Raw genomic sequence first — 96,917 nt, 5'->3', positions numbered from 1 at the left:
TCTGTTCTTCGGTGAATCTGCTACGTTTCATTCTTGTGCTCCTATGTCAGGAACACTAACTTTTCAATGGCATACTTTTCGGGGGGAGGGTCAAAGGAGGTCTATGCCCCTCCTGCGCTACTTCGGTGCTCGTCTTGCCAATGCCAATCCCATCCCGTACAATATTTACGAATTATGCACTGCTCCCCATAGGTTTTGGAGTATTGTGGTGCTTGAAAAAGAGAGAGTGGCGCTACTCAGAGAGACGGCGTAAGGAGTTCATATGTTGCATTCTTTAAAGACAAAAAATATTGGCCCTATAGCTGAGTTGGAGCTAGAGTTTGGAGATAGGCTCAATATTATCACTGGCGACAATGGACTTGGGAAAAGTTTTTTACTGGATATCATTTGGTGGGCACTAACAAGAACATGGCCCGCTGAGGTGAACCCTTCGTTGATGTCAGGCTTTATGGCACGTCCTACTGATCCTAATGCCGAAGCCGTTATTGAATACAACTATAGTGGGGAAACTGAATCAATTCAGCATCCATCAATATTTATTCGTAATGAACAGAAATGGCCACTAAGGCGTGGTCGCCCTGGGATTCCCGGTCTTGTGCTGTATGCACAAGCTGACGGAAGTTTTGCCGTCTGGGATCCGGCCCGCAATTACTGGTTTAAAAAAGGTGAATTTGAGGATGTCGAACGCGTACCAGCGTTTGTTTTTTCTAAAGCCGAGGTTTTTGAAGGGCTGGAGTATAGAGATAAGAAAGTCTGTAAAGGCCTTATTGATGATGTGTCTTTTTGGCAAAGCGCTAAAGACACAACCAATTGGGATTTGTTTTCAGAAACATTGAAAAAAGTTTCCCCATCGTTAAGCGAACAACTTGCTCCGGGCCAATTGACGAGCATTGACCCTTTAACCTCGAGCATGATGCCCACCATAGCTATGCCATATGGGCAAGAAGTGCCCGTCTTGCATACTTCTTCAGGAGTAAAACGCATCCTTTCATTGGCCTATTTGCTAGCGTGGGCATGGATAGAACATAAACGGGCATCGCAAGTGCTGGGCAAAGTGCCTACGAAATCCATTATATTGCTTGTGGATGAGGTGGAGTGTCACCTGCACCCCAAGTGGCAACGCACCATTTTGCCTTCTGTAATGCAGACTGTATACGGACTCAGTGAATTGCCTGAAGCGGCACAAGTGCAAATTATTGCCACCACACACGCCCCCCTTGTGTTGGCCTCGCTAGAGACCACGTTCGATGCCGAAAAAGATCAGTGGTTCGACTTTGACGCAGAGGGGCAGCATGTGGAACTGACGCCTCGCGACTTTGTTTCTTATGGCTCAGCATCTAATTGGCTCACCAGCAAGGCCTTTGATTTAAAATCGGATACTTCACTGGAGCGGGAAGAGCTTATTGAGAAACTAAAAGCCTTCTTGATACGCAACGACCAAACAGAAGAAGAACTCCAGCAGCTTGAAAAAGAATTGGAGTCTGTTTCATTCGATCTTGACCCATACTGGCTTGATATTCGTGATTTACGGCGCGAGAAAGGATGGAAGATATGATTTTTGTAGGATTACAGCCAGAACCTTCCACGTTTCACGCACTCGTAAGAGAGCCAGGACAACTGGCTCTTGCGGCTCATGTGGGGCCAATAACAAACAGCAATTTTTGGAAAAATAAAAACTTCTGGCGACATTGTAAAAAAGATTTACATTCAAGCTATAACGGTATTTGCGCATACCTTGGTATATTTCTCCACGAAAATGTTCACATAAATAATAGCTCCGTTGAGCATTTCCTTCCTAAGTCTCTCTTCCCTGCCTCAGCGTACGAGTGGAATAACTACAGGCTTGTTTCTGTATTTGTGAACAACAAGAGAAATAATGCCCTAGAAATACTCGATCCGTTCCACATTACAGATGATACATTCAAAGTCAGCCTCAACACTGGTATTGTGAAGCCGTCTCCAGAGCTACCGGCGTGTGAACAAAAAAAAGTCACCGATACAATCTGTGCTCTAAATATAAATCACGAAACTCTATGCAATTATAGAAAAGATATTTATGAAAGGTACATAACGAAGCCTGAAGACGGCATTCAAAATCCAGACGCCCTATTGGATGAGGCGCCTTTTGTTTGGCTTGAAGCTGTCCATCAAGCGAAGTTTACCATATGAACCTGTCTGCATATCCCCAATAAGACAGCGGCGTGCGTGGCCTGATGCGTTTCCGGAGGGTAGGTGAAGTGAATTTCCTCCCGGATAGCATGTTTTTAAAAAGTTAGTGTTCCTGACATGGAAACAAGAGAATGAAAAGTAGCAGATTCACCGAAGAGCAGATTATTGGATATTGCGGCAAACCGAGGCTGGAGTTCGCGTTGTCGATCTGTGCCGTCAAAATGGCATTCCGGATGCGACCTTTTACAAATGGCGCAGCAAGTTTAGAGGAATGAACTTTTCTGACGCTAAGCGGTTGCGCCAGTTGGTGGGAAAAAACGCCCGACTGAAAAGGCTGGTAGGCGAACAGGCGCTTGATATTGTCGTCTTGAAGGAAGTGCTCTCAAAAAACTTTTAAAGCCCGCAGCCAACGGGGAAGCCGTGCATCACATTCAGGCGGATCATCGCGACTCAGAGCGGCTTGCTCAGCTTTGCCGTTGTTCTGCTAGGCGGTTGCCATCTGAAGACCGTGATCTCTTTTTCGCGCGCAGATGCTGGAGCTGGCAACTGATCGACGACATTTCGGTTCTCCGTGCTTACATGAACTATTGCACGGGGAAGATCTGGTGCAGAATCATATGCGGACAGAATGGGTTTACTAAAAAGAAAATCTTTCACTGCGCACTCGCAAACGGGCGAAGCGCTCGATTGCCCGTGCTAGTCTTGTTGCCCCGGATGAGCAGTGGCGATGAATTTTGTAAGCGATGCCTTTTGACAATTGCCGATCTGTGGGATCGTTCAAGCCCTTATGCTTGAAGTGGATATATCGTCGCCAGGGACACGAGTTGCGCGTGTGCTTGAATAATTGCGTTTTCAAGGAGGTTGTCACAGGGATCAAGGTGATAACGGTCCGGAATTTAGCGGTAATGGCTTGGGTGTATGGACTTTTGAGCACGTGTGCAGATTGAGTTTACTCGTCATGGGACGTCCACTAACAATGGGCATGTTGAAAACTTTAACGGAAAATTGCGGGATGAGTGTTTAAATCAGAACGTGTTTTTTTCCTGTATGATGCCCCGAGAACGATTGAGACTTGGAGGCAGGATTACAAAACCAACTGCGATCGCAAGCTCGTTGGGCTAGCTGACACCGGAAGAATTCCGCGCAAAAAATATAACCGGCAACCCATTGGGAACCACTAACTTACAAGTGGTATATGCTGTGGGGCAAAGTCAATTAACCTTATGCAAAATTATAACATATGCATAATGAACTTAACAAATTAGAAGTTTGGCTTGCTGGTGTGCAACATAACGAAATTTTTGTTTGGATAAAAGAATCCTTGGATTTGTTAAAAAATACGGATTTGTCATTACGATATAATTTTTGCGCACTTGGATTAAGGGAGGCATTAAGGATATATTTTGATGCCATGTCTCCAAGCAATGAAATTGAATCCTGTGATTGGTATTTAATGGATAAGGATGAAAAAGCTAGAATTACAAGAAGAGACAGGATAAAATATGCGGCTTATAAAAACATTGATCCAAGAATCATAATGCATGGCCTTGAAAATTCTTCTGATAAATTCAGCAAAAATATAGACACTTCTATTGAGGCCATTGAGTTATTGTGCAGTGACTATCAAAAATTAATAGACAAGCTTAATAAATACACTCATGTTTTAGGGTGTGAAGATGGAGATGTTTTTGAAAATGCTGCTTTAAATATAGTTAAAAAATTCAATATGATAAATGACAATATTGCAACCATCTGCGAAAGTGTGTCATATATCATACAAATTCGAATAATAAATGGAATTGAAGTAGATACAAAATACATCAATGGCTCTTCTGGGACCAATAATTTTGTCATCGTAACCCACAATTATAATTCTGTAGAGTTTGAAGTTGATTACGATGTGTCTTTATATAACCCCAATATAAAATGGTGCGCTCCCAATATTAATCGATATAAAATTAAAGGTACAGCGGATGGAAGATCTTTAAAAATAAATAAACTCACTTGGACTGTAATAAAAAGTGAGCTAGAGGATACAGATATACAGTTTAAGTATTAGGATAATGCTCTCTTTGGTGTCTTTTTTTGCCTCTGCGGACCTTACCCCACTTGCGTATACCGCTTGTAAGTTAGTGGTTCCCAATGGGTTGCCGGTTATATTTTTTGCGCGGAATTCTTCCGGTGTCAGCCAGCCCAGTGTAACGTAGGGTAAAAAACAGCTCTTACGGCTCGTCTTCGTAAGAGCGTGAATATTCGGTTGCGGGGGTAGAATCTTAACCTGCTACCCTCGGGCTTCGATCACAGCGCCCTTGAGGTAGGAGGGTTAAAAGGGGGTTAGTTCGGGGTGTATGCGGATGTCTTTTGACGTTTCTGGATGTACTCTAACATTGCTAATTTATTAAATTCACAACTTTAGATGCTGTCCTTTCACGCCGTCGACAGGGGTTCAAATCCCCTTGGGGACGCCACTCGAGAATAAAGGGTTACATTGAAAAATGTAACCCTTTTTTCGTGCGCTTTCTACAGCCCCAAAGGGCGTATTCCTCAGCTGCATCCATTTCCTTTTTGCTCCGCACCTTCTCGTGGCACCAGCCCTGCATGGTATGCCCATTTTTTCTTAGGGCCGCCATTCCCGAGGTAGCCCCCTTGCCCAGATGGGCAAGCCGCCGCTATACTTGCCATTGCCCGGCCCTGAGGCCGCAGGCCAATCCCACCAAGGAAACCGCCCATGCCCGCATCCCTGCTGCTCAATCCCTTTCGCACCGCGACCGCTCACGGTGTGGACGTTACCGGTTTTTCGCCCGCCATAGCCCGGCACGTCCGCACGTATCAGGCCTCTTTCAGCCAGTATTGCCCTACTCCACTGGTGAGCCTGCCGGGGCTGGCGGCAAGCCTTGGCCTGAAAAACATCTGCGTAAAGGACGAATCGCACCGCTTTGGCCTCAACGCCTTCAAGGTGCTTGGCGGCTCCTACGCCGTGGCCCGCTGCCTTGCCGAGCGCATGCACCTGCCCGCCGAAGGCCTTGTGCGGGGCATGCTTGACGCCCCCGCCGCCAGAGCAACCGCAGGGCAGATAACATTTATCAGCACAACTGACGGCAACCACGGCAGGGGGCTGGCATGGACAACCCGCGAGCTGGGCTATCCCTGCATCATCTACATGCCCAAAGGGTCGGACAAAACCCGCCAAGACAACATTCTGGCGCTCGGCGCGCAGTGCAGCATCACTCATCTCAATTATGACGACACCGTGCGTATGAGCTGGAATCTGGCGCAGGAAAAAGGCTATGTGATGGTGCAGGATACCGCGTGGGGTGGCTACGAGCAGATTCCCGCATGGATCATGCAGGGTTACCTTACCCTTGCCGCAGAAATTCTGGAGCAGATGGACGCAGCCGCCATTCGCCCGACGCACTGCTTTCTTCAGGCGGGGGTGGGGTCATTTGCCGCTGCTGTGGCAGGTTTTCTGGTGGCAGCCCTTGGCGAAAAGACACCCCGATTCATTGTGGTGGAACCGCATGCCGCCGATTGCTTTTACCGCTCCGCGCTGGCGGGCGACGGCAAGGCCCATGCCGTGGGCGGCGACCTGCAAACCCTCATGGCCGGGCTTGCCTGCGGCGAGCCGAGCAGTCTGGCCTGGAGCATCCTCAAGGATTACAGCACGGCCTTCATGTCCTGCCCGGATTACATGGCAGCCAACGGCATGCGTATGCTGGCAGCGCCCGTGAGGGGCGATCAGCCCATTGTTTCCGGCGAATCTGGCGCGGCTGGCGCGGGTGCGCTGCACTGGCTCATGAGCAGCCCCGCTGCGGCAGACCAGCGCGAAGCTCTGGGTCTGAACGCTGAAGCCTCGGTTCTGCTCATCAGCACCGAGGGCGACACTGTGCCGCACATCTACAAAAAAATTGTCTGGCAGGGCGCGTATGCGGATGAGGAATGCGCCTGACAACAGCCGCCCAGTCAACCACGCATCCATCAGATGCGGCATCCATGCACAGGCCACACCGCAACGGGTGTATATATGCAACCCCTGCCCCGTTAGCGGTTGCTTTCCCATTCCTTTTCCAGCAGGGCATAGAGGCATGTATTTTCGTATTTGGGCGTTCCATCGGCATTGCTGACAAATGAAATGAACTCCTTGAAAAGCCCTTCCCTGCGCATGCCCAGCCGCTCGCACAGTTTTTGCGAGCGGATATTGTCATCTTCCACATAGGCATATACCCGCCGTGCGCCCTTGCGGGTAAAAAGGATGTCAATGAACGCCCTTGCGGCCTCGCTTGCGTATCCCTTTCCCTCATGGCTGGTGTTCAGATGCCAGCCCAGGCCATAGGTATCCGGCTCATCATTCGCGGCAAACATCAGCCCGATCATCACATCCTGCCCCTTGAGGCAAACCGCCAGTTGCACGGGGTCTGCGCTTCGCCGCGCAACGTCGGCAACCGCTGCTTCCATCGAATCCAGACGGTCAGGCGCAAAACAGTGGACTCGTGGATGCGAAAGCATTTCAAACAGGCCTGCCGCATCCTTGGCTTCAAAAGGTCTCAGGACAAGACGTTCCGTTTCAAATTTTGCCACAGCAACCTCCTGTATTTCAAAATCATCATCTCTGTTCGTGCCATGCTCAATGTTGTTCCGGCTGCGCCGCAGGTTCGGCAGAAGGCTCTTTTCGCCGCAGCTTTCCGCTGAAAAAGCGGGTCACGACGATGAAGAACAGCGGCGTGTAGTAAATGCCCAAACCTGTCGCGGTGATCATGCCTGTCAGCACTGCTGTGCCAAGGGCGTTTTGCGCGCCGGAGCCTGCCCCGCTGCTGAGCGCCAGCGGCACCACACCAAGAATGAAGCATAGCGAGGTCATTATGATGGGCCGCAGGCGAAGCCGGGAGGCCTCCACAGTGGCTGCAACCAGATCTTTGCCGCCCCTGTGCATTTCTCTGGCAAATTCCACGATCAGGATTGAGTTCTTGGCCGACAGGCCAATGATCGTCAGCAGTGCAATTTGCAGATAGATGTCGTTATTCATGCCGCGCAGGTACACACCGCCCTGTGCGCCCACAATGCCCGTGGGCACCGCCAGCAGCACTGCCAGCGGGATAGTCCAGCTTTCGTACAGGGCAGCCAGACAAAGAAAAACCACGATAATGGAAACAGCGTACAACAAAGGGGCCTGACTTGCGGACACACGCTGCTGATAGGAAAGCCCCGTCCAGGCATAATCAAAACCGGGGGGCAGACTTGCCGCGCTTTTTTCCATTGCCGTCATGGCTTGCCCGGTGCTTTGCCCCGGCGCGGCTGCCCCTTCAATCTTTACGGACGGTATGCCCTGATAGCGGGTCAGGCTTGGGGAAGCCAAAACGGACTTTACGCCGATAAAACTGGAGAACGGCACCATCTCGTCCTTGGTGTTGCGCTGATAAAAGCGCCTGAAATCGTCTACTCCGGCGCGAACCGAAGGCTCCGCCTGAAGGTATACCTTTTTTGTTCTGCCCTTATCCGAAAAATCATTGATATATTCACCCGCCCAGTAGGCGCTGATGGCGCTGTTTATTTCGGCTCTGCTCAGGCCGTAAGCGCCAGCCTTGCTGTTGTCGATGACCAGATCGTACTGCTCGGTATCGGCCATGCCGCTATACCTTACGCTGGTAACAGCAGTGGATTTTGCCGCACTTTCCAGCAGGGCATCCTTGGCGTTGAGCAAGGCCGCATGCCCTTTGCCGCCGCGATCCATCAGTTCCAGCTCAAAGCCGGAGGAAGTGCCAAGCTCCATGACCGCCGGGGGCGACATCACAACTATTTCCGCCCCGGCTATGGATGAAAACCGTTCCGTGGCGCGTTCCATCACGTCAGAGGCGCTCTGCCCCGGGCCGCGTTTGCTCCAGTCCTTGAGCAGGGGAAGCACCATGGCCGAGTTCTGGCCGGAACCGCTGAATCCCCAGCCGATAACGCTCATGACGCTTTCTATGGAATCCTTTTCGTCTTTGCGAAAGTAGGCATCAATCTCTTTGACAATCTTTTCCGTGCGCTCAAGTGACGCGCCCGGCGGCAACTGCACGTCAACATACAGGATGCCCTGATCTTCATCCGGCAAAAATGCCGAGGGCAAAAGCATAAACAAAGCCAGGCACCCTGCTGCCAAAACCGCAAATACCACGCCCCACCGCAAGGGGTGCCGCACCATGCCGCTCACGCCACGACTGTAGCGTTCCGTAAAGGCGGCAAACCATCGGTTGAAGCGCCCAAAGAAGCCTTCGCCCGCTCCATTGCCATGCGCACGCAGCATGGTGGCGCACAGGGCAGGCGTAAGCACAATGGCAACCACTACAGAAAGTACCATTGACGCAACAATGGTCACGGAAAACTGCCGGAAGATTGCCCCGGTGGAGCCGGGCATAAAGGCCATGGGAACAAACACGGCGGATATGACCACGGCAACGCCCACAAGTGCCCCGGTTATCTGCCTCATGGATTTGAGCGCGGCCTCCTTTGGGGAAAGCCCCTCGTCTCGCATGAGGCGCTCCACATTTTCCACCACAACAATGGCGTCATCCACCAAAAGACCAATAGCCAGCACCATGCCGAACATGGTCAATGTGTTGATGGAAAAACCCGTGGCCGCAAATACCGCGAACACCCCGAGCAGCACCACAGGTACGGCAATGGCCGGAATAAGCGTGGCGCGGTAGCTCTGCATGAACACAAACATCACCGCGACCACAAGCGCGATGGCCTCAAACAGGGTACGCACAACCGAGCGTATGGATTTTTCCACAATGGGCGCGCGGTCATCGGCATAGGCATATTTGAGCCCCGGCGGGAAAAAGCTGGCGAGCGACTGCAATTCGGCCTTGATTCCCCTGGTGGTTTGCAGAACGTTGGCCCCCGATGAAAGCTTGAAAGCCAGCCCCGTACCCGCATGCCCGTTGAAAAATGTGGTGCCCATGGAACTTTCTTCATTCAGTTCGATGCGGGCAACATCCTTGAGCAGTACTGCGGAGCCGTTTTCTTCCACCCGCAGTTGAATCTGTTCAAACTGTTCCGCTGTTTCCAGGCTGGATGAGGCGTTGATGGCAATATTGATCTCCTGCCCCGGCAAGGCAGGGGCCGCCCCCACCTGACCGCCAGCAACCTGGGCGTTCTGGGCGCGCACGGCAGCAATAATATCCTGAGGATTCAGCTTGTACTGGCGCATTTTATCCGGGTCGCACCAGATGCGCATGGCATTTTGAAAACCATACAGGGTGATTGCACCAACGCCCTGAACGCGGCTCAAGGGGTCAACCAGCGAGCTTGCCACGTAGTCGCTTATGTCATTGGGGCGCATGGTGTCGCTGGCATCGTAAAAAGCCACTGTCATGAACGAATTGTCCACGGCTTTGGACGCCTGAACGCCCTGCCGCTGCACTGTATCTGGCAGCAGGGAAAGAGCCTGCTGCACCTTGTTCTGCACCTGCACCTGCGCCGTATCGGCATCCGTGCCCGCAGCAAAGGTGAGGGTAATTTCCGTACCGCCGGAGGAACTGCTGGTTGATTTCATGTGCAGCAGGTTGTCCAGGCCTTTTATCTGCTGCTCAATGATCTGCGTGACGCTGCGGTCAACAATGGACGCGGTCGCTCCGGGGTACTGGGCAGAGATGGATATCTGCGGCAGGGCGATATCCGGGTAATGCGCAACGGGGAGCCTGCCAAGAGCCAGCAGACCGGCCAGCATAATGATGATGGCAATAACCCAGGCGAAGATGGGGCGATTGATGAAAAAAGCTGCCATGCCCTACCGCGCCTCGGTGGCAGACGCCGCAGGGGCGGCCTTTGTTTGCAATGATTGCGCGGGTACGCCCCGCACAAGTTCACCGGGGGCCGCTTTCTGGAAGCCCTCAACCACCAGCATGTCGCCAGCGTTGAGGCCCGCGCCCACAATCCAGCGGTTGCCGTATGCGCGGTCAATGCTCACATCGCGCCGCGTCAGACGAAAAATCCCGTCTTCCGTGCCTTCTTTCTGCAACACGTAAACAGAATGCCCGCCCGTATTGTTCACAAAGGCGGCCCCCTGCGGGATCAGCACGGCCTTGTCCACCGAGCCTTCTTCAATAGCGGCCTTAACGTACATGCCCGACAGCAGCAGCCCGTCAGGGTTATCGACCACAGCCCGCAGCCTTATGCTCCCCGTGCTCTGCGCCACAGATATTTCAGAAAACAGCAGGTCGCCCTGTATCCAGGCCGATTCACCAGCATGCGCTGCTGTGGCCACTGGCGTATAGGGCGAACCGTCTTCCAGCGTCAGGCGGATTTTTGCTGTATTGCCCTTGGCGGATATGCGGCCCTGCGCAAGGGCGCGGCGCAGGCGGATAGCCTCCGCGCTGGATTGCGTCATATCAATATAGACACGGTCAATCTGCTGGATAACGGCCAGGGGGGATGACTGGTTGGCAGTAACCAGAGCGCCGACCGTAACGGCAGAGGCCCCAATGCGGCCTGACACCGGGGCTTTTATTTCTGTATAGGCAAGATTGATGGCCGCTGTTTCAAGCTCGGCCTCTGCCCTGGCAACGCGGGCGCGGGCCTGACCGTGCTGCGAGATGGAATTGTCCAGCTCCTGCTGGCTTACGGCGTATTGCTTGATCAGCAACCGCTGGCGTTTTTCCAGCAGGGCAATGGCGGTAACAGCGGCCTTTGCCTCCGCAAGCGAGGCTCTGGCCGTGGCGTGGGCCGCCTGATAGATGGCCGGGTCTATGCGGTACAAGACCTGCCCTTTTTTTATATCTGCGCCTTCTTCAAAAAGACGCTCAATGATAATGCCGTCAACCTGAGGCCGAACCTCCGCCGTTACCAGCGCGGACACTCTCCCCGGTAGCGTACTGCTCAGGGTCAACTTTTCTTCCCCCAGCACAAGGTACTGCACCTCGGCATGGGCTGGGCCAGACTCCTCCGCCTTGTTGCAGCCAAGGGCGAGCACTGTCAGCCACAAGGGCACGAGCAGCCACAGTCGAAATTTTTTCTTACTAAACCAGCACATTACAAACACCTCTGTTCCAGTGTCGGCAAGCAATCTCGGGCTTGCCCTTTTGCCTGTAATTTGCCAGCGTAAACTATACAGTTACTTTAGAGTCAAGGGAAAAATGAAATGAAAAAGAACATGCTCACCTCAGGCGAATTCGCCAGCCTGTGCGGCACGCAAAAAGGCACTCTGCTGTTTTATGAAAAGGAAGGGTTGCTGAAACCCAGGCACGTTTCAGAAAACAGGTACCGCCGATACGGGGTTGAGCAGTATTTTGAATTTGACCTGCTCTCCATGCTCAAGGAGGTCGGCAGCTCGCTGAAGGAGGTCAAGGCGCACCTGCACAACATGAACGGCGAGGACTTCTTGTCCTTCCTGCGGGAAAAACAGCTCGCCGCAGAAAAGGAACTGCGCCAGTTGGCCCAGCGCCGGTTGATGCTCAAAGACATGACCGCCTGCCTGCGCGAAGCCCTGGATTTTGAATACGACACCATGACGGTACGGCATCAAAAGGCAGAACGGCTGGAAATGACGCCCACAGGCGCAAGCCCCTCAGAGTCGCAATGGGAACTTGTGCAACGCTTTGTGGAATATAATCGGGGCTATGAACAGCAGGAAGAAAAACCGCGTTACCCATTTGGCTTTGTCTTTTGCCTGGATGACATACGGCAGGGCAGCTATGTTGAACGGTATTACTTCACCAGGGTGCGGCGCTCCACGCCGCCCTCCCTCCTCCATATAAAACCTGAGGGGAAATATGCCATTATGGCCCACAACGGCACGGACGCCTCGCACAGGCTGGCCCTTGCCGATATGCTGAAGAAGGTCAGCGCCACTGGCCTGACCATGAAAAGCGATGTCTATGTGTGCGACATGATGAGTTACGTCATGCAGGAGGGCGGCGACTGCTACGCAGTGAAATACGCCATTCGGGTTGAATAGCGGCATGCGGCCTCAATTGACGGTTCCCCGTAATCAAGGCCCGCCAGCACGGCCCGTGCGCCCTCGCCCCGCCGATACGTATTTTCCTCTTGCGGGCGGGGCGCTGTAATCGTAGAGATATGCAAGAGCTATACGCTTGCTCCACCTAAATAACTACGAGGCCCCACATGCAGGTTTGCAAAAAAATGGCTGACGGCGTTCTGCATGTCAGCATAGCGGGCAAGATCGACACCGTGACGGCTCCGGCGCTGGACAGGGATTTGCAGGAAGACTGCGGCGCTGCGGACGAGCTGGTGCTTGATTTCAGCGAGGTGGACTATATTTCAAGCGCAGGCCTGCGCATTTTGCTGCGCCTGCACAAACGCATGGTTCAGCGCAAGGGCATGCGCATCATCCACGCCAATGAAACCGTGAGAGAAGTGTTCAGCATCACAGGTTTTGTGGATCTGTTTACCATAGAATAGCCGCACACCCGCAAGCCCGCGCCGCCAGGTTCGGGCTTGCCTTATGCTGAGCGGGCAAGCCCGCAAAGGCGGGCTGCCATGCACAAGTTATTTCACAAATGGCTTTTTATCTGCATTTTTCCCGCCTTTTGCCTCACGCTTGCCGCATCCTACCTGTTGCAGACCCGGCAGGCCGAAGAAAACGCCCGCCATATGCTTTCCAGCAATCTGGACGATGGGGAAAAATATCTGCGCATGGTCATCACCAATGCCGCCTACATCCGCGAAATTTCGGATGCTGGCGCGCTGGCCAAGGCGCGGGCCTTTGCGGCCATAATCACGCAAAACCCAAACATCCTTAACGTCCCAACCATCCTGCACTTTTTGCGCAAACTGCTGGATGTGGAAGAGCTGAACGTTGCGGACGACCGGGGCGTAATCATCGCCTCCACGGGCCCCTTTGCGGGCTACGACATGGCGTCCTCGCCGCAGTCTGCGGCATTTTTGCCAGCCTTGCGCGAGCTGGATTTTGCCCTTGTGCAGGATATTGAAGAGCGCGGCGCAGACCGCGTGCCCTTTCAGTATGCCGGTGTGGCCCGCCGCGACTGCACGGGCATTGTGCAGATCGGCTACTCGCCCAAGCGCCTTACAGCCGCCCTGCGCTCCGCTGCGGTGGATCAAATCGCCCCGCGCTACCATATTGGCTCCAACGGTTTTATGGCCATCGCCATTTACGGAGCCGTCATCAGCACGGGCAACGAGACCGCTGTTCCCCTTGGGGCGAATGTGGATGCCCTCGGCCTCATACAGCCAGAAGGCAAGGGGCTGGTTTCCATTCTCGGCAAGCAGTACATCTGCCAGAACCTCGAGGTGGAGGGCTACACCCTCTTTGCCCTGCTGCCCCGCAGCGAGGTATTTTTTTCGCGCGACAGCATGCTCCTGTACATCGCGGCCTGCAATATGGCGCTGTTTGCCGTGATTTTCTGGATGGTGTCGCATCTGGTCAAACGGCTGGTTATCAACGATGTATACCGCGTCAACGAAGACCTGCAAAAAATCACGTCCGGCAATCTGGATGTGGTGCTCAACGAGCGCACCACGCCGGAATTCGGGCTGCTCTCGGACGGCATCAACAAGACCGTGCAGAGCCTCAAGGCTGCCATAAGCGCAGCAGCGGGCCGCATAGACGCAGAGCTGGAATTTGCCCGCGCCATCCAGTGCTCCTCGCTGCCAAGCGTTTTCCCCGCCTATCCCGAGCGGGAAGACTTTGACATTTTTGCCGTCATGCGCGCCGCCAAGGTGGTGGGCGGCGATTTTTACGACTTCTATCTGCGGGATAAAAACCAGCTTGTGATTGTGGTGGCCGATGTGGCGGACAAGGGCATCGGCGCGGCCCTGTTCATGATGACGGCCAAAACCCTCATCAAGAGCCTTGCGGAATCGGGCCTTTCCCCGGCAGAAATATTCACGCAGGCCAACAAGCGCCTCACTGCGCATAACGATCAGGATATCTTTCTCACTGCCTTTCTGGCTGTGCTTGACCTCACCACCGGGCGGCTGGTCTGCGCCAATGCCGGGCATGAGCATCCGCTGATATTCAGACGCGCCGAGGGCCGCTACGCATGGCTTGAAGCAGGGCACGGCCTGCCGCTTGGGGCCATGCCCAACTCCCGTTACAGGGAGCAGACCTTTCAGATTGCCCCCGGCGACCGTCTGCTGCTCTATACTGATGGCGTCAGCGAGGCGGAAAACAGCCGGGGCGAACGCCTTGGCCTCAGCGGCATAGAAAGCGTTGTGCTGGGCACCGAGCGCATGGATGCGGAACAGACCGTGCAGGCCCTGCTGCGCCGGGTGGACGACTTTGCCGCTGGCGTGGAACAGGCGGACGACATCACCATTCTGGCGCTGGAATTTACGGGTCTGGCCTGGGATGAACTGCTCATAACGGCGGATGACGCCCATCTGGAAACACTGCTGGCCTTTCTGGAAGAAAAGCTCAAGGTCGCCCAGTGCCCTGCCGCCACCCTGCCCATGCTGCTGGTTACTGCGGAAGAAGTCTTTGCCAACATCGCCCACTATGCCTACGCCCCGGATCAGGGAACAGTGCTGGTGCGCTGCCGGATGCGCTCCGGGCCTTTTCAGGCCGTGATGCAGTTTCAGGATACAGGCCGCCCCTTCAACCCCCTGCTCCAGCCGGACCCGGATACAAGCCTGCCCGCCGAGCAGCGCCGTGAGGGAGGGCTGGGCATTGCCATGATGCGCAAGATCATGAGCAGGATGGAATATGCCCGCACCGCGGACGGCAAGAACATTTTAACCCTCTGGAAGCAGGAAGACGCCTGAGCGCCGGGGCCGGGCGCGGCCCGTCTGCTTCAGCCCGCGCCAGCCTTCTGCATCAGGTGCGGCATCTCCGCCGCTTTTGCCGGTTCTGCCAATGCCCACAGGGAGTAGCATCATGGAAGCAAAAAAAGCCATCCTCGAGGCAGTGGCAGAATACCTTGCCCCGCTCTTCGGCCCCGCCACCGAAATTCTGGACGATGACTATACCAGGGAAAATTTTGAAGACCTCGCCGAAATGAACGGCAGGCGCTTTATGCTGCGGGTCGCCCTTACCGGTCAGCCGGAGGATGAAGTGTACCTGTTCCGCGCCATTCCGTTTACAGAAACGGAGCAGGCCATTGCCCGGAACATCCTTGAAGAATGGGAAAAAATCTTCACCACGCCCCACATAGATGATTACGCCGCCGTGTGCATACGGCAGGCGCAGATCATCGGCATTGCCAAAATACTTTCGCCAGAGCGCCATGCAACGGTGCTGCGCATGCTGAATCTGCTGTCGTTCTGGTCGAGCGAAACGTATGAGGGCGACAAGATATCCTTTTGCGTGGGCATTGACGAAGACGATCCCCGCCCCGGCAGCGTGAATTTTTTTGATGCCAGCAAAGAGGATTATGCCAAGGTGCTCACCTCCGGCTGCGACACCCTGCTTGTGTGCAATGCCGAGGGCGGCATAACCGCCTACTGCGAGGCGGCGTTGCCCGAAGAAGTCGCGGCGGCCCATGTTTACGCGCCCCTGGCCTTTTTGCCCGTGGCCTACTGGACTTCGCAAAACAGATGCGCCTTTTGCCTCAGCAAAAACAGCGACATCCTCATTTTTAAAAACAGGCAGTTATTTTTTGCCAAAAGGCGCGGAAAATGGCTGCACTTTTCGCATCAGGCCTACCTTGCCGAGCTTGGCTATCAGGGGCAAGGAGGCAGCAGGGGCACCATTGAAGCGCTGTACCTCAGCCTGCTCGATGTTTCATTCAGACGCAAGGGCGCGTGTATCGGCTTTTTCCGCACAAATGCCGTTACCCCGTGGATGATAAACGAGCGCCGGAACCAGCGCATTGGGCAGAACATTTCCCAGGATGAACTGGTGCGCATTTCGCAAGACAGGCTGCACGGCTACCTGAACGAAATAGTCAGCCAGGGCGACATGCTGGCGCACGATGTCAGCAGTAAAACCGCGCTGCTGCGCTCGGCCCTGCCAAGCCTGAATTTTGCGCAGATTCCACGCAAGCTGCGGGCCGAACTTCTTTCCATTGATGGCGCAACCCTGATCTTTGACGATGGCAGCGTTTTTGCGGTGGGGGCTATCCTCAAGATTCCCGGCGGCAGCAGCAGCGGCGGGCGCAAGGCGGCAGCCATGACCCTGGCCGAACACGGCATCGGCATCAAGGTTTCCAACGATGGGCATATCACTGCATGGAGCCGGAGAGCCGAGGAGGGACAGACCCTGTTTGAAATAGGCTAAGTCGTGGCAAATTTTGAGGAGGCTGGAAAAAACGTTCTTTTGCGCGTCCTGCCAGCACGGTTTGTGTGCTCAAACGAGAATAACCGCTCCACCCGGCATTTTTTTTGACTTGTCATGAAGTTCCCACTGAGGTAAATTAGTGAACAGAGGCTTTTTTATTTTTCTCTCCCGCTTTTTTTGCTTGCCAAGGACTCGGATTCCTAGTATGCATCCTCTTTCAACGATTGGTGCGGGAGGCTCCTTTCTGTTTTTCAATAACTTACTGACCAAGCATATATATTAAAGGTAATGCCCTGACCCCAGCCCTGTTTACCCAGACAGGGATGGGTTTTTTACGCCTTGCCCGCAGTAAGTTCTTTTTTGCCTTCCCACCAGATTACGCTTTCAGGGTGCAGTGACAGCAAGTTTTTTGCCCGCCGGCTTAGGCATGCTGATTTGTCGCGCAGCCGGGGCGCAACCGCTACCTATCTTGAGGTACCCATGGGCCAGCTCACCAAACAGTTCGGCAAGATCAAGGTTTCCCTCCCTATCCCACATCTGCTGAATCTGCAGATAGATTCTTACCAGAAATTCCTTCAGGAAGGCGTTTCAGATGCCGACCGCAGCCCAGAGGAAGGGCTGGAAGGTGTGTTCCACACCGTCTTCCCCATTGAGGATTTCAATAAGACCGCCAGTCTTGAGTTCGTCAGCTATGAAATCGGCGAACCCAAGTACGACCAGGCCGAGTGCATTTCCAAGGGGCTGACCTACGAGGCACCCATGCGCATCAAGGTGCGCCTGGTTGTCTATGACACCGATGAAGCTTCGGGCAACCGCACCATCCGCGACATCAAAGAGCAGGATATCTATTTTGGCACCCTGCCCCTGATGACGGAAAAGGGCACGTTTATCATCAACGGCACCGAGCGCGTCATCGTTAACCAGTTGCAGCGTTCGCCGGGCATCATCTTTGAGCACGACGGCGGCAAGACCCACACCAGCCGCAAGGTGCTCTATTCCTGCCGCATCATCCCCATGCGCGGCTCGTGGCTCGACTTTGACTTCGACCACAAGGATATTCTGTACGTCCGCATCGACCGACGCCGCAAGATGCCTGCCACCATCCTGTTCAAGGCCATGGGCATGAGCAAGGAGCAGATTCTTGAATACTTCTACTCGCAGGAGCACTACCGCATTGAGTCGGCCAGCAGCCTGTTCTGGGAAGTGCGCAAGGACCTGTACCGCAAGGACAACGCCTACGCTGACATCATCGACGCGCAGGGCAATGTCATTGTCAAGGCTGGCAAGCCCATCACCAAGCGCAGCTGGCGCCTGATCTGCGAAGCGGGCATTGAAGCTATCGAAGTTCGCCCCGACACGCTGGACGCCATGTTTCTGGCTTTGGACGTGGCAGATCCCAAGACCGGCGAAGTGCTGGCCGAAGCCGCGGACGAAATCACCGCAGGCCTGCTCGACCGCTTCCGCGAAGCTGGCATCACGCGCATTGCCGTGCTGCACACCAAGGGCACGGATGCATCTTCGTCCATCCGCGACACTCTGGTTCAGGATCGCATCCCCGACCAGCAGAAAGCGCAGGAAGAAATCTACCGTCGTCTGCGTCCGTCTTCTCCGCCTACCCCGGAAATTGCGGCCAGCTTCTTTGACAACCTGTTCCGCAACGGCGACTACTATGACCTGTCGCCCGTGGGCCGCTACAAACTCAACCAGCGTCTGAGCCTGGATGAGGCTGACGACCTGCGTACGCTGACCGACCACGACATCCTCACCGCCATCAAGGTGCTGGTGCAGTTGAAGGACAGCCACGGCCCCGCCGATGATATCGACCATCTTGGCAACCGCCGCGTGCGTCTGGTGGGCGAACTGGTGGAAAACCAGTACCGCATCGGCCTTGTGCGTATGGAACGCGCCATCAAGGAGCGCATGAGCCTTCAGGAAATTTCCACGCTCATGCCCCACGACCTTATCAATCCCAAGCCTGTGGCGGCTGTGCTGAAAGAATTCTTCGGCACCTCGCAGCTTTCGCAGTTCATGGATCAGACCAACTCGCTCTCCGAAGTGACGCACAAGCGCCGCCTTTCGGCTCTGGGCCCCGGCGGTCTTACCCGTGAACGCGCGGGCTTTGAAGTGCGCGACGTGCACACCTCGCACTATGGCCGCATCTGCCCCATTGAAACGCCTGAAGGCCCGAACATCGGTCTGATCGTTTCGCTGACTACCTTTGCCAAGGTGAACGACTACGGCTTTATCGAAACGCCTTACCGCGTTGTGCGTGATGCCCGCGTTACCAATGATGTGGTGCACCTTGATGCATCCCGCGAAGGCGGTCAGGTTGTGGCTCAGGCCAACGCCCGCACCGATGCCGATGGCAACCTGCTTGACGAATACGTTACCGTGCGCGTCAAGGGCGAAGTGGAAATGAACCTGCGTGAAGAAGTGACCCTGATGGACATTTCGCCCAGCCAGATGGTCTCCATCTCTGCCGCGCTCATTCCCTTTCTGGAACACGACGACGCCAACCGCGCGCTCATGGGTTCAAACATGCAGCGTCAGGCCGTGCCGCTTCTGCGCGCCGAAAAGCCCCTTGTGGGCACCGGCATGGAAGTGGACGTGGCCCGTGACTCCGGCGCGTGCATCGTGGCTCCCGCTCCGGGCAAGGTGGAATATGTGGACGCCGACCGCCTCATCGTTTCGTACGAAGGCGACGTGTTCCCCAAGCAGGGCGGCGTGCGCGCCTATGACCTGCTGAAGTTCCACAAGTCCAACCAGAACTCCTGCTTTGGGCAAAAGCCCACCTGCTACCCCGGCATGCCCGTGAAAAAGGGCCAGATTCTGGCTGACGGCCCCGGTATTGACGAAGGCGAACTGGCCCTCGGCAAAAACCTGGTGGTCGCCTTCATGCCCTGGTGCGGTTACAACTACGAAGACTCCATCCTCATTTCCGAGCGCACCGTTCGCGAGGATACCTTTACCTCCATTCATATTGAAGAATTCGAGGTAGTGGCCCGCGACACCAAGCTTGGACCGGAGGAAATCACCCGCGATATTCCCAACGTCAGCGAAGAAATGCTGCGCAACCTGGACGAAAGCGGCATCATCCGCATCGGCGCAGCAGTCAAGCCCGACGATATCCTTGTGGGCAAAATCACGCCCAAGGGCGAAACCCAGCTTACCCCTGAAGAAAAGCTGCTTCGCGCCATCTTCGGCGAGAAGGCCAGGGATGTGAAAAACACCTCCCTCAAGGTTCCCCCGGGAGTGGAAGGCACCATCATTGACGTGAAGGTCTTCAACCGCCGCTCCGGCGAGAAGGACGACCGCACGCTGGCCATTGAAAGCCACGACACGTCCGTGCTGGACCAGAAGGAATCTGATCACCTTCGCGCTTTGTCCGACCGCACCCGCGTTCAGATTGCCCCGCATGTGCTGGGCAAGCAGATCGCAGCCGCAGTGCCGGGCAAGAAAAAGGGCGAAGTGCTGGCCGAAGTGGGCGCAGCCCTGACCGAAGACGTGCTTGAGCAGATCCCCGTGAAGAAGCTCGCGGGTCTGTTCAAGAGCAAGGAAGTCAACGATGCCGTGGCCGATGTGCTCAAGTCTTACGACCAGCAGGTTGAATACCTGAAGGCCATTTACGACTCCAAGCGCGAAAAGGTTACGGAAGGCGATGATCTGCCCCCTGGCGTCATCAAGATGGTCAAGGTGCACATCGCCATCAAGCGTAAGCTCTCTGTGGGCGATAAAATGGCTGGCCGCCATGGTAACAAGGGTGTTGTTTCCTGCATTCTGCCGGAAGAAGACATGCCCTTCTTTGCCGACGGTCGCCCCGTGGACATCGTGTTGAACCCCCTGGGCGTGCCTTCACGTATGAACATCGGTCAGATCATGGAAACCCACCTTGGGTGGGGCGCCAAGGAACTGGGTCGGCAGCTGGCCGAACTGGTTGACTCCGGCGCGGCCATGCAGGTTGTGCGCGAAGAACTGAAGGGCGTTTACAATTCGCCTGAAATCAACTCCCTGGTGGACAGCATGAGCGATGAGGAATTCAAGGCCTCTGCCCTCAAGCTGCGCAACGGTATTGTTACCAAGACCCCGGTGTTCGACGGCGCGACCGAAGAAGAAATCTGGGGCTGGATGGACAAGGCTGGTCTTGCCAACGACGGCAAAACCACCCTGTACGATGGCCGCACGGGCGTTCCCTTCAAGAACCGCGTGACCACGGGCGTCATGTACATGCTCAAACTGCACCACCTGGTTGACGAAAAAATCCATGCCCGTTCCACTGGCCCCTACTCGCTGGTGACGCAGCAGCCCCTCGGCGGTAAAGCCCAGTTCGGTGGTCAGCGTCTTGGTGAAATGGAAGTGTGGGCTCTGGAAGCTTACGGCGCGGCCTATCTGCTGCAGGAATTCCTCACGGTCAAGTCGGACGACGTGACCGGGCGCGTGAAGATGTACGAGAAGATCGTCAAGGGCGACAACTTCCTTGAAGCCGGTCTGCCCGAATCCTTCAACGTGTTGGTGAAGGAACTCATGAGCCTTGGCCTCAACGTGACCCTGCATCAGGAAGAAGGCAAGAAAAAGCCCAAACGCGTGGGCTTTATGAGAGAACGCGAGGAAGAGGCGTAACAGCCCCTTTCTGCGGCCCCGGAAACGCGTTGCGTTGGCCGTGAGCGGTTTTGCCTCTCACGGCCAACGACAGCATGGCTAACGATTTCAACGAGCTTTTTACAAAGCAAGGTATACTATGAGCCTGGACGATCTTTTCACCGCACGCGGCGCGTCGACCAACGTGACGAACATCCGCAACCTGAAAGCCATCCAGATTTCCATCGCATCGCCCGAGGCCATTCGCGAATGGTCTTACGGCGAAGTGAAAAAACCGGAAACCATCAATTATCGTACATTCAAGCCGGAACGCGATGGCCTGTTCTGCGCCAAGATCTTCGGCCCCGTGAAGGACTATGAATGCAACTGCGGCAAATACAAGCGCATGAAGCACCGCGGCATCGTCTGCGAAAAGTGCGGCGTTGAAGTTATTGCCTCCAAGGTGCGCCGCGAGCGCATGGGCCACATTGAGCTGGCCGCGCCCGTTGCCCACATCTGGTTTTTGAAGACCCTGCCTTCCAAGATCGGCACCCTGCTCGACATGACCATGGCCGATCTGGAAAAGGTGCTGTACTTCGACTCCTACATCGTTCTTGATCCCGGTCAGACCAATCTGCAGAAGCGCCAGGTCATCTCAGAAGACCAGTACCTCCAGATTCTTGACCACTATGGCACGGACGAAGTTCTGACCGTGGGCATGGGCGCGGAAGCCGTGCGCAGTCTGCTGGAAGAGCTGGAGCTGGAAAAGCTGCGCGCCGAACTGCGCGAAGAAGGCGAATCCACCAAGAGCCAGACCAAGAAGAAAAAGATCACCAAGCGCCTCAAGATTGTTGAAGCCTTCCTTGAGTCGGACAACAAGCCCGAATGGATGATTATGGAAGTCATTCCCGTCATCCCGCCGGAACTGCGTCCTCTGGTGCCGCTGGACGGTGGCCGTTTTGCCACCTCTGACCTCAACGACCTTTACCGTCGTGTGATCAACCGCAACAACCGTCTGAAACGGCTGATGGAGCTGGGCGCGCCCGAAATCATCATTCGCAACGAAAAGCGCATGCTTCAGGAAGCTGTGGACGCGCTCTTCGACAACGGTCGTCGTGGCCGCGCCATTGCAGGCACTAACGGTCGCCCGCTCAAGTCGCTCTCCGATATGATCAAGGGCAAGCAGGGCCGGTTCCGTCAGAACCTCCTCGGCAAGCGCGTTGACTACTCCGGCCGTTCGGTTATTACCGTTGGCCCTTACCTCAAGCTGCACCAGTGCGGTTTGCCCAAAAAGATGGCTCTTGAGCTGTTCAAGCCCTTCATCTATGCCGAACTTGAAAAAAGAGGCCACGCCTCCACAATCAAGAGCGCCAAAAAGATGGTGGAGCGTGAAGAGCTGGTAGTCTGGGATATCCTTTCGGAAGTGGTGCGCGAATACCCCATTCTGCTCAACCGCGCCCCTACCCTGCACCGTCTGGGCATTCAGGCTTTCGAGCCCCTGCTGGTCGAAGGCAAGGCCATCCGTCTGCACCCGCTCGTCTGCTCGGCCTACAACGCCGACTTTGACGGTGACCAGATGGCCGTGCACATTCCCCTTTCGGTGGAAGCGCAGATCGAATGCCGCGTGCTTATGATGAGCACCAACAACATTCTCTCGCCCGCCAACGGCGGCCCTGTCATCGTGCCTTCTCAGGATATCGTGCTTGGTCTGTACTACATGACCGCCGAGCGCAGCTTTGAGCTGGGCGAAGGCATGACCTTCTGCGCCCCCTGGGAAGTGGAAGCCGCTTATGATGGCGGACAGGTTTCGCTGCATGCCCGCGTCAAGGTGCGCATGCCCGATGGTCACATGTACGACACGACCCCCGGCCGTGTGCTCGTGAGCGACATCCTGCCAGAAAAGCTGGGCTTCGAAAACGTTAACTGCGTGCTCACCAAGAAGAACATTGCGCGTCTTGTGGGCGCGGCCTACCGCCACTGCGGCATCAAGGCCACGGTCATTCTGTGCGACCGCCTCAAGGACATGGGTTACGAATTCGCCACCAGGGCGGGCGTGACCATCGGCGTGAAAGACCTCACCATTCCTGAAAGCAAGAAGCACATTCTGGCTGCCTCGCAGGCGGAAGTGGACGACATTGAGCATCAGTACCGCGACGGCATCATCACCCGTACTGAAAAGTACAACAAGGTGGTTGACGTGTGGACCAAGGCCACACAGGACGTTTCGGCAGAGATGATCAAGGATATCTCCTACGACATCCTCACTGATCCCAAAACCGGCAAGCAGGAAAAGAACCAGAGCTTCAACCCGATCTTCATGATGTCCAATTCGGGCGCTCGTGGTAACCAGGACCAGATGCGTCAGCTCGCGGGCATGCGCGGTCTTATGGCCAAGCCTTCTGGTGAAATCATTGAAACGCCTATCACCTCTTCGTTCCGCGAAGGGCTGTCGGTGTTGCAGTACTTCACCTCCACCCACGGTGCTCGTAAGGGTCTTGCCGATACCGCCCTCAAGACGGCCAACTCCGGTTATCTTACCCGCCGTCTGGTTGACGTTGTGCAGGACGTTATTGTCTGCGAACACGACTGCGGCACAGTGGACGGCATAGAACTGACCCACCTCAAGGACGGCGGCGACATCAAGACCCCGCTGGCCGAGCGCGTCATTGGCCGTGTGCTGCTCTACCCCGTGTTTGATCCCGATGATCCAAACACCGTGCTGATGCCCGAAAACACGCTTATTGAGGAAAAGGAAGCCCAGCTTATCAGCGACAAGGGCATTTCCTCCATCACCGTGCGCTCGCCCCTTACCTGCCAGGCCGAACGCGGCATCTGCGCCCTCTGCTACGGGCGCGACCTTGCCCGCGGGCACCTGGTCAACACGGGCGAAACCGTGGGTATCATCGCGGCCCAGTCCATCGGTGAACCTGGTACGCAGCTTACCATGCGTACCTTCCACATCGGTGGTACGGCTTCGAGCACCATTGAAAAGAACAAGTTTGAAGCCCAGAACGCGGGTCGCGTTATCCTGAACCGCGTGCGCGCCGTCACCAACCGCGACGGAGTGGAACTGGTGCTCGGCAAGAGCGGCCAGCTCACCATTGTGGACGCTCAGGGCCGCGAACGCGAAAAATACATTCTGCCCAACGGTGCACGCCTGCTTGTCCATGACGGGCAGGAAGTGACCAAGGGCGTTGTGCTGGCCGAATGGGATCCGTTCAACGAACCCTTTGTCTGCGAAGAAGAAGGCGTTATCCGTTTTACGGACATCATCGACGGCAAGACCGTGCAGGAAAAGGTGGACGATATTACCCGTCAGGCATCCCTGACCATTATGGAATACCGCACCACCAACTTCCGCCCGTCCATCTCCATCTGCGATGAACACGGCAGCGTCAAAAAGCGCAGCCACGGCGGCACGGCGGCGGTCTACACCCTGCCCGTCGGCTCCATCATCATGATCAAGGACGGCGCAGACATCCAGGCTGGCGACATCATCGCCCGTAAGCCCCGCGAAACATCCAAGACCAAGGATATCGTGGGTGGTCTTCCGCGCGTGGCCGAGCTCTTTGAAGTTCGCAAACCCAAGGACATGGCCGTAGTTTCCGAAATCGCGGGTACTGTCACCTACGCTGGCGAATCCAAGGGCAAGCGCAAGCTGGTTGTTACGCCTGAAATCGGCGAGGCCAAGGAATACCTGGTGCCAAAGGGCAAGCACATTACCGCTGCTGACGGCGACTTTGTGGAAGCGGGCGATCCGCTGACCGAAGGCTACCCCGAACTGCACGATATCCTGCGCACCCGTGGCGAAAAGTACCTTGCCCGCTACCTTGTGGACGAAATCCAGGAAGTGTACCGCTTCCAGGGCGTGGGTATTGATGACAAGCATATCGAAGTTATTGTGCGTCAGATGCTCAAGAAGGTTACGGTTCTCGATTGCGGCGGCACCAGCTTCCTCGTGGGCGAGCAGGTGGACAAGGCCGAATTCAAGGCCGAAAACCAGAAGGTCATTGCCGAAGGCCGCAAACCCGCCACAGCGGAACCGCTGGTGCTGGGTATCACCCAGGCTTCGTTGACCACATCCTCGTTCATCTCGGCGGCTTCCTTCCAGGAAACCACCAAGGTGCTCACCGAGGCTTCCCTCAAGGGCAAGATGGACTACCTGCGCGGCCTCAAGGAAAACGTCATCGTGGGTCGCCTCATTCCTGCCGGTACCGGCTACCGCGAATACGTCAACGGCGATATCGTGGTTCCCGACCAGAAGGAACGTCCCGACAAGTTCCTTGAAGACCTTGAAGAAAACCCTGTTCTGGTTGACCTGAACAACTAGGCAGACAGAATAAACCGGGCCACGGCCTGGAGACTGACAGCCCCCTTCGGAAGTTCGCTTCCGAAGGGGGCTTTACGTTGGCGCGATAGAGCCAGCGGCGCATCCACTTCCAGGCCTTGGCCTGTCCACGGCCTGTTTGCGGCCTGCTCCCTCCACGGAGGCAGTTTCTCACCCCTCGGCATGACGCGCTCTTGTCGCAGCAAGCTTCACTATTCCCAAAACCCTGCTTGCACTTGTTGCCCTGCCGCCTTAGGCACCAGCCGCATCAGCCAGAGCCGCCTCACGCCCCACACTAGCCCCTAGGACAGTCCAATCAGCTTCACAGGAAGCACACAATCCATATTGAGCGCCACAAATAAGCCGAGCCCCTTTATACAGCCGCAAGTTCCCTACAGTTGCGCGGGGTGCAGGTTATCAAGAAGCTAACCGGGCATTTGCGTTGCGGATCTTTGAAGATTGTACACACAAACACCATTACTTATAGAAACAATAAGCAATCTTTTAACTACGTTTATACGCAAATCATATGCACTTCTTCCTTGAAATATTTTTCAAAACATTAATTGTATCGTTTTACTATGCAATGACAGTGTTTATTACAATATCAATACATTAGCTTTTGCGCCGATTGTGCAATTTTTCTCATTCAAAATAGATTGTCAATCCTTTCAATAGTTGAGCTTAACTTGAAGTTTTTTGCATAAAAAAATCCATACCTCGTTGACACAGTATGTTTAATATGAGAATAGTTTTGTACGGATTAATTACATCAAGTTTTTTATTAATTAATTGCTCTTTTTAACCGCCTCATATAGACTGGGGCGCGACTGCGGAAGACGCAGGGGGTTGTTATGTCAGCTTTGTCAGAACGCGATTATCTGGCCGATGAAATTTGCGAACTGTTCACCAAGCTCACAGGCGATGCGTATGCCGAAGATATGGCACGTGCGCGCAAGCTGGCCGAGGGGGGAAACCCTCACGATCACTGGCTGCACACCACCAGGCTTGACTACGAATCGCGCCTCTTCATGTACATGGCGGCGGCTTTTGCCATGCGCTGCATGAAGGGCGAACCCTACAAGTGCGCCGTCTTCATGCGCAGTGCGGCCGAGGCCCTTAGCCAGCCCCAGGACTAGGCGAATGTCGAAAACGGGAAATCCCGGCGCATGTGCGCGGGATTTCCCCAATTGTGCCCGGCACAATTCAGGCCGGGGAAACACCATCTGGATTTTGTCAGGAAGCAAGGATCCATCATGCGGGAAAAACTTATCAGATTCAGAACCACTCTCCCCTGCCTGTTATTATTGATCTGCGGCCTGGCGGCATTGCCCGGCGCGGCGCGTGGCAACGAGCTTGTGCCCGTTACCACGCCCGCCGTGAGCAAGCCAGAGATGCCCAAGGTCTTTTTTCCCCATGACAAGCATGTGGACGCAGTGGAGGCCAAGAACGGCGACTGTTCAACCTGCCACAACATGACAGATGCAGGCATGTCTGAAACCCTCAAGGACGTAACATCGGTTCCGGCGAAAAAGCAGGTTGTTTACATGCACACAGCCTGTACCGATTGCCACGTCAAAGCTGGCAAGGGCCCGCGTCTTGTGGACTGCCGAGTCTGCCACAGCGAACGCACCGCATCTGAGTTTGCCGGCAAGAAGAAATAGCCAGTAGGCTCAAGGTACACCGAAGAATACGTTAGGAGGCAGATCAGATGCTGGATTTCATTACCGGACCACTTTTCATTATTTCAATTGCCGTATTTGTCGTCGGCCTGCTTGTACGCGCAATATTGTACGTGCGGGGTCTGGATGCACGCCTTGAGCGCGTGGCCTATCGCTACCATGCCGAGCGCTCCATCCCCGGCGCGCTTGCTTCCATTTTCAAATGGCTTATCCCTGGCGGCACCAGCGGCTGGCGCGCCCAGCCGGTTGCCACCATTCTTTTCTTTCTTTTGCATTTCGGCGCTGTGCTTATACCGCTGTTTCTTCTTGGGCACACGGTTTTGCTTGAAACCTATGTGGGTATAAGCCTGCCGTCGCTTCCCGGCGGCGTTGCCGATGTGCTTTCCATCATGGCTCTTTCCGGCATTGCTCTGCTCGCACTGCGGCGTCTTTCCTCACCGGCGCTCAGGCAGCTCAACAGTGGCCAGGATTGGCTTATTCTGCTTTTGACCTTCCTGCCCTTTGCCACGGGTCTTATGGCGCGCCTTGACGGTGGCGCCTACCAGACGTGGATGATAGCCCATGTGCTCAGCGGCGAACTGTTTCTTCTGCTGGCCCCCTTCACCAAGCTTTCGCACATTGTCCTCTTCTTTATGTCCCGTGCGCAGATCGGCATGGACTTTGCCATTAAAAGAGGCGGCGCAACGCGCGGCGGCGCTTTCCCCTGGTAATCGGGGCAAACGAATTATCTTTTCGCCTGAAAGGAGCGAACCATGTCCGAATTGCTGTGCACCCCAACCCCCGTCACCACCAAGGAAGGTATCCTTGATCTGCTGAAGGACAAGGGCGGGGCGCAATATTATGCCCAGATGAAGGAAATGAAGGTCGACCAGGAAGCCCTGGCCCGCGACCTTGAACAAACCTGCAAATCGCGCACCCGCACGTGGTTGAACATCTGCGCGCACTGCGCCATGTGTGCCGATAGCTGCTTTTTCTATCGCACCAACAACAATGATCCCACGCAGATTCCATCGTACAAGATTCAGGCTACGCTGGGCGAGCTGCTGCGCCGCAAAGGCAAGGTTGACGCCGAGTTCATGATCAAATGCATGGACGCTGCCTGGGGCAAGTGCACCTGTTGCAACCGCTGCGCCGTTTATTGCCCTCACGGCATTGATACGGGCGTTATGTTCAGCTATTTGCGCGGCATTCTGTTCAAGCACGGCTTCATCCCGTGGGAAATGAAAATCGGCTCCGGCATGCACCGCGTTTACGGAGCGCAGATGGACGTGACCGAAGAAGACTGGATTGAAACCTGCGAATGGATGGTCGAAGAGCAACAGGAAGAATGGCCCGACCTGGAAATCCCTGTTGAAAAAGAAAACGCGGACGTCATGTACATTCTTAACGCCCGCGAAGTGAAGCACTATCCTGAAGACATCGCTCAGGCAGCCATTCTCTTTCACGTTACAGACACCAACTGGACAGTGCCGCGCGAAGGCTGGGAGAACACATCTCTCACCATGTTCGCTGGCGACTGGGAAGGCTGTGCGCAGAACGTCAAACGCATCTACGCCGCCATTGAGCGCATCAAGCCCAAGGTGGTGGTTGGCACGGAATGCGGGCACGCCCATCGTGGCACCGTAGTTGAAGGCCCCTACTGGGCCGGACGCGAAAGCGGAGATCCGCCGGTGCGGTTCATGCACTATGTGGAATGGGTTGCAGAAATGTTGCGCACAGGCAAGATCAAGATTGACCCTGCCAAAAAGCTCAAGATGCCCTGCACCCTTCAGGATTCGTGCAACTATGTGCGCAACCACGGCCTTGGCATGGCCACCCGCGAAATCATGAGCTACATAGCTGAAGATTTTCGCGAAATGGATCCCAAGGGCGACCACAACTTCTGCTGCGGCGGTGGCGGCGGCCTCAACGGCATCGGCATGTACCGCAAAGAACGTAACGTTGGCCTGAAGAACAAACTGGACCAAATCCATGCCACTGGTGCGGAACTGGTCATCACACCTTGCCACAACTGCTGGGACGCCATCCGAGACATGATGGAAGTATATGAAGAACACAACGTCAAGTGGTCGTTCCTCAAGCCGCTGCTGGTTGATATGATGATCATTCCGGATCACATCAACCACAACGAAGTATAAAAAGATGGGCCGTCTGTGCAACAGACGGCCCCCAAAAACAAGGGTTCCTCAAAAGAACCTGAAAAAACTCGCCGTCTGCCGCGCCAGCATTTGTCCTTTTGCCTGACGCGAACAACGGAGCGAACCACAGCCCTGACGGTCGGGTACTATCCCAGCCCGACCGTCAGGCGAGTATCAAACAAGAGCGCTATGCCATTGCGGCGCTGACGGTAGAAAGCAGCGCTTCGCTTGAACAGTTTTTTGAAAGAACGGGAATCCCCGTTCCAAAGCTCACAGGCCGGGGCCCAACAGATGTGCACACCACCGCCGGAAGCGACCAGGTGCTCGCATTGCGGCGCAAACGACTGTACATGATGGTGCCGGATGTTCCCTCCAGCTCCACATCAAAAACAACGCAGTCGGGCCTGTCGCTGGCAATTTGGGCCAGGCTTTCAGCACAGGTGCTGGCGGTACTTACCCGGTAATTACACTGCTGAAGGGTTTGAGACAGTCTGCTTTGGCTTTCGGCATCGCTGTCTACCAAGAGAATATGCTTTTGCATTGGTGCCTCCGAAGTCGGTCTCCGGCAGAAGCGGAGAAGAGGGTTGCGCCACCCTGCGGCGGGTGGCTTGCCGCGGCGCTGAAGCACTACTCTGTCGAACAGAACTGAGAGTCACAGCTTCGAGCGAACTGTTCATGGAACGGGCGACCATATCCCAGGCGTCCAGCGCTGTTTTACCCCTGGGGGCAACATTGCTGACGCCAGGCAGGGAAATGCCGCCTTCAACTGCAATAATTATGTCGGCGAGCGTTATCTCATCAGGGGTGCGCGCCAGCATGTGGCCTCCGGCAATGCCACGAACGCTTTTGACAATGCCCTCTGACTGAAGCAGCCGCATGATTTTTTGAACAAATTTTTCAGATATGCCGGTGCAGACCGAAAGTTCGGACGCTGAGGCAGGGATTTCGTCATCTTGTTCAGAAAGGCACAATAACAAGTGCAAAGCATGGCAGGCCATCGTCGAAATACGCATAGTCATTCCTTATTTTGCAGGAGACAATAACTATCTCTAAACTGTATCTGTCTAATTTAGACTGTTCTGATCAACTTTTTAGCGCACCAACATAACGGCGTCAAGCGGGTACTAGCGTGCCGAAATGAACGTCACCGACCAGACTTCGCCATGTTTTCAATGATGTGAATAATTTCGCAACTTTTTGACGAAGAAAAAAAAATACTGCCCATAGCAAATATAATGTGTTAGATTTATGCGTCATTAGTCATAGCTAGCCGCAGCATCGGCGCAGAGACGCCGGCAGTCATGGCAGATGGAAACTATTCAATCTGCACACAAGAGGGACCCGCAATGAAGCTTTCTGCAAAAACCCGGTATGCCGCCAGGATCCTGCTTTTTCTGGCAAAAAACGGTCTTGAGAAACCGGTCTCTTCAAGCCAGTTGGCTGCACAAACTGGCATAAGCTCACAATTCAGCGAACAGATTTTGCGCCAGCTGCGGCTGGCTGGCATAACGGGCAGCATCCGTGGGGCCAAGGGTGGTCATGTGCTTTTGCGCAAGCCCGAAGAACTCACATTTGGATGCATCGTCAAACTGATGGAAGGCGGCATTGAATTGACAAACTGCATGGAAAAGCCCGGCGAGTGCACGCGCTTTGATGGATGTGAAGTCCGAAAAGCCTGGGAGAACCTGCAGGCGACACTTGATGGCGTTTTTGAGTCAATTACACTGCGCGATCTTATGCACGACCCGCACATTCTCCTGTAGGGAGCACGGTTTCAATCGCAGAATCCGTTTATACAAGCATACCATTTGACACACAAAGGTCGGCATGAGCCGACCTTTTTTATTGCCTCAATATCACTGATAAATTTTATCGTACTAAAAAAGTATATAATTTTTCATCCCAAGCTTGTTAAAAAAATTTTTTGGCCTGCTTGAAAATTTTTTTTATAGGTGTAATCTACTTGATTTAGTTAAATAAAATTAGGTTAATCCAGATTAAGTTTACTGTATTGTTTCCATCTGACATCTTTGCATTTTTTGTAATTTTGAGTATCAGGGGGGTCACCGTACACCTTGACTATGTCGACTAATGTGATCAATTCCTGATTACAAAGGTCAGATTTGACTCAGGCGTCGGCCCATTAAAAGGAGAGGTTGCAGGCAGGCAGACGCATGCCGGGCTTGAAAGCGTGTCGGCTGTGCCGGCCGCAACTAACCCACGATTTAGCGGCATCTTGACCCCACGGGAGTAAACGCATGACCACACTTTTTTACATTCTTGGCTATCTGGCGGTAGCCGGCTTTTTCTGCATGGCCTACCTCAAGATCAAATCGTATCTTGCAGCCAGCCCCCTGCATGTGCGCTGGGAACTGTACCCCGTGCCTCACGAAGGCTCCAAGACGGTGTACGGCGGCAGCTTTATGGAAGAAAAGGACTGGTGGACCAAGCCTCGTCACATCGCTCACATGGGCGACGTCAAGGCCCTGCTGACCGAAGTGCTTTTCCTGCACGCCACCTTTGAACACAACCTCAAGCTCTGGGTGCGCACCTATCCCTTCCATGTGGGCATGTACATGCTCATGGGCGGCACCATCGTGGTGCTGTTTGCCGCCATCGCGCAGGTTCTGGGCCTCAACCCCCAGGGCGGTCTGATGATTTTTGTCGGCAATGTTATCAGCGCCTGTGCCCTGGCTGGTACGCTGTGCATCATTGTGGGCGGCGTCAGCCTTGTTTTGCGCCGTCGCGCCGATGAAGGCCTGCGCCGCTACAGCACCCCCGAGCATTACTTCAACCTGCTTGTCTTCGTGCTCTTCGGCGTGCTGGGCCTGGCTGCCTGGGCTACCACTCCTTCCTACTTCGAGCTGGCCCGCACCTTCATGTACAACCTGATCACGTTCCACTTTGCCCCGCAAACCAACGTGCTGTTCAGCCTGCACCTGCTGGTGGGCTTCTTCCTGCTGATCTGGATTCCCATGACACACATGGGCCACGTCTTCATGAAGTACTTCACCTACCACGACATCCGCTGGGGTGACGAACCCACCAACTACAGCCCCAAGAACCAGCAGAAGATCATGGACGCCCTGAAGTTCAACGTCACGTGGTCTGCCGATCATATCAATGGCGATGGCCAGCCCAAGACCTGGGTTGATGTGGCCACCACCAATCCCGCAGCCCCCAAGAAGGAAGACTAGGGAGTTCCATCATGAAAGATAAACTGCAATTGAAAGATGTTTCCACTGCCGAAGGGCAGATGGTCAGCATTGACCTCAAGGATATTCCTGAGCTTCCCCTGGACGTGCACACCATGCCCTGGAAGCCCTTTACAGATGAGCAGAAGCAGAACACCGCCTGTATCCTTGATGATGTGTGCGTGCTGAACATTCCTGTGCCCAAGAACAAGGAAGAAGAAGAGGAACTGGTCAACAAGTTCCTCAACGGCATGCGCAAGCTGTTCACCAAGGAAAACAACTGGACCTTCCTGCCCATGCTCGAAACCAGCATGGACTACTGCGCCCAGTGCAACTCCTGTTCTGATGCCTGCCATCTGTACGAGATGTCTGGCAAAAACGAAATGTACCGGCCCAACTTCCGGTCTGAAATCTTCCGCCGCATCTACAAGCAGTATGTGAAGAAAGAACCCTTTGCCAAATGGCGCTACGGCGACATGGGCCTGAACTGGAAGACAGTGGCCCGCCTGGGCGAGCTGGCCTACCGCTGCAACCTTTGCCGTCGCTGCGCGCAGACCTGCCCCATCGGTGTGGACAACGGCCTGCTGGCCCGCGAAATCCGCAAGCTTTTCAGCCAGGAGATGGGCATCTACGCCCGCGAACTGCACGAAAAAGGCACCATGAACCAGATGAAGTGCGGGTCTTCCACCGGCATGACGCCTGAAGTGGTGAAAGAAAACGTGGAGTTCATCGACGAGGACTACACCGAAATCACCGGCGTGGGCATCCACACTCCCTTCGACGTGCAGGGTGCAGACATCATGCTGCTGCACAACGCTGGCGAAGTGATGGCCTGGCCTGAAAACATCGCCGCCTTCTCGCTGATCTTCCAGGAAGCTGGTCTTTCATGGACGCTCTCGAGCAAGGCTCTGGCGTACGACGGCGTGAACTACGGCGTGTTCTACGACGACGCCCAGACCGCCCGTATTGCCCTGCAGCACATGATGGCCGCCAAGGAACTTGGCGTGAAGAAGATCGTCATCGGTGAATGCGGCCACGCCCACAAGGCCCTGACCGTTATCGCCGACCGCGTTATCCCCTTCGAATATCAGGTGCCGCGCGAAAGCTGCTACGTGACCCTGCACGACATCGTCATGTCGGGCCGCCTCAAGCTTGATCCTTCGCGCAACAACTTCCCCGTGACCCTGCACGACCCCTGCAATATCGTGCGCCTCATGGGCATTGTTGAACCCCAGCGCGAAATCGTGCGCAAGATTGCGCCCATGTTCCGCGAAATGCCCTGCCACGGTGTGGACAACTACTGCTGCGGCGGCGGCTCCGGCTTTGCCATCATGACCCGCAACAACATCGAGCAATGGCGCGGCAACATCTCTGGCCGCAAAAAGATGTGGCAGATCGCCGAAGCCTTCAAGGATTGCCTTGGACCGGAAACCCGCAAGTACATCTGCGCTCCCTGCTCCAACTGCAAGGGCCAGATCCGCGAAATGCTGGAACACAACGATCTGTACACCAAGAACAACTTCGCTTACGGCGGCCTGGTGGAACTCATCGTCAACGCCATGGTCAACGTGAACCCCGGGTTCATCAAGTTTGAAGGCGAAGAAGAATAGTTTCCCGACCGTGGGATAAATAGAAAGAGGGGCGAAAGCCCCTCTTTCTATTTATAAGCGTTGCCAACGGCAATGCGGCCAGAAATCAGGAGCAGGCTGCGGCTTGCCCGCGCCCTACTTGGCATCCGGCGCATTGGTTGCAGCGCACGAAAGCCATATGCCCGCCGTCACGCAGGCCAGACCTGCAAGATGCGTCCACAGAATCTGCTCACCAAGCACCAGCCACGAAAGCGCTACGCCGCTCAAAGGCACCAAGCCTGTAAATGCCGCGGCTGCGCTGGCCTGCACCTGAGCAATCCCACGAAACCACAGCACATACGACAGGTAAGAAACCGCAGCGCCATAATAGGCAAGCCCCCATATGGCTGAGGCAGACAATGAGGTAAAATCATAATCTCGGGCCTCAAACAGGGCCATGGGCAACAGCATGACAAATGCATAAAATGACACAATTGTCGTGCGCCGCAAGGGCGACATGGGGCAGCAGCGCGCTTTGCTGAGCACGGAAAATGCCGCCTCGCACAATACGGCCACCAGCACAAGGCCGTTGCCCAGCAATGTGCGCCAGGCCTCGCCTCCGCTTGCTGGCGTGGCTTCCACACCAGCGCCTCCCGGCGCTGCCAGAAAGGGCGTAAGATTAATGGCGAGCAGGCCCAGACTCACACAGGCTATGCCAGCAATACGCCGCAGCGGCGGCCTCTCCCGCAGCATGCCCCATGCCAGCAAGCCAATGACCGCTGGCGCTGCGCTGCTCATCAAGCCCGCAGAAGCCGCGCTGGTAAAGCGAAGCCCCTCAAAGGTGCAAATCCGGTACAGAGCTATGCCGCACAATGCCTGAAGCGCCAAAGTTGCGTGGGTGCGCCCATCAAGCGTTCCCCTTTCACGCCGCAGCCACAACTGGGGCAGCATCACCAGCAGCCCTGCTCCAAGGCCCAGCCCCGCCGCAAGAAACACAGGCAGGCTACCCACCAGCAGTTTTCCCGCCACCACGGCGCTGCCAGCGATGCTCATGGCAAGGGTCAGGCTGATCCAGGCTCCCCAGGGGCGCGCTTGCCCCTGTTGCACCAGTGGTTGCGCTCCCCCGGCAGCTTTCTCAACCGCAGCACCTTGCGCACTGTTTTCACACACGCTCATTACTTCCTCTCCTTGTGATGCCCGCACAATGCTTCGGCATGCTGAACGTCTTCCGGCACGTATTGCCATCTGACGTTTGAAAGGCTAGCGTAGCTAAAGTGGTTTTGATAAGCGCCACTTTTTGGCATTTTTTATCATACCAATTATAGGTGCGCCATGTGGATCAGTCTTGATGCAGACAGCCCGCTTTCGCTGAACCGCCAGATCAGCGCGCAGATCAGGGAACTGATTTTACGCGGTCATCTGGCAGCAGGCGACCGTCTGCCTTCTACCCGGCAACTGGGCAAAGAACTGCATGTGGCCCGCAGCACTGTTATTGAAGCCTACGACCAGTTGCTGGCCGAAGGCTATCTTGAATCGCAGCGCGGCTCGGGAACGCATGTGGCGCAAGGTATCCGGCCCCAGCCGCAAGTGTGCGGACAAAAATCTACGACAGATGAGCATGCGCACGATGATTCCCGCGCCGACCCGCCGGGACTTGTGAACTTTCAGTCCGGCATCCCGGCGCTGGAGCACTTTCCTGCGGCGGAATGGGGCCGGCTGTATCGGCAGGTGTGCGATACTTTACCCGCCTCGGCTCTGCGCTATTGCAGGCCTCAAGGGGTTGCCGAATTGCAGGAGGCCATTGCCGGATGGCTGCTGCGCATGCGGGGCCTGCGCGCCGCACCGGAGCAGGTAATGATCACAACAGGCGCAACCCAGGGGCTCAGGCTTGTGGCGCGCCTGCTCAACCGCCCGAATGCCCTGGCAATTGTGGAAGATCCCGTGCACCGGGGGCTGGTGGAGGTGATATCGCGCGCCGGGTACGCCATTGAAGGCATAACTGCAGACGCGCAAGGCATGGACGTCAGCCGCCTGCAAAACCTCTCGGAGCAGACCACCCAACGATGCGCCTTTGTCTATGTGACTCCTTCGCACCAGTATCCTACCGGGGGCATCCTTTCCGCGCAGCGGCGACAGGCGCTGGTGGACTTTGCCCGACAGCGCGACTGCATGGTGGTGGAGGACGACTATGATGGCGAATTCCGTTTTGAGGGAACGCCCGTCAGCGCCCTGCGCGAGCTTGCGCCCGACAGGGGCATATATATTGGTTCGTTCAGCAAGATTCTGGCTCCAGCCCTGCGCCTGGGCTTTGCCGTGATACCACCGGACATGGTGCGCCCCTGGGCCGAAGAAAAGCAGTACACGGATGTGCACACCGATGCGCTTTCGCAGCGCACGCTGGCCGCCTTTATCTCCAGCGGGGGGCTTGAACGGCATATCTGGAGAATGTGCAAGCTGTATAAAGGCAAAAGGCTCTTCCTGCTGGAATGTCTGCGGCGGTACTTTGGCGACTGCTTCACAGCCAGCGGACAGGCTGCCGGGCTGCATCTGGTGGCGGGATTTCCAGGAATCCTTTTTTCAGACAAAGTGCTCGCGGCCATGCGCGCGCAGGGCGTTCGGGCCGTGCCGGTGGAGCACCATTCGCTGTGCCGCAACGGCGCGCACGCGCACGAACTGATACTGGGCTATGCTCACCTGTCGGAGCAGTCCATGGAGCGTGGGGTGCAGGCCCTGAAAGAGGCCCTTGCGCAATGAGCAGACAGTTTTAATGGAATATCTTTTTTTGCAAGGCATTCGGCGGTTTGCCGCCCTGCGGCCTTTCAATCGCCGCGCCGTGCGCGCATTGACAGGATGCCCGCAATGAGGCAATAGAAAAGCCTTCATCCACAAGCGGCGCATCATTTGTGCGCACATCTTTTCTCGCGGAGGGCGGAGATGAAAAAAGGTATGACTTGGCTTGCTGCAATGGCATTCTGCGTGGCAATTGCCGCGCCCGCAATGGCTGCGGATCCCATTAAAATCGGCGTTGCCGGCGCGCACTCCGGCGACCTGGCCTCCTACGGCGTTCCCAGCCTGAACGCCGCCAAGGTTGTGATTGCCGAAGTGAACGCCAACGGCGGCGTGCTTGGCCGTCAGATTGAACTGATCGCCCAGGATGACCAGTGCAAGCCCGAGCTGGCCACCAACGCGGCCACCAAGCTTATTTCCGAAAAGGTGAACGTGGTCATGGGCCACATCTGCTCCGGCGCTACCAAGGCTACCCTGCCGCTGTACACCGAGGCCAAGATCGTCTCCATGTCGCCTTCTGCCACGACCCCCAGCCTTACTGAAAGCGGCACCAACCCCTATTTCTTCCGCACCATCGCCAACGACAAGGCCCAGGCCAAGTTGACCAGCGACTTCATCCTGAACGGCCTCAAGGCCAAGAAGGTCGCCTACCTGCACGACAATGGCGACTACGGCAAGGGCTTTGTGGACAACAACCGCGAAACCCTTGAAAAGGCTGGCGTGGAAACCGTTCTGTACGAAGCCGTTACCCCTGATGCTGTGGACTTCTCCGCCGTTGTGCGCAAGCTGCGCCGCGCCCAGCCCGACATCCTCGTGTTCGGCGGCTACCAGCCCACTGCTTCCAAGCTGCTGCAGCAGATGCGCCGCGACCGCGTAACCACCGCCATGATCGGCCCCGACGGCCTCAAGGACGACGCCTTCATCAAGATGGCTGGCAAGGACGCCGAAGGCGTGTACGCCTCCTATCCCAAGGACACCAGTAACCTGCCCGCCTACAAACATGCCCATGAAGGCCACGTGAAGATGTTCGGCAGCGATCCCGGCTCCTTCTACTACAACGGCTACGCCGCCACCCAGGCTCTGGTGAACGCCATTGCCAAGGCTGGCTCCACCGATGCCGCCAAGATTGTGGAAGCACTGCGCACCACCCCGGTGGAAACCCCGCTGGGCAAGCTGACCTTCAGCAAGACCGGCGATGCCGCCGGTATGGGCCTTTCCATCTACCAGATCAAAGATGGCAAGTTCGTAGAGCTTAATCACAGCATTACCCTGGACTAAACGTCTACCGGGGCGCGGCCATGGCCGCGCCCCGGCTTTTCACGCATCGCCGGAAGCTGACGGCATTAACGGGACAGGCGGAACGAACAGGGACACCCCCCGTACCGCGCGCGAGTTTGCATGGACATTCAATTTTTTATAGAGCTCTTTTTCGGCGGTTTAACCCGGGGCAGCATTTATGCGCTGATCGCCCTCGGCTACACGCTGGTTTACGGCATTATCGGGCTCATCAATTTTGCCCATGGCGAAGTGTATATGCTGGGCTCTTTCACGGCCCTGCTAATAGCTGGCGCGCTTGGCGTCTATGGCTTCCCTGCTGGCGGCATTCTTATTGTGGCGGCTCTTGCGGCCATAGTCTGGTGTTCCGCCTACGGCTATACGCTGGAAAAGGTCGCCTACAAGCCCCTGCGGGGCGCACCGCGCCTGTCGCCGCTTATCTCTGCCATCGGTATGTCCATCTTTTTGCAAAACTATGTGCTGCTTGCGCAGACATCCGACTTTGTGCCCTTTCCCAACCTGCTGCCGGAAATGGATTTTCTTGAGCACATCGACTACGTCATGGGTGCCAGCGACTTTCTCATCCTGATGGTCAGCACCTTTGCCATGGTTTCGCTCTCGCTTTTCATCCGCTACACCCGCATGGGCAAAGCCATGCGCGCCACGGCCCAAAACCGCAAGATGGCCCTTTTGCTCGGCATCAATGCCGACCGCATCATCTCCCTCACGTTCATCATCGGTTCCGCCCTGGCGGCCCTTGGCGGCGTGCTTATCGCCTCGCACATGGGGCAGGTCAACTTTGGCATCGGTTTTCTGGCTGGACTTAAAGCCTTTACCGCCGCAGTGCTCGGCGGCATCGGCTCCATCCCCGGCGCAATGGTGGGCGGGCTTGTGCTTGGCCTGGCCGAAAGCTTCACCACGGGCTATTTTTCCGGCAACTACGAAGACATGCTGGCCTTCGGCATTCTTATCCTCATTCTCATTTTCAGGCCCGACGGAATCTTGGGCAAAGCCACAGTGCAGAAGGTGTAGCCATGCAGCGCATACTTAAAGCCGCCATCGCAGCCCTGTGGTTCATGTTGCTCACCCTGCCGGTGCTGGGCATCAAGCTGAACGTGGCGGCAAAAACCGTTGTTTGGCGTTTTGACCGCATATTGGCTCTTGGCGCAGGCATTTTTGTGCTTGCACTTATCTGGGACTGGTGCTTCAGCCGTAAAGCTGCTGGCGCCAAGATCATCACCCTGCCCAAGTGCTTCAATCTGGCAGAGATTATTGAATCATTCAGAAACAGCGCTGGCCTCCGCCTTGGTGGGCTTGCCGTGCTTGCCGTTGTGCTCATCGGCATGCCTCTGGTCAGTTCCTTCTATCAGACCAACATCATGATCTCCGCCCTGCTGTACGTCATGCTGGCGCTGGGCCTGAACATCGTTGTGGGTCTGGCGGGCCAGCTTGTGCTTGGCTACGTGGCTTTTTACGCCATTGGCGCGTATACGTACGGCCTGCTGAACCAGTATTTCGGCCTCGGCTTCTGGACCTGCCTGCCCATCGGCGGTTTCCTCACCGTGCTTTTCGGCCTTGGCCTGGGCTTTCCCGTGCTGCGGCTGCGTGGCGACTACCTCGCCATTGTGACCCTGGGCTTTGGCGAAATTGTGCGCCTCACCCTGCAAAACTGGAACACCGTCACCGGCGGCCCACGCGGCGTTAGCGACATTCCGCGCCCCGGTTTTTTTGGTATGAGCATGGACATCACCGCGTCCACCACCTACATCTACTATCTGGTGCTGGCCGCAGTTGTGGTTACCATTGTGGTTATCACCCGGCTCAAGAATTCGCGCGTGGGGCTGGCCCTGCAAGCCCTGCGGGAAGACGAAATAGCCTGCGAGGCCATGGGCGTGGACATCACGCGGGTAAAACTTTCGGCCTTTGCGCTCGGCTCCTGCTGGGCTGGCTTTGCCGGGGTAATCTTTGCCGCCAAGACCACCTATATCAATCCCTCCAGCTTTACCTTCATGGAATCAGCCATGATTCTTTCAATGGTGGTGCTGGGCGGCATGGGTTCCATTGCGGGCGTGGTCATTGCAGCGCTGATTCTCATTCTTGCCCCGGAATATCTGCGGGCTTTCTCTGACTACCGCATGCTGCTTTTCGGAGCGATCATGGTGATTATGATGCTCTTCCGGCCACAGGGCCTCATCAGCGGCGAACGACGCCGCTACCGCATCAGCAACCTGCACGGTGCTGAAGGAGGCCGCTGATGAAACCGGTACTGGAAGTAAAGGATCTTTCTCAGGATTTTGGCGGTCTCCGCGCGCTTAACGAGCTTTCGCTCACCGTGAACAGCGGCGAGATCGTTGCCCTTATCGGCCCCAATGGCGCAGGCAAGACCACGTTTTTCAACTGCGTGACCGGCATCTACACCCCCACAGAGGGGCAGATGTTTCTGCACGACGCCTCGGGCGACAAGCAGTTGCTCAACGGCAAAAAGCCCCACCTCATCACGGCGATGGGCATGGCCCGCACGTTCCAGAACATCCGCCTTTTCAGCGAAATGACCGTGCTTGAAAACGTGATGATTGGCCGCCACTGCCGCACCAAGGCGGGCATTTTTGGCGCGATCGTGCGCGATGGCCGCACCCGCCGTGAAGAGCAGGACTGCATCGACCGCAGCTATGAACTTCTGGAACTGGTGAAGCTTCAGGATTTCTGGAACGAAACGGCCAACAACCTGCCCTACGGCGCACAGCGGCGGCTTGAAATCGCCCGCGCAATGGCGACCGAGCCGCGCATGCTGCTGCTGGACGAACCTGCAGCGGGCATGAACCCCCAGGAAACCAACGAACTCAAGGAGCTGGTCTGCTCCATCCGCGACAACCAGCAGCTCTCCATCCTGCTTATCGAGCACGATATGGGCATGGTCATGTCGCTTTCCGACCGCATCTACGTCATGGAATACGGCTCCTGCATCGCCACAGGCACCCCCGCTGAAATCCGCACCAACCCCCGCGTCATCAAGGCTTATCTGGGAGAAAGCGATGCTTGAGCTGCGTAACGTAGACACCTATTACGGCAACATTCAGGCCCTGCGCGATATTTCGCTGAATATTGAGGAAGGCGAAATTGTCACCCTGATCGGGGCCAACGGCGCGGGCAAATCCACCACGCTTATGACTATCTGCGGCATCAACCGCCCCAGAAAAGGCGAGATACTCTGGTACGGCAAGCCCATTCACCAGTTGCCCCCGCACGAAATTGTGACCTTGGGTATTTCGCAGGTACCGGAAGGCCGCCTGATTTTCCCCGATCTGAGCGTCAGCGAAAATCTCGACCTCGGCGCATTTTTGCGTCGTGATCCGGCAGGCGTGAAGGACGATCTGGACTATGTGTTCAGCCTTTTTCCCATTTTGTCCGAGCGCCGCAAGCAGGCTGGCGGCACCCTTTCCGGCGGCGAGCAGCAGATGCTTGCCATCAGCCGGGCTCTCATGGGCCGTCCCAAGCTTCTGCTGCTGGACGAACCATCCCTTGGCCTCGCCCCCATCATCATTCAGCAGATCTTTTCCATCATCCAGAAGGTCAATTCCAACGGCACCACGGTCTTTCTGGTGGAGCAGAACGCCAACCAGGCCCTGCGCATCGCCAACCACGGCTATGTTATGGAAAATGGCCGCATAGTCATGCACGACACAGCCGCCAACCTGCTCACCAGCGAAGAAGTGCGCACAGCCTATCTGGGCATGTAGACCGCTGTCCCCATAGCGGCGCGAAACCAGTACCCTTGCTGCAATCGATAGTAACGCGGTGCGTTTGCCTGGCAAACGCACCGCGTTTTATGTGCGGAGCCAAACTGAAGCGTGCATGCTTCTGCCGCGTGTATTCCCGAGCCGCAGCACAGGACACGTGCCTACTCCGCCTGCCCATCTTTCCCTCAAAAGCAAAGCCGCCACCGACAGGCAGTCGGCAGCGGCTTTTGAGCGGTACTGAAGCTATTAGGGAAGAAGGATTACCCCTCAGCCCCGCAATAATCTGGATTGTTATCTGTAGCTTTGCCCTAGACTTCGCTGATGACGGGCACGACCACGGGGTCACGCTCCAGCACACGGCGGAAGAAACGCCGCAGCGAAGAACGAATGCCTTCCTGCAAGCGTCCAAGCTGACCGGGGCGGGCCGCTTCAATCTCATCCAGCACCAGGCACTTGGCGTCTTCCAGCAAGTGGCTGTAGTGCTGCTCGAACACAAAGCCTTTGGAGATCATTTCCGGCCCGTGCAGTATGCTGCCGGTTTCTGAATCAACCACCAGCACCACAATGACCATGCCTTCATCGCCCAGGATACGGCGCTCCTTGAGCACGGCGTAGCCCACATCGCCCACGCCCTTGCCGTCCACGAGCGTACACTCGACCGGAACGCGCTGTTCCAGGCGGAAGGAGTCTTTGAGCAGGGTAAGGGGCAGCCCGTCTTCCAGCAGGATGACGTTGTCCTGCTCCACGCCGCATTCAACAGCAAGGCGGCCATGCTTGACCAGATGCTGGTATTCGCCGTGCACAGGCACAAACAGCGTGGGGCGCACAGCCTCAAGCATATCGCGCAGTTCTTCGCGCTGGCCGTGCCCCGAGGCATGGATGGCGTGAACACTTTCATAAAGCACTTCTGCGCCGATGCGGTACATTTCGTTGATCAGCCGGGAGATGGCCTTGGCATTGCCGGGGATCATACGCGAACTCATGACCACGGTATCGCCCTTGCGGATCTCCAGCTGTCTGTGGCCGCCAAGCACCATGCGCGACAAGGCGGAGAGCGGTTCGCCCTGCGCGCCTGTCACCACCAGCACGATCTGGTCGTCCGGCAGGTCGGGTACGCCGTTGTGCGCGTTGAAAAACGAAGGCGGCAGCTTGGCAATGCCAAGATCTCGCGCCATTTCAATATTGTTCGCCAGCGATTTGCCGCTGATGACCACCGTGCGCCCATGCTCGCGCGCCAGATCAAAAACTTCCTGAATACGCTGAATATGGCTGGAAAAGAGCGTAATGACGATGCGCCCTTCGGCCGTGGCGAATATTTTATCCAGCGAATCCTTGACCTCGCGCTCCGTGAGGGAACGCCCCTCGCGCACGATGTTGGTGGAATCCGAAAGCAGCAGCCGTGCGCCGTCCGGCCCGGCAAAATTGCGGAAAAGATTCAGGTCGGTGCCTGTGCTGTCAAGGGGATGCGGGTCAATCTTGAAATCGCCGCTGTGCACCACCCGGCCTACGGGCGTTTCTATGCCCAGACCAAAGCCTTCGGGAATGGAGTGACAGACGGGGAAAAAATGAAAGGTCAGGTCGCCCAGAGGCAGCACGGTGTTGATATCGACAGGGCACAGCTCCACCCAATCCAGAATTTCCCGCTCCCTGAGCTTGTGTTCCACAAGCGCCAGGGTAAAGCGTGAGCCATAGATACGGGTTCCCTTGATTTCAGGCACGATCCAGGGCAGTGCGCCAATGTGATCCTCATGCCCGTGCGTCAGCACAATGCCGAGCAGCTTGTCCTTGATGCCGCTGACAGCGCCAAAGTGCGGGATAACAACGTCCACACCAAGGTGGGCGTCGTCAGGAAACATGAGGCCGCAATCAACCATCACAACGCCGCCGGAGGTTTCCCACAGCTGACAGTTGAGGCCGATCTCTCCCAGCCCCCCGAGGGGGGTAATGTTCAAATAAGGTTCATTCATTCGTAATCACTTTTGGGCGGCGCGGCTAAGGTCGTGCCGTCGCTCAACGCCGCATAAGATCAGGGTGAAATTCGCCCATGGCCACATATAATTGCGCCAGAGCGGTCAGATAATCGGCTTTTGCTCCTGTTAACGTCGCCTGAGCGGTGGTGAGCTTGGACGAAGCGTCCAGCACGTCAAAGTTGGTGCCCACCTGCTCCTGATAACGGGCCAATGCCACATTGTATGCCTCAGTAGACTGCTCCACGCCCTTTTCCGCCACGGTTATCCGTTTGGCGGCTTCCTGCACGGCAAGCAGTTTCGACTTGATGTCGTAGCCAACGCTGAGTTTCAGGTCTTCTTCGGCATAGCGCATCTTTGTGACCAGCCAGCCTGCCTCTTTGTCGGCATAATACGTGGTTCCCCACTGAAAAACGTCCCAGGTGGCTCGGGCGCCCACTTCCCATACGGAGCTGCGTGAACCCCGGTCGCCCTTTTCCTGCAGATCAAGCGAATTGCCGCTCTGCGAAACATTGTAATAGGCTTCCACCTGCGGATAATAGCCGCTCTGCACGGCCTGCTGCGATTTGCCCGCGATTTCCACCGAGCGCGCCGCCATGTAAAGATCGGGCCGCTGGCGGTAGGCCGCTTCAAGGCACTGCTCCAGCGAACGGGTAAAGGGCACATGGGCAAGCTTGCCGGTAAACTTGATCTTGGCCGTGGCGGGCAGCCCCAGCAAGGTATTCAGCTTGGCAAGGCTGGTGTCGCGGCTGTTTTCGACCTGAATCAAGGTATTCTCGGCCTGTCGCACATCCACTTCTGCCTGGAGCACATCCAGCCGGGGGCGAAGGCCCACACCAAAAAAGGCAGTGGTGATGCGCAACTGATCCTGCAAACGGGCAAGTGCATCACGCTGGCTGCGCACGCTTTCTTCGTACCGCAGATAATTCAGAAACTGGGTCTGAACACTTTCTGTCATGGACAGTTCGGCATTGCGCACCGAGGCTTTATCGCTGTCAGCCTGAAGGGCTGCCTTCTGATAATTGGCCAGAAGCTGAAACCCCTGAAACACTGGCTGAGAAATTTCCACGGCCCAGGTATATGTGCCTTTTTCCGCTGGTCTGCTACTGCTGGGCAAGGCGGGCGACGTTTTTCTTTCCTGCTTGGAGGCGGAATACGTTGTACCAAGCTTGGGCCCAAAAGCCCCGCGCGCAGATTTGCGCGCCTCTTCAGAAGACTGCCCCTGCGCCTCTTGCGAACCCAGGCTCGGATTATGCCGCAAAGCGCGATCCACAGCATCGGGCATGGAAACTGCCCCGGAAGGCAAAGCATTGTCTTTGCCCGAAGGCAAGGTTCTTCCGCTAAAAACGGGCACGGCGGCGCTGCCCGAGGGACGCGCGGCAACAGAAGAATCGGCAAACGCTGCATTGCTGCCCACAGGGCCGGCAAGCGCACCAACAACAAGAAACACGAGGCCCAGTTCAGGAAAGCGTTTCATATAGTTACAGACGGAATGGCTCCGCTACCTTTTAAAAATTACTTCGACCCGGATTACATACACCGCAGAAGACGGCATTGGCAACACTTCATGGAAAAAGATAATTTTACGCAAAACGGCTAAACAGACATTCTTTAAAAGGTACTTTTGTTCAGTGCGCGCTGAATAACAACTATTTTCACATGTACTGTTTATTGAAGAAAGGACCATAAAGCGTAACTCTTGTGCTCTAATATACATAAAATATGACCAATTTCAACAACAAACAGATTTACGTGTAAAATTAAATTTTTCATAAATTGCAGCATGTATTTCAAACCCTGCCAGGCAAGCCAGCAGTGAAACTCGAAATTCCTTGTCCGCGAGGAGCCGCAAGGTGATTCTAAAAAATTTCTTGAAAGTTTACCCCAGTCGTAGCATGCTGCGCAGCAGAGTCCTTGCGGGATTCCGCAGCTCCGCCGTGACGGTTGGCGCATCTTTGCGTCTGCCGTGCTGGCATTTTTTGCGGCGCACTGAAACAGACCACAGTTGTTGCGCAGATATGGAGAACCTCATGGAATTCAGTTTTTTTTCGATGATCGCCCAGGCAAGCCTGGTGGCCAAGGCGGTGCTGGCGTTTCTGGTCATGATGTCCATTGCGAGCTGGGGGCTGATGATCCAGAAATTCATCGGCTTGAGCGCAGCTAACAAAAAAGCTCTCAGCGGCACGGAAAAGTTCGAGAAGGCGGCCAATCTGCGCGAAGCCGTGCAGTCCTTGGGTTCCGACCCAACTTCCCCGCTGTACTACATCGCCCATCAGGGCGTTCTTGAATTCAACCGTTCCAAAGAACTTGGCAACAGCAGTGAAGTGGTGGTCGACAACGTTCGCCGCGCGCTGCGTCAGGGTGTGGGCACGGAACTGGCCCGGCTGCAAAGCTCGCTGTCTATTCTGGCCACCTGCGCCAACACGGCCCCCTTTATCGGCCTGTTTGGCACGGTCTGGGGCATCATGAGCTCCTTCCACTCCATCGGCATGCTCAAGTCGGCCTCCCTGGCCACCGTTGCCCCCGGTATTTCGGAAGCTCTGGTTGCTACGGCCATCGGCCTGGCGGTGGCTGTTCCGGCCACCATCGGCTTCAATATCTTCATGGGCAAGCTTTCGCAGGTTGATACGCTGCTGGTGAATTTTGCCGGCGTGTTCCTCAACCGAGTCCAGCGCGAAATCAACGCCCACCGCCCCGTGCAGCGCACGGGCGCAACGGAGATGTAGCATGGGCGCTAGTGTTGGCGGCGGCAACAAATTTGTTTCGGACATCAACGTCACGCCCTTTGTGGACGTCATGTTGGTGCTGCTGATCATCTTCATGGTGGCTACCCCTATGATGAGTCAGGGGCTGGACGTGGATCTGCCGCAGACCAAGCAGGTAGAAGTGCTTTCTACCGAGGCCGACCACATGGTGTTGACCGTGCGAAATGACGGCAAGATGTACCTTGACGAGTACCCCGTGGACACCATGGAAGACCTTGAGGGGTATTTGCAGCGTCTGGTCAAGGAAAAGAACAAGACGCTCTTTCTGCAGGCCGACAAGGCAGTGCCTTACGGCACCGTTGTGGAAGTCATGGGTCACATCAAGGCCGTGGGCATCGAAAAGCTCGGCGTTATCGCCGAACAGCCAGATGATGCCTCGCCCAAGGGCGGCAAGCCCGCACGCGCCCGAAAATAGGATTGCTCTATGCGCCTGGCCTCATACGTTCTTTCATTCTGCCTGCACGCGGCCATATTTTTGCTGATATGGTTCTGGCCCAGCAGCCCGCCCATCAAGCTGGACACGCCTCCGGTCATGATCAGTCTGGTTGAGGGTGCCACAGGCGGCAACCGTACCCCCTCGCCCATACTCGGGCATATGGGGCAGCCCGGCGATGGCCCCCTTGCGCCTACGCCGCCCGCCCCCAAGGCGGAAGTGGCCGCGCCCGAGCGCGTTGAAGTTAAAGAGCCCAAACCTGTTCCGCCGCAGCCCAAGCAGGATACAGCGGCTGTGAAAAAGCCCGAGCCCAAGCCCGAGCCCAAACCGCAGCCCAAGCCGGAACCCAAGGAAGAAGCGAAACCCATCGCGCAGAAAAAGGAAGACAAGCCCAAGCCCAAGGAAGAACCGCATAAGGAAGCTCCAAAGGATCAGAAAAAGCCGGAGCCTCCCAAGGCGGACGCCAAGAAGGACGCCAAGGAATCCAAGGACGCCAAGTCCAACGTTGACCCTGTGGCAGCGGCCTTGCAACAGGCGCGCAAAGCCACCTCGCGGGCAGATTCCGGCGACAGGGGCAATGCCGTGGAGCAGGCTCTCGCCCAGGCCCAGCGCCGCGCAGGCGGCAACAGGGGCGGCGGCGGCGGCGAAGGCACCGGCCCCGGCGGCGGTGGCCTTGGCGATGTGTACATGGGGCAGGTCATGCTGGCAGTACGGCCCAACTGGGGCTTTACCTCGGCCAGCCGCCTGAACCTGCGCTGCATCATCAACGTCAAGGTAGACGCCCAGGGCAAGCTGTTGCAGAATCCCGTAGTAACGCACAGTTCGGGCAATGCGCAGTTTGACGCATCCGCAGCGAGCGCCATTGTACGCACTGCCAATAGCGGCCAGTTCCCGCCCCCGCCTTCTGCGGATTACGGTGACCTTGACCTGGTGTTTACGCTTGATGAACTCATGGGCCGCTAAGGCGGCCACCTAAACGCGCAATTGGTAACGCGCGCATTCAGGAGGATATATGCCTTCCCAACCGCGCACGCACCTCAGCAGTCTTTGCATATGCTCAAGCCTCATCGCCGTGACGTTTTTTTACGTCACGGCGGTCGGGGCTTTTGCCGCTTCTGCCGCCAGTGCTGATCAAAGCAGCTATGCCGGAAACATGCTGGACAAAATTATTGAAATATGGGCCCCGCCCCCGGCGCTTAAAAGCGATTTCAGGGTGCGCCTCAAGGTCACGGTTAACGGGCGTGGGCAGGTTGAAGACTGCAAGCCCGTCAAATCCTCGGGATTGGAAGCTTTTGACAGTTCGGTATGCGGCGCGGTGCGGCAAATTGGTTCTTTTGGAACACCGCCTTACGGCGCGCCCATGGACGTGCACCTGACATTCTGGAACGGCACCCCCAAGGGCAAGCCCAAGCCGGAACCACTGAGTTCGGAAGAAGCGCTGCGGGCCGAGGTCAAGGCCAGAAACAAGGCCGAAGCCGCGCTTGGCGACACAAGAGCCGAAGCCGCAGAAGACCGCGCCCGTGAAAGAGCCGAGGCCATTGCCAAGGCCAGCGGCAAGGGCGCTCCGGAAGTAAGGCCCGCGCCAGTGGCCCCGGCGCCTGCCCCCAAGGCGAATACTGAAAGCAAAAAGAAGGGCGCAAAGGCTCCGGCCACGACTCAGGCTGATAACACACCGGCCACGCAGCTTATTGGCAGGAGCAGCCCCACGGCAGCAGAACAGGCCACCCCAGCGGCAACAGAAAAGCCAGCCCGACAGGTGGACAATCTGCCCACCTATGGCGATCCGGACATGGAGGCCGCATCAGCGGCCGCTTCGGCACAGGCTCAGGCCAGTACACAGGCTCAGACTCAGGCTAAAGCACAGCCCCCGGCAAAAACAGATTCAGCCGACACCCCCTCTGGTCGCGCTACAGTAGCCGCCTCGGGAATTCCAGCGTCTGGCGCGACCGCATCTGGCACAACTACATCTGGCGCATCCGGCGTTGATCGTGTAAAATATCGACGTGATGCGACGCGGCAGATACGCGACGCCATCCTGATCCCTGCCGAAACAGAGCCGGGTGAATACCAGACACGCCTGAGGCTTACGATTTCCCCTCAGGGAGAAATCACAGATTTCAAGGTAATATCGCCCACGGGCGACAAGCTTCTTGACAAATATGTGCAGCGAGGCATACGCCGAGCAGGCAGCTTGCCCCCTCCTCCCGCCGAACTTGGGGGAACGCTGGACATCACCCTTACACTGGTGCGCCGCTGAGGCGTGCTGCTTGAACAAGGAATACTGACGCCATGAAAAAACAGCTTCTTCTCCTGACCCTGGGGTTCTGGCTGGCTCTCGGAAGCGGGGCGCAGGCCGCCATGCGCGTGGACATTTACGGTCCGGGGCAAAACATTGTTAACCTTGCCCTGGCGGCCCCCATCAAGGGCCCCTCTGTTGAAGCGAACAGCATGGGCACCAACCTGCAAAAAATCGTGCAGGAAAACCTGAGCTTTTTGCCCTTTATGCGCCTTACCGATCCCAGAGCAGTGCTTGGCGGCGTTGTTCTGCCCGGGTATGAGCCGCCGTCCCTCGATTTCAAGCGCTTCCAGCTTGCCGGGTCGGACATTGTGGTAACGACCTACTGGCCCGAGGGCGACAGCGGCACCCGCCCCGTGCAGATCCGCGCATTTGAAACCAACACTGGCGGGCGGCTTTTCGGCAAGGAGTATCCCAAGGTTACTTCCAAAGACCTGCCCGAAGTCGCCGACCGATTCTGCGCCGACCTGCTTGAAGCCCTTACTGGCAATGGCGCCTTCTTCCGCTCCACGCTTGCCTTTGTAAAAAAGACGGGCAAGATGAGCGCCAACGTGTGGCTGGTCAAGCCCACCGGGCGCGACCTGCGGCAGATCACCAACATGCCCGGCGAGTCCATGTCGCCCGCATGGTCGCCTGATGGTCGCTTTGTGGTCTTTACCCACATTGACGAAAAATCCCATGCCCTCGGCGTATGGGATCGCTCCAGCGGCAAAGTGCAGCGCATCCGCTTTCCTGGTAACGTGGTTATCGGCCCTGCCTTTATGCCCGACAACAAGGTTGCCGTGGCGCTTTCCAACGGCAAGTTCCCTGTCATCTTCCAGCTGAACCACGTTTTCCAGAAAGAACGAGTGCTTGAGCAGAACGACTCCATCAACGTTTCGCCCACATTTGACAGCACGGGCACCAAGATGGCATTTACCTCTTCGCGCCTGGGTGGCCCGCAGATTTTCCTCAAAGATCTGAGCAGCGGATCGGTCACACGCGTGAGCAAAAACGGCACGTACAACACTGAGGCCAATCTGTCGCCTGACGGAACCCTGGTGGTGTACAGCCGCATGACCGATTATGGTCACCGTATTTTTGTGCAAGATATGCTTACCGGCATGGAGCGTCAGGTTACTTTCGGCCCCGGCAGCGATGAACAGCCCGCTTTCTGCGCCGACAGTTACTTTATTGCGTTCTCGTCCACGCGCAGCGGTCACGGTATCTACCTGACCACCCGTCACGGCGGTGATGCGAAGCAGGTGCCCACCGGTGGTGGTTCCGTCTACTTCCCGCGCTGGGGCATGCCCGGTCAGCAAAAATAGCTAGAAATTAACAGATAGGCCTCTTACCCGCATTTTTACTCGATTTTACGGCCCTCACGGGACGAAATGGGTAAAAAATATTTTACGAAAGTGCGTCGAAACCCCCTTCCACGCCTTGACAAAAATTGCGGGCCAGATACCATCTGTTATGCGAGGACGAAACGGCCTCGCGTGTGCAGAAAGGAAAGGTATCAATTTTTTTGGAGAATGAGCTGTTCAGGAGGACACACAATGAAACGCTATGCTCTTATTCTCGCTCTGGTTATGGCCCTTGCCGCCGGTTTCGGTTGCGCAAAGAAAACCACCAGCGAACCCGGCTATGACGATGGCCTGACCCCCGAAATGCGTGCGGCCATCCAGCAGATCACTGACGCCCGCGTCTACTTCGCTTTCGACAAATTCGACATCAAGCCCGAATACAAAGAAATGCTGAAGACCAAGGCCGATCTGCTGAAGAAGTACTCCTCTATCCGCGTGCGCATCGAAGGCAACTGCGACGAACGCGGCACCCAGGAATACAACCTCGCCCTCGGCGAACGTCGCGCCCGCGCTTCCTATGAATACATGGTTACGCTTGGCGTGAACCCCAGCCAGCTGGAAATGATCAGCTACGGCAAGGAAAACCCCGCCGTGCAGGGTAACAACGAAGCTTCGTGGTCCAAGAACCGCCGCGATGACTTCCGCGTGATCGCCCACTAGTCTTTTTTAAGACCAGTACTGAAAGAGCCGCCCCTTGGGGCGGCTCTTTTTTTGCCATGTGTACGACCAGCAAAGTATTTTTCAGACATAACCTTGCGGCCACATCTGCACCAGCACATGATGTGCGCACTGCCTGCGTAGACTTCGCACCCTTGCTTCACACTGCACAGAGCTATCGCGCAAACCATTGCCGCCTTTGATGAACACAACAGCGCAAATTTACCGCCGCAACTAACTGTCACCGGAACAAGAAATACGCCCAAATGTTACGGATATATGACTTTGCGCCGGGAACTTGCGGGTAGCGGCATCACAGGATAGAGTGCAGGCAACAGAGGTTACCTGCATGAAAATAGCCATTCTTGACGGTGCTGTGCTCAATCCCGGCGATGTGGATTGGGGGCCGATCGCATCCCTTGGCGATGTGTCCATTTATGAAACCACTCCCACCGAAGCGGTTGCAGAGCGCACCCAGGGGGCAGACGTGGTGCTTGTCAACAAAACCCCGTTGACTGGCGCAAATCTTGAGCAACTGGACAGCAATGTCCGCATGGTAGGCGTTCTTGCCACCGGCTATAATATTGTAGACGTTGATGCGCTGGCCGCTCGCAATGTTCCTGTGTGCAACGTTGTTGCTTACGGCGTGAGCGATGTGGCGCAGCATGCAATGGCGCTCTTGCTTGAGCTGTGCCGCCATACAAGCCTGCATTCCGAGAGCGTCAAAAGCGGCGACTGGCTCAAATCCAAAAGCTGGTGCTACTGGAAGATCCCGCCTCTGTGCCTCGAAGGGCTGACCATGGGCCTGATTGGTTTTGGCTCCATAGGCCGCCGCATGGGTGAACTGGCCCACGCTTTTGGCATGAGCGTACTCGCCTACTGCCGCACCCCCAAGGATCCGCCGTCCTACGGCCCCTTTGCCTTTGCCACGCTTGAGCACCTGCTTTGCGCATCAGACGTGGTTTCCCTGCACTGCCCGCTGACCAAGGAAACACGCAATATCATCAATGCCAAAACGCTATCGTCCATGCGCAAGGGGGCTATCCTGTTGAATACCTCGCGCGGGCCGCTGGTGGATGAAGCCGCCGCCGCAGAAGCCCTGAAATCCGGACATCTGCGAGGTCTTGGCACTGACGTTCTTGCGCAGGAACCTCCGCAGGACGACAATCCCCTGTTTTCAGCGCCCAATACGCTGATTACGCCGCACATTGCCTGGGCTACCACACGTGCGCGGCAAAACATCATTGACCTCATGGCGGAGAACATCCGGCGCTGGCAGGCAGGAACCCCCGTCAATGTGGTGAATGGGGTAAAATAAGCGCGAATCATGTACATCGACATACACACCCACGCCTTTCATCCCAAGATAGCGCACAAGGCAGTGGATCACCTGAATGATTTTTATAGCGTCAACTGCGCGGGCGATGGCACCATCGCCCACCTGCTGGAGCGCGAGCGTAAGGCCGAGATGGAAAAATGCGTGGTTTTGTGCGCAGCCACAGCACCGGCCCAGGTTATTCCTGCAAACAACTACGCCATCACCTTGCAAAAGGAGCATGCAGACAGGGTCATCGCCTTTGGTACGGTGCACCCGGGCTATGAAAACTGGGAGGCTGAGCTCAAGCGCATCAAGGCCGCCGGCATCCGGGGCATCAAGCTGCACCCGGATTTTCAGAGCTTCTGGCTGGACGACCCTCGCCTTCTGCCCATTTTTGAAGAGGCGCAAAAAGACTTTGTGTTTGAAATCCACATCGGCGACAGAACAACACCCGCCCAAAACCCCTCCTGCCCTTACAAACTGGCGGCCATTCTGCGCCAGTTCCCCGGCATGAGGGTGATTGCGGCGCATTTTGGCGGTTACCGCATGTGGGCGCATGCGCTTGAGGCGCTTGCTGGCAACAGGTTTGAAAACCTTTGGTTTGACACCTCAAGCACAACGCCCTTTGCCACCCCGCTGCTTGCCAAAAAACTTCTTGGGGCTTTTCCGCGAGAGCGGATTCTCTTTGGCACCGATTGGCCGCTGTATGACCCGGTGGAAGAGCGCCAACGCCTGCAACGCCTTGCCAGCCTCAAGGATTCGGAGATGGAAACCATCATGAGCAACGCCACGTCCCTTCTATGCGACAGTCCGGAGCAGGCTAAATGCCAGCACAGCCATTGACAGCCGACCCGCTTTGCGGGTAAGTGTCTTGCCAAGCCGGACGGCGGCAGCACTGCCAACCCCGTCAGGTCCGAAAGGAAGCAGCGGCAACAGACGTTGCCGGGTGTCCGGCCCACAAAAAACCGCAACGGTAATCCGTTGCGGTTTTTTGCGTCCTTGCGAACTTGCGCCAGCCCCCCGCAAAAAGGAATTGCCGCCGCCCCAAGAGGACGCAGCGGCAATTCCGGTTCTGCTACAATATACGGGCAGAAGCCGTGCTAATTCTGATCTTTCGCTGGCTCGTCCTCATCAACCATCACATCCACCTGATAAATGCCGCGCATTTCGTCCAGGTGAGCGCGCATGGCCTTTTCCGCCAGATCCGGATCACGCTTTTTGAGCGCTTCGTACACGCCAACGTGGGCGCGGTATGAACGTTCGCTCTGCTTGCGTACCTGCAAGGAGGCGTACAAAGGCGTGATCAGCCATCCGGCAAAGCCTTCGGCCAACAGCCCGAGAAAATTGTTGCCCATGCACTCCACAAGATAACGGTGGAAATCAATATCCGCTTCGGCAAAAGCGCGTATTTCCGATGCATCCAGCAACCTGCGCTGGTTTTGCAGCTGCTCGTCCAGGCGGGTCAGCTGTTCATCAGTTATTTCAAGAGCCATGCGACGCACCACGGCGGTTTCAAAAAAGAGCCGCAGATCGTGCAGTTGACGCCAGCCGTCAGGCGAGCTGGAGTAAATTTCCAGCGTAGCCCTCATTTCGCGCAGCAGGGGCTTGAGCGTCAGGCGGCACACGCGGGCGCGCATGCCGGGCGATACCTCAATGAGGCCCATGCGCGCCAGACCGGAAAGCGCCTCGCGCACAGCAGGCCGTCCCACGCCGAACTCGTCCATCAATTCGCGCTCGGAAGGCAGCTTTTGCCCTACCTGATAAACGCCGCTCTGAATGTCATCCAGCAGACAGCTCAGCACCTCGGTGTGTACTCTGGGGCGCTGGATGTTGCGCTTTCTTCCGGCCTGTGCCTCGGCATCCATATTTTTCGAATTTTCGGTATTCATGGCGAAATTCGTTTCTCCTTGAGGTCTGCGGTACGCCGCATCTTTTTGAAAAAACAAGAATTTGTATGCGTCAAAAAAGCAGTAATCCCATAAACCGTTACAAAATTTTCATAAGATATTTCCTTACCCCATGAATTTCTGTATACTTATACAAGAAGGCCGACACAAAATGCTGCGGCTGACCGGTTACTTCCGGCAATTGCCCGCAATGCCACATTGTTGCTGGCCCAAAAACTTTTTTCGAGCATGTTCAACTGAGGCTGCCCCGCGCCGACAGGCGCATTTTTTACACTGTCACGGCAGACAAACAGATGAAGGAGCAAGTGATGTCACGTATCAAGAACCTGCGGGAAGAAGCCCTGGCCATGCACAAGGAATATCAGGGGAAAATAGAGGTTCGGGTCAAAGCCCCTGTGCGCGATAACGACGACCTCACCCTGGCCTACTCGCCCGGCGTTGCCGAGCCTTGCATGGAAATTCATAAAGATCCCGCAATGCTTGATGTTTATACAAACCACTCCAACTTTGTCTGCGTTGTTTCCAACGGCACTGCCGTGTTGGGCCTTGGAAGCATCGGCGCGGCCGCAGCCATGCCCGTTATGGAAGGCAAATCCCTGCTCTTCAAAACCTTTGGCGATGTGGACGCCTTCCCCATCTGCGTGGACACCAAGGACACCGGCAAGATCGTGGAGCTGGTTGAACTGATGGCCCCGACCTTTGGCGGCGTAAACCTTGAAGACATCAAGGCCCCCGAGTGCTTTGTCATTGAAGACACCCTGAAAAAGAACGGCATCTTCAAAGGCCCCATTTTCCATGACGACCAGCACGGCACAGCTGTTGTTACCCTGGCCGGCCTTATGAACGCCCTGAAAATTGTTGGCAAAAAACTCGATGAAGTGACCGTTGTCACCAGCGGCGCTGGCGCTGCGGGTATTGCCATCATCAAGCTGCTCATGGCCGTGGGCCTCAAAAACGTCATCATGTGCGATTCCAAGGGCGCTATCTGGCAAGGCCGCCCCGAAGGCATGAATCCCTACAAGGATGAAATCGCCAAGCACACCAATCCCAACAAGATCAAGGGCGGCCTGGCCGAGGCCATCAAGGGCGCTGATGTCTTTATTGGCGTTTCCGCGCCCAATTCCCTGAACGAAGACATGATCCGCAGCATGGCCAAGGATCCCATTGTTTTTGCCCAGGCAAACCCCATCCCCGAAATCTGGCCCCTGCAGCGCGCTTTTGACGGCGGCGCAAAGGTGGTGGCAACGGGCCGCTCCGACTGCCCCAACCAGATCAACAACGTGCTGGCCTTCCCCGGCATCTTCCGGGGTGCCATTGACGTGCGCGCCACTGACATCAACGATGCCATGAAGATCGCCGCCGCCAAGGCCCTTGCCGAACTCGTCAAACCTGAAGAGCTCAGCCCCGGCATGATCATTCCCTCGACCCTGAACCCGGACGTGGCTCCGCTGGTGGCAGCTGCCACAGCCAAGGCCGCTATGGAAAGTGGCATTGCCCGCGTCCACATGAATCCTGCCGATGTGGCAGAAAACCTCAGAAAGCGTCTCGCCAAGCGCCGGGGGTAAAACTTCTGGTCGCTGGCTTTTTGGTCATCACCGTTCGGGGGTCGCGCATGCAGCGCGGCCCTTTTTTCTGCCAGCTGTACATACCAGGGTCAAAATCAAGCGTCGCGCAAATACTAACCAGAGCCAGCTTTAACCTTGACGGACAAAACTCCCAGGAATAATAACGCCCTGTTTGATCACTCGTTCTGTCGATAATACAGCATTTTAAGAAGTGATACCACGCAATATACCTGTGGGCAATTACCTGCTGTGAGCCTTTGCATTTCAAAACCTTTCAGCCTGCTGACTGGTTGCTCAACCTATAAAAAAATATCATTTCTGTAAAGACCCCTGACGCAAAATTGCAACTGGTCTGGCATATTCTATCTATTTCGCCCAACATACCATCCCGGTATTTAAAAAGATTTTTACTCAGCTAGAAATGAAAAAAATCAAGGCGCCCACAGCCGAAGCCAGGACGCCTTGATTTATTTATACCGATGTAGGGGCTGGAACACAGACAGAATAATTGCGCCAGCAATGTGTTAGCTGTAAATCCTGAAGCAATACAGGCAAAAAGGTTTGCCCCCTGCCCTGCCCCAAAAACTAATTAATGGCCGGTGATGCCATATTTTTTGAGCTTATATTGCAGCAGGCTTTTTGAAATTCCAAGATATTCTGCTGCCTTGACCTGCACAAGCTCCGCCCGCACCAGGGCTCGACGGATAAGCGCGGCCTCAATTTTTTCAAGCGTATCCGCCAGATCGAGTTGTACGGGCAGCAGGTCCACCGCACTTTTGAACTGCGATTCTTCGTCGCGGATCTCGGCGGGCAGATTATCCACGTCAATGACATTGCCCGGCACCAGCACAAGGCAGCTTTCCACAACGTTTTCAAGCTGGCGGATGTTGCCCGGCCACTCGTAGCCCGTGAGGTAGTTCAGCGCTTGAGTGCTGAAGGTTTTGGGCGACATGGAATTGTCTGTGCAGACCTTTTCCACAAAGTGCGCCACAAGCAGCGGGATGTCTTCCCTGCGTTCGCGCAGGGGCGGCAGGGGAACCTGCACAACGTTAAGGCGGTAGTAGAGGTCGTCGCGGAATGCCCCCTTCTCCACCAGCGCGGCAAGATCCTTGTTGGTGGCCGCCACCACGCGAATGTCCACCTCAATTTCCTCGCCGCCGCCCACGCGTTCAAAACGCCGCTCCTGCAGGACGCGCAGCAGCTTGACCTGAAGGTCAGGCGTGAGTTCCGCAATTTCATCAAGGAACAGAGTTCCGCTGTCCGCCTGTTCAAAGCGCCCGCGCCGCATGGCGACAGCACCGGTGAATGATCCCTTTTCATGCCCGAAAAGCTCGCTCTCAAGCACTCCGGGGTTCAGGGCCATACAGTTCACCGACACAAAGGGCTTGTCCTTGCGGGGGCTGGTATAGTGGATGGCGCGGGCCACCAACTCCTTGCCCGTGCCGGATTCACCGGTAATGAGCACAGTAGAGCGGCTGGGCGCAGCGCGCTCAACCATCAGCAAAACGTCCCGTATGGCCCTGCTGCGGCCCACAATTTTGTGGACGCCGTAGCGGTCTTCCATAACTTCCTGCAACAACCGGTACTGGCGGTGCGCTCGCGAAAGTTCCGCGGCATTGTGGATGGAAAGCAGCAGTTCGTCATTGGAAAAAGGCTTGGTGATGTAGTCAAATGCGCCGTAGCGCATGACCTCAACGGCGCTTTCAATGGAGCCGAAGGCCGTCATGATAAGCACAGGAATGTACGGCCAGTTCTTCTTAACACGCTCAAGCACTTCGCGCCCTGTGACCTTGGGCATTTTCATGTCGGTCACAATAACGTCCACTTCACTTTCGTCCAGAAATGCCAGTGCGGTTTCAGGGTCGCTGATGGCCGTGACGACATAGCCCTCGTCTTCAAGCAGGGTTTGCAACACCAGCAGATAGTTTTTTTCGTCGTCGATGATGAGAAGATGCGCTTTTTCGCTCATTATGTATCCTATGCGCCAGTTTGGGCTCTGGGCAGCAGAACCCTTACCAGCGCCCCGCCCTCGGGGCCGTTTTCAAGCTTGATGACACCGCCGTGGCTTGAGATGATCGACTGCACAATGGGCAAACCAAGCCCTGTGCCGCCGTCCTTGGTAGTAAAAAAGGGATCCAGCAGGTTGGGTAGCGTAGCGGGGTCAAAACCGGGGCCAGAATCAAGAAATTCAATGCAAATGTGACCGTTGTCGTCAATGCGCCCATTTATGTGCACAATGCCCGGCCCATCCATCGCCTGCTGACCGTTTACAAGGATATTGTAAAAAGCCCGGTACAGCAAATCCTTGTCGCCGGGTGTAAAAAGCCCACTCTCGCACTGCCGCTCAAGCGCCACGCCGCAGCGCCCCATCTCGCCTTCAAGAAAGGCCAGAACCTGATCCAGCACCACATTCACGTCCACAACGTCCTGCTTGGGCTGGCGGGGACGGGCGTAGTCCAGAAAGTCGTTGACCGTCTGCGAAAGGCGAACAGCCTCGTCATAAATCGCCCCAAGAATACGGCGAGTGCTGGCGTCGGCCTTGTCGGTACGGCGTTGCAGCAGCTCGGCGCTGGAGCGGATGATACCCAGCGGATTACGAATCTCGTGCGCGATACTGGCCACCACCCTGCCCATGCTCACCAGCCGTTCATTACTGTGCAACTGGTTTTCAAGAAGCCGGTTCTTGTACATGCGCGCCGCCAGTACCCGCTCCGACCTGTGGATCAGCATGAGCAGCAGGCCAAACATGACCACAGACGAAAGCAGACACATGACAACGATGATACCCTGAAACGTGAGCACCTGCTCATAGTCGCCCGTAATATCCTGCGTAAGCTCCAGCGCGCCCATGATGGGCGCTTCCTCCCCCGGGTGCAGGGGTTCGCCGCGCAGGGGATAGAGAATGCGCAGCACAAACGAGCCTTCCTGCAACGGCACACGAAAGGGAGCCTGCCAGCCCGGCATGGTCGAGATGATTTCCGACCTCGGCGCGCCGCCTTGCAGAATGTCGTCCAGATATGGCGGGGATAAACCGGCGCGGCCCAGATCTTCCTTCTTGGTGGAATACGCCACCAGACGCGAAAAATCATAGATACGCAGCCGTTCGACCGGCAAGCCGTGAATCACGGACTTCACCACCTGATCCAGCCTGTCATATTGTTCTGGCTGCCGCAGGGCGATACGCCCGTAGCCCAGCAAGGTGGGCAAGGCGAACCGGCGGAATATCTGGCTGTTGAGATTTTCCACAAGCTGCTGGGCAAAGTTCTCCTGCCGTGTGAGCAGGGTCTCGCGCGCAGAGTTGGAAATGAAGAAAGAAAGCCCCAGGCTGGTCAGCAAAATGACCACCAGCGAGAGCCAGGATAATGTGCGGGCGTAACTTGGCAAGGCGCTATCCGTGTCTACGGCCTGGGCGCAGGCATCCTCGCACTGGCGGATGCAGGCTTCGTTACGCTGCTTTTTTCTGAACATGACAATGCCTTTGCGCGCGCGGCGGCTCCGGGCGGCGCGGCACTTCTGCCAGCACCGCCGGGGCGCAGGGAAAACGACCGCTACGCCCCGCCGCAAAGCCGCCGCTACGCGACAGGTTATAAAAACCCCAGGCATATCCGAAAGCCGCCGTCTGACGGCCACCGCCATTCCTGAAGCACATTTCGGCACACAGGCAAAGGGTTGCAACCAGCGCGGGATACCGTCTTTTTGCCCTTGGCAACGGCCCCGCGCCTTTCACTTGCTTAAAACTTCTGTTCCATTCTGGGTACGGCAAGGTATTCCGCCAGATCGGCTTCTTCCTGCGCATAGCCGCCAGCTCCAAGCCGCGCGTTGGCAAGGCGTTTGCCCAGCTCCACTGCGGGTTGATCCAGCGGATTGATGCCCATGAGCCAGCCCGTAAACAGGGTGGCCGCCTCAAGCAGCAGCATGAGCGAACCGGCGGCGCGGGGGCCGTTATTGTGCATTTCCACATGCAGCAGGGGCACGCCGCTCTGGCACAGGGCCATGCGGGTTCCCAGGGCCTCGGCTTCAAGCAGGCTGCCAAAGGGTTTGGCCCGCAGCCATGCCCACTGATCCGGCACATCCATGCCGAAATTGGGCCCCTGCGCCTGATCACGGCTGGTCAGGAAAATGCACCCCTTGTTCCGGGGGCCGCTCAAAAACATCTGGTTGATGGAATGCTGATCCGTCACCCCGGTGGCGGGCACAGGCTGGCTGCCCTGCCCGTCCTTGCCCAGACTTTCGGCCCAAAGCTGGGCAAACCAGTCGCCATAGGCGGCCCACTGCGGGATGTAGCTGAAAAATATCAACTGGCTGTAGCCCTTATCTTCCAGAGCCTTGGCCCAGCAGGCCAGGGCAAACGAAGGATGTTCGGCCACCTGATCCGGGTGTTGCAGCAGGGGGCGGGCAACATCGGCTGCGCCGTCCAGCAGGGCCTGCCAATCTATGCCCAGAAAGGCCGCAGGCAAAAGGCCCACAGCAGAGAGCGCCGAATAGCGGCCACCAAGGTAATCCGGCACTTCAAGGGCGGTCAGCCCATAACGGTTGGCTTCTTCGCGCAGGTAGCCCTTGCGTTCGTCGGTGACAACGATCATCTGATCCTGCCAGCCCTCGCCCACGCTGGCCTTCAGCCAGTCGCGCACAAGAAAATACTGGGAGATGGTCTCAATGGTGCCGCCAGACTTGCTAATGCACACTACCACGGTTTCCGCGGGATTGAGCTTGCCGAGCAGGGCTTCAAAGCGCTCCGCACAGACATTGTCCGCAATCCATAGCCACGGGCCACGATGAGCGGGGCCGTCCTGCCCCGGCGCAAAGGCCTGCTGCATGGCCCGCGCCCCAAGGGCAGAGCCGCCGATGCCCAGCACCAGCATATGCTTGTAGGCCTTGATGCGGGGAATCAGCGGGGCCATTTCCACTTCCAGCTTGGCGCGGAAGGGCATGGAAATAAAGGGCAGCTCGCCGGATGCCAGCTCGCGCTGAAGCCTCTGGGCCACCTCTGGCGAGCGCGCCTTCAGGGCCGCAGCAGAGTCAGCGTCAAGGCGATGAGCATACGCTCTCGACCATTCGAGCAAATGAGGCATGGATACCTCCTGTGGTGTTGCGCCGCGTTCCTGGCGGCGCATTACAAAAGTCGCAAGGGTTTGGGAGCAAAAAAACGCCGCCGCACGGCCTTGTAAGTCTGCGGACGCACACCAAACCGGCAATGCCACAGGGCACAGGCATCACGCGCCGCACAGGCACGCACCTCTACCCTGTCGCCAGCACAGCCCATGCACTGCCTGCGAATGGCCCGCAAGGCCTGTCGCGCGGCTTCTTCCGCCGGGGCGGGGCATTCCTCGCCCGCCAGTGTGGCAAGCCGCCAGGCCCAAAGGGGGCAATCTTCATCCGCGCAGGCGCGAACCGCCTTGGCAGACGCACCCTGGCACTCCAGACAAAACTGCCGGATGGCTGTCAGAGAACCATTCTTGCCCCTGCCGGAATTTTTTGCGCGTTCTGCGTCCGTGGTCATCAGGATTTGGAAGCCCCGCAGCATTTCTTGTATTTTTTGCCGCTGCCGCAGGGGCAGGGATCATTGCGCCCCACCTTGGGTTCCTGCCTGCGGTAGGCATCAGGCCGCAGGGCCACGCCGTCCACATAATAAATCTTGTCGTCCTTGCGCTGAAAAAAGCTGCGCTCGCCCAACTGACGGGGGATGCCCTCAAGTTCGTAATAGGCATAAAATTCAACGACATCAAAAAGTTCGCCGTGTTCTCCGGCGGGAACATCGTTTTCGGTCGCGGCAATATCAAGGCGCAGCCAGGTTATATCCCTGGTCTGCTCGGCCAGCTTGTCGGCGTCCACATTTTCCCGGTAGTCGGGATGCGTGGTTTCCACAAGCCATTGATGGCGGCCAAGCACATAGGCCGAATACCGTGAACGCATGAGGCTTTCTGCGTTCTGGGGCCAGGACGCGCCTTCAATATGGGGGCCGCAGCATTGGTCCAGAGACTGGCCGCTGCCGCAGGGGCAAAGTTGAGACATGAAAATTCCGCCTTGGTTTAAGCCCGCAGGGGGCATATGCAACACAATAAGCATAGCTTATGGCAAAGCAGGCGGCAAGAGCGGCAAGGCGGGATGAATGCGGCGGGCAAAAAAAAAGCGGCATGCACAGGTGACGCGCCAAGTGCATGCCGCAGGAGACCGAACGACCTTATCTGTCTTTGACCAGAGGAGAGAGCGGCCTTGGGGGCCGCAATTGGACAAGACAGCCAGGACGAACGGCGGTATTGGTCGCACCGGCTTCTGCCGCCGGGCTTGAGATTGAGTCAAAATTCAGTTCAAGCGTGCCGTTCTTTGCTTCTTCGGCGCGGGCAGTGCCAAGGGGCATGCCTTGCGCATCATAAACGGCGCAGGGCGTTCCCTTTGCGGGCGCGCGCAGACCATACAGCAGGCACCAGATGTGGCCGGATTGCGCTTTCACGGCAGTGTCAGCATTCTGTTCCACGCGCACGATTTCTCCGCAGCCAAGGGTTGTCAGCTGGCGTATGTACTTGCTGCCAAGCCTGAACACCACAACCCCGCCCAGCAGGGCCAGACCGCAGCATCCCGCGGCCAGCACAAAGGGGTTATAGCCGGTAATGCGTCGCAAATATGAGGAAGACGCGGCCCGCATGGCGGTTTCATCGGCATGCACGACAACAGTATAGTGTTGCGTGGTGCTGGCAGCCGCACCCCTGAAAGAAACTTTCAGGGCGTAACTGCCGGGTTCCGCCACGGCATCGGCGCGCACACTGCCTCGCCACATGCCGTTGCCAAACCAGTAGCCCGCAAAGAATCCTTCCAGATCATAAAAGAGGGCCGGATTTTCCGGGGTAAATTGCGCCTTGAGGTCGCTGTTGACGGGATTTTTGATGGTCAGCGGCCCGGATATGGACACGCTGCCGCCGGGCAGCAATTCGATCACATCCGCGCCAGACCTTGTAAGGCCTTGCAGGCCGTCAAGCATTCCCAGCAGGGCAAAACCCAGCAACAGGGCGCACAGGGCACCCCAATAACGCTGCCGGGCTCGGGTCTGGAGGCAGTTCTGCCAACCCTGACTCTTGATGAATTCCCCCATAGGTTCCTTCCTGCCCGCCTGTGGTATGGTCATGACACACGACATGCTGCTGCTCCCGTTTATCGGCGATCAATGACGGGGCACATGGACGTTTCGGCCACGTGCCAGCTTACAAGCCGCTGCCCAAGGCGCGGCAGTTCCACAAGGCTCTGAAACTCGGCGGGATATATCTGGCGCACCTTTTTGGTGAGCCAGAAGGCCCCTGCCCACGTAGGCACCGTGATGCCAAAAAACCATGCGCAGAACACCAGTTCCGAGGCCCCAGAACTGTGGGCCGACTGATACATGCCCACAAAGATCGCGCCAACCATGACTGCGTTGGCCGCAACCCGGATTATGCTGGAATAGAGGGTCTGACGGTAACTGTTCATTGATGCTCTCCTGAGTGTGTTTGTCCACCCGAGGTGCGCCGGAGCGGGGCGAACCGCTCCGGCGCGCAGGGTGGGGGTAGGCACCCTGGGGGTTTACTTCTTGAAGATGTTGGTCTTGGACACGTTCATGATACGCATGGACTGGGCCTTGTCGGCATTGCGGTAGGCAATGCGCATTTCGTCGCCAGCGGTCCACACATAGGCCGGGTAGTCCTGGGCTTCAGCAGGAATCTTGAAGGTAATCAAAGACTTCTGACGGCCAGAGTACACGGTGACGGTCTGCTGTTCCTTGTCGATAATGGGGAAGGTCTTGCCCTTGACCTTGGGATGGTTGGAGCCGACGTTCTTTTCCACATCAGTGAACTGCACGGCCAGTTCGCGTACGCTGCTGGTCTTCTGGTCATAGATAAGCACGGTGTTCTTGACCAGGTCGATCATCAGGCGGCCGCCCACACTGGGGCTCGGGCCCATGTCTTTGGATTCCACAGGCAGCTTGAAGGTATGCGTGCCGCCACTGTAGTGCGGGTTAAACTGATCGTGCGTCACGTCCACCACGATGGTGAGGGTTTTGGCTGTGGCATCAAAGGCCACGCAGCGTCCCTGTTCCACGCCTCCGTCGAAGTTGCAGCCGGTGAGCAATGCAACAGAGAAGGCCATCGCCAGCATAAGCATCAGGTTACGAATCTTCATGGCGGGTCTCCTTCTAGTTGGCCGCGGGCTGGTTCTTCTTGGCGGCAATTTCCGCCTTGGCGCCCTGTACCATCTTGACGGTTATGTAAAGGGAGATCGCCGACACGAAGCCGAGCACGTCGATCGTAGCGGTCGGGCCAAGCAGCCAGCTCCACGCCGGGAATTCAGCTTCAACCAGCTTGCACACAACCGAGATGAGGCAGCCGATAACAGCCAGGCCGAACACGAGGCGGATGCCGTAACCCTTTACATACTTGGTGGCGACAACGCCGATCTGCGCGCCGATGGCCGCGCCGCACAGCATGATGAGAGCGGCAAGCAATTCCACGCGGCCCTTGTATGCGTACGAAGCCGTGCCGTAGAGACCGGAGATGGCGACTTCAAAGAGGTCCGTACCCACCGCCAGATGGGTGGGGCAGCCCACAAGATACACCAGGGCGGGCATGCGGATAAGACCGCCGCCGATGCCGAGGATACCAGCCAGCCAGCCGGTGAAGAAGCTGACGAAGATGGGCAGCCATGCGGAGCAGGTGATGTTGGCCTGCTTGAAGTGGAACACAGGCGGAATCTTGATGGCGTGCAGGCGGGAGGCCCAGTCAACGCCAGTGGCCGTCTGGTCAAGTTCCCTGTTCTGGGCTCTTGCTTCACGTTCCTTCCTGCGGCGGGCGGCGATATCATGAAATACAAGCCATGCCAGCAGCACAAGCAGGACAACGTACAACCAGCGCACAACCTTGTCGACGGAACCCAGGCGTTCCAGCCACATGACCATCTGCGCGCCAACTTCCACGCCCACGATGGTACCAACCAGCATGGTCAGGCCCAAGCCGTAGTCAACGTTGCCGAACTTGCCGTGCCGCATGGTGGAGATAAGCGATTTACCCGCCATCTGCGCCACGTCGGTACCAATGGCAAAGGCCATGGGGAAACCAAGAATGTTAAGACCGGGGGTAACCATCCAGGCGCCGCCCATGCCGAAGAAGCCGCCGATAATGCCAACGCCCAAACCAAGAATGACAAGGCCCGGCCAGAAAATGAACACGCCGGAAATGGGCATCAAAATATACAACCATTCCATAACTTGCCTCCTTCCGACTACTTTTCGGACAATTCGCGGTGCTTGAGGTCAATGCCGATATGCGTCATGACGATATCTGCCAGCCACCCGAGAATGCAGCCAGTAACCGGGATGATGGCCATAGTCAGAATGGCAAAAAAGAAATGGCTTTCATTATACATTTCAGCCCACCAGTACAGTATGCCGTCAAGCTTGCGCGTATCGGCAACCACCACAACGTTGGCAACCTTGCCGCCGCCAGCAGCCAGGGCCGCGCCGGGCAATGCCGCAACCAGCAGCGCGCAACCTGTAAGCCATGTCCAGAGCCTCTGCATCCTTTTCATAACTTCCTCCACATCAAAATGTGACATCTCCACTTCAACCACTTACCCATTTTGCGATGTCTCCCGTCGGGGGCAGGCACCGCCTCGTTGCCTCGAATGTGAAAGTATTAGCAAAGGCTGTGCCATTGCATAATTATTGCCTGTAATTGCGCCTTTTTTTCTATTTTTGCGCGAAAAATCTTGTCACGAAGAGCAATGTTTTTTATACTCAGCTCAAAGATTGCGCTTTTTTGCACAAAACAGGGGAGCACCATGCGCTTACACAGAACACTTCCCCAGGGCAGCTCGCTGGAGTTCACGGCGTTCTTTATGAATCGCAGCCTTGCAAGCCGCATGCTGATGCTGGGCTTGCCCCTGCTGGCGCTTGTACTGCTGATTATTTTTACTGCTACGGGCAGTAGCATCGAGGCCATTCTTGATCGCGCAATTGCGCGCAATGCACAGCTTCAGTCACAGGCAATGAGCCTTGCTCTAGAACAGGCGCTTGAAGAAACGCGCAATCAGCTTCTTATTCTCGCTGCTGGCTCCATGGATCAAAAGGACATGGCCAACCGGCTCAAATTCCGCGCCAAGGCTGGCGGCTTGCGCTACAGGGAGCTGGCCTTTGAGGGTCTGGCCCCAGACAACCGCTATCTGCTTGTCAACACAGGCGGGGATATCATCAATGTTCCCATGCGGCAGGCCCTTGCCAGTCCCACCGGCCCCTTCCACTCCATTGCTTCTGAACACCGCACCGGGCACGTCAGCGTTGCCCAACCCGTGGAAGCGACCTACTCCATGGTGCCGGTCAAGGGCAGCAACCAGAACATCACCCTGCACGTGCTGCGTTTTTCCACCCCGGTTCATGATGCGGAAGGCACATTTGCCGGCTACCTGATGCTTTCACTGGATCTGCGGGAGCTGCGGGATATCCTGTCCACCTACTCCGGCCCCAATGCACCCATTGCCGCATCAGGCGATGAGGGGCGCGTGCGCACACTTTTTTTTGACCGCGATGGCTGGATGCTCTTTCAGTCTGAAGCGCCGGATGCTGGCCTGGCCCAGCGCAGCCTAGGCACAGATGCCGTGCGCGCTGGCTTTACCGGCGATTTTGGCAGGCCGGGATTTAACACCGCATTCCGGCCCGGCCCTGAACACATCAATTACTGGAACATGGTATCCGATGTGCAGGAGGGCAAGTCAGGCCAGCTCCCCCTTTCTGAAAACAGCTCCCTGTGGAGCAGCAGCCAGATGCGGGTGGAGAGGGTAAGTTACGTGCCGGTGACCTTCAGCCCGGTTTCGCAGGCAACAATTGTACTGGGCGGTCTGGCGGTATTGGACACCAGTTTTACCACCACGCGCACGGGCGTGCAGCTCATGGGCATCTATGTGGGGGCCTTTCTTGGCGGCATGCTGCTTTTGGGTCTGAGCCTTTGGTGGCTTGCGCGACAGACGGGCAGATCACTCAATGCCGTAACTGCGGAACTTGAACGCTGCAACGCCGAAGGGGACGACAAAAAAATAGATATGCCCCAACTGCCGCGCGAACTGGAACGGCTCAAGACTGGCATAAACACCCTGCTTGAACGCTTGCGCTTTGCCGCGGAGGCCCGCCGCCTGCGCGCCGCTGAGGATGATGCCCAGCAACAGCGCGAGCCAGTGGAAGATCTGCCGCATCCCGAAGACCTGCCCGTCAACAGCCTTATTGGCACATCACCCACCATGCTTGCCTTGTGCGACAATGTTCGCAAGGCCTCGCAGGTGATGGCCGATGTGCTGGTTGTGGGCGAAACCGGCACAGGCAAGGAGCTGGTTTCCGAGGCCATCCACAGGCTCAGCGCACGGGCTGCGGGGCCTTTCATTACCATCAATTGTGGGGCGCTGGATGAAAACCTGCTTATGGATACGCTTTTCGGGCATGTGAAAGGCGCCTTCACCGAGGCGCGCGCGCCGCGCAAAGGGGCTTTTCTGACGGCGCAGGGCGGCACCCTCATGCTGGACGAAGTAGGCAATGCGGCCCCCAAGGTGCAGCAGGCCCTGCTGCGGGCGCTCTCCACCAGGCGAATCAGACCGCTGGGCAGCGATGAAGACGTTCCTTTTGACACGCGCATCATTGCGGCGACCAATGCTTCCCTTTTAGATGATTCACAGAAGGGTTCGTTCCGCGAAGATTTGTACTACCGGCTGGCCGTCATCACCATCAACACGCCGCCGCTGCGGGAGCGCAAGACGGACATTCCCTCGCTGGCTGTCTATTTTCTTTCGGAAGCTCTCAAGGCCAAGGCAAGGCTGAAAGCCGAGGGCGGAGCACAGCCCGCTGGCGGGTTGGCTGCAATGACCGCCGCCATGCCGCAGGTCAGCAAAGGAGCCATGGCCAAACTGATGGACTACGACTGGCCCGGCAATGTGCGCGAATTAAAAAACACCCTCACGCGGGCTCTGACATTCTGCGAAGGTGGCATCCTACTTGCAGAAGATATTCAGCTTGGCGCGGCTACCCAGCCGCAAAACGACGCCATCCCGGCAGGACAGAACGAAACTGCGGCAGCTCCGGCGCAGGAATCGCGCAAGCCGCAGGATGATCCTTGCGATCAGGGATTCTGCACAACGCCCCCTGCCGAAGATCCTGCACCGGCAGAAGGCTTGCCCGCCAGGCTTGTCAGCCCTGCGGCCGCAGATATTCCCGTGCAGACCTCAGTGGGCGACCCTGCCCCTCAGCCGCAAAACGAGGCCTCCGCGCAACTGGATACCCTGCTGCGCGGCAAGGACTCTGCGGACAAGCTCAATCGGCGCGTCATGGAGGTCTGGCCGACCATCGCGGCTTCGGGCAGCATCAGCAGGCAGGAATATCAAGCGCTTGCCGGGAAAAATATTTCCATGCGCACGGCTCAGTACGACCTGCAATTGCTTGTGCAGCTGGGGCTTGTGCGCAAAGACGGACGCGGCCCTGCGCAGAGGTATATTGTAATCGGGCAGGGACGCTGACAAGCAACGTTTACGCATCAGGCATTCAGCATCATCAGTTTCAGGGCATGACGAAAATCTGCGATCAAGGATATCCGTATGGCCTCTCTGCTGAGAAAACTGTTTGGCATTGCCCCTCGTGTTGGCCGCGAGGCGGCCATGGACGCCTTCAACAAACGCTATGTCTCGTTCAAGGAACTGCTCCAGGCCAATGCAGATCTGGCCGGGGTAATGGCCGGGCTGGACGCCACCCTGCGCGGCGACAAGCACATGGAAACCAGCGAAGTGCGCAAGCAGGCCCGCCGGGCCATATTCCACTGCGAGCGCATGGCCTCTACCCTGAGCGAAATGTCAGGGCAGTGCGATATTTCTCTGGGCAGCGCCGTACATTCCATTGCCGCGCGCATTGAGCACGAGCTGGATCAGCACACGCGCGGCGATGTGCCGCAGTTTACCCTGCCCCTCTCAGAGGTTGATGCCAGCATGGCCTACAGTGTCGGCGGCAAAAACGCCAACCTCGGCGAGCTGCGCAATATGCTGGATATGCCTGTGCCGCGCGGATTTTCCATCACTATCCGGGCATGCAGCTTTTTTTTGCTGCGCACGCCGGGCCTGTTTAAAAACCTGTTCAGGCTGCTGAAATCTGTTGACCCCGAAAAACCCGCGTTAATTGCAGAAATTTCCAAAAATATTGAGCTGCTTGTGCTGGAAGCCCCCATCCCGGCAGAGGTTGAGCAAGCCCTGTTTGCGGAATGGGACGCCGCCTTCGGCAAAAACGCGAATGTGGTTGTGGCTCTGCGCTCCAGCGCCATTGCCGAGGACGGCGTGCAATCTTTTGCCGGTCAGTACCGCAGTATCCTTGGCGTTACCCGTCAGGATCTGCTGTCCGCCTTCAAGAAGGTGGTTGCCAGCCTGTTTTCGCCCCGCGCCCTGACTTACCGCGCCGAACACGGCTACGATCTGGACGCCACCGGCATGGGTCTTTGCTGTGTTGAAATGGTACGGGCCAAGGCAGCTGGCGTGGCTTTTTCCCGTCATCCGGTAGACCTGCGCTCCAACGCCACTGTCATCAACGGCCTGTGGGGTCTGGGCGAAATGGTCGTGGACGGCTCGGGAACACCCGACCAGTGGCTTGTTTCCCGCGCCACAAAAAAGATCACCATGGCCACCATTGCCCACAAAACAGTGCGGCTGCGCCTTGTGCGCACCAAGACCGGCCTTGTGGAAAGCACGCTCGAATCCGTGCCCGATCCCCTGCGCGATGTTCCCTGCCTCAGCGATGATCAGGTGCGCAGACTGGCAGAAATGGTCATGGAACTCGAACGGCACTACCAGTATCCGCAGGATATGGAATGGGCCGTGGACGAAGACGATCAGATTATTTTGCTGCAAACCCGCCCCATGGGGCTGGACAGCGCCTCCGAGGAACATTCTGCCCCGACCCTGCGCCACCTGCGCCCCCTGCTCTCAGGTGGCGACATTGCCGCGCGGGGCGTGGGGTGCGGCCCTGTTATTCATGTGGGCGAAGGGGAAGACATGACGCACTTTCCCGAAGGGGCCGTCATGCTGCTTGCCCACTCCTCGCCCAACGCCATGGCGGCCATGCGCCGCGCCTCGGCCATCATTGCAGAAACAGGCAGTCTTACCGGCCACATGGCTTCCATTTGCCGCGAATTTGGCGTGCCTACCATTATGAACCTGCCGGGCGCCAACAGTATTCTGGCCGAGGAGCAGATTGTCACAGTGGATGCGCTCACCGGCAGAATTTTTGACGGCGAAGTGCAGGAACTGCTGACCCTGCGGCTGGTGAAGCCTCAGGCCAGACCCAGCAGCCCGGCTCTGGTGCTTTTACGGCGCATCGCACCCTATATTCTGCCACTGCATCTGGTGGATCCGCGCGCGGATACATTCACGCCCCGCCACTGCACATCGCTGCACGACATCATGCGCTATGTGCACGAATTGAGCTATTCCCAGATGTTCCAGATATCCGACAGGGTTACGGATCACTGCGCAGGCGTTGCCAGCAAGCTGGTCTGCACGGTGCCGCTTGATCTGCATGTGATTGATCTGGGCGGCGGGCTGCGCAATCCGGAATCCCGCCAAGTAACGCCAAACGATGTGCTGAGCGTGCCTTTCAAGTGCGTGCTTGACGGCATGCTCAATCCGGCGGTGCAGGCTCGTGGCCCACGGCCTGTAAACATGCGCGGGTTTCTTTCGGTCATGGGGCAAACCGCGATTGGCTGCAATGAGGAGGGCTGTTCACGCTTCGGCCAGCGCAGCTATGCCATAGTTTCAGACCGCTATCTCAATTTTTCGTCCCGAGTAGGCTACCACTACGCCATTCTTGACTGCTGGTGCGGCGAAACCCTGAGCAAGAACTACATCCGCTTTGAATTTGCCGGAGGCGCTGCCGCCAATGCCCAGCGCGTAAGGCGTGTGCAGTGCATAGGCCTGATCCTCAAAGAGCTGGGCTTTACCGTTGAGATAACGGGTGATAGACTGCGGGCACGTTACCAGAAATACCCCAGGCATGAGCTGTGCGCGCGCCTGGATCAACTGGGACGACTCCTGATAATGACCCGCCAGATGGACATGCTCATGGTGGACGATGCAGCAGTGCAATCCTATGCCACCAAGTTCCTCAATGGCGAATATCATTAGCCGCACACCCTTTGCGGGGGTGGGCCCGGCCCCGCACGGCGGCCTGGGCCATCGCGGCACAACACGATTGAGGCCCCATGCCGCCCCTAGCCGCATCGCCTGCGCAAACCCCGGAAGGCACTGCCTTCCCTGATCCGCCGCAGACGTTATTAAGCCGTGATTTTGTTCTGCTGTTCTGCATGACCATGTGCTGCAACAGTTTTGTGGCCGTCTTTTACTGCTTTGAGCAATGGCTCGAAGGCCTCTCTGTCAGCCCGAACTGGCGGGGAGTGCTGCTCTCTTCCATGTTTGTCATGGTTCTGATTTTCAGGCAGGTGGCAAGCGTGGTTCTGTTGCGCCGTGGCAAACTCCTGCCCATGGGCATTGCCATCATCATTTCAAGCGGCGTCATGCTGGCCTACCCTTATGTGGGCGGCCCCCATATCATTGAGCTGATTCTGCTGTTACGCGTGGTGCAGGGCATTGCCCTTGCCGTGTTCTCCTGCTGCACGGTGTCCATACTGGTGAGCTGCATACCCAAGGGCCAAAGCGCGCGCGGTTTTGCCATCTTTTCGCTGACCCTGCTGCTGCCCTACTCCATCATTCCGGCAGTGGGGGAACAGATACTTGCCCTGCTTGGGGGCGAACCGCACCTCTTTGCCTTCACGGCCCTGCTGGGCATCCCCTCCCTGCTCATGCTGGTGCCGCTGGCACCACGCCTGCGCAAGCCAGAAATGGCCCAGGAGGCAGAAGGCGGCATGTCTGGTCGGGAACTGTGGCATGCGGTGAGCCATTCCGGCCTGTTCTTTGTGTACATGGCCTGCATGACATTCAGCATCATGACCGTACTGGCCATCTTTTTCATGAAAGGGTTATGCTCCATCACCGGCGCGCACCCGGCGTGGTTTTTCAGTACCTATACGCTCACCATCATTCTTGTGCGTCTGGTGGGCAGCAACAGGCTTGATACGCTGCCGCGCCACCGAATTACCATTTTGTGCAGCGTTCTATTGGTCTGCTGCATGCTGGGGCTGGCCTGGGGGCCGCTGTGGGCCTTCATTCCCCTCACCTTCCTGTACGGGGTGGGCCTTGGGCTGCTCTACCCCCTGCTGGCGGCCATGGTCTATGACCGCTCCACACCCACCACACGCTCCATCAACTCCAATGTGATGATGGCCACCTTCGATTCCAGCGGCATTTTTGCCCCCATAATCGGCGGGCTGGTCATGTATGAAGGTTTTGGCTACCGGGGTGTTTTTGTGGCCACGGCAGTTTCCATCGGCCTGTGCGGCCTTTCCATGGTGGCCGACAAGCTGCGCGTTGCCCACTGGCAGCGGCAAGGCCGCCACATAGCTTAAGCTCCAGACGCTGCAACAGCGGGTGCAAGAGTCCGGTCAACAGCAGCCATGCGACGGCGAGCGGAAGTGCTGCTTTGACAAAAATGCAATAATATATCATTTCAGTTTCTGGTTCAAAAAACGCTAATATTCTGAACCAGAAACATGGGAGAAATGATGAAAAAACTGATTCTTGTGACGGCCTGCACGGTTCTGTTCGCAGCCGGCCCCGCGCTTGCGCATGGCCCGCACGAGCACGGCGCTGCCCGTCTGGATGTGGCTGTGGAAGGCAATATTGTAGAAATCAGCCTCGAAAGCCCCCTTGCCAACGCCCTGCCTTTTGAGCACGCTCCCCGCGACGCAGCCCAGCGTCAGGCCGTGCAGAGCATGGCGGCAACCCTGCATAAGGCGGAAAATATTTTTGTTTTTCCCGCCGCAGCCCAGTGCCGCATCAAGAAGGTAACGCTGGAATCCGAAGCCCTGCCCGAGGTTCTGCTGGAAGCAAATACAGCCACGCAGCCGGAAAAGACGCAAGCATCACAGCAGAACGCGTCTGCCGCTCCCGCAGTTGAACCCAAGGCACATGCAGACCATAACGAACATGCCGGGCACGATGAACACGGCGGTCATGCAGATATGGACGCGTCCTTCACTTTTGAATGCGCGCAGCCCGAAGCACTGCACGGCATGGACGTGCGTCTTTTTTCCGCATGGCCAGCCCTGCATGAACTGCGAGTGCAGATAGTCAGCCCCACAGGGCAGCATGCCGCCGAACTGAACGAACAGGCCCACACCCTCAAGTGGTAACTCCCATGAATTCCGTTACGCCAACACCACCGCAAGCGCCTTGCAGCATGAATACGGGCGAGCAGGCAGTCCTGCTTGAAAATTGCACCTTTTGCTGGCCCGGCCAAAAGGAAGAAGCCCTGCATATTCCCATGTTCAGCGTGGACAAAGGGGAGACGGTTTTTCTTTCCGGCCCCAGCGGCGGGGGCAAAAGCACCCTGCTCAGCCTCATTGCAGGGATACTCCAACCAGCTTCCGGCAGTGTGCGCGTCAACGGAATTCGTGTGGACACCTTGCCCAGATTCGCCAGAGATTCCTTTCGCGGCGACACCATCGGCCTGATATTTCAGCAGTTCAATCTTGTTCCGCATCTCTCCATGCTGGATAATGTCCTGCTGCCCTGCCGCTTTTCGCCCAAACGCACCGCACGGGCAACGGAAAAGGATGCAAGCCCGGAGCAATCCGCGCAACGCCTGCTTGAACGCCTTGGCCTTGGGCCGGAACTGTGGCGCAAAAGCGTAACCCGCCTTTCTGTGGGGCAACAGCAACGCGTTGCCGCCGCCCGCGCCCTTGTGGGGTCGCCGCCGCTGGTTATGGCTGACGAACCCACCTCTGCGCTGGATGCGGAACGGCGGGCAGATTTTCTGCACCTGCTGCTGCGCGAAAGCGCCGAGGCCGGATCAAGCCTTTTGTTTGTCAGCCATGATCTGTCTCTGGCGGATTTTTTTGAACGCCGGATCCGGCTGGCAGAGATTAACCGGGCCGATGCCAGCAGGGCTGACAAAGGGACAATCCCGCAGGGAGAAACCGCATGAGCCGTTGGCGTTTTTTGTTGGGGCTTGCCTGGTCGAGCGCCTGGAACCGCCGGGGAACCCTGAGCCTTGTGGTATTTTCCATCGCGCTCTCCACCACCCTGCTGCTCGGTATGGAGCGAGTGCGCACTCAGGTGCGCGATAATTTTGTTCAGGCAGTTTCCGGCACGGATATGGTGGTGGGAGCGCGCGGCAGCGAGTTGCAACTACTGCTCTATGCCGTGTTCCACATGGGCAAGGGCACCAACAACATGGGGTGGGACAGCGCCCAGCGCATTGCCCAGCGCAAGGACGTGGCCTGGACTATCCCCCTGTCGCTCGGCGATTCGCACAAGGGATTTGCCGTAGTTGGCACTACGGGCGATTTTTTTACCCAGTACCAATACAGCAGGCGCATGCATCTGCAACTGGCGCAGGGAACGCCTTTTGACGGCATCTTTGATGTTGTGCTGGGGGCGGAGGTTGCCAGCAAAGAGCACTACAGGCTGGGCGACAGACTAGTACTCAGCCACGGCTCGGGCAGCGCCCACCTTGCCCAGCATACGGACAAGCCCTTTACGGTATGTGGTATTCTTGCACCCACAGGCACCCCTGTGGACAGGGCTTTGTACATCAGCCTTGCCGCCATGGAGGCCATCCACATCGACTGGCAGGGCGGCGCGCCTGTGCCGGGTTTTCATGTGCGGCCAGATCAGGTAACCAAGTTCAGCCTTGCACCCAAGAGTATTACGGCGGTGCTGGTTGGCCTGAAAAACCGCGCCCGCGTTTTTGCCGCCCAAAGGGAAATCAACGCCGACCAGCAGGAAGCCCTCATGGCTGTTATGCCCGGGGTGGCGCTGGATCAGTTGTGGAGCCTGCTGCGCTCGGGCGAAAATGCCTTGCGCGTCCTCTCCTGGCTGGTAACTGTGGCTGGGCTGGCTGGCCTTGTGGCCGCCATTCTGGCAGGGCTGGGCGAACGGCGGCGCGAGCTGGCCGTGCTGCGCGCAGCAGGGGCAAGTCCTCTGGATATTGTGGCCCTTCTGTCGTTTGAAAGCACGCTGCTGGTCGTTGCGGGCGCTCTGGCGGGAACTGCCGCCCTTGCCGCCCTGCTGGCTGTGTTTGGCCCTGTGCTGGCTTCGGGCTATGGGCTGAGCCTTGCGCTCACTCTGCCCACAGCCGCCGAATGGCGCTTGCTTGGCGGGATTGTGGCCGCTGGTTTTGCCGCCGGGCTTATCCCGGCATGGCGGGCCTACCGCATGAGTCTGGCTGACGGCCTCAACGCCTCTGTATAATAAAGGAACCTGCCATGAAAACAGCCTCGACCACAGGGCGCATCCTCTGCATGCTGGCAGCATTGCTGTGCGGCTGGCACAGCGCAACCGCCCTTGCCCTGACTGACGATTACGAGCGGCAAAAAATCGAACACTGGCAGCCCTCGCGCGAAGATGCGGACACTGCCGCAACCGCAAAAAAGAGCGGGAAATACACCGAAATCACATGGGACAAGCTGATTCCGCCATCATGGAATCCCGCAAAAGTTTTTGACAAGTTCAATTTTGACAAGTTCAGCGATGACGACCCCAGAGCCGACAAGGCCCTGAAAGAATTTCAGGCCCTGTGGAGCAATGCGCCCGCCAACAAGGTTTTGGGCGGCAAGCTGGTGCGTATTGCCGGATTTGTAGCTCCGCTTGATTTTCTGGGTGGCGATGAACTGGCAGAATTTTTGCTGGTTCCCTATTTCGGCGCGTGCATTCACGTGCCGCCGCCCCCGGCCAACCAGATCATCTACGTCACACTGGACAAACCACGCGGCATACAGATGATGGACACCGTGTGGGTATACGGAAAGCTTGAAATCGAGAAAACAGAAAGCGACATCGGCGATGCGGGATACCGCATCAAGGCTGAGGCGGTGGAACCCTATGTGGAAGACGAAAACAACTGATCAGGCTGAACCTGCCTGTTGCCAGGCAGAAACATCGTGCTGTCAGGCAGACCAGCCGCGCATGGGTCACACTCTGCGGCTTACGCCCTTGCGGCGCATGGTGCTTGCCTATCTGCAACAGGCTCAGGAACCCGTTAAGGCCTATGACATTCTTGATGCCCTGCGCGGCAAATCCTCCAAGGCCCTCACGCCTGCAAGCGTCTATAGAACGCTTGAATTTCTGCTCAATCAGGGCCTTGTGCACAAAGTCGGCTCGCTCAATGCCTTTGTGGCCTGCGCGGAAACCTGCCACAAAAAGCATGCGCCCGTGTTCATGCTGGTATGCCCCGGTTGCCGCAAGAGCCGCGAGGTGAACAATCCCACTCTGTATCAGACCATCTTTTCCACCATGCAGCAGCAGGGCTTTCAGCTACAGGGCGACACCGTGGAACTGACGGGCATCTGCCCCCGGTGCGCAGAAATGGGCGCGCAGGCTGGCTCACAACGGGTCGGCGTGCACCACACGGCACACACAAAAGGCGGCGCGAATCTCCATAACCGGAAAAACGCGCCGCCTGCCCCGTCCGGCAAATAGACGGGGTGAGAGTGCAGGCAAGATCAACAAGAGCGAAAACAAGAAACCAGTATTTGTTAAAAGCGAAGGGCCTTTGCAGGCCCTTCGCTTTTTCAGTTATTTTTCCGTATCTTCCACGTCCTTGGCCTCGGCCTTGGCTTTCTTGACGCGCGGGGTTCCGGTGCGGTGCACTACAAACTTGCTGATGGAAGGTTTGCGGTGCACTGGAACCTGATGCAGACATTTTGTAGGGCACTTTTCCACACACGCGGAGCAGTACACGCACAGGAAGGGATCATAATTCCACTTTCCGGCTTTTGCATCCACGGTGATGGCATCGGTTGGGCATACTCTTGCGCAGGAATTGCAGAATATGCACTTTTCAACCTCGTTGGTGATCACGCCGCGATAGGCGGGGAAGGGTTCGCGTTCTTCCAGAGGATACAGCCTCGTGGCTGGCTTGCCCGAAAGATTGCGCAGCACGTTTGGGAGCATATACATGGGCTACCTCTCTGTGCAGGAGATGCACGGGTCGATACTCAGCACGATAACCGGCACATCGGGCAGTTTGCAGCCCGGCAGCATGTGCAGCAGGGGCGGCACGTTGGCAAAGGTGGGCGTACGCACGCGCATGCGCTCCAGATTTTTGGTGCCGTTGGCCCGGATGTAATAGAACAGCTCGCCGCGGGGCTGCTCCACACGAAAGACCGATTCGCCCTCGGGGTTGCCGGTGACCTTTACGGTCAGCTCGCTTTCGGGCAGGCGGTTCAAGGCCTCGCGGATAAGCTCTATGGAGTGCAGCACTTCATAAAAGCGTACCTTGGAGCGGGCGTAGCAGTCACCGTCATTTTCAACCACGGGAATGAAGTTGAGATCCTTGTAGGCGGCGTAGCCGTGCATACGTTCGTCGATTTCCCAGCCGCTGCCGCGAAGGGTGGGGCCGGCGGCGCCCAGCAGGCGTGCATCGTCCTTGCTCAGAGTGCCTATGCCGCGTGTGCGTTCCTGCACGGTGTAGTCGTCAAGCATGGTGCGGGTAAGCTCGCGCATGCCCTTTTCCAGTTCATCCAGACGGCCATGCATCCAGCGGATCTGATCGGGGCTGAGGTCGCGGCGCACGCCGCCAACCACGTTGACCGAAAGAATAACGCGGTTGCCCGCCGTGGCTTCGCAGATGTCCATGACATGCTCGCGGATACGCCAGAACTGCTGGAACACGCTTTCAAAGCCAAACGAGTCGGCAAACAGGCCGAGCCACAGCATATGGGAGTGTATCCGGTGCAGTTCTGACCAGATAACCCGCAAAAACTGCGCACGCGGCGGCGCTGTAATACCCATCATGTCTTCAATGGCGTTGCAGTAGCAGTTGGCATGGATGCACGAGCAGATGCCGCAGATGCGCTCGACCACAAAGACCATCTGATTGTAGTCCTTGAGCCGCACAAGGCTTTCAAGCCCGCGATGGACAAAACCAAGCTGGGGCACGGCCCCGACCACGGTTTCATCTTCCACCACAAACTTGATGTGCAACGGCTCGGGCAGTACGGGATGCTGCGGCCCGAAAGGAATCACGGTTGTGCGGTTGCTCATGCCTTCTCTCCTTTGGCCGTGTCATCCTTGGCGGCCTCGGCCTTGGCGGCGGGCCGCCGGACCGTGGTCATGGTAAAGTACGGCGCGTGGGTGACTTCGCCCTCCAGATACATGGCCCCCTGGTAATCCAGGGGCAGATCAGCAAAATGCACCCCGAACTGATCCTGCGTTTCGTTCTCAACGAGGACAGCGCAGAAATATACGGGCGTGATGCTGGGGATGGCGTCGTTCTTGTTCACATCCATGCGCAGATGCACCATGCCCTTGGCGTCCGTGGGTTCCCACACGCACAGCTCGGCGTTGTGGCGCAGGTCGGACATGGTGAGGTTTACGTCAAAGTGATAGAAAAGCCGCAGCGTGTTTTCGTCCATGACGGTCTGCGACATGGTCACAAAACGGTATTTGGCGTTGGCAAGCTGCTGCACTTCTGAAAGCAGCGTTTGCGGCGTCACTTCCTTGGCTTCAAAAAACATGGCTCTATCCTTTCCGGGTTAACCCGCGTTTTGCTGTGGCTTGTCGGGGGCTTCTTCCGGCGCGGACTCCGCCTGCGGCGTCATGTCGGGAGTGCCGTCCTCATCGCCCGGCATAAAGGTGGGCACAGGCTCGGGGCCAAGGCCCATCTTGGCCTTGAGCACGCCAAGGGCCTGCACCACGCCGTCAATGATGGCCTCGGGTTTGGGCGGGCAGCCGGGCACGAACACATCAACAGGAATGATATTGTACGCACCGTTCAGCACATTATAGGTATCCTTGAACACGCCCCCGGAAAGGTTGCAGGCTCCGATGGAAACCACGGCCTTGGGCGAAGGCATCTGTTCGTATATCTGCTTGAGCACATGCTGGTTGCGGTGGTTCACCGTGCCTGTAACCAGCAGCACGTCGGCATGCTTGGGGTTGCCCGCGTTGACCACCCCGAAACGTTCTACGTCATACATGGGCGTCAGACAGGCCAGCACCTCGATGTCGCAGCCGTTGCAGGAACCGCAGTCAAAATGAACTATCCACGGAGACTTCAGGCGGCTCCGCTTGATCATATTGTCGACGAAACCCATATTCCGGCCTCCTTACGCCACGTACAGCCATAAAAGATTAACCAGGGCCAGGCCCATGCCGAGCAGCAGAGACTTCTTTTGCACCATCCACTGCCACGTCAGACGGGCGGTGATGTTGTCGATAAGAATTTCCGTGAACAGCGAGGCGCCCACAAGAACGGCCATTCCCACAAAGCTGGTGTGCCAGAACATGGCGCACAGCCCAAGAATAAGCACAAGATCAAACCAGTGGGCAATTTCAATCAGCGCAAGGTACGGGCCGGAATATTCGGTCTGTACGCCGCGCACCAGTTCCTGGTGGCCGTGATGGCTGGCAGCGATATCAAAGGGCGACTTGCGCAGTTTGATTGTCAGGGCGTAACCCAGCGCCAGAAACAGCAGGGGCATCTTGAGCAGCAGCGGCTGCTCGAGCTGGAATACTGCGGCAATGGAGAACGAACCCGTGCACATGGCAAAGCCAACGAACACCAGGATCAGGATAGGCTCATAGGCAAGCATGAGCAACAGCTCGCGCTGCGCGCCCACGTTGCTGTAAGGCGAAGGTACGCATATGGCGCCAACCACCTGAAACACCGCGCCCACTGTGAGCACGAAGAACAGCAGCAGCAAATCCCCGCCCATGAAGAAAATCAGCAGAGCAAGCGCCGATGAAATCAGCGTGATATAAGCGCTGAACACCAGCCAGGCATTGGTAACCTGGGGCTGTTTGCCCAGCAGTTTTAAGATGTCGTAAAAGGGCTGTAGCAGGGGCGGCCCAATGCGCGACTGAAGGCGCGCCGTGATCCGGCGATCCAGGCCGGTAAGCAGGCCGCCCACCAGGGGCGACAGGATCAACCCGCCGATGGCACTGAAGATGGTGAGCATTAGAGCAGACCTCCTACCAGAACGACCAGGAATGCAATGGAAATCATGTCGATGGCCCGCGTGATCTTGCTCTCGCCAAAATACTGGCAAAGATAGAAGTTGGCCACGCGCACTGGCTCAAACACATTCATGGGGCCCTTGAAGCCAACCACGCCGTTCTTTTCTGCCGCCAGGCCCGAAAAATACGGCTGTGCATGGGCAGACTCTGGTGTTCTGCGGGCTTCCCGCCATGCAAACCACACGCCCAGACCAAGCAGAATGAACAGCAGGTAAATCCACACATAGCCTTCTGCGCTGGTCAGGGTTGCGCCGGGAATAAAGCCTTCAGTCTGCAAGTTAAAGCGCGCGTAAACACCCGAAACAGAAGGCTCCACAAAGGTCTTCAGCACCAGGGGCGAAATGAACGAAAACACCACGGCAAGCCCGCACAGCGAACGCAGCGCAAACATGACCGAGGGCTTGGGATTACCGTGAGCCGCATGCTCGTGCATCTTGGAGGACGACACCAGTACACCGGCCCAGCGCGCCCAGAAGAGCACGGTAAAGGCCGAGCCAAGCGCCACAAAGAAAACGATGGGCGTCATGGCCTGAGTGGCGCGGGCAATGGCTTCTATGGCCATCCACTTGCCTATGAGCATGCCAAAGGGCGGCAGCATCATGGTAAAAATGCCGATCACCGTGATAATGGCCGTGCGGGGCATTATACCGTAGAGGCCGCGCATGTCTTCGATATCGCGCGAACCAATGCGCTGTTCAATGGCGCCGACGCACATGAACAACAGGCCCTTGGATACGGAGTGGTAAATGATGATGGTCGTTGCCGCCATCATGGATGCAGCGGTATTGATGCCCACACAGGCGATGATAAGCCCGAGGTTGGCGATTGTGGAATACGCCAGAACCTTTTTTGCATTACTTTGGCTGACCGCAAGAATACATGTGGCCACAAAGGTAAATGCGCCGAACAGGGCCACGATGGTGGACATGGTGGTTCCCGCAAAGGCCGGAGCCATGCGCAACAGCAGGTAAGTGCCCGCCTTGACCATGGTAGCCGAGTGCAACAGAGCCGAAACAGGCGTTGGTGCAACCATTGCACCGCACAGCCAGCTCTCGAACGGAACCTGCGCCGACTTGGTAAAGGCCGCCAGACAGAAGAACGCAAAAGGCAAGAGAATGGCCGTGTTCTTTACGTCCATCGAGGTCATCTTTTGCAGCACGAGCTCGGTCGAAAGCGTTCCAAGGCTCTTCTGAATAAACAGCATGGCCGAAACAAAGGCCAGACCGCCCAGAACGTTCATCCACAATGCGCGCTGGGCATTGGCCTTGGCCTCGTCTGTCTGGTCATGCCCTATGAGCATGAAGGAACACAGCGTTGTGATTTCCCAGAACAGAAACATCCATGAAAGATTGTTGCAGAGCACCAGGCCGTTCATGGCACCGAGGAAGCAGAAAATAATGGCAAAAAATCTGGGCTGGCGCGAAACACGCAGATGCAGATGCTCTTCGTGCAGATCCATGTAGCCCATGCCGTAAATGGTAATAAGCCCGCCAACCACGCTGATGATGATCACCATGATAAGCGACAGGCCGTCTGCCACAAAGGCAGTGATGGGCACTTCATGCCCGGGAAGAACAAATTTAAGGTATAACAGACCAATCAGTTGCAGCAGGGTCATGCCCATAATCAGGCGGCTGCCCAGCTTCCAACCTATGCCAAGAATGTAAACCAGCAACAGCAAGTCCAGCACGCTGAACACAGAGTCGGCAGACAGACCAAAGATGGTGTCTATCTCAAGCCGAAAAGCGCCGTTCGCTCCCAGGATCACGGCTGCCACCGCCATGACTGTGACCGCTGCAGGCACTATCAGCTTGCGAGCGCTGCTGCTTTGCGTGAAATACAGCACAAGCGCCATAATAAACGGCAGTGCTACACAACAAAAAACAAGTGTACTCATCTTCTTTGCCCCACTACATTGCGAGTTGTGAAAAACTTCACTCTTGATAACTTCCTCACAACATAAAAAAACTTCCCCCCTCCTTACATTCTTTGCACATATTATTTTTATTAGAGTTAATCTATGTACATTTTTGCGTCAACATATTTGATTAATTTGCCTACATTGATTGTTCAAAGAATAATTCTTAGCAAAACGCTAATATTTTAACATTCTGATTTATGGCCCAATTGCCAATCGGCAAAACAGCCGTGTTTTTCTGCTCACATTGGTGATTTCTAGAAAATGCAGGCAAAACCTGACCAGACTGTTTTTCAGAGCAACTAGCGGGAATAATAGATAGCGGCGTTGGCTGTGGGCTGCCCCCCCAAAAAAACACAAGCGCCCCTGCGGCGCAGCCATGCTAAAAACATGGCATTGTGCTGCAAGGGCGCTTGCTGCCAGCCGTAACGGCTGTCTCAAACATCTACACTCTCCCCCGGTCAGCGCCGGAGGAGATGCGGGATCAGGCGTTGAACACCAGAGGGCCTTCAGCCATGGTAGCGACCATGACGGCCTTGATGGTGTGCAGGCGGTTTTCCGCCTCTTCAAAAGCCATGTTGCGCGGCGATTCAAAGACTTCATCGCTCACTTCCATGCATTCAATGCCAAAGCGCTGATAAATGTCTTCGCCAACTGCGGTATCACGGTTATGGAAGCTTGGCAGACAATGCAAAAACTTGCATTGGGGATTGCCCGTCAGTTCCATTGCTGCCGCGTCCACGCGATACGGCGTCAACAGATCAATGCGCTCTTTCCATACGGAATCAGGCTCGCCCATGGACACCCAGACATCAGTGGAGAGGAAGTCGCAGTCTTTAACGCCTTCGGCCACGCTTTCCGTGCGCATAATGTGCGCGCCAGTGCTCTTGGCTATGTGGAGGGCCAGTTCAAAAACTTCGTCCGATGTCCACAAAGCCCTGGGAGCAACAGAACGGAAATCCAGCCCAAGCAGGGCCGAACCAACCATCAGGGAATTGCCCATATTATAACGTGCATCCCCAAGATATGCCAGTGTTTGTTGATTCAAAGGTTTTTCGCAGCACTCGCGCATGGTCAGCATGTCGGCCAAAAACTGCGTGGGGTGCCATTCGTTGGTGAGGCCGTTCCATACAGGCACGCCAGCGTGTTTTGCCAGAGCCTCTACCCTCGCCTGCTCATAACCGCGATACTCAATACCATCATAAAAGCGGGAAAGCACACGGGCGGTATCGGCCATGGATTCCTTTTTGCCCATCTGCGAGCCGGAGGGGCCAAGATAGGTCACGCGCGCGCCCTGATCATAGGCTGCCACTTCAAAAGAACAGCGGGTACGCGTGGAATCCTTTTCAAAAAGGATGACAATATTTCTGTCTTGCAGAAACTTCGGCTCGCGCCGGACCTTTTTGGCCTGCTTGAGCTGGGCCGCCAGATCCAGCAGATACGTGAGGTCTTCCGGCGTGAAGTCTATTTCTTTCAGAAAATCCCGGTGATACAGCCTGTTGCTCATGACGCATTCCCACCCTTTGCAGACAGTGTGAATCCCTGCGATTATGCCGCAGGTTGAAAACTATAATTCGAGTATCATTCCAATTTCGTCACAGCAGTAAAACTTGGGGCATTTACTGCATTCAACCCACACAATGGCGGGCATATCATCGCGCTTAAACTCGCTGAAGCCACACTTGGAAAAGAACGGCGCAGCCAGAGTAAAGGCAAAAACCCTCGGCAAGCCGAGATAGCGACATCGGTCAACCAGCGCGGCCACCAGCCTTTTGCCAAAGCCCTGCGCCTGACACAGGGGGTGAACCGCCACCGAACGTATTTCCGCCAGGTCTTCCCACAGCACATGCACAGCGCCGCAGGCCACCACAACCTCATGCCCGTCGTCAGCCGAGGGAGCCGTGGCAACCATGTAGTCCTGAATATGCTGATAGAGGTACTGCGGCCCGCGCGCCAGCATGACGTTGGATGACGCATAATGGTTGATAAGCGCAGACATGCCGTGCACGTCGCGTACCGTGGCCGAACGGATGACGAGCGCTGAAAGGTCTTCTACGCGAACATCCTGAACAAGAGGTTTGTCTTCTACGCCAACGCGTGGAACGGCAATGGGCATTATACGCCTCGATATCTGGATTACGCTCCGCTCCCTGACGGGAAAGAAGCCCAAAAAGGTTACGCACGAAGCAGCCAGAGCCAAGCTCTGCCGCAAAGAATAAGCATAATAACAAGCCCCGCACTGTGCAAGCAATTACGCCCCGTGAGGCGGGTAAAATTTGCACTGGCGCAGGGCCGGCAGCCTTCCCGCATGCAAATCGGCGTTGCCCGCGCAGGCCTTTATGGCTATGGTACCCTCCATCAAGGAGAACGCATGCGCACTGCACCACGCCTAATCACTGTCTGCCTTGCCTGCGCACTGCTCTGCCATTTGCCCCTATCTGGCATTGCGGCGCAGCAGGGGGACGAACAACCCCGCCTTATGAAAGTTGTAGCGCTTTCCCGCCACGGGGTGCGCTCGCCCACGCAGGCTCCCGATACGCTTTCGCAGTGGAGTACCCGCAACTGGCCCCAGTGGCCTGCGCCGAGGGGTTTCCTCACGCCGCGTGGTGCGCGGCTGGTAACCGCCATGTGGGAAGACATGCGCGGGCAAATGCTGAATTTTGGTCTGCTGCCCGACAGCGCCTGTCCGCCGCCCGGCAAGGTATTTGTGCGCGCCGATGTAGATCAGCGCACCAGGGCAACAGCCAAAGCCCTGCTTGATGGCCTCTGTCGGGGGGGCGGGCAGACCTATGCCGTTTCAAGCCAGACGCCCGATCCGCTTTTTCATCCCGTGCAGGCGGGTTTTCAGCGTTTTGATCCCGCCTCGGTTGCCGCAAGCATCATGGGCACGGCCGGGGGCGATCTTGATCGGCTGCATGAGGACAATGCAGGAGCCTTGACACACATCCAGCACCTGAGCGCTCCCGTGGCCCCAACGTTGTGCGCGCGCTACAATCTGCCGCCCACCTGCGGGCTCGCAGACCTGCCCAATTCTGTGAGCGTTGATGCTGACGGCAAGGGCGCAGGGCTTTCCGGCGCACTGGCAACCGCATCAAGCATGGCGGAAATTTTTTTGCTGGAATACGCCCAGTGGCCTGAAATTTCTGCCGGGTGGGGCCAGGTGGACGCGCACGTTCTGCGTGAAGTGCTGCCCGTGCATACAAGCGTGTTCAACACTGTGAACCGCTCTCCGGTTGTGGCTCTTTTCAAGGGGGCATCGCTGCTTTCAGAAATGGCTGCGGCCCTTGACGGCACCCACAGGGATCAACGCTGCAACGCGGCTTCCCTAGTTGTTTTTGTGGGGCACGACACCAACCTTGCCAATGTGGGCGAATTGCTGGGAGTGCACTGGCAGTTGCCCGGCTACCCCGATGACTCCACCCCGCCAGGATCAGTCCTTATGCTTGAGCTGTGGAATATGGGCGGTAAAAAAGAAGTGCGCGTGCGCTTTTTTGCCCAGTCGCTGGAAGCCCTGCATGACCCCTTTGTTGATCCGCCGCAGCCTGTGGGCGGCCTGACCATCCCCCAGCTCACCGATCCGGCCAGAACCCACAAGGCAACTGCGGCTCTGGTAACAGCGCCGCCTGTTGTGGGGGAGGCCCGCTTCAGCCTTGAAAGTTTTTCCCAGCGGGTCGACAAGGCACTGCGTAATGCATCTCTGGTTCCGCAAGAGGTTCCTCCCCTGCGCCTGCGGGTGGACAGCGATGTGGACAGCGGCCCTGCCACGGCCACTTCCGCTGAGGCTTCTTCACCAGCAAAAATCCGCTGACCCCATAAGCCCCCGCTGCACTCCCTACCGCCGCATCAAATGATGCGGCGGTTTTTCATTTTTTCCAGCGCCGCATACTGGCTTCTGACGCGAAAAAAGCAGGATTGCGGCAGATTTTTCCCTCAAACAAAAGGAATGTTTTTTGCAGAATCAGATTGGGAAAATTTTTCCCCGGCTGATACGCGACACAGGGAGGTGCGCTTACAGTATTCGGCTTCGCCCGCAGTGGATTGCAGGCGTTGACGACAATGTCCGCAAGGACTGGGAGACAGTATGAGCGTCAGTGCGTTATCATCATCCTCTTCCTCCTATTGGGAGAAGATGCTTGCGCAGATGAAAGGCTCCAGCGAGGCGCAATCGCAGGACAATCTGTCAGGCAAGCTTTTCGGGGATCTAGATTCAGACGGGAATGGCCTGTTGAGCCTTGATGAAACAGGGCTAAGCGGCGAACTCTACAACAAACTTGATACCGATGGTGATGGAGCCGTTTCGCAGACTGAACTGCAAAAAGCCATCGAAACCCAACGCAACGCCATGTTCACCAGCATGCAGATGGGGCAGAGCCAGGCCGCGCAAACAGCCGCGTCAACCCAGCCCACTGCCAAGGATCTGCTTTCCGCCATCATGAGCGGGCAGGTTTCCGGCGGCATGCAGGGCGCAGTGCGCGGCGGCAAGGGTGACGATCTTGCGTCCAAACTCTTTTCTTCGCTGGACAGTGACGGCAGCGGCGGCCTGAGCGCCGAGGAAACGGGCCTCAGCCAATCCGTGTTTGACTCCATGGACACCGATCAGGACGGCTCCGTTTCTGCCGATGAACTGACTGCAGCGCTAAAAAAACAGCGCGAAGCCATGAACAACAACTCCCAGAATCCGCAAAACCAGTCCAGCGAGCAGAACTCATCAGGCGAAATGGACGCAAAAACATTGCTGTCTTCCATCATGAACGGCCAGATGCCCCCGCCACCTCCCACACAGGGGCAGTCTGCTTCGTCTGGTCAGAACGGATCATCCCACGTGGCTTCCAAACTTTTCTCGAGCCTGGACAGCGATGGCAGTGACGGCCTGAGCGTTGATGAGACAGGTCTCAGTCAGTCAGTGTTCGACTCCATGGATGTGAACCAGGATGGCTCCGTTTCTGCTGACGAGCTTGCCACCGCGCTTGAAAAGCAACGCGAAGCAATGGGAACAGACCAAACCAGCGCAAGCCGAACCGCCATGGCCCAAAGTTTTCTGTCAGCCATTGCCAACAGTGCCTACCAGAGCGTGAGCCAGACCACCGCCGCTGCCCAGAGCGTGGAAGCAGTGGCCTGATCCCCACCAGAAACAATGACTCCTCCACGCGGGAGGCGCTCATACCTTATGCCCACAAACACCAGCCCGGCTGCGCAAAGCAGCTGGGCTGGTGTTTTATATGAGGCGGCCGACTGCGCGGTAATTCCAACCCTGCCCCTTATGATAAAACTGCTCGCCATTTTTTGCACAGCAAGGCAGACATTGCCGCCGCTGAGCTTCCGCAAATGGACAGAAAATCCGCGCCAATCAAGAAAAATCATGAACACGTAACCATATGAAAATAATAACTTTCACAATCTAATTATGAAAAAAAGTTGGTAGCTCAAAAAAACACCAGGCATAACATGCTGTTTTATAATGATTAATTTTAAGAATAAAACAAAACAAGGGGCAATTATACCACTTGTGAAATTAGTGGGATTATATTGACATAAACGGCATAAAGAAATAAAAAATAAGCCGTAACAATGAACTCTTGTATAATAGCATCTAGACCAGAGGATTATATGAACACATTTGAAAAGCTTAGTGAAACGTTGATGCGTGAGCTGCGCCTCATTCATGCACCCGTTGCAATCAAATATTTCTACGACCAGCAGGAGCTTGATTCTTTCAAGCAAAATCAGCCCCACTACTCTCCCATGAAGCCGCTGACCTTCTGCCAGAGCGAAGTCGGTGCGCGTATGGAAGGTATTACAGTCATTGTAGAACGCGACAAGATGGGCTGTACCAATGCTAGTTTTGTGTTCGGCTGGAAAGAGCTGGACGAACCCGAAATCAAAAGCCACCTCAAGTACTGCGCCGATGCCGACCATGCCCGCAAGGTGCTTGAAGCCAAGCCGCAGGTTCCGGCCAATCTGCTGGCCATAGCCGTGAGCCCGCTTGCGGCAGCCACCACCCAGCCCGATGTGGTGCACTTTGTGTGCGATACCATGCAGGCCTACCACATCATTGGCGACTGGATGGCAACCCAGCGGATCGACAACTTCCATCCCTCCATGAGCGTCAACTCAGCCGTCTGCTCCGGCAATGTCTACACGCTGAACACCAAGCAGGCGAACCTGTACCTCGCATGCAGCGGCAGCTACAATTCCGGCAAGACGGAACGGGGCGAAATCAACGTGGCCATACCTGGCGAACACATGGAAGCTCTGGTGAAGCGCCTTGAAGACCGCGTCACCAACAAGGGCGGCGCGTCCATCACCCGCCTTGGCGAACCCTTCCCCGGCGCAGCCGTGTGCAAAAACTGCCCTCTCATTGTTTTCAAGAAAGAACGCGACGCCTAAGAAGGCTCTCGCATACCGGTATACAACAACAGCCGGGCTGCCTTGTGCAGCCCGGCTGTTGTGCTATGAGCACGGTGAGAGTTTACCCACTGAACATAAAAATCCTATGCAATCGCAGTAGTATCCTTACCAAAGGGCAAGTACGTTGCGGGCATGTCGTCCTTGAGGTTCACCCCGGTCAATTGCCGCGCAAAGGCCCCCTGCACCAGATAGCACAGTTTGCGCACGCCTTCTTCAATGCTCAGGCCCGCAGGCCGCACATTTGAAATACAATTCCGCGCTTCATCGGTGCAACCTGGAAAGGGCGCATAGGTCAGATAAACTCCCAGAGAATTGGGCGAACTCAACCCCGGCCGTTCACCAATAAGAATCACCACCAGCCTTGCCTTCATGAGCGACGCCACTTCGTCCGCCACGGCAACCCGCCCAAACTCCACCAGAGCCACGGGGGTTGCGCTATAGCCGGCATCTGCCGCGCTGGCCAGAAAAAGCCGGGCAAAGGGGGCCGCGTTTTCATGCACAGCGCGGGCCGAAAGCCCATCACTGATAACAAGACAAATGTCCGCCCCCTGATTGTCAGCCCCTGCGTACTGGCTTGCAAGCAGCTCGCGTGAGGCTTCCGAAAGTCGCCGCCCCTTGTCGGGCCTTGCCAGAAAATCCTCCTTGCTTGCAGCGGCGCTTGCAAGCTCAAGGCAGCGCAACCCTGCACTTTCAATATCTGAGCGCACGCCTGCCCTGTCAAAAGGCGTCAGCACGGCATCGCGTGCTCTGGCATGCGCCAGCCGAAACCGCAGCCACTCCGTCTGCGGCAGGCTGACGCCGCAACGCCCAAGGGCAATGCGGGCATCCGTATAGCGTTTCAGATCGGCCCACGGGTCTTCCAAAACTGTTGCCGCTGATGCTGGCAAATACTCCTGCTTCATGACGCTCATGGCAACATCCTTTGGGACAGTTCAAGTCTGCTCTGCGCGGATTTTGGGGAAACCCGCACCGCAAAAGGCTCTATGTGGCCTGCCTGACGCGCTGCTCAAGCCCGCGCAACGCGCCGGCCGGTGGCAGCAATGCACCGACATCATCGTGAATGCCCATGCTTTCAAGCCACGCCTCAAACTCCGGTGCAGGCCGCTTGCCCAGCAGCTTGCGCAGATAGGCCGCATCGTGGAACGAGGTGGACTGATAATTGAGCATGATGTCGTCCGCACCGGGGATACCCATGATAAAATTGCAGCCAGCCGCGCCCAACAGGGTCAGCAGGGCATCCATGTCGTCCTGGTCGGCATCGGCATGGTTGGTGTAGCAGATGTCCACGCCCATAGGCAGGCCCAGCAGTTTGCCGCAGCAATGGTCTTCCAGCCCGGCGCGGATAATCTGCTTGCCATTGAACAGATACTCCGGCCCGATAAATCCCACCACGGTATTCACCAGCAATGGACGGAACCTGCGGGCCACGGCGTAGGCGCGGCATTCCAGCGTTTGCTGATCGACCCCGAAATTGGCGTTGGCAGAGAGGGCGCTGCCCTGCCCTGTTTCAAAATACATCACATCATCGCCCACGGTGCCGCGCCCAAGCTCAAGCGTTGCCTGCCACGCTTCTGCCAGCAGGGAAAGGTCTATGCCAAAACTGGCGTTGGCCTTTTCTGTTCCTGCTATTGACTGAAAACACAGATCCAGCGGCACCCCCCTGCGGATAAGCTCCACGGCATTGGTTACGTGGGTCAGCACGCAGCTTTGGGTGGGTATTTCATAGCGCGCAATGAGCTCGTCCAGCAGGCACAGGAGCCTTGCGATGTTCTCCAGACTGTCGGAAGCCGGATTGATGCCGATAACCGCATCGCCGGAGCCGTAATACAGCCCGTCAATGGTTGATGCCAGAATTCCCCGCGCATCGTCCGTAGGGTGATTTGGTTGTAAACGGACGGAAAAATGCCCCGGTAATCCTATGGTGTTGCGAAAGCGCGTTACCACGCTGCATTTGGACGCCACCAGTATGAGATCCTGCAACCGCATGAGTTTGCTGGCGGCTGCGGCCATTTCCGGAGTGATGCCCGCCGTCAGCGCCGCAAGGCTTTCTGCATTGGCGGCATCGGTCAGCAGCCAGTCGCGGAACTGCCCCACGGTAAAGGAACTTATGGGCGCAAAGGCCGCAGCATCGTGGCTGTCAAGAATGAGGCGGGTGATCTCGTCCTTTTCATAGGGCACCACATCCTCGTTCAGGAAGCGTTTGAGGGGCACATCGGCCAGCACCATCTGGGCGCGCACGCGTTCCTCGTCGTTGGCGGCCGCCACCCCGGCCAGCACGTCGCCCGATCTGAGGGGCGACGCCTTGGCCAGGATTTCGCGCAGGGTGCTGTGGGCATTCATGCTGTCAGCCTCTGCTACAGGAATGTTCTGGGCAGGAACATGGCAATATCAGGGAAGACCATAACCAGCACCAGCCCCACCAGCATTATTATGACCATTGGCACAATGGAGGCGTAGATGTCGTTTAGCGTAACCCCCTTTGGGGCCATGGCCTTCATCAAAAAGAGGTTGTACCCGAATGGCGGAGTCATGTAGGCGATCTGACAGGTGATGGTGTAGAGCACGCCATACCATATGGGGTCAAAACCCAGCGCCTTGACCAGCGGAATATACAGCGGGGCCACAATGATCAGCATGGCCGTATCGTCAAGAAACATCCCCATGAAAAGATACGAAAGCTGCATGACGATAAGCACGCCCCAGGGGCTGAGGTTCCAGCCGTCGATGAAGAGCTTCTTGATGGCATGCACTGCGCCAAGGCCGTCAAAAACAGAGCTGAAACACAGGGCAGCCATGATGATCCACATGAACATACAGCTCACGCTGAGGGTCTGCACCAGAACCACGCGCATCACCCTGGCCGTAAGCCGCCCCTTGACCAGCGCGGCGATGGTCGCCACCAGAGCGCCCACGGCGGAGCTTTCCACCAGGCTGGTGATGCCGGTCATGAACGCGCCGGTCACAGAAAAAATAATGGCAAGCGGCAGCAGGCCAGCCCAGAGGCTCTTCCACTTTTCCGCCGAGGTGATGGATTCGCGTTCTTCCTTGGGCAGCGCAGGGCCCATGGCGGGATTGAGCTTGCAGCGAATGACGATGTAGCCAATGAGTATCACCGCAAACATAAGGGCTGGGCCGATGCCGGCCATCCAGAGGCTGCTGACAGGCTGGCGGGCGATCATGCCGTAGAGCACCATAACAACGCTTGGCGGCATCATGATGCCCAGCGAGCTGCCTGCCTGAATAACCCCCGAAACCATGCGCTTGTCATACCCGCGCTTGAGCATTTCCGGCATGGCGATGGTTGCGCCGATGGCCATGCCCGCAACGCTCAGGCCGTTCATGGCGGAAATGGCCACCATCAGAATGACCGTGCCTATGGCAAGGCCACCGGGCAAAGGTCCCATCCAGACGTGGAACATGCGGTAAAGATCGTTGGCGATGCCCGATTCCGAGAGCATGTAGCCCATGTAGATAAACAGGGGCAGCGTGATCATGGGGAACCACTTCATCAGCGTGATGCTGGCGTTGAACGCCATCTGCGAACCGCCGGTACCCCACAGAAAGAGGGCCGCGATGGCTCCGGTGAAGCCGATGGCCGCAAACACCCGCTGCCCGGTGAGCATGAGCATGCCCATGGATGCGAAGAGCATCAGGGCAATGCCCTCGTGAGAAAGAGTGAACGTAAGATCGAACATGTCCTCGCGTCCTTTACGGCGCTCGCATACGCCGGAGCTGGAAAATGGAAATTGGGGCGTTACCGCGAGCCACCCAGCGCTTGCGCCGGGGCAAGAACCTGCGGCGAAGCAACCGGATCAGCCACAACACCAACAAGCTGAGGCTCCGCTTCTGGTTCCACATAGCCGCTTTCTACAATAAGACGCTCGGGAACTTCCTCGCCCAGCAGCAGGCCGCGCGAGCGCGCCAGCGCCTTGAAAAATTCCGAAAAGGCCTGCAACAGCGTAAGAAAAATGCCAATGCCCATGATGATTTTAATGGGGGCCAGGGCAGGAGCCCAGGCAGAATTGTTGTGCTGGTCAAACTCTATGGAATACCATGTGCTTGAAACACAGCCATAGAACAGCAGGGCAAGGTACGCGACCAAAAAAACAGACGTGATCACGTCCATCTTTGCCTGCTTTCTCCACTTCCAGCGGCCATAGAACACATCCATACGCACGTGCGAATTGGTAAGCAGGGCAAAACCGCCGCCAAGGATGTAGTAGGCCACCATGGTGAACTGGGCCATTTCCACGCCCCAGATAACCGGTGCATCAAAACAGTAACGGGATATGGCCGAATAGAGCAAAATGCCCATCATGACGAATACAAGATAAAGAACCCCCCGCCCCACCAGACGGTTAACCGCATCCACATATTTGACAAACAGCTTGATCCAGTTTGGCATGACGCTCTCCTCCCAAACCCTTATTCCGCAAATTTCCTGCCGCCCGGTTTAACTGGGGCAGGCTTTGATGCGCCGCCGCCGGGTGTTTCTGACGGCGGCACATCGGGCAGACGGAAGGTTCTGCCCCCACAGGGTTTGCAATCAATAACGGTACGGACGGCCCGCAACAGCCATTTCGGCATTGTACTTTTTGAGGATATCCACAACCTTGGCGCAGCGCGGGCTTTTTTGGGCTGTTTCGTCCCAGAACTTGTGGGCGGCCTCTTCAACAGTGCCCCATTCAGCATCGGGAATGGAGGTCAGTTCCATCTTGCCGCCGGTGGCACGGTAGTGAGCTTCGCCCCACCAGTACCAGTGCTGGCGAAAATAGTTGGAGCTGTCGCAGGTGAGCTTGAACAGCGTTTTGAGGTGTTCCGGCACTTCAGCCCACTTTTTGCTGTTGGCAAAGTACGAACCGATCCACGCGCCGCAGATGTTGTTGGTGAGGTAATACTTGCACTGCTCTGCCCAGCCGGAGGTGTAGTCTTCTGTAATGCCCGACCAGCACACGCCGTCCAGCTCGCCGGTTTGCAGGGCGACCTGGATGTCCTCCCAGGGCAGGGTAACAGGCACCACGCCAAACTGGCTCATGAACTTGCCGCCCGTAGGGAAGGAGAACACGCGCTTGCCTTTCAGGTCGGCAAGGCTGCGGATGGGCTTGGTGGTGGCAAAGTTGCAGGGATCCCAGGAGCCAGAGCCAAGCCATTCAACGCCCTTGATCTCGCCGTAGGCTTCTTTCCAGATGTCGTTCAGGCCCCAGTGTTCAAAAAGAGCCGGCACATCAAGCGAATAGCGGGTGGCAAAGGGAAAGTACGCGCCAAAGATGGCCACATCAGCAGGGGAAGACATGGAGTCTTCATCACACTGCACGGCATCAATGGTACCGTTCTGCACAGCGCGGAAAAGCTCGCTGGTGGGAATCAGCTGGTCGGAGGTGTAAAGTTCGATGACCATTTCGCCATTGGCGGCCTTGTTGAAGGCATCGATCTGCGGCTTGATGACAAACTCGGCAAGCGCCGCGCCCGCGTAGGTCTGCATGCGCCACTTGATGGGAGCCTTGGCGGCCTTTGCCTCAGTGGCCCCCATAATGCCAGTTGTGGCGGCAACCGCCGCCGTGGCGCCCATACCCGCTGTCTTCAAAAACTCACGCCTCTCCATACTAACCTCCTCAAAACAAAAACTGTTTATTCACCGCAAGCGCCTACGCCTCAAAAATGCACTTAACTCAGGCTACTGCCCTAGCCTTGGACTCATGAAATGCCATTAAGCAAATTGCGAGCCAAAGGATGGAGAGGCGAAAAAAAATTTGATAATATATTAAAATATATTAAGTTTATATTTTTAGTCAGCACACTTTCACATTCAGAGCGAAGGATAGCGGCCCGCATTATGAAACAATTTTGTAATGATTAGCACATTTTTGTTAATCAACTTTTTACACAAAAACACACTAATACAATGAAACACCAAGGCATCCACGTAAAAAAAGGGGCATGCGGCCTTATTGGCAATACAATTTTGAAAAAAGCTCATTGCCTGACGCGCAAGGGGCAACTTGCCTCAGCGGGCGCCACCGCCCAGTCCACTGCGGTTCTGGCCCTCTGAAAGCATTGGGGAGACAAGCCACGCGGCCTGATGGCTTTGCCGGGCATTTTCATGGTCTGGCATCCTTTGGACACAGGCCACCAATAATGCCCGACCCCAGCAATTTGGGTCCTTTCATCAGCTACAACAACAAAACGCACAAACGCACAAAAATGCATATTGCAGGCGCAGAAAAAAGCTATATGCTGACCGGAATGTCAGCGCATATCTAACAAGGTTGAAACACATGCTGCGCGAAACCCGCCTGCACCGCATACTTGCCCTCATAGCAGTCAACGGCCATATCAGCACAGAGCGGCTCATCAAGGAGCTGGGAATTTCCCGGGAAACAGCCCGCAGGGATATTATCGAGCTGGAAAATCAGGGCGCGGCAAGGCGTGTGCACGGCGGGCTTGTGGCGCTGGATTCCTCTACGTCCGAACCGTCACTCAAAGAACGCAGAACCCGGCTGGAACGGGAAAAACGCGCCATTGCCCGCGCCACGGTGCTGCAACTGCAACAGGGGCAAACGGTTTTTATGGACGCAGGCACCACAACGACGGCTCTGGCAGAGGAACTCTGCACCATGCCTGGGCTTACCATCGTTACCAACAGCCTGCGCGCCGCCATCATTTTGAGTGAAAGGGACGAAGATAAAAAAAACGACAGCACAGTGGTGCTGGTGGGAGGCCGCATTCTTGCCGGACGGGAGCAGACCTGCGGCGAGGGCGTGATTGAAGAAATTCAGCGCTGGCGGGCAGATATGGCGATTCTTTCGCCCGTGGGGCTGGATGCGCACCACGGGGCAAGCAGCTTTTTGCCGGAAGAAGCCGCCGTGGCGCGCTGCATGGCCCAGCGTGCCAGCAGGCTGTGCATACTCGCCGATCACACAAAGCTTGGCGTTATCAGCCGGATAAACTACGCCTCACCCCGCGAAATTTCCATGCTCATTACCGATGCCGCAGCTTCGGATTTGCAATGTCTGAAGGAGCTGAAAGAAATTTTGCCCAAAGTCATTCTGGCCTGAGCATCTGTTTTTACCATCCGCCGCGCGCCGCAAAACTGTTTTGAAGCAACTGCTTGCGGGGCATGAAAGGCGATGCCGGTTATGATCGCGCTGCTCCCCCCCATCAGCCGATGGAACAAACTGGCACCCATACCCAACGCAGGGGGGAATATGGCACTTCAGCAAAATGACTCGCTCAGCGATCAGGCCGTAACGCAACTGGCACGGCAGGCGTTGCAGCAATACCCCCCGGAAATGCAGGGAACCCTGCACCTGCTCTGCCGTTCAGAAAACGCAACATTTCTTGTCCAGACCAGCAACAGCCGTTATGCCCTGCGTGTGCACCGCGAAAATTATCACTCGCATATCAATATAATGGGCGAGCTGATGTGGCTGGATGCCTTGCAGCAAGATACCGGCATCGTCACGCCAAAGGCCCTGTCCAGCATGGGGGGCCAAAGGGTGTTGACCCTGCACCTTCCAGACGGATCACACAGAAATATCGTTCTTTTTCAGTGGATTGAAGGCGATATGCCAACAGTGCACCTAGACCCGCACGCCTTTCGGCAGCTTGGCGAGGTCGCGGCGCGCCTCCACCAGCATAGCCGGCAATGGCAAAAACCGGCAGGATTCCAGCGCATTGTCTGGAACCACGAAAGCATGGTTGGCCCGCGCGCCCATTGGGGGGACTGGCGGGCAAGCCCCGGCCTGCCACGCGAGGACGCCCTGCTTCTGGAGGCGGCCTTGAACTGTATTGGCGAAAAACTGCGCGCCTACGGCCAGTCTGACCAGCGTTATGGCCTGATTCACGCTGATCTGCGCCTAACCAATCTGCTGCTGCACAAGGACGGTACGCGCGTCATTGATTTTGACGATTGCGGCATGGGCTGGTTTGTTCACGACATTGCCGCGGCCATGAGCTTTGAGGAACACTGCCCGCTGGCCCCCCGCTGGCTGGAAAACTGGCTTCAGGGATATGAGATGGTCAGTCATCTGGATGCTCAGGATGAAGCCATGATCCCGCATATGATCATGCAGCGGCGTATCCAGATGACAGCATGGATGGCCACACACGCCAATACCGAGACAGCCCGCAACCTCGGCGCACACTGGCTTGAACACACGGTGCGCCTGTGCAGACGCTACCTTGAGGGAGGCATGCCCTTGGGCGCGTTATGAGCTGGCGCGGAAATATTTTATTTTGGCAGACAACAAACAAGCCCCTCGACCTTAAGGCAGAGGGGCTTGTTTTATACTGATTGCAAAACCCGCCTCGCGGGATTTGCACTGGCTAGATAAAGAACAGCCAGGTCAACAGTGCGAACAGGGGCACCAGAATACCTACCGACCAAGCCATGTAGCCAAAGAAGCTGGGCATACGCACGCCATCGCTTTCTGCAATGGAGCGAACCATGAAGTTGGGCGCGTTGCCAATGTAGCTGTTGGCGCCCATGAACACGGCACCCGCAGATATGGCGGCCAGGGTGGCGGGCATATCGTGCATAAGGTGCTGCGCATCCCCGCCAGCAGTGTTGAAAAACACAAGATAGGTCGGCGCATTATCCAGAAAACT

The 96,917-nt window shown here is 56.7% G+C and carries 80 protein-coding genes and 1 other RNA gene (1 of these 81 cut by a window edge); 48 read left to right on the top strand and 33 right to left on the bottom strand.

All coding sequences use genetic code 11. The features are described 5' to 3' along the window. The first annotated feature begins 262 nt into the window (after window positions 1-262). The 6 genes from G449_RS0105515 to dpaL all read left to right on the top strand — a co-directional run bounded on the left by G449_RS0105515 (window position 263) and on the right by dpaL (window position 6,115). Window positions 263-1,555 carry an AAA family ATPase gene (locus G449_RS0105515; RefSeq protein WP_022658316.1) on the top strand — a complete coding sequence of 431 codons (1,293 nt, stop codon included), beginning with the start codon at window positions 263-265 and terminating at the stop codon, window positions 1,553-1,555. Continuing rightward, window positions 1,552-2,169, top strand: coding sequence for an HNH endonuclease family protein (locus tag G449_RS16125; protein WP_022658315.1), 618 nt, complete (start codon window positions 1,552-1,554; stop codon window positions 2,167-2,169). The genes G449_RS0105515 and G449_RS16125 overlap by 4 nt, the downstream gene beginning before the upstream one ends. A gap of 172 nt (window positions 2,170-2,341) precedes the next feature. Further along, on the top strand, window positions 2,342-2,566 hold the full coding sequence (locus G449_RS18765; RefSeq protein ID WP_159060436.1) for a transposase: 225 nt from the start codon (window positions 2,342-2,344) through the stop codon (window positions 2,564-2,566). A gap of 539 nt (window positions 2,567-3,105) precedes the next feature. After that, window positions 3,106-3,291: an integrase core domain-containing protein gene (locus tag G449_RS18760; RefSeq protein WP_081640459.1), complete on the top strand. Its 186-nt coding sequence runs from the start codon at window positions 3,106-3,108 to the stop codon at window positions 3,289-3,291. A 118-nt stretch (window positions 3,292-3,409) separates the two neighbouring features. After that, window positions 3,410-4,228 (top strand): pPIWI-associating nuclease domain-containing protein, encoded by an 819-nt coding sequence (locus G449_RS0105500; protein ID WP_159060435.1) that lies wholly within the window; start codon window positions 3,410-3,412, stop codon window positions 4,226-4,228. A gap of 669 nt (window positions 4,229-4,897) precedes the next feature. Further along, window positions 4,898-6,115 (top strand): diaminopropionate ammonia-lyase, encoded by a 1,218-nt coding sequence (gene dpaL / locus G449_RS0105495; protein ID WP_022658313.1) that lies wholly within the window; start codon window positions 4,898-4,900, stop codon window positions 6,113-6,115. Window positions 6,116-6,207: 92 nt separating this feature from the next. On the opposite strand, the gene G449_RS0105490 is transcribed toward dpaL, so the two are convergent. The 3 genes from G449_RS0105490 to G449_RS16115 are packed head-to-tail and all read right to left on the bottom strand — an operon-like array spanning window position 6,208 to window position 11,176. Further along, complete coding sequence (locus G449_RS0105490) at window positions 6,208-6,744, bottom strand: GNAT family N-acetyltransferase (RefSeq protein WP_022658312.1); 537 nt, start codon at window positions 6,742-6,744, stop codon at window positions 6,208-6,210. A gap of 46 nt (window positions 6,745-6,790) precedes the next feature. After that, window positions 6,791-9,931: an efflux RND transporter permease subunit gene (locus tag G449_RS0105485; RefSeq protein WP_022658311.1), complete on the bottom strand. Its 3,141-nt coding sequence runs from the start codon at window positions 9,929-9,931 to the stop codon at window positions 6,791-6,793. Between the two features lie 3 nt (window positions 9,932-9,934). Further along, on the bottom strand, window positions 9,935-11,176 hold the full coding sequence (locus G449_RS16115; protein ID WP_022658310.1) for an efflux RND transporter periplasmic adaptor subunit: 1,242 nt from the start codon (window positions 11,174-11,176) through the stop codon (window positions 9,935-9,937). A 108-nt stretch (window positions 11,177-11,284) separates the two neighbouring features. Between G449_RS16115 and G449_RS17735 the strand changes: the two genes are divergently transcribed. The 10 genes from G449_RS17735 (at window position 11,285) to hmcF (ending at window position 29,061) form a co-directional block, all read left to right on the top strand. Next, on the top strand, window positions 11,285-12,100 hold the full coding sequence (locus G449_RS17735) for a MerR family transcriptional regulator (protein WP_022658309.1): 816 nt from the start codon (window positions 11,285-11,287) through the stop codon (window positions 12,098-12,100). A 167-nt stretch (window positions 12,101-12,267) separates the two neighbouring features. Next, the gene (locus tag G449_RS0105470; RefSeq protein ID WP_022658308.1) at window positions 12,268-12,564 is read left to right on the top strand and encodes an STAS domain-containing protein; all 297 of its coding nucleotides are present in this window, start codon (window positions 12,268-12,270) and stop codon (window positions 12,562-12,564) included. A gap of 78 nt (window positions 12,565-12,642) precedes the next feature. Then, window positions 12,643-14,886, top strand: a complete 2,244-nt coding sequence (locus tag G449_RS17730; protein ID WP_022658307.1) for a SpoIIE family protein phosphatase — start codon at window positions 12,643-12,645, stop codon at window positions 14,884-14,886. 112 nt (window positions 14,887-14,998) lie between these two features. Continuing rightward, entirely contained in the window at window positions 14,999-16,339 is a 1,341-nt protein-coding gene (locus G449_RS0105460) for a hypothetical protein (protein WP_022658305.1), read from the top strand. Between the two features lie 480 nt (window positions 16,340-16,819). Next, window positions 16,820-20,956 (top strand): DNA-directed RNA polymerase subunit beta, encoded by a 4,137-nt coding sequence (rpoB, locus tag G449_RS0105455; RefSeq protein ID WP_022658304.1) that lies wholly within the window; start codon window positions 16,820-16,822, stop codon window positions 20,954-20,956. 118 nt (window positions 20,957-21,074) lie between these two features. Then, the gene (rpoC, locus tag G449_RS0105450) at window positions 21,075-25,244 is read left to right on the top strand and encodes a DNA-directed RNA polymerase subunit beta' (protein ID WP_022658303.1); all 4,170 of its coding nucleotides are present in this window, start codon (window positions 21,075-21,077) and stop codon (window positions 25,242-25,244) included. A gap of 851 nt (window positions 25,245-26,095) precedes the next feature. After that, window positions 26,096-26,380 carry a hypothetical protein gene (locus tag G449_RS0105440; protein ID WP_022658301.1) on the top strand — a complete coding sequence of 95 codons (285 nt, stop codon included), beginning with the start codon at window positions 26,096-26,098 and terminating at the stop codon, window positions 26,378-26,380. A 117-nt stretch (window positions 26,381-26,497) separates the two neighbouring features. After that, window positions 26,498-26,905, top strand: coding sequence for a cytochrome c3 family protein (locus tag G449_RS0105435; protein WP_022658300.1), 408 nt, complete (start codon window positions 26,498-26,500; stop codon window positions 26,903-26,905). A gap of 47 nt (window positions 26,906-26,952) precedes the next feature. Continuing rightward, the gene (hmcE, locus tag G449_RS0105430) at window positions 26,953-27,633 is read left to right on the top strand and encodes a sulfate respiration complex protein HmcE (protein WP_022658299.1); all 681 of its coding nucleotides are present in this window, start codon (window positions 26,953-26,955) and stop codon (window positions 27,631-27,633) included. Window positions 27,634-27,675: 42 nt separating this feature from the next. After that, the gene (gene hmcF / locus G449_RS0105425; RefSeq protein ID WP_022658298.1) at window positions 27,676-29,061 is read left to right on the top strand and encodes a sulfate respiration complex iron-sulfur protein HmcF; all 1,386 of its coding nucleotides are present in this window, start codon (window positions 27,676-27,678) and stop codon (window positions 29,059-29,061) included. 187 nt (window positions 29,062-29,248) lie between these two features. On the opposite strand, the gene G449_RS18080 is transcribed toward hmcF, so the two are convergent. Both G449_RS18080 and G449_RS0105415 read right to left on the bottom strand, forming a co-directional pair. Further along, window positions 29,249-29,602 (bottom strand): response regulator, encoded by a 354-nt coding sequence (locus G449_RS18080; RefSeq protein ID WP_081640458.1) that lies wholly within the window; start codon window positions 29,600-29,602, stop codon window positions 29,249-29,251. Then, window positions 29,526-30,074, bottom strand: coding sequence for an RrF2 family transcriptional regulator (locus tag G449_RS0105415; protein ID WP_022658296.1), 549 nt, complete (start codon window positions 30,072-30,074; stop codon window positions 29,526-29,528). The genes G449_RS18080 and G449_RS0105415 overlap by 77 nt, the downstream gene beginning before the upstream one ends. A gap of 333 nt (window positions 30,075-30,407) precedes the next feature. Between G449_RS0105415 and G449_RS0105410 the strand changes: the two genes are divergently transcribed. The 3 genes from G449_RS0105410 (at window position 30,408) to G449_RS0105400 (ending at window position 33,865) form a co-directional block, all read left to right on the top strand. After that, window positions 30,408-30,824 (top strand): RrF2 family transcriptional regulator, encoded by a 417-nt coding sequence (locus G449_RS0105410; RefSeq protein WP_022658295.1) that lies wholly within the window; start codon window positions 30,408-30,410, stop codon window positions 30,822-30,824. A gap of 495 nt (window positions 30,825-31,319) precedes the next feature. Continuing rightward, window positions 31,320-32,258, top strand: coding sequence for a respiratory nitrate reductase subunit gamma (locus G449_RS0105405; RefSeq protein ID WP_022658294.1), 939 nt, complete (start codon window positions 31,320-31,322; stop codon window positions 32,256-32,258). 11 nt (window positions 32,259-32,269) lie between these two features. After that, entirely contained in the window at window positions 32,270-33,865 is a 1,596-nt protein-coding gene (locus tag G449_RS0105400; RefSeq protein WP_022658293.1) for a (Fe-S)-binding protein, read from the top strand. Window positions 33,866-33,979: 114 nt separating this feature from the next. Here G449_RS0105400 and G449_RS0105395 read toward each other — a convergent pair whose 3' ends face one another. Continuing rightward, window positions 33,980-34,999, bottom strand: coding sequence for a DMT family transporter (locus G449_RS0105395; protein WP_022658292.1), 1,020 nt, complete (start codon window positions 34,997-34,999; stop codon window positions 33,980-33,982). Window positions 35,000-35,155: 156 nt separating this feature from the next. Between G449_RS0105395 and pdxR the strand changes: the two genes are divergently transcribed. From pdxR to G449_RS0105360, 6 genes are all read left to right on the top strand, one after another. Continuing rightward, complete coding sequence (gene pdxR / locus G449_RS0105390; protein WP_022658291.1) at window positions 35,156-36,577, top strand: MocR-like pyridoxine biosynthesis transcription factor PdxR; 1,422 nt, start codon at window positions 35,156-35,158, stop codon at window positions 36,575-36,577. A gap of 180 nt (window positions 36,578-36,757) precedes the next feature. Continuing rightward, complete coding sequence (locus G449_RS0105380; protein WP_022658289.1) at window positions 36,758-37,888, top strand: branched-chain amino acid ABC transporter substrate-binding protein; 1,131 nt, start codon at window positions 36,758-36,760, stop codon at window positions 37,886-37,888. 120 nt (window positions 37,889-38,008) lie between these two features. Next, entirely contained in the window at window positions 38,009-38,917 is a 909-nt protein-coding gene (locus G449_RS0105375; RefSeq protein WP_022658288.1) for an ABC transporter permease subunit, read from the top strand. 2 nt (window positions 38,918-38,919) lie between these two features. Then, complete coding sequence (locus tag G449_RS0105370; RefSeq protein WP_022658287.1) at window positions 38,920-40,140, top strand: ABC transporter permease subunit; 1,221 nt, start codon at window positions 38,920-38,922, stop codon at window positions 40,138-40,140. Beyond that, on the top strand, window positions 40,140-40,925 hold the full coding sequence (locus tag G449_RS0105365; protein ID WP_022658286.1) for an ABC transporter ATP-binding protein: 786 nt from the start codon (window positions 40,140-40,142) through the stop codon (window positions 40,923-40,925). Before G449_RS0105370 ends, G449_RS0105365 begins: the two co-directional genes overlap by 1 nt. After that, entirely contained in the window at window positions 40,918-41,622 is a 705-nt protein-coding gene (locus G449_RS0105360; protein ID WP_022658285.1) for an ABC transporter ATP-binding protein, read from the top strand. The genes G449_RS0105365 and G449_RS0105360 overlap by 8 nt, the downstream gene beginning before the upstream one ends. A gap of 308 nt (window positions 41,623-41,930) precedes the next feature. Here the strand turns inward: G449_RS0105360 and G449_RS0105355 are convergent, their stop codons facing one another. Together G449_RS0105355 and G449_RS16100 are read right to left on the bottom strand one after the other, a co-directional pair. Continuing rightward, the gene (locus G449_RS0105355) at window positions 41,931-43,589 is read right to left on the bottom strand and encodes a ribonuclease J (protein ID WP_022658284.1); all 1,659 of its coding nucleotides are present in this window, start codon (window positions 43,587-43,589) and stop codon (window positions 41,931-41,933) included. 43 nt (window positions 43,590-43,632) lie between these two features. Further along, window positions 43,633-45,066, bottom strand: coding sequence for a TolC family protein (locus G449_RS16100; protein WP_022658283.1), 1,434 nt, complete (start codon window positions 45,064-45,066; stop codon window positions 43,633-43,635). 553 nt (window positions 45,067-45,619) lie between these two features. Between G449_RS16100 and tolQ the strand changes: the two genes are divergently transcribed. From tolQ to ffs, 9 genes are all read left to right on the top strand, one after another. Further along, complete coding sequence (gene tolQ, locus G449_RS0105345) at window positions 45,620-46,315, top strand: protein TolQ (protein ID WP_022658282.1); 696 nt, start codon at window positions 45,620-45,622, stop codon at window positions 46,313-46,315. 1 nt (window position 46,316) lies between these two features. Then, entirely contained in the window at window positions 46,317-46,769 is a 453-nt protein-coding gene (locus G449_RS0105340; RefSeq protein ID WP_022658281.1) for an ExbD/TolR family protein, read from the top strand. A gap of 9 nt (window positions 46,770-46,778) precedes the next feature. Then, a complete protein-coding gene (gene tolA, locus G449_RS0105335; protein ID WP_022658280.1) occupies window positions 46,779-47,750 on the top strand; it encodes a cell envelope integrity protein TolA in 972 nt (323 codons plus the stop codon). 49 nt (window positions 47,751-47,799) lie between these two features. Beyond that, window positions 47,800-49,044 (top strand): TonB family protein, encoded by a 1,245-nt coding sequence (locus G449_RS0105330; protein ID WP_022658279.1) that lies wholly within the window; start codon window positions 47,800-47,802, stop codon window positions 49,042-49,044. 32 nt (window positions 49,045-49,076) lie between these two features. After that, a complete protein-coding gene (locus G449_RS0105325) occupies window positions 49,077-50,390 on the top strand; it encodes a PD40 domain-containing protein (protein WP_022658278.1) in 1,314 nt (437 codons plus the stop codon). Between the two features lie 231 nt (window positions 50,391-50,621). Further along, window positions 50,622-51,089, top strand: coding sequence for a peptidoglycan-associated lipoprotein Pal (gene pal / locus G449_RS0105320; protein ID WP_022658277.1), 468 nt, complete (start codon window positions 50,622-50,624; stop codon window positions 51,087-51,089). A 346-nt stretch (window positions 51,090-51,435) separates the two neighbouring features. Beyond that, window positions 51,436-52,404, top strand: coding sequence for a D-2-hydroxyacid dehydrogenase (locus G449_RS0105315; protein ID WP_022658276.1), 969 nt, complete (start codon window positions 51,436-51,438; stop codon window positions 52,402-52,404). A 9-nt stretch (window positions 52,405-52,413) separates the two neighbouring features. Next, the gene (locus G449_RS0105310) at window positions 52,414-53,247 is read left to right on the top strand and encodes an amidohydrolase family protein (RefSeq protein ID WP_022658275.1); all 834 of its coding nucleotides are present in this window, start codon (window positions 52,414-52,416) and stop codon (window positions 53,245-53,247) included. A 32-nt stretch (window positions 53,248-53,279) separates the two neighbouring features. After that, window positions 53,280-53,365: signal recognition particle sRNA small type (gene ffs / locus G449_RS18075), an RNA gene on the top strand. Window positions 53,366-53,504: 139 nt separating this feature from the next. On the opposite strand, the gene G449_RS0105305 is transcribed toward ffs, so the two are convergent. Beyond that, a complete protein-coding gene (locus G449_RS0105305) occupies window positions 53,505-54,293 on the bottom strand; it encodes an FCD domain-containing protein (protein WP_022658274.1) in 789 nt (262 codons plus the stop codon). A 326-nt stretch (window positions 54,294-54,619) separates the two neighbouring features. Here G449_RS0105305 and G449_RS0105300 point away from each other — a divergent pair, with 326 nt between their 5' ends. Then, window positions 54,620-55,876 carry an NAD(P)-dependent malic enzyme gene (locus tag G449_RS0105300; protein ID WP_022658273.1) on the top strand — a complete coding sequence of 419 codons (1,257 nt, stop codon included), beginning with the start codon at window positions 54,620-54,622 and terminating at the stop codon, window positions 55,874-55,876. A gap of 589 nt (window positions 55,877-56,465) precedes the next feature. On the opposite strand, the gene G449_RS0105295 is transcribed toward G449_RS0105300, so the two are convergent. The 10 genes from G449_RS0105295 to G449_RS0105250 form a co-directional block, all read right to left on the bottom strand. Next, window positions 56,466-57,845, bottom strand: a complete 1,380-nt coding sequence (locus G449_RS0105295) for a sigma-54-dependent transcriptional regulator (protein WP_022658272.1) — start codon at window positions 57,843-57,845, stop codon at window positions 56,466-56,468. 8 nt (window positions 57,846-57,853) lie between these two features. After that, the gene (locus G449_RS0105290; RefSeq protein WP_081640476.1) at window positions 57,854-59,344 is read right to left on the bottom strand and encodes a sensor histidine kinase; all 1,491 of its coding nucleotides are present in this window, start codon (window positions 59,342-59,344) and stop codon (window positions 57,854-57,856) included. A 263-nt stretch (window positions 59,345-59,607) separates the two neighbouring features. Beyond that, window positions 59,608-60,948, bottom strand: a complete 1,341-nt coding sequence (locus G449_RS0105285) for a hypothetical protein (protein ID WP_022658270.1) — start codon at window positions 60,946-60,948, stop codon at window positions 59,608-59,610. Between the two features lie 41 nt (window positions 60,949-60,989). Next, window positions 60,990-61,376, bottom strand: coding sequence for a hypothetical protein (locus G449_RS0105280; protein WP_022658269.1), 387 nt, complete (start codon window positions 61,374-61,376; stop codon window positions 60,990-60,992). Beyond that, window positions 61,376-61,888: a YchJ family protein gene (locus tag G449_RS0105275; RefSeq protein WP_022658268.1), complete on the bottom strand. Its 513-nt coding sequence runs from the start codon at window positions 61,886-61,888 to the stop codon at window positions 61,376-61,378. Before G449_RS0105275 ends, G449_RS0105280 begins: the two co-directional genes overlap by 1 nt. Window positions 61,889-62,057: 169 nt before the next feature. Then, on the bottom strand, window positions 62,058-63,008 hold the full coding sequence (locus tag G449_RS16095) for a hypothetical protein (protein ID WP_159060434.1): 951 nt from the start codon (window positions 63,006-63,008) through the stop codon (window positions 62,058-62,060). A gap of 14 nt (window positions 63,009-63,022) precedes the next feature. Further along, window positions 63,023-63,334, bottom strand: coding sequence for a hypothetical protein (locus tag G449_RS0105265; RefSeq protein WP_022658266.1), 312 nt, complete (start codon window positions 63,332-63,334; stop codon window positions 63,023-63,025). 93 nt (window positions 63,335-63,427) lie between these two features. Next, window positions 63,428-64,024, bottom strand: a complete 597-nt coding sequence (locus tag G449_RS0105260; RefSeq protein WP_022658265.1) for a DUF4881 domain-containing protein — start codon at window positions 64,022-64,024, stop codon at window positions 63,428-63,430. 13 nt (window positions 64,025-64,037) lie between these two features. Beyond that, a complete protein-coding gene (locus G449_RS0105255; RefSeq protein ID WP_022658264.1) occupies window positions 64,038-65,102 on the bottom strand; it encodes a sulfite exporter TauE/SafE family protein in 1,065 nt (354 codons plus the stop codon). A gap of 17 nt (window positions 65,103-65,119) precedes the next feature. Continuing rightward, on the bottom strand, window positions 65,120-65,425 hold the full coding sequence (locus tag G449_RS0105250; protein WP_022658263.1) for a DVU0150 family protein: 306 nt from the start codon (window positions 65,423-65,425) through the stop codon (window positions 65,120-65,122). 252 nt (window positions 65,426-65,677) lie between these two features. On the opposite strand from G449_RS0105250, the gene G449_RS0105245 reads away from it, so the two are divergent. The 8 genes from G449_RS0105245 (at window position 65,678) to G449_RS17720 (ending at window position 76,444) form a co-directional block, all read left to right on the top strand. Then, window positions 65,678-68,389, top strand: a complete 2,712-nt coding sequence (locus G449_RS0105245) for a sigma 54-interacting transcriptional regulator (RefSeq protein ID WP_027180729.1) — start codon at window positions 65,678-65,680, stop codon at window positions 68,387-68,389. 78 nt (window positions 68,390-68,467) lie between these two features. Further along, complete coding sequence (locus G449_RS0105240; RefSeq protein ID WP_022658261.1) at window positions 68,468-71,032, top strand: PEP/pyruvate-binding domain-containing protein; 2,565 nt, start codon at window positions 68,468-68,470, stop codon at window positions 71,030-71,032. Window positions 71,033-71,109: 77 nt separating this feature from the next. Continuing rightward, entirely contained in the window at window positions 71,110-72,369 is a 1,260-nt protein-coding gene (locus G449_RS16090) for an MFS transporter (RefSeq protein WP_034604881.1), read from the top strand. A 156-nt stretch (window positions 72,370-72,525) separates the two neighbouring features. Next, window positions 72,526-73,155 carry a DUF2796 domain-containing protein gene (locus G449_RS17725; RefSeq protein WP_022658260.1) on the top strand — a complete coding sequence of 210 codons (630 nt, stop codon included), beginning with the start codon at window positions 72,526-72,528 and terminating at the stop codon, window positions 73,153-73,155. Window positions 73,156-73,160: 5 nt separating this feature from the next. After that, complete coding sequence (locus tag G449_RS0105225; RefSeq protein ID WP_211215139.1) at window positions 73,161-73,949, top strand: ABC transporter ATP-binding protein; 789 nt, start codon at window positions 73,161-73,163, stop codon at window positions 73,947-73,949. Next, entirely contained in the window at window positions 73,946-75,217 is a 1,272-nt protein-coding gene (locus tag G449_RS0105220; protein ID WP_022658258.1) for an ABC transporter permease, read from the top strand. Before G449_RS0105225 ends, G449_RS0105220 begins: the two co-directional genes overlap by 4 nt. A 14-nt stretch (window positions 75,218-75,231) precedes the next feature. Next, on the top strand, window positions 75,232-75,870 hold the full coding sequence (locus G449_RS0105215; protein WP_022658257.1) for a DUF3299 domain-containing protein: 639 nt from the start codon (window positions 75,232-75,234) through the stop codon (window positions 75,868-75,870). Next, window positions 75,848-76,444, top strand: coding sequence for a Fur family transcriptional regulator (locus G449_RS17720; RefSeq protein WP_022658256.1), 597 nt, complete (start codon window positions 75,848-75,850; stop codon window positions 76,442-76,444). Before G449_RS0105215 ends, G449_RS17720 begins: the two co-directional genes overlap by 23 nt. A gap of 96 nt (window positions 76,445-76,540) precedes the next feature. On the opposite strand, the gene G449_RS0105205 is transcribed toward G449_RS17720, so the two are convergent. The 8 genes from G449_RS0105205 to G449_RS0105170 form a co-directional block, all read right to left on the bottom strand. Continuing rightward, window positions 76,541-76,924 carry a 4Fe-4S binding protein gene (locus G449_RS0105205; protein ID WP_022658255.1) on the bottom strand — a complete coding sequence of 128 codons (384 nt, stop codon included), beginning with the start codon at window positions 76,922-76,924 and terminating at the stop codon, window positions 76,541-76,543. A 3-nt stretch (window positions 76,925-76,927) separates the two neighbouring features. Further along, window positions 76,928-78,010: a hydrogenase large subunit gene (locus tag G449_RS0105200; protein WP_022658254.1), complete on the bottom strand. Its 1,083-nt coding sequence runs from the start codon at window positions 78,008-78,010 to the stop codon at window positions 76,928-76,930. Continuing rightward, the gene (locus tag G449_RS0105195; RefSeq protein ID WP_022658253.1) at window positions 78,007-78,483 is read right to left on the bottom strand and encodes an NADH-quinone oxidoreductase subunit C; all 477 of its coding nucleotides are present in this window, start codon (window positions 78,481-78,483) and stop codon (window positions 78,007-78,009) included. Before G449_RS0105195 ends, G449_RS0105200 begins: the two co-directional genes overlap by 4 nt. Before the next feature lie 18 nt (window positions 78,484-78,501). Next, window positions 78,502-79,062, bottom strand: coding sequence for an NADH-quinone oxidoreductase subunit B family protein (locus tag G449_RS0105190; RefSeq protein ID WP_022658252.1), 561 nt, complete (start codon window positions 79,060-79,062; stop codon window positions 78,502-78,504). A gap of 12 nt (window positions 79,063-79,074) precedes the next feature. Next, window positions 79,075-79,926, bottom strand: a complete 852-nt coding sequence (locus G449_RS0105185; RefSeq protein ID WP_022658251.1) for a respiratory chain complex I subunit 1 family protein — start codon at window positions 79,924-79,926, stop codon at window positions 79,075-79,077. Beyond that, the gene (locus G449_RS0105180; RefSeq protein ID WP_022658250.1) at window positions 79,926-81,881 is read right to left on the bottom strand and encodes an NADH-quinone oxidoreductase subunit 5 family protein; all 1,956 of its coding nucleotides are present in this window, start codon (window positions 81,879-81,881) and stop codon (window positions 79,926-79,928) included. The genes G449_RS0105185 and G449_RS0105180 overlap by 1 nt, the downstream gene beginning before the upstream one ends. 505 nt (window positions 81,882-82,386) lie before the next feature. After that, window positions 82,387-83,409, bottom strand: coding sequence for an ornithine carbamoyltransferase (argF, locus tag G449_RS0105175; protein ID WP_022658249.1), 1,023 nt, complete (start codon window positions 83,407-83,409; stop codon window positions 82,387-82,389). A 60-nt stretch (window positions 83,410-83,469) separates the two neighbouring features. Further along, entirely contained in the window at window positions 83,470-84,018 is a 549-nt protein-coding gene (locus G449_RS0105170) for an N-acetyltransferase (protein WP_022658248.1), read from the bottom strand. Between the two features lie 255 nt (window positions 84,019-84,273). On the opposite strand from G449_RS0105170, the gene G449_RS16075 reads away from it, so the two are divergent. The 3 genes from G449_RS16075 (at window position 84,274) to G449_RS0105145 (ending at window position 88,289) form a co-directional block, all read left to right on the top strand. Next, window positions 84,274-85,710, top strand: coding sequence for a histidine-type phosphatase (locus G449_RS16075; protein WP_081640475.1), 1,437 nt, complete (start codon window positions 84,274-84,276; stop codon window positions 85,708-85,710). A gap of 273 nt (window positions 85,711-85,983) precedes the next feature. After that, the gene (locus tag G449_RS0105155) at window positions 85,984-87,021 is read left to right on the top strand and encodes an EF-hand domain-containing protein (RefSeq protein WP_081640455.1); all 1,038 of its coding nucleotides are present in this window, start codon (window positions 85,984-85,986) and stop codon (window positions 87,019-87,021) included. 488 nt (window positions 87,022-87,509) lie between these two features. Beyond that, a complete protein-coding gene (locus tag G449_RS0105145; RefSeq protein ID WP_022658243.1) occupies window positions 87,510-88,289 on the top strand; it encodes a DUF169 domain-containing protein in 780 nt (259 codons plus the stop codon). Window positions 88,290-88,393: 104 nt separating this feature from the next. Here G449_RS0105145 and eutC read toward each other — a convergent pair whose 3' ends face one another. The 5 genes from eutC to G449_RS0105120 all read right to left on the bottom strand — a co-directional run bounded on the left by eutC (window position 88,394) and on the right by G449_RS0105120 (window position 93,912). Beyond that, a complete protein-coding gene (gene eutC / locus G449_RS0105140) occupies window positions 88,394-89,221 on the bottom strand; it encodes an ethanolamine ammonia-lyase subunit EutC (RefSeq protein WP_022658242.1) in 828 nt (275 codons plus the stop codon). A 70-nt stretch (window positions 89,222-89,291) separates the two neighbouring features. Next, on the bottom strand, window positions 89,292-90,650 hold the full coding sequence (locus tag G449_RS16070) for an ethanolamine ammonia-lyase subunit EutB (protein WP_022658241.1): 1,359 nt from the start codon (window positions 90,648-90,650) through the stop codon (window positions 89,292-89,294). A 14-nt stretch (window positions 90,651-90,664) separates the two neighbouring features. After that, entirely contained in the window at window positions 90,665-92,005 is a 1,341-nt protein-coding gene (locus tag G449_RS0105130) for a TRAP transporter large permease (protein ID WP_022658240.1), read from the bottom strand. A gap of 59 nt (window positions 92,006-92,064) precedes the next feature. Beyond that, window positions 92,065-92,715 (bottom strand): TRAP transporter small permease subunit, encoded by a 651-nt coding sequence (locus G449_RS16065; RefSeq protein WP_022658239.1) that lies wholly within the window; start codon window positions 92,713-92,715, stop codon window positions 92,065-92,067. A gap of 141 nt (window positions 92,716-92,856) precedes the next feature. Beyond that, a complete protein-coding gene (locus G449_RS0105120; RefSeq protein ID WP_022658238.1) occupies window positions 92,857-93,912 on the bottom strand; it encodes a TRAP transporter substrate-binding protein in 1,056 nt (351 codons plus the stop codon). Between the two features lie 673 nt (window positions 93,913-94,585). Here G449_RS0105120 and G449_RS0105105 point away from each other — a divergent pair. Continuing rightward, a complete protein-coding gene (locus G449_RS0105105; RefSeq protein WP_022658235.1) occupies window positions 94,586-95,365 on the top strand; it encodes a DeoR/GlpR family DNA-binding transcription regulator in 780 nt (259 codons plus the stop codon). A gap of 150 nt (window positions 95,366-95,515) precedes the next feature. After that, window positions 95,516-96,523: a phosphotransferase enzyme family protein gene (locus G449_RS0105100; RefSeq protein WP_027180727.1), complete on the top strand. Its 1,008-nt coding sequence runs from the start codon at window positions 95,516-95,518 to the stop codon at window positions 96,521-96,523. 112 nt (window positions 96,524-96,635) lie between these two features. Here G449_RS0105100 and G449_RS0105095 read toward each other — a convergent pair whose 3' ends face one another. Then, a protein-coding gene (locus G449_RS0105095) for a sodium:proton antiporter (protein WP_022658233.1) crosses the window boundary here: on the bottom strand, window positions 96,636-96,917 show its end. 1,146 nt of this gene lie beyond the right edge of the window; only the last 282 of its 1,428 coding nucleotides appear in the window; the start codon falls outside the window, past its right edge; its stop codon occupies window positions 96,636-96,638.

The organism is Desulfovibrio desulfuricans DSM 642, assembly GCF_000420465.1.
GTDB lineage: Bacteria > Desulfobacterota > Desulfovibrionia > Desulfovibrionales > Desulfovibrionaceae > Desulfovibrio > Desulfovibrio desulfuricans.
Note: the sequence above shows the minus strand (reverse complement) of the source record. Positions and strands in the feature narration are given on the sequence as shown.

Excerpts from the sequence above, each read along its gene's own strand:
- G449_RS0105485 (WP_022658311.1), bottom strand. The coding sequence starts at position 9,931 with ATGGCAGCTTTTTTCATCAATCGCCCCATCTTCGCCTGGGTTATTGCC.
- rpoB (WP_022658304.1), top strand. The coding sequence starts at position 16,820 with ATGGGCCAGCTCACCAAACAGTTCGGCAAGATCAAGGTTTCCCTCCCT.
- G449_RS0105325 (WP_022658278.1), top strand. The coding sequence starts at position 49,077 with ATGAAAAAACAGCTTCTTCTCCTGACCCTGGGGTTCTGGCTGGCTCTC.
- G449_RS0105220 (WP_022658258.1), top strand. The coding sequence starts at position 73,946 with ATGAGCCGTTGGCGTTTTTTGTTGGGGCTTGCCTGGTCGAGCGCCTGG.
- G449_RS16065 (WP_022658239.1), bottom strand. The coding sequence starts at position 92,715 with ATGCCAAACTGGATCAAGCTGTTTGTCAAATATGTGGATGCGGTTAAC.
- G449_RS0105105 (WP_022658235.1), top strand. The coding sequence starts at position 94,586 with ATGCTGCGCGAAACCCGCCTGCACCGCATACTTGCCCTCATAGCAGTC.
- G449_RS0105515 (WP_022658316.1), top strand. The coding sequence starts at position 263 with ATGTTGCATTCTTTAAAGACAAAAAATATTGGCCCTATAGCTGAGTTG.
- G449_RS0105195 (WP_022658253.1), bottom strand. The coding sequence starts at position 78,483 with ATGTTTTTTGAAGCCAAGGAAGTGACGCCGCAAACGCTGCTTTCAGAA.
- G449_RS16075 (WP_081640475.1), top strand. The coding sequence starts at position 84,274 with ATGCGCACTGCACCACGCCTAATCACTGTCTGCCTTGCCTGCGCACTG.
- G449_RS0105100 (WP_027180727.1), top strand. The coding sequence starts at position 95,516 with ATGGCACTTCAGCAAAATGACTCGCTCAGCGATCAGGCCGTAACGCAA.
- G449_RS0105200 (WP_022658254.1), bottom strand. The coding sequence starts at position 78,010 with ATGAGCAACCGCACAACCGTGATTCCTTTCGGGCCGCAGCATCCCGTA.
- G449_RS16095 (WP_159060434.1), bottom strand. The coding sequence starts at position 63,008 with ATGTCGTGTGTCATGACCATACCACAGGCGGGCAGGAAGGAACCTATG.
- G449_RS16125 (WP_022658315.1), top strand. The coding sequence starts at position 1,552 with ATGATTTTTGTAGGATTACAGCCAGAACCTTCCACGTTTCACGCACTC.
- G449_RS0105170 (WP_022658248.1), bottom strand. The coding sequence starts at position 84,018 with ATGCCCATTGCCGTTCCACGCGTTGGCGTAGAAGACAAACCTCTTGTT.
- G449_RS0105380 (WP_022658289.1), top strand. The coding sequence starts at position 36,758 with ATGAAAAAAGGTATGACTTGGCTTGCTGCAATGGCATTCTGCGTGGCA.
- G449_RS0105295 (WP_022658272.1), bottom strand. The coding sequence starts at position 57,845 with ATGAGCGAAAAAGCGCATCTTCTCATCATCGACGACGAAAAAAACTAT.
- G449_RS16070 (WP_022658241.1), bottom strand. The coding sequence starts at position 90,650 with ATGAATGCCCACAGCACCCTGCGCGAAATCCTGGCCAAGGCGTCGCCC.
- G449_RS0105370 (WP_022658287.1), top strand. The coding sequence starts at position 38,920 with ATGCAGCGCATACTTAAAGCCGCCATCGCAGCCCTGTGGTTCATGTTG.
- G449_RS0105410 (WP_022658295.1), top strand. The coding sequence starts at position 30,408 with ATGAAGCTTTCTGCAAAAACCCGGTATGCCGCCAGGATCCTGCTTTTT.
- G449_RS0105130 (WP_022658240.1), bottom strand. The coding sequence starts at position 92,005 with ATGTTCGATCTTACGTTCACTCTTTCTCACGAGGGCATTGCCCTGATG.
- G449_RS0105265 (WP_022658266.1), bottom strand. The coding sequence starts at position 63,334 with ATGAACAGTTACCGTCAGACCCTCTATTCCAGCATAATCCGGGTTGCG.
- G449_RS0105155 (WP_081640455.1), top strand. The coding sequence starts at position 85,984 with ATGAGCGTCAGTGCGTTATCATCATCCTCTTCCTCCTATTGGGAGAAG.
- G449_RS0105280 (WP_022658269.1), bottom strand. The coding sequence starts at position 61,376 with ATGACCACGGACGCAGAACGCGCAAAAAATTCCGGCAGGGGCAAGAAT.
- G449_RS0105355 (WP_022658284.1), bottom strand. The coding sequence starts at position 43,589 with ATGAATGAACCTTATTTGAACATTACCCCCCTCGGGGGGCTGGGAGAG.
- G449_RS0105415 (WP_022658296.1), bottom strand. The coding sequence starts at position 30,074 with ATGCGTATTTCGACGATGGCCTGCCATGCTTTGCACTTGTTATTGTGC.
- tolQ (WP_022658282.1), top strand. The coding sequence starts at position 45,620 with ATGGAATTCAGTTTTTTTTCGATGATCGCCCAGGCAAGCCTGGTGGCC.
- G449_RS18080 (WP_081640458.1), bottom strand. The coding sequence starts at position 29,602 with ATGCAAAAGCATATTCTCTTGGTAGACAGCGATGCCGAAAGCCAAAGC.
- G449_RS0105375 (WP_022658288.1), top strand. The coding sequence starts at position 38,009 with ATGGACATTCAATTTTTTATAGAGCTCTTTTTCGGCGGTTTAACCCGG.
- G449_RS0105440 (WP_022658301.1), top strand. The coding sequence starts at position 26,096 with ATGTCAGCTTTGTCAGAACGCGATTATCTGGCCGATGAAATTTGCGAA.
- G449_RS0105205 (WP_022658255.1), bottom strand. The coding sequence starts at position 76,924 with ATGTATATGCTCCCAAACGTGCTGCGCAATCTTTCGGGCAAGCCAGCC.
- G449_RS0105285 (WP_022658270.1), bottom strand. The coding sequence starts at position 60,948 with ATGCCTCATTTGCTCGAATGGTCGAGAGCGTATGCTCATCGCCTTGAC.
- pdxR (WP_022658291.1), top strand. The coding sequence starts at position 35,156 with ATGTGGATCAGTCTTGATGCAGACAGCCCGCTTTCGCTGAACCGCCAG.
- G449_RS0105330 (WP_022658279.1), top strand. The coding sequence starts at position 47,800 with ATGCCTTCCCAACCGCGCACGCACCTCAGCAGTCTTTGCATATGCTCA.
- rpoC (WP_022658303.1), top strand. The coding sequence starts at position 21,075 with ATGAGCCTGGACGATCTTTTCACCGCACGCGGCGCGTCGACCAACGTG.
- pal (WP_022658277.1), top strand. The coding sequence starts at position 50,622 with ATGAAACGCTATGCTCTTATTCTCGCTCTGGTTATGGCCCTTGCCGCC.
- G449_RS0105360 (WP_022658285.1), top strand. The coding sequence starts at position 40,918 with ATGCTTGAGCTGCGTAACGTAGACACCTATTACGGCAACATTCAGGCC.
- eutC (WP_022658242.1), bottom strand. The coding sequence starts at position 89,221 with ATGAGCGTCATGAAGCAGGAGTATTTGCCAGCATCAGCGGCAACAGTT.
- G449_RS0105180 (WP_022658250.1), bottom strand. The coding sequence starts at position 81,881 with ATGAGTACACTTGTTTTTTGTTGTGTAGCACTGCCGTTTATTATGGCG.
- G449_RS17725 (WP_022658260.1), top strand. The coding sequence starts at position 72,526 with ATGAAAAAACTGATTCTTGTGACGGCCTGCACGGTTCTGTTCGCAGCC.
- G449_RS0105185 (WP_022658251.1), bottom strand. The coding sequence starts at position 79,926 with ATGCTCACCATCTTCAGTGCCATCGGCGGGTTGATCCTGTCGCCCCTG.
- hmcE (WP_022658299.1), top strand. The coding sequence starts at position 26,953 with ATGCTGGATTTCATTACCGGACCACTTTTCATTATTTCAATTGCCGTA.
- G449_RS0105405 (WP_022658294.1), top strand. The coding sequence starts at position 31,320 with ATGACCACACTTTTTTACATTCTTGGCTATCTGGCGGTAGCCGGCTTT.
- dpaL (WP_022658313.1), top strand. The coding sequence starts at position 4,898 with ATGCCCGCATCCCTGCTGCTCAATCCCTTTCGCACCGCGACCGCTCAC.
- G449_RS0105305 (WP_022658274.1), bottom strand. The coding sequence starts at position 54,293 with ATGAATACCGAAAATTCGAAAAATATGGATGCCGAGGCACAGGCCGGA.
- G449_RS0105250 (WP_022658263.1), bottom strand. The coding sequence starts at position 65,425 with ATGAAAAGGATGCAGAGGCTCTGGACATGGCTTACAGGTTGCGCGCTG.
- G449_RS0105190 (WP_022658252.1), bottom strand. The coding sequence starts at position 79,062 with ATGGGTTTCGTCGACAATATGATCAAGCGGAGCCGCCTGAAGTCTCCG.
- G449_RS0105400 (WP_022658293.1), top strand. The coding sequence starts at position 32,270 with ATGAAAGATAAACTGCAATTGAAAGATGTTTCCACTGCCGAAGGGCAG.
- G449_RS0105315 (WP_022658276.1), top strand. The coding sequence starts at position 51,436 with ATGAAAATAGCCATTCTTGACGGTGCTGTGCTCAATCCCGGCGATGTG.
- G449_RS0105290 (WP_081640476.1), bottom strand. The coding sequence starts at position 59,344 with ATGTTCAGAAAAAAGCAGCGTAACGAAGCCTGCATCCGCCAGTGCGAG.
- G449_RS0105120 (WP_022658238.1), bottom strand. The coding sequence starts at position 93,912 with ATGGAGAGGCGTGAGTTTTTGAAGACAGCGGGTATGGGCGCCACGGCG.
- G449_RS0105365 (WP_022658286.1), top strand. The coding sequence starts at position 40,140 with ATGAAACCGGTACTGGAAGTAAAGGATCTTTCTCAGGATTTTGGCGGT.
- G449_RS0105460 (WP_022658305.1), top strand. The coding sequence starts at position 14,999 with ATGGAAGCAAAAAAAGCCATCCTCGAGGCAGTGGCAGAATACCTTGCC.
- G449_RS17735 (WP_022658309.1), top strand. The coding sequence starts at position 11,285 with ATGAAAAAGAACATGCTCACCTCAGGCGAATTCGCCAGCCTGTGCGGC.
- G449_RS0105275 (WP_022658268.1), bottom strand. The coding sequence starts at position 61,888 with ATGTCTCAACTTTGCCCCTGCGGCAGCGGCCAGTCTCTGGACCAATGC.
- G449_RS0105145 (WP_022658243.1), top strand. The coding sequence starts at position 87,510 with ATGAACACATTTGAAAAGCTTAGTGAAACGTTGATGCGTGAGCTGCGC.
- argF (WP_022658249.1), bottom strand. The coding sequence starts at position 83,409 with ATGAGCAACAGGCTGTATCACCGGGATTTTCTGAAAGAAATAGACTTC.
- G449_RS16115 (WP_022658310.1), bottom strand. The coding sequence starts at position 11,176 with ATGTGCTGGTTTAGTAAGAAAAAATTTCGACTGTGGCTGCTCGTGCCC.
- G449_RS0105260 (WP_022658265.1), bottom strand. The coding sequence starts at position 64,024 with ATGAAGATTCGTAACCTGATGCTTATGCTGGCGATGGCCTTCTCTGTT.
- G449_RS0105300 (WP_022658273.1), top strand. The coding sequence starts at position 54,620 with ATGTCACGTATCAAGAACCTGCGGGAAGAAGCCCTGGCCATGCACAAG.
- G449_RS0105500 (WP_159060435.1), top strand. The coding sequence starts at position 3,410 with ATGCATAATGAACTTAACAAATTAGAAGTTTGGCTTGCTGGTGTGCAA.
- hmcF (WP_022658298.1), top strand. The coding sequence starts at position 27,676 with ATGTCCGAATTGCTGTGCACCCCAACCCCCGTCACCACCAAGGAAGGT.
- G449_RS0105310 (WP_022658275.1), top strand. The coding sequence starts at position 52,414 with ATGTACATCGACATACACACCCACGCCTTTCATCCCAAGATAGCGCAC.
- G449_RS0105255 (WP_022658264.1), bottom strand. The coding sequence starts at position 65,102 with ATGGAATGGTTGTATATTTTGATGCCCATTTCCGGCGTGTTCATTTTC.
- G449_RS16100 (WP_022658283.1), bottom strand. The coding sequence starts at position 45,066 with ATGAAACGCTTTCCTGAACTGGGCCTCGTGTTTCTTGTTGTTGGTGCG.
- G449_RS0105215 (WP_022658257.1), top strand. The coding sequence starts at position 75,232 with ATGAAAACAGCCTCGACCACAGGGCGCATCCTCTGCATGCTGGCAGCA.
- G449_RS0105225 (WP_211215139.1), top strand. The coding sequence starts at position 73,161 with ATGAATTCCGTTACGCCAACACCACCGCAAGCGCCTTGCAGCATGAAT.
- G449_RS0105470 (WP_022658308.1), top strand. The coding sequence starts at position 12,268 with ATGCAGGTTTGCAAAAAAATGGCTGACGGCGTTCTGCATGTCAGCATA.
- G449_RS0105245 (WP_027180729.1), top strand. The coding sequence starts at position 65,678 with ATGCGCTTACACAGAACACTTCCCCAGGGCAGCTCGCTGGAGTTCACG.
- G449_RS0105435 (WP_022658300.1), top strand. The coding sequence starts at position 26,498 with ATGCGGGAAAAACTTATCAGATTCAGAACCACTCTCCCCTGCCTGTTA.
- G449_RS17720 (WP_022658256.1), top strand. The coding sequence starts at position 75,848 with ATGTGGAAGACGAAAACAACTGATCAGGCTGAACCTGCCTGTTGCCAG.
- G449_RS0105340 (WP_022658281.1), top strand. The coding sequence starts at position 46,317 with ATGGGCGCTAGTGTTGGCGGCGGCAACAAATTTGTTTCGGACATCAAC.
- G449_RS0105395 (WP_022658292.1), bottom strand. The coding sequence starts at position 34,999 with ATGAGCGTGTGTGAAAACAGTGCGCAAGGTGCTGCGGTTGAGAAAGCT.
- G449_RS16090 (WP_034604881.1), top strand. The coding sequence starts at position 71,110 with ATGCCGCCCCTAGCCGCATCGCCTGCGCAAACCCCGGAAGGCACTGCC.
- G449_RS0105240 (WP_022658261.1), top strand. The coding sequence starts at position 68,468 with ATGGCCTCTCTGCTGAGAAAACTGTTTGGCATTGCCCCTCGTGTTGGC.
- G449_RS17730 (WP_022658307.1), top strand. The coding sequence starts at position 12,643 with ATGCACAAGTTATTTCACAAATGGCTTTTTATCTGCATTTTTCCCGCC.
- tolA (WP_022658280.1), top strand. The coding sequence starts at position 46,779 with ATGCGCCTGGCCTCATACGTTCTTTCATTCTGCCTGCACGCGGCCATA.